This window comes from Polaribacter vadi, assembly GCF_018861005.1.
Lineage (GTDB): Bacteria > Bacteroidota > Bacteroidia > Flavobacteriales > Flavobacteriaceae > Polaribacter > Polaribacter vadi_A.
Genome location: NZ_JAHKQL010000034.1, coordinates 115,343 through 230,685, shown reverse-complemented (window position 1 = coordinate 230,685; position 115,343 = coordinate 115,343). Strand labels below are relative to the sequence as shown.

Annotated in this window: 88 protein-coding genes and 1 tRNA gene (2 of these 89 running past the window's edge); 50 read left to right on the top strand and 39 right to left on the bottom strand. The window is 29.6% G+C overall.

Annotated features, from left to right (window positions below):
- A protein-coding gene (locus KO506_RS15950) for a hypothetical protein (protein WP_215995919.1) crosses the window boundary here: on the top strand, positions 1-745 show its 3' portion. 212 nt of this gene lie to the left of the window's left edge; only the last 745 of its 957 coding nucleotides appear in the window; its start codon lies off the left edge, out of view; its stop codon occupies positions 743-745.
- A gap of 56 nt (positions 746-801) precedes the next feature.
- Here KO506_RS15950 and KO506_RS15945 read toward each other — a convergent pair whose 3' ends face one another.
- From KO506_RS15945 to KO506_RS15935, 3 genes are all read right to left on the bottom strand, one after another.
- Positions 802-1,059 (bottom strand): DUF6952 family protein, encoded by a 258-nt coding sequence (locus KO506_RS15945; protein ID WP_215995918.1) that lies wholly within the window; start codon positions 1,057-1,059, stop codon positions 802-804.
- Between the two features lie 2 nt (positions 1,060-1,061).
- Entirely contained in the window at positions 1,062-1,370 is a 309-nt protein-coding gene (locus tag KO506_RS15940; RefSeq protein ID WP_215995917.1) for a thioredoxin family protein, read from the bottom strand.
- Positions 1,371-1,451: 81 nt separating this feature from the next.
- Positions 1,452-2,093, bottom strand: a complete 642-nt coding sequence (locus tag KO506_RS15935; protein ID WP_215995916.1) for a peroxiredoxin — start codon at positions 2,091-2,093, stop codon at positions 1,452-1,454.
- A gap of 305 nt (positions 2,094-2,398) precedes the next feature.
- Between KO506_RS15935 and katG the strand changes: the two genes are divergently transcribed.
- The gene (katG, locus tag KO506_RS15930; RefSeq protein ID WP_215995915.1) at positions 2,399-4,576 is read left to right on the top strand and encodes a catalase/peroxidase HPI; all 2,178 of its coding nucleotides are present in this window, start codon (positions 2,399-2,401) and stop codon (positions 4,574-4,576) included.
- A 63-nt stretch (positions 4,577-4,639) separates the two neighbouring features.
- Complete coding sequence (locus KO506_RS15925) at positions 4,640-5,140, top strand: ankyrin repeat domain-containing protein (protein WP_215995914.1); 501 nt, start codon at positions 4,640-4,642, stop codon at positions 5,138-5,140.
- Here the strand turns inward: KO506_RS15925 and KO506_RS15920 are convergent.
- The 5 genes from KO506_RS15920 to KO506_RS15900 are packed head-to-tail and all read right to left on the bottom strand — an operon-like array spanning position 5,118 to position 10,288.
- Positions 5,118-6,281 carry a sigma-54-dependent transcriptional regulator gene (locus KO506_RS15920; RefSeq protein ID WP_215995913.1) on the bottom strand — a complete coding sequence of 388 codons (1,164 nt, stop codon included), beginning with the start codon at positions 6,279-6,281 and terminating at the stop codon, positions 5,118-5,120. The genes KO506_RS15925 and KO506_RS15920 overlap by 23 nt on opposite strands.
- A complete protein-coding gene (locus KO506_RS15915) occupies positions 6,282-7,154 on the bottom strand; it encodes a DUF6268 family outer membrane beta-barrel protein (protein ID WP_303437086.1) in 873 nt (290 codons plus the stop codon).
- Between the two features lie 7 nt (positions 7,155-7,161).
- Positions 7,162-8,028, bottom strand: a complete 867-nt coding sequence (locus tag KO506_RS15910) for a mechanosensitive ion channel family protein (RefSeq protein ID WP_215995911.1) — start codon at positions 8,026-8,028, stop codon at positions 7,162-7,164.
- Complete coding sequence (locus KO506_RS15905; protein ID WP_215995910.1) at positions 8,029-9,354, bottom strand: ABC transporter permease; 1,326 nt, start codon at positions 9,352-9,354, stop codon at positions 8,029-8,031.
- Between the two features lie 4 nt (positions 9,355-9,358).
- The gene (locus KO506_RS15900; protein ID WP_215995909.1) at positions 9,359-10,288 is read right to left on the bottom strand and encodes an ABC transporter ATP-binding protein; all 930 of its coding nucleotides are present in this window, start codon (positions 10,286-10,288) and stop codon (positions 9,359-9,361) included.
- Positions 10,289-10,463: 175 nt separating this feature from the next.
- Here KO506_RS15900 and KO506_RS15895 point away from each other — a divergent pair, with 175 nt between their 5' ends.
- From KO506_RS15895 to KO506_RS15860, 8 genes are all read left to right on the top strand, one after another.
- Entirely contained in the window at positions 10,464-10,919 is a 456-nt protein-coding gene (locus tag KO506_RS15895) for a MarR family winged helix-turn-helix transcriptional regulator (RefSeq protein WP_215995908.1), read from the top strand.
- A gap of 25 nt (positions 10,920-10,944) precedes the next feature.
- Positions 10,945-13,350: a 3-hydroxyacyl-CoA dehydrogenase/enoyl-CoA hydratase family protein gene (locus KO506_RS15890; protein WP_215995907.1), complete on the top strand. Its 2,406-nt coding sequence runs from the start codon at positions 10,945-10,947 to the stop codon at positions 13,348-13,350.
- A 99-nt stretch (positions 13,351-13,449) separates the two neighbouring features.
- A complete protein-coding gene (locus KO506_RS15885; protein WP_215995906.1) occupies positions 13,450-14,640 on the top strand; it encodes an acetyl-CoA C-acyltransferase in 1,191 nt (396 codons plus the stop codon).
- Between the two features lie 21 nt (positions 14,641-14,661).
- Positions 14,662-16,470: an acyl-CoA dehydrogenase family protein gene (locus KO506_RS15880; protein WP_215995905.1), complete on the top strand. Its 1,809-nt coding sequence runs from the start codon at positions 14,662-14,664 to the stop codon at positions 16,468-16,470.
- 124 nt (positions 16,471-16,594) lie between these two features.
- Positions 16,595-17,569: a M20/M25/M40 family metallo-hydrolase gene (locus KO506_RS15875; protein ID WP_215995904.1), complete on the top strand. Its 975-nt coding sequence runs from the start codon at positions 16,595-16,597 to the stop codon at positions 17,567-17,569.
- Between the two features lie 552 nt (positions 17,570-18,121).
- A complete protein-coding gene (locus KO506_RS15870) occupies positions 18,122-18,952 on the top strand; it encodes a septum formation inhibitor Maf (RefSeq protein ID WP_303437080.1) in 831 nt (276 codons plus the stop codon).
- Positions 18,953-18,964: 12 nt separating this feature from the next.
- A complete protein-coding gene (locus KO506_RS15865; RefSeq protein WP_215995902.1) occupies positions 18,965-19,366 on the top strand; it encodes a hypothetical protein in 402 nt (133 codons plus the stop codon).
- Between the two features lie 54 nt (positions 19,367-19,420).
- Positions 19,421-19,867 carry a KTSC domain-containing protein gene (locus tag KO506_RS15860; protein WP_215995901.1) on the top strand — a complete coding sequence of 149 codons (447 nt, stop codon included), beginning with the start codon at positions 19,421-19,423 and terminating at the stop codon, positions 19,865-19,867.
- A gap of 74 nt (positions 19,868-19,941) precedes the next feature.
- Here the strand turns inward: KO506_RS15860 and trxB are convergent, their stop codons facing one another.
- Together trxB and KO506_RS15850 are read right to left on the bottom strand one after the other, a co-directional pair.
- Positions 19,942-20,889: a thioredoxin-disulfide reductase gene (gene trxB, locus KO506_RS15855; protein ID WP_215995900.1), complete on the bottom strand. Its 948-nt coding sequence runs from the start codon at positions 20,887-20,889 to the stop codon at positions 19,942-19,944.
- 123 nt (positions 20,890-21,012) lie between these two features.
- Positions 21,013-22,089 (bottom strand): PQQ-dependent sugar dehydrogenase, encoded by a 1,077-nt coding sequence (locus KO506_RS15850; RefSeq protein WP_215995899.1) that lies wholly within the window; start codon positions 22,087-22,089, stop codon positions 21,013-21,015.
- Between the two features lie 83 nt (positions 22,090-22,172).
- On the opposite strand from KO506_RS15850, the gene KO506_RS15845 reads away from it, so the two are divergent.
- From KO506_RS15845 to KO506_RS15735, 24 genes are all read left to right on the top strand, one after another.
- Positions 22,173-22,247: transfer RNA gene (locus KO506_RS15845), tRNA-Pro, on the top strand.
- Positions 22,248-22,478: 231 nt separating this feature from the next.
- Positions 22,479-23,738: a site-specific integrase gene (locus tag KO506_RS15840; protein WP_215995898.1), complete on the top strand. Its 1,260-nt coding sequence runs from the start codon at positions 22,479-22,481 to the stop codon at positions 23,736-23,738.
- A gap of 70 nt (positions 23,739-23,808) precedes the next feature.
- Positions 23,809-24,231 (top strand): HYC_CC_PP family protein, encoded by a 423-nt coding sequence (locus tag KO506_RS15835; RefSeq protein ID WP_252726895.1) that lies wholly within the window; start codon positions 23,809-23,811, stop codon positions 24,229-24,231.
- Positions 24,232-24,341: 110 nt separating this feature from the next.
- Positions 24,342-28,070, top strand: a complete 3,729-nt coding sequence (locus KO506_RS15830; protein ID WP_215995897.1) for an efflux RND transporter permease subunit — start codon at positions 24,342-24,344, stop codon at positions 28,068-28,070.
- Positions 28,067-29,284 carry a TolC family protein gene (locus KO506_RS15825; protein ID WP_215995896.1) on the top strand — a complete coding sequence of 406 codons (1,218 nt, stop codon included), beginning with the start codon at positions 28,067-28,069 and terminating at the stop codon, positions 29,282-29,284. Before KO506_RS15830 ends, KO506_RS15825 begins: the two co-directional genes overlap by 4 nt.
- Positions 29,285-29,289: 5 nt before the next feature.
- Positions 29,290-29,514, top strand: coding sequence for a hypothetical protein (locus KO506_RS17135; protein WP_252726894.1), 225 nt, complete (start codon positions 29,290-29,292; stop codon positions 29,512-29,514).
- Positions 29,484-29,843, top strand: a complete 360-nt coding sequence (locus tag KO506_RS17225; RefSeq protein WP_354667563.1) for a helix-turn-helix domain-containing protein — start codon at positions 29,484-29,486, stop codon at positions 29,841-29,843. The genes KO506_RS17135 and KO506_RS17225 overlap by 31 nt, the downstream gene beginning before the upstream one ends.
- Before the next feature lie 74 nt (positions 29,844-29,917).
- Complete coding sequence (locus KO506_RS15815) at positions 29,918-30,643, top strand: heavy-metal-associated domain-containing protein (protein WP_215995895.1); 726 nt, start codon at positions 29,918-29,920, stop codon at positions 30,641-30,643.
- 11 nt (positions 30,644-30,654) lie between these two features.
- The gene (locus KO506_RS15810) at positions 30,655-31,146 is read left to right on the top strand and encodes a DUF305 domain-containing protein (RefSeq protein ID WP_215995894.1); all 492 of its coding nucleotides are present in this window, start codon (positions 30,655-30,657) and stop codon (positions 31,144-31,146) included.
- Entirely contained in the window at positions 31,136-32,905 is a 1,770-nt protein-coding gene (locus tag KO506_RS15805) for an efflux RND transporter periplasmic adaptor subunit (RefSeq protein ID WP_215995893.1), read from the top strand. The genes KO506_RS15810 and KO506_RS15805 overlap by 11 nt, the downstream gene beginning before the upstream one ends.
- Positions 32,906-32,933: 28 nt before the next feature.
- The gene (locus tag KO506_RS15800) at positions 32,934-33,338 is read left to right on the top strand and encodes a heavy-metal-associated domain-containing protein (RefSeq protein ID WP_215995892.1); all 405 of its coding nucleotides are present in this window, start codon (positions 32,934-32,936) and stop codon (positions 33,336-33,338) included.
- Positions 33,339-33,449: 111 nt separating this feature from the next.
- Positions 33,450-33,761 (top strand): DUF6660 family protein, encoded by a 312-nt coding sequence (locus KO506_RS15795; protein ID WP_077808650.1) that lies wholly within the window; start codon positions 33,450-33,452, stop codon positions 33,759-33,761.
- 121 nt (positions 33,762-33,882) lie between these two features.
- On the top strand, positions 33,883-38,217 hold the full coding sequence (locus tag KO506_RS15790) for a CusA/CzcA family heavy metal efflux RND transporter (protein WP_215995891.1): 4,335 nt from the start codon (positions 33,883-33,885) through the stop codon (positions 38,215-38,217).
- A gap of 4 nt (positions 38,218-38,221) precedes the next feature.
- Complete coding sequence (locus KO506_RS15785; protein WP_215995890.1) at positions 38,222-39,415, top strand: efflux RND transporter periplasmic adaptor subunit; 1,194 nt, start codon at positions 38,222-38,224, stop codon at positions 39,413-39,415.
- Between the two features lie 2 nt (positions 39,416-39,417).
- Positions 39,418-39,831 (top strand): Fur family transcriptional regulator, encoded by a 414-nt coding sequence (locus KO506_RS15780; RefSeq protein WP_215995889.1) that lies wholly within the window; start codon positions 39,418-39,420, stop codon positions 39,829-39,831.
- A 66-nt stretch (positions 39,832-39,897) separates the two neighbouring features.
- On the top strand, positions 39,898-40,482 hold the full coding sequence (locus KO506_RS15775; RefSeq protein WP_215995888.1) for a methyltransferase family protein: 585 nt from the start codon (positions 39,898-39,900) through the stop codon (positions 40,480-40,482).
- Between the two features lie 32 nt (positions 40,483-40,514).
- The gene (locus KO506_RS15770; RefSeq protein WP_215995887.1) at positions 40,515-42,476 is read left to right on the top strand and encodes a heavy metal translocating P-type ATPase; all 1,962 of its coding nucleotides are present in this window, start codon (positions 40,515-40,517) and stop codon (positions 42,474-42,476) included.
- Between the two features lie 113 nt (positions 42,477-42,589).
- Positions 42,590-43,435 carry an RteC domain-containing protein gene (locus tag KO506_RS15765; protein ID WP_215995886.1) on the top strand — a complete coding sequence of 282 codons (846 nt, stop codon included), beginning with the start codon at positions 42,590-42,592 and terminating at the stop codon, positions 43,433-43,435.
- Between the two features lie 313 nt (positions 43,436-43,748).
- Positions 43,749-44,027 carry a helix-turn-helix domain-containing protein gene (locus KO506_RS15760; RefSeq protein ID WP_077811306.1) on the top strand — a complete coding sequence of 93 codons (279 nt, stop codon included), beginning with the start codon at positions 43,749-43,751 and terminating at the stop codon, positions 44,025-44,027.
- A gap of 390 nt (positions 44,028-44,417) precedes the next feature.
- The gene (locus KO506_RS15755) at positions 44,418-45,104 is read left to right on the top strand and encodes a hypothetical protein (RefSeq protein ID WP_215995885.1); all 687 of its coding nucleotides are present in this window, start codon (positions 44,418-44,420) and stop codon (positions 45,102-45,104) included.
- Positions 45,101-45,763: an ATPase gene (locus KO506_RS15750; protein ID WP_215995884.1), complete on the top strand. Its 663-nt coding sequence runs from the start codon at positions 45,101-45,103 to the stop codon at positions 45,761-45,763. The genes KO506_RS15755 and KO506_RS15750 overlap by 4 nt, the downstream gene beginning before the upstream one ends.
- An 88-nt stretch (positions 45,764-45,851) precedes the next feature.
- Complete coding sequence (locus KO506_RS15745; RefSeq protein WP_215995883.1) at positions 45,852-47,231, top strand: RNA-binding domain-containing protein; 1,380 nt, start codon at positions 45,852-45,854, stop codon at positions 47,229-47,231.
- An 81-nt stretch (positions 47,232-47,312) separates the two neighbouring features.
- Entirely contained in the window at positions 47,313-48,914 is a 1,602-nt protein-coding gene (locus tag KO506_RS15740; RefSeq protein ID WP_215995882.1) for a hypothetical protein, read from the top strand.
- Positions 48,898-50,565, top strand: coding sequence for a hypothetical protein (locus KO506_RS15735; protein WP_215995881.1), 1,668 nt, complete (start codon positions 48,898-48,900; stop codon positions 50,563-50,565). The genes KO506_RS15740 and KO506_RS15735 overlap by 17 nt, the downstream gene beginning before the upstream one ends.
- Positions 50,566-51,585: 1,020 nt before the next feature.
- Here KO506_RS15735 and KO506_RS15730 read toward each other — a convergent pair.
- Genes KO506_RS15730 through KO506_RS15715 form a run of 4 tightly spaced genes read right to left on the bottom strand, consistent with a single transcriptional unit; the run spans position 51,586 to position 53,165 of the window.
- A complete protein-coding gene (locus KO506_RS15730; RefSeq protein ID WP_215995880.1) occupies positions 51,586-51,768 on the bottom strand; it encodes a hypothetical protein in 183 nt (60 codons plus the stop codon).
- The gene (locus KO506_RS15725) at positions 51,768-52,007 is read right to left on the bottom strand and encodes a hypothetical protein (protein WP_215995879.1); all 240 of its coding nucleotides are present in this window, start codon (positions 52,005-52,007) and stop codon (positions 51,768-51,770) included. Before KO506_RS15725 ends, KO506_RS15730 begins: the two co-directional genes overlap by 1 nt.
- The gene (locus tag KO506_RS15720) at positions 51,985-52,407 is read right to left on the bottom strand and encodes a DUF5675 family protein (RefSeq protein WP_215995878.1); all 423 of its coding nucleotides are present in this window, start codon (positions 52,405-52,407) and stop codon (positions 51,985-51,987) included. Before KO506_RS15720 ends, KO506_RS15725 begins: the two co-directional genes overlap by 23 nt.
- Before the next feature lie 2 nt (positions 52,408-52,409).
- The gene (locus KO506_RS15715; RefSeq protein WP_215995877.1) at positions 52,410-53,165 is read right to left on the bottom strand and encodes a hypothetical protein; all 756 of its coding nucleotides are present in this window, start codon (positions 53,163-53,165) and stop codon (positions 52,410-52,412) included.
- A 219-nt stretch (positions 53,166-53,384) separates the two neighbouring features.
- On the opposite strand from KO506_RS15715, the gene KO506_RS15710 reads away from it, so the two are divergent.
- The gene (locus KO506_RS15710; RefSeq protein ID WP_215995876.1) at positions 53,385-53,582 is read left to right on the top strand and encodes a hypothetical protein; all 198 of its coding nucleotides are present in this window, start codon (positions 53,385-53,387) and stop codon (positions 53,580-53,582) included.
- A gap of 259 nt (positions 53,583-53,841) precedes the next feature.
- Here the strand turns inward: KO506_RS15710 and KO506_RS15705 are convergent, their stop codons facing one another.
- The 15 genes from KO506_RS15705 to KO506_RS15635 all read right to left on the bottom strand — a co-directional run bounded on the left by KO506_RS15705 (position 53,842) and on the right by KO506_RS15635 (position 77,579).
- The gene (locus KO506_RS15705) at positions 53,842-54,846 is read right to left on the bottom strand and encodes a LamG-like jellyroll fold domain-containing protein (RefSeq protein WP_215995875.1); all 1,005 of its coding nucleotides are present in this window, start codon (positions 54,844-54,846) and stop codon (positions 53,842-53,844) included.
- Between the two features lie 25 nt (positions 54,847-54,871).
- Positions 54,872-57,301: a C10 family peptidase gene (locus KO506_RS15700; protein WP_215995874.1), complete on the bottom strand. Its 2,430-nt coding sequence runs from the start codon at positions 57,299-57,301 to the stop codon at positions 54,872-54,874.
- A 105-nt stretch (positions 57,302-57,406) separates the two neighbouring features.
- Complete coding sequence (locus KO506_RS15695; protein ID WP_215995873.1) at positions 57,407-59,404, bottom strand: C10 family peptidase; 1,998 nt, start codon at positions 59,402-59,404, stop codon at positions 57,407-57,409.
- A 4-nt stretch (positions 59,405-59,408) separates the two neighbouring features.
- Positions 59,409-60,299 carry a LamG domain-containing protein gene (locus tag KO506_RS15690; RefSeq protein WP_215995872.1) on the bottom strand — a complete coding sequence of 297 codons (891 nt, stop codon included), beginning with the start codon at positions 60,297-60,299 and terminating at the stop codon, positions 59,409-59,411.
- Between the two features lie 27 nt (positions 60,300-60,326).
- Positions 60,327-61,820, bottom strand: coding sequence for a RagB/SusD family nutrient uptake outer membrane protein (locus KO506_RS15685; RefSeq protein ID WP_215995871.1), 1,494 nt, complete (start codon positions 61,818-61,820; stop codon positions 60,327-60,329).
- Between the two features lie 16 nt (positions 61,821-61,836).
- Entirely contained in the window at positions 61,837-65,223 is a 3,387-nt protein-coding gene (locus KO506_RS15680; RefSeq protein WP_215995870.1) for a SusC/RagA family TonB-linked outer membrane protein, read from the bottom strand.
- 56 nt (positions 65,224-65,279) lie between these two features.
- Positions 65,280-66,500 carry a FecR family protein gene (locus KO506_RS15675; protein WP_215995869.1) on the bottom strand — a complete coding sequence of 407 codons (1,221 nt, stop codon included), beginning with the start codon at positions 66,498-66,500 and terminating at the stop codon, positions 65,280-65,282.
- Between the two features lie 173 nt (positions 66,501-66,673).
- Positions 66,674-69,238 (bottom strand): M14 family zinc carboxypeptidase, encoded by a 2,565-nt coding sequence (locus KO506_RS15670; protein ID WP_215995868.1) that lies wholly within the window; start codon positions 69,236-69,238, stop codon positions 66,674-66,676.
- A gap of 111 nt (positions 69,239-69,349) precedes the next feature.
- Entirely contained in the window at positions 69,350-69,916 is a 567-nt protein-coding gene (locus tag KO506_RS15665) for an RNA polymerase sigma factor (RefSeq protein ID WP_215995867.1), read from the bottom strand.
- A gap of 416 nt (positions 69,917-70,332) precedes the next feature.
- Positions 70,333-70,404, bottom strand: a complete 72-nt coding sequence (locus KO506_RS17125; protein WP_303437133.1) for a hypothetical protein — start codon at positions 70,402-70,404, stop codon at positions 70,333-70,335.
- Positions 70,405-71,271: 867 nt separating this feature from the next.
- A complete protein-coding gene (locus KO506_RS15655; RefSeq protein WP_215995866.1) occupies positions 71,272-72,423 on the bottom strand; it encodes an adenylyltransferase/cytidyltransferase family protein in 1,152 nt (383 codons plus the stop codon).
- 6 nt (positions 72,424-72,429) lie between these two features.
- Positions 72,430-73,578: an alpha-hydroxy acid oxidase gene (locus KO506_RS15650; protein WP_215995865.1), complete on the bottom strand. Its 1,149-nt coding sequence runs from the start codon at positions 73,576-73,578 to the stop codon at positions 72,430-72,432.
- Positions 73,579-73,608: 30 nt separating this feature from the next.
- Entirely contained in the window at positions 73,609-74,907 is a 1,299-nt protein-coding gene (fucP, locus tag KO506_RS15645; RefSeq protein ID WP_215995864.1) for an L-fucose:H+ symporter permease, read from the bottom strand.
- A 77-nt stretch (positions 74,908-74,984) separates the two neighbouring features.
- Positions 74,985-76,424: an aldehyde dehydrogenase gene (gene aldA, locus KO506_RS15640; RefSeq protein WP_215995863.1), complete on the bottom strand. Its 1,440-nt coding sequence runs from the start codon at positions 76,422-76,424 to the stop codon at positions 74,985-74,987.
- Positions 76,425-76,679: 255 nt separating this feature from the next.
- Positions 76,680-77,579 carry a helix-turn-helix domain-containing protein gene (locus tag KO506_RS15635; RefSeq protein ID WP_215995862.1) on the bottom strand — a complete coding sequence of 300 codons (900 nt, stop codon included), beginning with the start codon at positions 77,577-77,579 and terminating at the stop codon, positions 76,680-76,682.
- 97 nt (positions 77,580-77,676) lie between these two features.
- Between KO506_RS15635 and rhaD the strand changes: the two genes are divergently transcribed.
- The 4 genes from rhaD to fbp all read left to right on the top strand — a co-directional run bounded on the left by rhaD (position 77,677) and on the right by fbp (position 82,689).
- Positions 77,677-78,471 carry a rhamnulose-1-phosphate aldolase gene (gene rhaD, locus KO506_RS15630; RefSeq protein WP_215995861.1) on the top strand — a complete coding sequence of 265 codons (795 nt, stop codon included), beginning with the start codon at positions 77,677-77,679 and terminating at the stop codon, positions 78,469-78,471.
- A 19-nt stretch (positions 78,472-78,490) separates the two neighbouring features.
- The gene (locus KO506_RS15625) at positions 78,491-80,281 is read left to right on the top strand and encodes an L-fucose isomerase (RefSeq protein ID WP_215995860.1); all 1,791 of its coding nucleotides are present in this window, start codon (positions 78,491-78,493) and stop codon (positions 80,279-80,281) included.
- A 68-nt stretch (positions 80,282-80,349) separates the two neighbouring features.
- Positions 80,350-81,660 carry an FGGY family carbohydrate kinase gene (locus KO506_RS15620; RefSeq protein ID WP_215995859.1) on the top strand — a complete coding sequence of 437 codons (1,311 nt, stop codon included), beginning with the start codon at positions 80,350-80,352 and terminating at the stop codon, positions 81,658-81,660.
- A gap of 36 nt (positions 81,661-81,696) precedes the next feature.
- Positions 81,697-82,689: a class 1 fructose-bisphosphatase gene (fbp, locus tag KO506_RS15615; protein ID WP_215995858.1), complete on the top strand. Its 993-nt coding sequence runs from the start codon at positions 81,697-81,699 to the stop codon at positions 82,687-82,689.
- A gap of 224 nt (positions 82,690-82,913) precedes the next feature.
- On the opposite strand, the gene KO506_RS15610 is transcribed toward fbp, so the two are convergent.
- Positions 82,914-84,098 (bottom strand): DUF6786 family protein, encoded by a 1,185-nt coding sequence (locus KO506_RS15610; RefSeq protein WP_215995857.1) that lies wholly within the window; start codon positions 84,096-84,098, stop codon positions 82,914-82,916.
- 398 nt (positions 84,099-84,496) lie between these two features.
- On the opposite strand from KO506_RS15610, the gene KO506_RS15605 reads away from it, so the two are divergent.
- Positions 84,497-84,673 (top strand): RteC domain-containing protein, encoded by a 177-nt coding sequence (locus KO506_RS15605; protein ID WP_215995856.1) that lies wholly within the window; start codon positions 84,497-84,499, stop codon positions 84,671-84,673.
- A gap of 118 nt (positions 84,674-84,791) precedes the next feature.
- Here KO506_RS15605 and KO506_RS15600 read toward each other — a convergent pair whose 3' ends face one another.
- The 3 genes from KO506_RS15600 to KO506_RS15590 are packed head-to-tail and all read right to left on the bottom strand — an operon-like array spanning position 84,792 to position 88,146.
- A complete protein-coding gene (locus KO506_RS15600) occupies positions 84,792-85,628 on the bottom strand; it encodes an aspartate/glutamate racemase family protein (RefSeq protein WP_215995855.1) in 837 nt (278 codons plus the stop codon).
- 5 nt (positions 85,629-85,633) lie between these two features.
- Positions 85,634-87,202: a sulfatase gene (locus KO506_RS15595; RefSeq protein WP_215995854.1), complete on the bottom strand. Its 1,569-nt coding sequence runs from the start codon at positions 87,200-87,202 to the stop codon at positions 85,634-85,636.
- Between the two features lie 53 nt (positions 87,203-87,255).
- Entirely contained in the window at positions 87,256-88,146 is an 891-nt protein-coding gene (locus KO506_RS15590) for a BPSS1187 family protein (protein WP_215995853.1), read from the bottom strand.
- A 605-nt stretch (positions 88,147-88,751) separates the two neighbouring features.
- On the opposite strand from KO506_RS15590, the gene KO506_RS15585 reads away from it, so the two are divergent.
- The 5 genes from KO506_RS15585 to KO506_RS15565 all read left to right on the top strand — a co-directional run bounded on the left by KO506_RS15585 (position 88,752) and on the right by KO506_RS15565 (position 102,665).
- Positions 88,752-90,131 (top strand): sugar porter family MFS transporter, encoded by a 1,380-nt coding sequence (locus KO506_RS15585; protein ID WP_215995852.1) that lies wholly within the window; start codon positions 88,752-88,754, stop codon positions 90,129-90,131.
- Between the two features lie 41 nt (positions 90,132-90,172).
- On the top strand, positions 90,173-94,327 hold the full coding sequence (locus tag KO506_RS15580; RefSeq protein WP_215995851.1) for a hybrid sensor histidine kinase/response regulator transcription factor: 4,155 nt from the start codon (positions 90,173-90,175) through the stop codon (positions 94,325-94,327).
- A gap of 428 nt (positions 94,328-94,755) precedes the next feature.
- The gene (locus KO506_RS15575; RefSeq protein ID WP_252726893.1) at positions 94,756-97,740 is read left to right on the top strand and encodes a SusC/RagA family TonB-linked outer membrane protein; all 2,985 of its coding nucleotides are present in this window, start codon (positions 94,756-94,758) and stop codon (positions 97,738-97,740) included.
- 18 nt (positions 97,741-97,758) lie between these two features.
- Positions 97,759-99,300: a RagB/SusD family nutrient uptake outer membrane protein gene (locus KO506_RS15570; RefSeq protein WP_215995849.1), complete on the top strand. Its 1,542-nt coding sequence runs from the start codon at positions 97,759-97,761 to the stop codon at positions 99,298-99,300.
- 80 nt (positions 99,301-99,380) lie between these two features.
- Positions 99,381-102,665, top strand: a complete 3,285-nt coding sequence (locus tag KO506_RS15565) for a VCBS repeat-containing protein (RefSeq protein WP_215995848.1) — start codon at positions 99,381-99,383, stop codon at positions 102,663-102,665.
- Here KO506_RS15565 and KO506_RS17255 read toward each other — a convergent pair.
- The 6 genes from KO506_RS17255 to KO506_RS15540 form a co-directional block, all read right to left on the bottom strand.
- A complete protein-coding gene (locus tag KO506_RS17255; protein WP_436836419.1) occupies positions 102,662-103,321 on the bottom strand; it encodes a GntP family permease in 660 nt (219 codons plus the stop codon). The genes KO506_RS15565 and KO506_RS17255 overlap by 4 nt on opposite strands.
- Before the next feature lie 49 nt (positions 103,322-103,370).
- Positions 103,371-104,003: a GntP family permease gene (locus tag KO506_RS17250; RefSeq protein ID WP_436836418.1), complete on the bottom strand. Its 633-nt coding sequence runs from the start codon at positions 104,001-104,003 to the stop codon at positions 103,371-103,373.
- Positions 104,004-104,012: 9 nt separating this feature from the next.
- Complete coding sequence (locus KO506_RS15555) at positions 104,013-106,268, bottom strand: glycoside hydrolase family 3 N-terminal domain-containing protein (protein WP_252726892.1); 2,256 nt, start codon at positions 106,266-106,268, stop codon at positions 104,013-104,015.
- 8 nt (positions 106,269-106,276) lie between these two features.
- Entirely contained in the window at positions 106,277-107,263 is a 987-nt protein-coding gene (locus KO506_RS15550; protein ID WP_215995847.1) for an SMP-30/gluconolactonase/LRE family protein, read from the bottom strand.
- A gap of 8 nt (positions 107,264-107,271) precedes the next feature.
- Positions 107,272-108,018 (bottom strand): prolyl oligopeptidase family serine peptidase, encoded by a 747-nt coding sequence (locus KO506_RS15545; RefSeq protein WP_215995846.1) that lies wholly within the window; start codon positions 108,016-108,018, stop codon positions 107,272-107,274.
- 195 nt (positions 108,019-108,213) lie between these two features.
- On the bottom strand, positions 108,214-110,436 hold the full coding sequence (locus KO506_RS15540; RefSeq protein WP_215995845.1) for a beta-glucosidase: 2,223 nt from the start codon (positions 110,434-110,436) through the stop codon (positions 108,214-108,216).
- A 254-nt stretch (positions 110,437-110,690) separates the two neighbouring features.
- On the opposite strand from KO506_RS15540, the gene KO506_RS15535 reads away from it, so the two are divergent.
- The 4 genes from KO506_RS15535 to KO506_RS15520 form a co-directional block, all read left to right on the top strand.
- Positions 110,691-112,790: a thioredoxin domain-containing protein gene (locus KO506_RS15535; RefSeq protein WP_215995844.1), complete on the top strand. Its 2,100-nt coding sequence runs from the start codon at positions 110,691-110,693 to the stop codon at positions 112,788-112,790.
- 148 nt (positions 112,791-112,938) lie between these two features.
- Positions 112,939-113,595, top strand: coding sequence for a TetR family transcriptional regulator C-terminal domain-containing protein (locus tag KO506_RS15530; RefSeq protein ID WP_215995843.1), 657 nt, complete (start codon positions 112,939-112,941; stop codon positions 113,593-113,595).
- Between the two features lie 7 nt (positions 113,596-113,602).
- Positions 113,603-114,907 (top strand): ABC1 kinase family protein, encoded by a 1,305-nt coding sequence (locus KO506_RS15525; protein WP_215995842.1) that lies wholly within the window; start codon positions 113,603-113,605, stop codon positions 114,905-114,907.
- On the top strand, positions 114,907-115,343 hold the 5' portion of the coding sequence (locus KO506_RS15520) for a flavin reductase family protein (RefSeq protein ID WP_215995841.1). Its footprint extends 193 nt past the window's final position; 437 of the gene's 630 nt are visible here — the first part of the coding sequence; it begins with the start codon at positions 114,907-114,909; its stop codon lies off the right edge, out of view. The genes KO506_RS15525 and KO506_RS15520 overlap by 1 nt, the downstream gene beginning before the upstream one ends.

Sequence of the window (115,343 nt, the reverse complement as noted above, 5' to 3'; positions counted from 1 at the left end):
TACTGAAACTTCATATACAATTAGCTGGAAATACGAAAATGATTTAGGCAACAATTATAACATTCCTGAAGCACTTTTAGAAAAATTTGAAAAATATAAGTTTACAGAAGTAAAGTATAAAACCTCTGAAACTGGCGAGTTTTTAGAAATTTTAAACTGGCAAGAAGTCAGTACTTTGTTAAGTGCCATGATTGATGATGTTGTTATTGTTTTAGGTGCAGAAGATAAAGAGATGGAGAAAGTTCTAGAAAAATCTATGAAACCAATCAAAGCCATGTATGCTAACCAACAAGGTATTGAAAAGCTAGTTGTTAAGGAATTACAATATTTTCATTTTCCTATGGGCTATGAATTTAACACTAATGAAACATTAACTTATGTAGATCAATTACCAAATATGTTTGGTGGAAATCCTATAAAAGCAGATGCAAAAGTGTTTTTTGATTCTGTTGATGTAGATGATGATTTTTGTGTGTTTAAACAAGAATTAGACTTAGACCCTAAAGATTCTTTAGAATTACTAAAATTGGTATTTAAAAAATTAGGTATTACTGATGAAAAGTTTGAAGAAGCTTTAAAAACATCAAAATTCGAAATAAAAGACAGAAATACTTACGAATATTATTACTACCCAGGTTTACCTCATAGAATAGAAACCGAAAGAACATCGTTAATAGATATTAATAATGAAAAAGGTACAAGAGTAGATAAAACTATTATTGAACTACAATATCAAGAAGAATAAAACACAAAAAAACCTCAAGCTTCCACTTGAGGTTTTTTACTATTATTTTGCAATACTTATTTATCTATAGAGCCTAAAACTCTTTTCATAAAAGTATTTAAAGCTTCTTTTTTTGGTGTGCCAGTCTTTACCATTTTATCTACTTCTATAGCACCATACATATTAGAAATTAACTCACCAATAACATCTAATTCTTCGTCTTTTAAAGAAGGAACTTCTGTTAATGCTTCAAGTGTTTCTATAGTTTCTAAAACATAATCTTGATCGTTTTCTTCGATAAAATTAGTTAAGTGTTTTATTACAGGTAATTTCATAACTACACAACTTCGTTTACTAAATCTTTTAATACATCAAACTTATTGGTTTGGGTTTGATTTACAATTTTACCATCTACAAAAGTTGCAAAAGTTGGCAAATTACTTACGTCTGCTAACTTTCTGCTTTCTGGATAAGCTTCTGCATCTGCAATAACAAAAGCTACGCTTTCATTTTCTGAAGCCAATTTTTTAAATTTTGGTTTCATTATCCTACAATTTCCACACCAAGTTGCAGAATATTGTACTACTACTTTTTGATTATCAGCAACAATTTCTGATAAATTATCTTGACTTAATTCTTGTAACATAATTCTGTTTTTTTATATTTAAAAATGAGTTTGTGCTATTATCCCCCAACACTAACACAAACTCATTTAAAAAAAATCTATTTAATGAGAAGCTAAATATTCTGCAGTTCCTTTTGCATTAGGAGACATTGCGTCTTTACCTTCTTCCCAGTTTGCAGGACAAACCTCTCCTTTTTCTTGAACATGAGTTAAAGCATCTACTAAACGTAAATATTCACCAACATTTCTACCTAATGGCATGTTGTTAATACTTTCATGTTGTACAACACCTTCTTCATCAATAATATATGTAGCTCTGTAAGTTACGTTATCACCTTCTACTTGTACAGTTTGTGTAGCTTCATCAAAAGTTTCATTTGTAATATCTAAAATTCCTAAAATTGAAGATAAGTTTCTGTTAGAATCTGCTAATAATGGATAAGTAACACCTTCTATACCTCCATTATCCTTAGATTGACTCAACCAAGCAAAATGTACTTCAGGAGTATCACAAGAAGCACCAATTACTATTGTGTTTCTTTTTTCGAATTCACCTAAAGCAGCTTGAAAAGCATGTAATTCTGTAGGACATACAAATGTAAAATCTTTTGGGTACCAGAATAAAACAACTTTTTTGTTATTATTAACTGCTTCTTCTAATACATTTACCTTAAATGTATCACCCATTTCATTCATTGCGTCTACATTTAAATCTGGAAATTTTTTACCAACTGCTGTTGCCATTTTTTTTAAATTTTATTTTATTAATAATTTGTTCTTATTTCTTTTACAAAGATACTAATACAAGCAAACTATTTTAAAAATATTAATGGGATGTTCTTATATTTTAATAAGTTTTATTTATATTAAATTACACTTAAGATAAATTAACTTTATTTTAAATTTACTATTTTTAGAAATGCTACAATTTATTTTTAATAATTAAAATCTATATTAAAATAAAAACAATAGATTTTAATTATCTGTAAAATAGTCGTAGGTTTGCCTCATCAATAAAAATAAAACTAAAATTTAAAAATATATTTATAATGGAAAATTTAAAACACGGTTCTGGAGATATCACTAAATGTCCTTTTCACGGAGGCAATACTTCAGCTGAAAAAGATAATAAAGAATGGTGGCCAAATGCATTAAATCTAGACATTCTACATCAGCATGACACTAAAGTAAATCCTTTAGGTGAAGAATTTAATTATCATGAAGAATTAAAGAAACTTGATGTTGCTGCTTTAAAAGAAGATGTTACAAAACTTATGACAGATAGCCAAGATTGGTGGCCAGCAGATTGGGGTCATTATGGAGGTTTAATGATAAGATTAGCTTGGCACTCTGCAGGTTCTTATAGACTTTCTGATGGACGTGGAGGAGGTGGAACAGGAAATATTCGTTTTGCACCTTTAAATTCTTGGCCAGATAATGCAAGCTTAGACAAAGCAAGACGTTTACTTTGGCCTATCAAGAAAAAATATGGTAACAAATTAAGCTGGGCAGATTTAATTGTTTTATCTGGTACAATTGCTTACGAATCTATGGGTTTAAAAACTTTTGGTTTTTCTTTTGGTAGAAATGATGTTTGGCAACCAGAAAAAGACACGTATTGGGGTGCAGAAAAAGAATGGTTAGCACCAAGTGATGAACGTTATGAAGATGTAGAAGAAGCAAGCTCAATGGAAAACCCTTTAGCTGCTGTACAAATGGGACTAATTTACGTTAATCCAGAAGGTGTAAATGGCAAATCTGACCCTGCTAAAACAGCTTTTCATATTCGTGAAACTTTTGCAAGAATGGCTATGAATGATGAAGAAACAGCTGCTTTAACTGCTGGTGGACATACTGTAGGTAAAGCTCATGGAAATGGAGATGCAAGTAAATTAGGTCCTGAACCAGAAGCTGGGCCATTAGAAAACCAAGGTTTTGGTTGGGAAAATTCTAACGGAACTGGTATAGGGAGAGATACTTTTACAAGTGGAATTGAAGGTGCATGGACAACAGAACCTACAAAATGGGATAATGGTTATTTTGATCTTTTATTTGGTTATGAATGGGAACTTGTTAAAAGCCCAGCAGGTGCAACTCAATGGGCACCAATTAATATAAAAGAAGAAGATAAACCTGTAGACGTAGAAGATCCATCAATAAGATTAAACCCAATGATGACAGATGCAGATATGGCAATGAAAGTTGACCCAATTTATCGTGAAATCTGTGAGAGATTTAGTAAAGATCATGATTATTTTACAGAAACTTTTGCAAGAGCTTGGTTTAAATTAACTCACAGAGATATGGGACCAAAAGCAAGATATTTTGGACCAGACACACCTACAGAAGATTTAATTTGGCAAGACCCTATTCCTGCAGGTAATGCTAATTATGATGTAAATCTAATAAAAGAAAAAATTGCAAATACAGATTTAAGTATTTCTGAATTAGTAAGTACAGCTTGGGATAGCGCAAGAACTTACAGAGGCTCTGATATGCGTGGAGGAGCAAATGGAGCTCGTATTCGTTTAACACCACAAAAAGATTGGGCTGGTAACGAACCAGAAAGATTACAAAAAGTATTATCTGTTTTAGAACCAATTGCAAAAGAATTCAACATCAGTATTGCAGATACAATTGTTTTAGCTGGTAATGTTGGTGTAGAAAAAGCTGCAAATAATGCTGGCTTTGATATAACTGTTCCTTTTTCTTCAGGACGTGGAGATGCTACTGATGAAATGACTGAAGTAGATTCTTTTGATGTTCTTGAGCCTGTTGCAGATGGATTTAGAAACTGGTTAAAACAAGATTACATTGTTAGCCCAGAAGAAATGTTATTAGATAAAACTCAATTATTAGGCTTAACTGCTGTAGAAATGACAGTTTTAATTGGTGGTATGCGTGTAATTGGAACAAATTATGGAGATACTAAATATGGAGTTTTTACTGATAATGTTGGCTCTTTAACCAATGATTTCTTTGTAAACTTAACAGATATGGCAAATACGTGGCATCCTGTTGCTGGTACTTTATACGAAATTAGAGATCGTAAAACAGATACTTTTAAATGGTCTGCAACTAGCGTAGATTTAGTTTTCGGGTCTAACTCTATATTACGCTCTTATGCAGAAGTATATGCACAAGATGATAGCAAAGAAAAATTTGTAAACGATTTTGTAAAAACTTGGACAAAGGTGATGAACGCAGATCGTTTTGACATCAAATAAATAATAAACTACATAAAGGATAAACTCTTTAAATAGAGTTTATCCTTTTTAAAAAATAAAAATATGAATACTTTAAATGCTTTTTTTGGAGCAATCCAAAATGTAAATATTAACTTAATTGAAACACTTTTAAAAAGGTTTCCAAGCTTAGTAAACTCTAAAGATCAAAGAGGATTCAGTCCCTTAGTTTTTGCCACTTATTTTGATAAAAAAGAAATTGCAGAAACTTTAATAAAACACAATGCGAATGTAAATCATAGAGATGCAAAAGGTAACACTGCTTTATTAGGTGTCGCTTTTAAGGGTAATGTAGAAATTGCTGAACTTTTAATAAATAATGGCGCTAAAATAAATACTCAAAATAAATTAGGCTATTCTGCTTTAATTTTTGCAACCTTATACAATCAACCAAAAATGGTAGAATTTTTATTAAAGCAAAATGCAGATTCATCACTAAAAGATTTAGAAAACAAATCTGCATTAGATTATGCAAAAGAAAAAGATTTTAAAGAAATAATTACGCTCTTAGAAACTAAAGAAGTTACTTACTTGCAAACAATTTAATATCGTTTGCAGAAACTTCTTTTTCTCCTAGAATAATTAAACGCTCTACTACGTTACGTAATTCTCGTATATTACCTGTCCAATCATATTTTTGTAATAGCTGAATTGCATCCAAAGAAAAAGATTTTTTAGGTGTACCTTGTTCATTAGATATTTTTTCTGTAAAAAAGTCAACTAATAAAGGTATATCTTCTCTTCTATCATTTAACGCAGGTACTTGAATTAAAATAACTGCTAATCTATGGTATAAATCTTCTCTAAATCTACCTTCTGCAATTTCTACTTTTAAGTTTTTGTTGGTTGCTGCAACAACTCTTACATTTACTTTAATGTCTTTATCAGAACCTACTCTAGAGATTCTATTTTCTTGTAAAGCACGTAAAACTTTAGCTTGTGCAGATAGGCTCATATCACCAATTTCATCTAGAAAAATGGTTCCTCCATTTGCAGCTTCAAATTTACCTGCCCTATCTTTATTTGCTCCTGTAAAAGAACCTTTTACATGACCAAACAACTCACTCTCAATTAATTCTGATGGAATTGCAGCACAGTTCACCTCAATCATAGGGGCTTTAGAACGATTTGATTTTTCATGTAACCAATGTGCAACCAACTCTTTACCTGTTCCATTTGGCCCTGTAATTAAAACTCTGGCATCTGTTGCTGCTACTTTTTCTATGATTTCTTTAATGTGAGTAATTTCACTACTCTCACCAATCATTTCATAATTTTTACTTACTTTTTTCTTAAGCCTCTTGTTTTCTACAACTAGAACTTTTCTATCTAAAGCATTTCTAACCGTATTTAAAAGTCTGTTTAAATCTGGTGGTTTAGAAATATAATCAAAAGCGCCTAAACGCATTGTATTTACTGCTGTATCTAAATCTCCATGGCCAGAAATCATAACAATTGGTACTTCTGGTTTAATCTTTTTTGCTTTCTCTAAAACCTCAACACCATCCATTTTTGGCATTTTAATATCGCATAAAACCAAATCATAATCGTTATTTTTTATCATTTCTATACCCAACAAACCGTCTTCTGCTTGCTCTACATTGTAATCATCATTTTCTTCGGATATTATTTTTGATAAAACTCTTCTAATTGCTGCTTCGTCTTCTATGATTAATATTTTTGCCATTTATATCTTAAATTTTATTCCTGTTCTTAAATATTGAGCATTCACATTATCTAATGTAAATACATTTTCTCTATCCTTGTCTCTTAAAACGTTATTCATTCTTAACGTATAACCACAATAAGCATACAAAACTAAATGCTTACTAAGTAAATACTCATAACCCAAACCAGAAATTACAACAGATAAAGATATGTGATCTACTTCTTTATCTAAAATTGTTGCTGGCCTTTGTAAATGAGCAAAATAACCATCTATACCAACAAAAGCTTGCAAGTCATTTTTATCATTTAAGCTATATTTTATATTCGATTTTGGCACACCTGCATTAAAAGACCAAGACTCATTAATTTGTCTAAAATAACTAACAAAAGGTAAAGGAAAAGGTATACCAGTTGTTGTGTTATAGGTTAAACCTAAAATTAACCTATATGGCTTTTTTAATTTTGTGGCTTTTGTTCTATCTTTTACAAAAAACATACCACCATTTAAAAATAAGTCATCATCAGTAATTTTTTCTGTTAAAGTAGATGCTAATCTTGGTGTTAGTTTAAAGCCTGCCCTCCATTTATCATTAATTTTATATGTATAACCTAAATTAATATCTAATATGGTTAAGGTTTCTAAAAGTGATTTATCAAAAGGATAATTATCATTAAGGTTCAAAAAAATATTATTATACTCAGCACCTATAAAAATATATTTATCATTTTTTAACTCTATGGGATAGTTAAATAAAGCTCTAATTCTTGTATACTCGTCATCTGATTTTTTTTTAGGAATAAAAGAATATTCTAGCCTTGCTAAATCTGTTAATTGAGCATTCAAAAAACCGATAGAACTTAAGAAGATTAATAAGGTTATTCTTTTTATCACAATTATATTATTTTTCGGTAAACAAATGTACATCTCTTTGTGGAAAAGGGATTGTTATGTTATTTTGTTTAAAAGCTTTATCAATTTCGAAACGAATATTACTTTGAGTAAAACGTACTTCAAAACTATTATTTAACGTAAAAACTACCTTAAAATTGAGTGAACTGTCTGCAAAATCTGTAAATAATACTACAGGTGCAGGATTTTTTAATACAGTTGACTGATTTTTAGCAATTTCTAATAATATTTTTTTTACTTTTTCTACATCTGTACCGTAAGCAACTCCTACACTAACAGACTCTCTTGTTTCTGTTCCATTCTCTGTCCAATTAAATAAAATATTGGTTAAATATAAATGGTTAGGTATCACTAAAACTTTATTGTCTACAGTTACAGCTCTTGTGGTTCTTAATCTTATATCTAAAACTCGACCAATTTTCCCTTCTAATTCTATAATATCGCCAACGTGAACAGTTTTATCAACCAAAATAAAAATACCAGAAATTATATCTTGAAAAAGGGTTTGCAATGCCAAACCCACACCTATTAATAAAGCTGCAGAAGCCGCAAATACTGCTGTAACATCTACCCCAGAAGTATTCATTGCTATTAAAAAAATAACCAAAAACACAAACCACCTTACATAACCAAAAACTGTTGCAAATTTTTGTTTATCATTAGCAGGCATTTTTCTGGTGATAAACCTTCTTATCAGTTTTAACACATAAGAAGTTACCAATAATGCAACCACAACAAAGATTAACCCTCTTACTGTAATTCCTATTTCTTGACTAAAAACAAATTTATAATCTAAAATAGAAGTGGTTTCTTCTACAATGGTTTCTTTAACTTTATCAATAGTATCTTGCAACATTTATCCTTTATATTTTAACCACTTATATAAGTCTTTATAGGTAGGTTTTTTACCATACATTAAAATACCAACTCTATAAATTTTGGCAGCTAACCAAACCATAAATACAAATGTAATGATTAACAGACTCATAGAGATTACCAATTCTACCCAAGAAACTCCAAAAGGAACTCGCATTAACATTACAATTGGGCTAGTTAATGGAATGTAAGAAAAAGCAACCGAAATTGGTCCATGAGGATCGTTAATTACAGTTGCAAAACCAACATAAACACCTAAAATTAAAGGCAACATTATTGGCAACATAAATTGTTGTGTATCTGTTTCATTATCTACAGCAGCACCAACAGCAGCAAATAAAGAACTATATAACATATAACCACCTAAAAAATAAAAGATAAATAAAATAAACATTTTTAAAATTGGTAATCTTAAAATCTCTTGAATTACCAATTGCATTTTATCTCCACCAGCAGCTTTTTGTACAGCTTCTAATTGGTCTGCAGGAATTCTAGAAGTTTGCATTTCTGCCACATCAACCCCAAAAACAGAAGATGCTATAGTTATTATAATAAACAATAAAATTCCCCAGATAAAAAATTGTAACAAACCTGCAGAGGCATTACCAATAATTTTACCCAACATTAACTGAAAAGGTTTTACTGATGATACAATAACTTCTATAATTCTACTGGTTTTTTCTTCGATTACGCTACGCATTACAGAAGTTCCGTAAATCATTACAAACATCATTAAAAAATAACCAGCTATTACACCTACTCCAATTTTTAATCCGTTTATTAATTTTGATGATTCTTCACCAGAAAAATTATACATTTTAATATCAGACTGAATTCTAGATGCATTAATTTTTGCAATATCAATTCCGAAATTATTTAGTTTTTCGTTTCTGATTTTAGATTCAATTTTACTTTCTAAAGCACCCATTACAGACATTCCTGGTGAATCTTTTGAGTAAAATTCTATTGATTTTGCCAAAAGCTCTAAACTATCTTGTTTAGGTATTATTAAAGCTCCATAATGATTACCAGCTTCTACTTTCTTTTTGGTTTCCTCAACTCCTAAAGTCGTAAAATCCTGATAGTGCAACGTTTTGGTGTTTTTAAAATCTTCTTTAGAAAACAAACCTGATTGATCTACATAAACGATTTCTTTAACCTTTTCGTCATTTTTTTTCATCAAAAAATAAACTAAAGCACCCATACCTACCATAATTAGCGGACTTAAAAAAGTCATCACTATAAACGATTTATTACGTGCTTTTGCAATAAACTCTCTCTTTATAATTAGTGTTAATTTGCTCATTTTCTTAACTGTTTTTATTTATTGCCTGAATAAAAATATCGTTTGCACTTGGTATTAATTCTACAAAATGTTGTACTTCTCCTCTAGTTGTTAAAAATGATAACAAATCGTTTGCAGAATTTGTTTCTCCTAATTTCACATTCATTGTCATTTCTTCTCCAAGCAATTTAAAATCCGCAGGAAAAACTTCGAAACTCTCTTTTAATTGCGCTTTAACTTCATTCGGATTTGCTGTATTTAAGCCCACTTGAAAAGTATTTGTTCTAAACTCGCGTTTAATATCAGCCAACTTACCATCTAATATTTTGTTTGATTTATTAATTAATGCAATTTCATCACACATTTCTTCAACAGATTCCATTCTGTGGGTAGAAAAAATAATTGTTGCACCTTCATCTCTTAATTGTAAAATTTCTTTAGCAATTAATTGTGCATTTATTGGATCGAATCCAGAGAAAGGTTCATCAAAAATTAATAATTTAGGATTATGCATTACAGTAACTATAAATTGTACTTTTTGTGCCATTCCTTTTGATAATTCTTCAATTTTTTTACCCCACCAAGCAGAAATATCAAACTTATCGAACCAATATTTTAATCGTTTTTTAGCTTCAGTTTTAGACAAGCCTTTTAATTGAGCTAAATACAAAGCTTGTTCACCAACTTTCATCGATTTATATAAACCACGTTCTTCTGGTAAATAACCAATATCTGCAGTATGTTTTGGTGACAAAGGCTCACCATCTAATAAAATAGAGCCAGCATCTGCCATTGTAATTTGATTAATAATTCTTATTAATGAGGTTTTACCTGCTCCATTAGGACCAAGTAAACCATAAACACTACCTTTTGGTATATGGATAGAAACATCATTTAATGCTCTAAAATCTCCATAATTTTTTACAACATTATTTATTTCTAGTAAGTTATTCATAAATTAGAGTCGATTTTTTAAAGTTGATTAATCACAAATTTAGGTATTTTTTACAGCTATTAGTATCTAAACAAGAGATTTGTTACAGATAAATAAATTGTTAATTTTATTATGCACGCATAACTTTTTTAAAATTTACTATGCACGCATAATAAATTTTAATATATTTGTCAAAATGGACAAAAGTAAATCAATAGATCATCAATTAAGAGCAACTTGGCAAGCAGTCGCAAAACTATACAATGAGCAAGCAACAAAGTACGATAGCACAATGTCTTCTGCTTTTGTTTTGCTAACCATAGACAAAGTAAACGGAACACCATCAACTGCTTTAGGTCCATTAATGGGTATGGAACCCACTAGCCTTTCTAGAATATTAAAATCTATGGAAGAAAAAGGGGCTATTTACAGAGAAAAAAACCCAGATGATGGTAGAAGTGTTATTGTAAAACTAACAGATTATGGATTAGAAAGACGTAAATTTTCTAAAAATCACGTTTATCAATTTAACAATATTGTAAGAGAACATGTTAATGAAAATGATTTAGAATCTTTTTTTAAGGTGATGAAAACCATTAACATATTAATTGCCGAAAAGAAAATTTTTGAATCTACAAATCAAGATAAATAAGACATAGTTAACTAATTACAAAGAAATGACAAGAAGAATTAAAAAAGTAGCAATTATAGGATCTGGAATTATGGGTTCTGGTATTGCATGTCACTTTGCTAACATTGGTGTAGAAGTTCTTTTATTGGATATTGTTCCAAGAGAATTAAACGACAAAGAAAAAGCAAAAGGACTCACATTAGAAGATAAAGTAGTTCGTAATCGTTTGGTAAATGATGCTTTAACCACTTCTTTAAAATCGAAACCATCTCCTATTTATAGTCAAAAATTTGCAAGTAGAATTACTACTGGTAATTTAGACGATGATATTGCAAAAGTAGCAGATGTAGATTGGATTATGGAAGTTGTTGTAGAACGACTAGACATTAAAAAAATCGTTTTTGAAAAATTAGAGAAATATAGAACTCCTGGTACTATTATTTCTTCAAATACTTCTGGAATTCCGATTCAATTTATGAACGAAGGCAGAAGCGAAGATTTTCAGCAACATTTTGCAGTAACTCACTTTTTTAATCCTCCAAGATATTTAAAACTTTTCGAGGTTGTTCCAGGACCAAACTGTAAACAAGAAGTTACAGATTTCTTAATGATGTATGGTGACAAGTTTTTAGGTAAAACATCAGTTTTAGCAAAAGATACTCCTGCATTTATTGGGAATAGAATTGGAATTTTCGGAATTCAATCTTTATTTCATCAAGTAAAAGAATTAGGTTTAACTGTAGAGGAAGTTGATAAATTAACGGGCCCTGTAATTGGCCGTCCAAAATCGGCTACATTTAGAACTGTAGATGTTGTTGGGCTAGATACGTTGGTACACGTTGCCAATGGTATTTATGAAAATTGCCCAAATGATGAAGCACACGATTTATTTAAATTGCCAGGTTTCATCAACACAATGATGGAAAATAAATGGTTAGGAAGCAAAACTGGCCAAGGATTTTACAAAAAAGTAAAAAATGCTGATGGTAAAAGTGAAATTTTAACCTTAGACTTAGACACCTTAGAATATCGTTCTAAAAAACGTGCAAAATTTGCCACTTTAGAACTTACGAAAACGATTGATAAACCAATTGATAGATTTAAAGTTTTAGTAGGTGGTAAAGATAAAGCTGGTGAGTTTTACAGAAAGAACTTTGCTGCAATGTTTGCATACGTTCAAAATAGAATTCCAGAAATTTCTGACGAGCTTTATAAGATTGATGATGCCATGAAAGCTGGTTTTGGTTGGGAAAATGGTCCTTTCGAAATTTGGGATGCTGTTGGTGTAGAGAAAGGAATCGAATTAATGAAAGCAGAAGGAAATGAACCTGCTACTTGGGTAACAGAAATGTTAGCTACTGGTTCTACCTCTTTTTATTCTGTTAAAGAAGGTGCTACTTATTTTTATGATATTCCTTCAAAATCTCAAACTAAAAAACCAGGTCAGGATTCTTTTATCATTCTAGATAATATTAGAAAATCAAACGAAGTTTGGAAAAACTCTGGAGCTGTAATTGAAGATTTAGGAGACGGAATTTTAAACTTAGAGTTCCAATCTAAAATGAATACGATTGGTGGTGATGTTTTAGCTGCAATTAATAAAGCAATTGATTTAGCAGAGAAAAATCACCAAGGATTAATTATTGGTAATCAAGCTGCAAACTTTTCTGTAGGTGCCAATATAGGTATGATTTTTATGATGGCTGTAGAGCAAGAATATGATGAATTAAATTATGCCATTAAATATTTTCAAGACACCATGATGCGTATGCGTTATTCTGCAATACCAACTATTTCTGCTCCTCATGGAATGGCTTTAGGTGGTGGTTGTGAAATATCACTTCATGCAGATAAAGTTGTTGCAGCAGCAGAAACTTATATAGGTTTAGTAGAATTTGGAGTTGGTGTAATTCCTGGTGGTGGTGGCTCTAAAGAAATGGCTTTAAGAGCATCAGATTTATTTCATAAAGGTGATGTTCAATTGAATGTTTTACAAGAACATTTCCTAACAATTGGTATGGCAAAAGTTGCAACTTCTGCTTACGAAGCTTTCGATTTAGGTTTATTACAAAAAGGAAAAGATGTAGTGGTTGTAAATAAAGACAGACAAATTGCACAGGCTAAAAAGCATGCGTTATTAATGGCAGATGCAGGTTACACACAACCAACAAAACGCAATGATGTTTTAGTTTTAGGTAAACAAGCACTAGGGATGTTCTTAGTAGGTACAGATTCTATGGAAGCAAGTAACTATATTTCTGCTCACGATCAGAAAATTGCAAATAAATTGGCTTATGTAATGGCTGGTGGAGATTTATCTGAACCAACAAAAGTATCTGAACAATACTTATTAGATATTGAGCGCGAAGCTTTTTTAAGTTTATGTACAGAACGTAAAACTTTAGAAAGAATTCAGCACATGTTAAAAACGGGTAAACCTTTACGTAACTAAAGTTACTCTAGCTATTTGCACTTAGCTATTAGCTACTTGTAAATAAATATTAACCTATAGCTAAAAGCCAAAAGCGATTAGCCAAAAGCTAAAAATAAAATGAAAACAGCATATATAGTAAAAGCATATAGAACAGCAGTTGGTAAAGCACCAAAAGGACTGTTCAGATTTAAAAGAGCTGACGAATTAGCTGCAGAAACCATTCAATATATGATGAATGAACTGCCTAATTTTGATAAAAAAAGAATTGATGATGTAATTGTTGGTAATGCAATGCCAGAAGGTGCTCAAGGTTTAAATATGGCACGTTTAATCTCTTTAATGGGATTAGATATTGTTGATGTTCCTGGGGTAACTGTAAACCGTTTTTGTTCTTCAGGATTAGAAACAATTGGTATGGCTGTTGCTAAAATTCAATCTGGAATGGCAGATTGTATTATTGCAGGTGGAGCAGAAAGTATGAGCTCTGTACCAATGACAGGTTTTAAACCAGAATTAAATTATGATACAGTTGCTGCTGGTCATGAAGAATATTATTGGGGAATGGGTAATACAGCAGAAGCTGTTGCCAACGAATTTAAAGTGTCAAGAAAAGACCAAGATGAGTTTGCTTTAAACTCGCATTTAAAAGCATTAAGAGCTTTAGAAGAAAATAGATTTCAAGACCAAATTGTACCTATAGAAGTAGAACAAACTTTTATTGATGCAAAAGGTAAAAAAGCAACCAAAAAATATACAGTTAACAAAGATGAAGGTCCAAGAAAAGGATCGAATATTGAAGGTTTAGCTAGATTACGTCCTGTTTTTGCTGCTGGTGGAAGTGTAACTGCTGGTAATTCATCTCAAATGAGTGATGGTGCTGCTTTTGCTTTGGTAATGAGCGAAGAAATGGTGAAAGAATTGAATCTAGAACCTATAGCAAGAATGGTAAGTTATGCTGCTGCAGGTGTACCTCCAAGAATTATGGGAATTGGACCAGTTGCTGCAATTCCGAAAGCATTAAAACAAGCAGGTTTACAACAAAATGATGTTGAATTAATAGAGTTAAATGAAGCTTTTGCTTCTCAATCTTTAGCTGTAATTCGCGAGTTAGGCTTAAACCCTGATATCATCAACGTAAATGGTGGAGCTATTGCATTAGGTCATCCTTTAGGTTGTACAGGTGCAAAATTATCTGTGCAATTGTTTGATGAAATGCGCAAAAGAGAAATGAATAATAAATACGGAATGGTTACCATGTGTGTAGGAACAGGACAAGGTGCTGCAGGTATTTTTGAATTTTTAAACTAATCATCCGTAAAAAACATTAAAATGGAAACTACAAACAAAGACATATTAAGAGGAGGACAATTCCTAGTTAAAGAAACAAATTGTCAAGATGTATTTACTCCAGAAGATTTTTCTGAAGAGCAAGTAATGATGAAAGAAGCTGTAAGTGAATTTACAGACAGAGAAATTGTTGCAAATAGAGATCGTTTTGAAGCTAAAGATTATGCATTAACAGAAGAAGTAATGAAAAAAGCTGGAGAACTTGGCTTTTTAGGTGTGGCTGTTCCTGAAGAATATGGAGGAATGGGAATGGGCTTTGTTTCTACTATGATTACTTGCGAATATATTTCGAGTGGAAATGGCTCTTTAAGTACTGCTTTTGGTGCACATACAGGTATTGGTACAATGCCAATTACATTGTATGGAACTGAAGAACAAAAACAAAAATATGTACCAAAATTAGCTTCTGGTGAGTGGATGGGTGCATATTGTTTAACGGAACCAGGTGCAGGTTCTGATGCCAACTCTGGTAAAACTACAGCTGAATTAACAGAAGATGGAAAATCATACAAAATTAATGGGCAAAAAATGTGGATCTCAAATGCAGGTTTCTGTAATGTGATGATCGTTTTTGCACGTATAGAAGATGATAAAAACATTACTGGATTTATTGTTGAGTATGATGCTGAAAATCCGAATGGAATTACTTTAGGTGAAGAAGAACATAAGTTAGGTATTAGAGCTAGTTCTACAAGACAAGTATTTTATAACGATACAATTGTACCTGCAGAAAATATGCTATCTGTTAGAGGTGGTGGATTTAAAATTGCTGTAAACGCATTAAATGTTGGTCGTATTAAATTGGCTGCAGCTTGTATCGATTCTCAAAGAAGAGTGTTAACAACTGCTTTACAATATGCAACAGAAAGAAAACAATTTAAAACTCCTATTGCAGAGTTTGGTGCTATAAAAGCCAAATTAGCTGAAATGGCTACAAATTGTTATGCAGGTGAATCTGCTAGTTATAGAGCTTCTAAAAATATTGAAGATAGAATTAATATGAGAATGGCTTCTGGTAACACACATCAAGAAGCTGAATTAAAAGGTGTTGAAGAATATGCAATTGAATGCTCTATCTTAAAAGTAACTGTTTCTGAAGATGTACAAGCTTGTGCAGATGAAGGTATCCAAATTTTTGGAGGAATGGGCTTTTCTGAAGAAACTCCTATGGAGGCTGCTTGGAGAGACGCAAGAATTGCTCGTATTTACGAAGGTACAAACGAAATTAACAGAATGCTTTCAGTTGGTATGTTAATTAAAAAAGCAATGAAAGGTCACGTAGATTTATTAGGGCCTGCTACTGCTGTTGGAGATGAGTTAATGGGTATTCCTTCTTTTGATACACCAGATTATTCTGAACTTTTTGCAGAAGAAAAAGAAATGATTGCTAAACTAAAGAAAGTCTTTTTAATGGTTGCAGGTTCTGCAATTCAAAAATATGGACCAGATTTAGAGCAACATCAACAATTATTAATGGCAGCTGCAAATATTTTAAATGAGATTTATTTAGCAGAATCTACTTTATTACGTGCAGAAAAAAATGCAAAACGTTTTGGAGAAGATGCACAAGAAGGCCAAATAGCTATGGCTAAGTTATACTTATACAATGCTGTAGAAATTATTGCCAAAAATGGTAGAGAAGGTGTTGTGTCTTTTGCTGAAGGAGATGAGCAACGTATGTTATTAATGGGTTTAAAACGTTTTACTAAATATGCTAACTATCCTAATGTTGTTGCACTAAGAAACACTATAGCAGAAAAACTAAAAGCAGAAAACAAATATTGTTTTTAAAAATTATTTTAAAACTAAAAATGTTTTAAATTTAGTTGTTTGTTTAAAAAGACCATTGTAATTAATGGTCTTTTGTTATATTTGCCATTGAAATTCCCTGATTAACCATAACTTTAACCAATTTATGAAAACAAAACTATTTTCATTTATTTTATTTTTTGTGCTTTTAGGGAGCTGTAAAGAACCAAAGGTAATTGAAATCAACTCCGAAAAATTATTAGAATCTATTAAGTTTCTTTCTAGTGATGAAATGCAAGGAAGATCTTTTTCTGCTCCAGGTAATTTAAAAGCAAGACAATATATTGTAGATCAATTTACAGCATTAGGTTTACAAAAAGTAATGAATAACGATTACGTACAAGAATTCTCTCATACATTTAAAGGTAAAAGTAGACACGAGGTTTTTCCTATGACAAAACCAAAACCATTAGATGATTACTCTAATGTACCAGACACAACTGCAACTGGGGGTAATGTAATTGGTATGCTTAAGGGCCAAACAAATAAAACTTTTGTAATTAGTGCTCATTTTGATCATTTAGGTATAAGAAAAGGTAATATCTATAATGGTGCAGATGATAATGCTTCTGGTACAGCTGCTTTATTTACAATTGCAAAATATTTTAAAGACAAACCAACAAAGCATAATTTAATATTTGCTGCTGTAGATGCAGAAGAAATTGGTTCTTTAGGTGCTGATTATTTTTTAAAAAATTATAATGACAAATCTAATATTGATTTAAATATTAATATGGATATGATTGCACATAGTGATTACGATCCTGAGTTATTTGTAAGTGGTTTATACCATTATCCAGATTTAAGAGATCCTTTAGAAGATATAAAATCAGAAAAAATAATTTTATTATTTGGTCATGATGACCCTGAAAACAAAGAACAAAGTGATTGGACTTTCTCTTCTGACCATCGAGTTTTTCATAAAGCACAAATACCTTTTATTTATTTTGGGGTTCCAGATCATAAAGACTATCATAGAAGTACAGACACTTTTGGTTCTATAAACCAAGATTTTTATATAGAGGCTGTAAAGATTGTAATTCAAGCTATAGAAAATCTTGATGAAGATTTAAGTGAATAAATTTAAAAGAGGTTACAATTTGTAACCTCTTTTTTTTGATAAATTATTTAAATTAATAGTAATCTTAATTTTATCAGTTTCTACTTCTTGTAAATCAGTTCAAAAACCATTAGTATAGATATCGTTTTTTTTATTGATGATAAATTAACAAAAACCAAGTAACTGATATAGCTTTTGAAGCCCATATTTTATCCATAGAAAATCTAAAAACAAGAAAAAAGAGCAACAATTGAAGTTCAGTTTAACTCCTTTTCTAATAGAAAAATTCTAGAAAACAATCCTTTTGTTTTTTATAGAAATAGATGGAAAAAGATTTAGTTTATAACTTTAAATTAATTTAAAGTTATACTAACACACTGCATTAAGTTTCTTAAGAATTAAGAAAAGTTCTGTTATTATACTTATTTCAAATTCAAAAAAAAAATCATTCTAAATAGTTTTTGTAATTTATCGTAAATTAGTTATATTAAAGCATCAATTATGAAACGAATCACAAAAATATATTTACCATCTCTTCTAAGTCTACTCTTTTTTTATTGTTCAAAACCTGAAGTGAAAAAAGAGAAACCAAAATCAAATACAATTATAGTAAAAAAAAATCCTGACTTTGATAAATATTGGTATTCAGGAAAAGCAGAAATAACTTCGTATAAACTATTACAAGTTCGTTATGGAGAAATTTATGAAGGAACTGCTGTAAACATCTTTGTAACAGAAGGTTTTTTACCCGAAAAACAAGTAAAAGCTGATTATCAAAATAAAAAAAATATTCCTGTTATAAAATTAAATAGTACTAAGAAATTTACAACTGGTATTTATCCATATTCTATAATGACAAGTACCTTCTCTCCTATTAATATCAACAAAAAAGCTCTTAAAATTTCTTTTTCTAGTCAAGAATGGTGTGGAAATACTTTTGCTCAATTAAACAATAAAAGCGATTATCAAATTCAGTTTTATTCTTATTTTGAAACCAATTCTGATAAGAAAATTACATTAAAAAAAGAAATTTTAGAAAATGAACTTTGGAATCAACTGAGAATATCACCAGAAAAAATACCTATTGGTGAATTGCAAATTATTCCATCTTTTGAGTATTTGAGCTTGAATCATAAAAAAATTAAAGCTTACAAAGCTGAGGCTAGTTTGGTGAAAAACAGCAATTTTTTAGTCTATACAATCAATTACCCATCACTAAAAAGAAAACTTTCTATACAATTAACAAAAGAATTTCCATTTATTATAGAATCTTGGGAAGAAGAAATAGTTAGTCGTAATAAAACTTTAATAACTAAAGCAGAAAAAATAAAAACGTTACAAACTGCATATTGGAGTAAAAATGGAACTGCTGATGTTGATGAACGAAAAGCATTAGGCTTATAAATTCATATAATTATGAAAATATCAGAATCTAAAATTTTCATTCTATCTGGATTAGTAAATATAATTGCTATTTTAATTTTATCTCGCTTTTTTACTAACCAATATATTCCTAAATATGATGCTATAGTAATGTCTAACTTTGGGTTATTAATCATTGTTCTTTGGGGTTTTGCGTATATCTCAGTTGCTAAAAGTTATAAAAAAGTAAAATGGATTGTGGCTGTATTTGCAATCGAAAAACTAATTTATGCACTTATTTGGTTGAATTGGCGTCTACAAAACAATATTTCTCCAATTTTTGAAAAAGATATAATGACTGGTATTTTCTATTCAATTTACGGAATTAACGATACTATCTTTTTTATCTTCTTCTCTATGGTTTTTATAAAATTATTTAGAAATAAAGCTATTTAAAACAGCTAATCCCTTTTTTATCAATACTTTTGCACGCAATTTGAAAACAAAGCAATGAAACGTATAAAACAATATAAAAAACTCTTTAACGTAGAAGGAGCAATCGATCTTAAAGAATTAAAGAAAACTTATCGAGGTTTAGTAAAAGAATGGCATCCAGATAAATTTCAGGATGAAGAAAAAAAAGCAGAAGCAGATATAAAAAGTACAGAAATTATAGATGGATATCACTTTTTGGTAAGTATTGCTCCTGAAACTAAAGAAGCAAATTTAGAGGCTTATAAAAAAACGATTACAGAATTTCAAGTTGCAGATTGGCATCATAAAAGTATGTTGTTAGAAGTAACTTTTACTGATGGTAATACTTATGAATATTTTGGTGTAAATAAAATTCTTTTCGGAAAATTTGTAAATGCTAGATCTATGAATAATTTTGGTAAAAGAAATATTTTTAATTCTTTTACGTACAGAAAATCGATGAAAGCTTCTGTATCAGCTTAAAACACTGATTTAATTATATAAAAAAAAGAGATTACAAAAAATGTAATCTCTTTTTTTTATATCAAAATTTAAATCTATTCTAAAGCACCTAAATAGCGCTCTGCATCTAGAGCTGCCATACAACCAGTTCCTGCAGCAGTAACAGCTTGTCTGTATTCTTTATCTTGTATATCTCCTGCTGCGAAAACTCCAGGCATATTTGTTTTTGTAGATTTCCCTTCAGTAATTAAATAACCTGTTTCATCCATATCTAAAACACCTTTAAATAAATCTGAATTTGGTTTATGACCAATAGCAATAAACACTCCTGTTACAGAAATATCGTGCTTTTCTTTTGTTTGATTATTGATTGCTCTTACACCTTCTACAACATTACCACCTAAAACCTCATCAATTTCTGTATTATATAAAACTTCGATATTTTCAGTTTTATTAACTCTATGTTGCATTGCTTTAGATGCTCTCATATAATCTTTACGCACCAGTAAAGTTACTTTTTTACAAATATTCGCTAAATAAGTAGCTTCTTCAGCAGCAGTATCTCCTGCTCCAACAACTACAACATCTTGTCCTTTATAGAAAAAACCATCGCAAGTGGCACAGGCAGAAACTCCACCTCCAATTAAACGTTGTTCACTTTCTAAACCTAAATATTTTGCAGTTGCCCCAGTAGAAATAATAATTGTTTCTGCTTCAATTTCTTTAGACTCATCAACAATCACTTTGTGTTTACCTCCTACTTCTGGGTTTAATTCTACTTTAGTAACTAAACCAAAACGAACTTCTGTACCAAAACGTTCTGCTTGTTTTTGTAAATCAGTCATCATAGCTGTACCATCAGTTCCATTTGGGTATCCAGGAAAATTATCAACCTCTGTTGTAGTTGTTAATTGACCTCCCATTTGCATACCTGTGTACATTACTGGTTTCATGTCTGCTCTTGCAGCATAAATTGCGGCAGTATAACCTGCAGGTCCAGAACCAATAATTAAACATTTAATTTTTTCTATATTTTCAGACATAATATTGTGTATCAATTTTGAATAGTAAAAATAAAAATTTTTACATCTTAAAAAAGAGAAAGTTTATAAGTTTTTATGATGAAAAAATAAGAGAAAAGAATAGTAATAAAATAAGTTAAAAATCTATTGTGGTAGCAAACGAACTATACCCAAATTTTCAACTCCTATATAGATAAAACCGTCTAAACCTTGCTCAATAGAACGCACTCTACCAATATCTTTCAGTAATTTAACTTCTTTAAAAACTTTATTTCCTTTTAAAATACATCTGCTCACATATTGGAATTTTAATGAACCAACTAACAAATTACCTTTCCATTTTCCATATTTATCACTATTGATAAAAGCCATACCACTTGGTGCTATAGAAGGTGTCCAATAATGAATAGGACTTTTCATACCTGGAGCACTTGTTTTATCTGTAAATTTAGTACCACTATAATTAATTCCATAGCTTACTTTTGGCCATCCATAATTTTCTCCTTTTTGTATGATGTTTATTTCATCTCCACCTTTTGGTCCATGTTCATGAGCCCAAATTTCATTAGTAAAAGGATTCATTTCCATTCCTTGCGGATTTCGATGTCCATAACTATAAATTGCCTTTTTGGCATTTTTATGATGTACAAACGGATTATCTTTAGGGATTGAACCATCATCATTCAATCGATAAATTTTGCCACAATCTCTGGTAATATCTTGCGGATTTACATCTCTATTCCCTCTGTCTCCAATGCTAAAATAAATATGATTTTTTTCATCAAAAGTAATTCTAGAGCCAAAATGTTGACCTCTTGTAGTATTTGGATACGCCTTATATAAAATTTCTTTATTTATTAATTGATTGTCTTCTAATTTTGCCCTCATTAAAGTGGTGTTACCTCCACTACCTGAACCTTCTGAAGAAGCGAAAGTAAAATAGATCCACCCATTTTCTTTGTAATTCGGATGTAATTCAACATCCATTAAACCACCTTGACCACGAACATAAATTTTTGGAAGATTTGTAACCTGGGTTTTCTTACCATTTTTAAAATGAATTAACCTTCCATCTTTTTCTGAGATTAACATAGAATTATCTGGCAAAAAAGTAAAACCCCAAGGATTTTTTAAACCAGGAACAATCAATTCATATTCCTTATTTTGAGAAAATATTGATAAACTAAAGAAGAATATTGTTATAAAAATAAAATGTTTCATAATCTTTAAAATTAAAATCTAAAAACAAATACAATATATAAATATTATTCTATATTTGCAGTCCTAAATTTGATGACTATTTTCGGGGTGTAGCGTAGCCCGGTCATCGCGCCTCGTTTGGGACGAGGAGGTCGCAGGTTCGAATCCTGCCACCCCGACTAAAATGAATACCAATAGAAACTAAAACCTTGTAAATCGTATGATTTACAAGGTTTTGTAGTTTTTGGGTTATCATAAGAATTGAATTAATATAGTTTAGTTTGGTTCACAATTCGGTTCACAGTTTCAAAACACAAAAAGTGTGAACCAATTGAAGCCTCAATAAACTGTATTTGAAATAGTTGATTTGACTTTCGTCTAAAAGAATGTTTAATTAAAAGACGACAACTATGAAATCACAAATTAATTTTACCTTATCTTTTTGGGTAAACGCAACACGTATTAAAAACAACCAAGTATCTGTATATGGTAGAATAACTGTAAATGGCAAAAGAGCTAATATTAGCTTACAACGAAAAGTTATTCTATCTGAATGGGATTCTAGAAGAGGAAGAGCAAAAGGTAATAAACAAGAATCACGTTTACTCAATAGATATTTAGACCAGGTTAAAAATAGAGTTTATACAGCATATGATGAACTTATAAAAGAAAAAGCATTTATCTGCTCTCAATCTATTAAAGCTCGTTTTTTAGGTGAAGACAATGAAGAATATTCTTTACTTACTTTAATCGATTATCACAACACTCAAATGAGTGAATCTTTAACTTATGGGACTTTAAAAAACTACTTCACAACTCAAAAGTATATCAAACTATTTTTGACTAATAAAAGAAAAATTCAAGACATATATTTATCTCAATTAACATATCGTTTTGTTGTTGACTTTGAAAAATTCTTGCGTTCATATGTTCCTTCAGACCATCAAAAACAGATGGAAAACAACACAGTAATGAAACATATTCAAAGACTCCGTAAAATGGTAACTTTAGCTTATAAAATGGAATGGATTGACAAAGACCCTTTTATAAAGTTTAAGCCCACTTATATTAAAAATGAACGCGAATTTTTAAGAGAAGATGAGTTACAAAAAATCATTAAAAGAAAATTTGATATAGAAAGATTAATCCTGGTCAAAGACTTGTTTATTTTTAGTTGCTATACAGGATTATCTTACATAGATGTTATGCAGCTAAACGAAGATAACATAAGTTTAGGAATTGATGGAGGTAAATGGATTATCACAAATAGACAGAAAACACACAATAAAGTTAAAATACCTCTATTACCAATAGCTGAAATTTTAATTAAGAAATATAAAGGTCACATTAAAACAAAAAAAACTAAAACATTATTCCCTAACATTTCAAATCAAAAATTAAATTCATACTTAAAAGAAATTGCAGATTTAAGTGGCATAAAAAAGAATCTTACTTTCCATATCGCTAGACATACTTTTGCTACTACTATAACTTTAAGTAATGGTGTGCCTATAGAAACTGTTTCAAAATTATTAGGTCATACAAAAATTGCTACAACGCAGATTTATGCTAAAGTTATTGAAAGAAAAGTTAGTGATGATATGGCTTCATTAAGAAGTAAATTAGAGAAAACTACTTACAGAAGTAAAAATATAGAAATAGGCAGATAAATTTGAGGTTTTAATTTTTTAACATACTATTTAATCTTTTTTGTTACTATTTTGTACCTTTGTATTCAGAATGTCAAAGTTATCACATAAAATATTAGCTATTTTAATGTCGTTTGTAGTTTTATTTTCTACAACTTCATTTGCTATCACAAAACATTTTTGTGGTGTGACTCTTGTAGATACTGCAATTTTTTCTGAAGCTTCAACTTGTGGGATGGAAAGTCAAAAAGATACTTCTCCAACTATTTCTGGTTGTTCAATCATAAAAAAAGATTGTTGCAAAGATGAACAAGTATTAATTGATGGTCAAGACGAAGTACAATTGCAGGTTGATAAAATATCTTTTAACCAAGAATTATTTATTGCTTCGTTTATCTACACATACATTAATCTTTTTGAAAATTTAGAGAATAATGTATCTTCATTCGAAGAATACGAACCACCACTCGTCATAAAAGAAATCTTCAAGATTGACGAGACTTATTTAATTTGATTTTTAAACAATAGACTATAATATCCTATAACTGCAATGTTATAAGGATAATTTGTTGTATTCGATGTTTTTCTAACATCTATGTCTAACTGTTTAATAATCAAAATATAATGCTAAATAAAAGCATCAAATTCTTAATAGAAAATAAACTTGTCGCAGTTTTATTGCTCTTACTTTTTGTAGGTTGGGGTACTGTAAATGCTCCTTTTAATTGGGATATTCCATTTTTACCAAGGAATCCTGTAGCTGTTGATGCCATTCCAGATATTGGCGAAAATCAGCAAATAGTATTCACAAAGTGGGATGGTCGTTCACCTCAAGATATTGAAGATCAAATTACATATCCATTAACAACTTCGTTATTAGGTATTCCAGGAGTTAAAACAATTAGAAGTTCTTCTATGTTTGGTTTTTCCAGTATCTACATTATTTTCGAAGAGGATATCGAGTTTTATTGGAGCAGAAGTAGAATTTTAGAAAAACTAAATTCATTACCTAACAATTTATTACCAGAAGGTGTAAATCCTGCTTTAGGTCCAGATGCCACAGGTTTAGGACAAATATTTTGGTACACTTTAGAAGGTCGTGATGAAAAAGGAAACGTTACTGGTGGTTGGGATTTACAAGAATTGCGAAGTATTCAAGATTACTACGTAAAATACGGATTGTCATCTGCAAGTGGCGTTTCTGAAGTTGCCTCAATTGGTGGTTATGTTCAAGAATATCAAGTGGACGTGAATCCAGAATTAATGCGTCAATACAATATTGGTTTAAATCAAGTTGTAAAAGCCGTTAAAAGTAGTAATCAAGATATTGGAGCACAAACTTTAGAAATCAATCAAGCTGAATATTTAGTTCGTGGTTTGGGGTATATTAAATCTATCGAAGATATTGAAAACGCAGTAGTTATTTCCGAAGATTTTACAGCAATCAAAATAAAAGATATTGGTAAAGTTTCTTTAGGTCCTGCTACAAGAAGAGGTTTGTTAGATAAAGAAGGGGCAGAAGTTGTTGGAGGTGTTGTAGTTGCAAGATATGGCGCAAATCCTATGGAAGTAATTACGAATGTAAAAGCTCAAATTGAAGAATTAAAAGGAGGTTTACCAACAAAAGTTTTAGCAGATGGTAGAACATCACAAGTAACTATTGTTCCTTTTTACGATAGAACAGAATTAATTGAAGAAACTTTAGATACACTAAATGAAGCGTTAACATTAGAAATTTTGATTACCATTTTGGTAATTATTGTAATGGTTTTCAATCTTCGAGCTTCAATTTTAATATCTGGTTTATTACCTGTTGCAGTTTTAATGGTTTTTGTAACGATGAAACTATTTAATGTGGATGCAAATATTGTAGCACTTTCAGGTATTGCAATTGCGATAGGAACTATGGTTGATGTTGGCGTAATTCTCGCCGAAAATATGATTCGTCATTTAGATGATAAAAAGTTACAAACTCGTGAAGATGGAACAAAATATACTACAGACGAAGTAATTTATAATGCAACTGCAGAAGTTTCTGGTGCCATTTTAACAGCAGTTTTAACAACAATTATAAGTTTTGTACCTGTTTTTACGATGATTGGTGCAGAAGGTAAATTGTTTAGACCTTTGGCGTTTACAAAAACAATGGCACTATCAGCTTCTTTGGTTATTGCTTTGTTTTTAATTCCCCCTTTTGCAGCTTATCTATTCAGAAAAACAACGCTAAAAAAATCTTTTAATCATATTATAAATATCGCTTTAATAGTGGCTGGTATTGTAATTACAATTAGTGGTTATTGGTTAGGAGTAATTCTAATTGCTTTTGGAGTTAATGGTTTATTAGTTGTTATAGGAAAACTAAACAAGAAAAATAACAACCTTATAAATATCATTATTTCTTGTACAGCTATTATATTCTTACTCGCAGAATATTGGCGTCCATTAGGTTTTAATAGAAGTATCTTCATCAACTTACTTTTTGTAGCCATTATTTGCTTTGGTATTTTAGGAATATTTTCAGTTTTTAGAAAATATTATGGCCAAATTTTAAAATGGGCCTTGGCTAATAAAATATTGTTTTTAATAATTCCTGCAACTGTTCTTATTTTTGGAGGTTGGATTTTAAACAACACAGGTAAAGAATTTATGCCTTCTTTAAATGAAGGTTCATTTTTATTAATGCCAACTTCGTTGCCACATTCTGGAGTTGCAGAAAATAAACGCGTTTTACAACAATTGGATATGGCAGTAACCACAATTCCAGAAATTGAAACTGTGGTTGGTAAAGCTGGTAGAACAGAATCTGCTTTAGATCCTGCACCTTTATCAATGTATGAAAATATGATTCAGTATAAAACTGAATATATAAGAAATTCAGAGGGAAAAAGACAACGTTATAAAGTAAATGAAGATGGTGCTTTTGAATTGAAAAATGGTGGTTTTGTAACAAATCCGAATAATTCTAAAAATGTCTCCTTGAGCGTAGTCGAAAGGTCTCAACTTATCGAAGATGAAGATGGAGAATACTACAGAAATTGGCGACCAGAAATTAGTTCTCCAGATGATATTTGGAATGAAATTGTAAAAGTCACCAAATTACCAGGCGTTACTTCTGCTCCAAAATTACAACCCATAGAAACAAGGTTGGTAATGCTTCAAACAGGTATGCGTGCACCTTTGGGAATAAAAGTAAAAGGACAAGATTTAAAACAAATTGAAGCTTTTGGTTTGCAATTAGAAAGCTTTTTAAAACAAGCAGAAGGTGTTAAAGTAGAAGCTGTTTTTGCAGATAGAATTGTTGGAAAACCATACTTACTGATTGATATTGATAGAGAAAAAATAGCACGTTATGGAATTTCTATTGAAGATGTTCAGAATGTTTTAAAAGTTGCAGTTGGTGGTATGCAATTAACTCAAACTGTGGAAGGAAGAGAACGTTATGGTATTCGAGTTCGTTATCCAAGAGAATTGCGTAACAATCCTGAATCGATAAAAGACATTTATATTCCTGTTGAAAAAGGGAATCCTATTCCTTTAAGTGAGTTAGCAACGATTAGATATGAGCAAGGTCCACAAGTTATAAAAAGTGAAGATACTTTTTTAATTGGTTATGTATTGTTTGATAAATTAGATGGTTTTGCAGAAGTTGATGTAGTAGAAAATGCCCAAGAATTGTTTCAACAAAAAATAGATTCTGGTGTATTAACGGTTCCAAAAGGCATCAGTTATAAATTTACGGGAACTTATGAAAACCAATTACGTGCAGAAAAAACACTGTCTGTTATAGTTCCATTAGCATTAGCAATTATTTTCTTGATTTTATATTTTCAGTTTAAATCGATTGCTACATCATTTATGGTTTTTACAGCCATAACCATTGCTTTTGCAGGTGGTTTTATTATGATTTGGTTATATGGGCAAGATTGGTTTTTCAATTTTAGCTTTTTTGGTGCAAATATGCGAGACTTATTTAATATGAAAACCATCAATTTAAGTGTGGCAGTTTGGGTTGGTTTTATTGCATTGTTTGGTATTGCTACAGATGATGGTGTAGTTATGGCAACCTATTTAACACAAACTTTTAAACGTGAAAAACCTGCAGATAAAAAGAGTATACGAGCTTCAGCTTTACAAGCTGCAGAAAAAAGAATTCGTCCTTGTTTAATGACTACTGTTACAACAATTTTAGCATTATTACCAGTTTTAACCTCTACAGGAAAAGGAAGCGATATTATGATTCCAATGGCGATTCCAATTTTTGGAGGAATGGTTATAGATATCACATCTTATTTTCTTTTACCTGTTTTATATAGTTGGAGAGAAGAATTCAAATTAAAAAAAGAAAACAAATGAAAAATTTAATTTTTACACTCATAAGTTTTTTAGCTTTTGGTTTTTCAAATGCACAAGAATTAAATGTACTTATTGAGCAAGCTCTAAAAAATAACCCAGCAATTCAAAAATTTGAATTGCAATATAATATTGCTTCAGAAAAAGTGAATGAAGTAAATACATTGCCAAATACTGAATTTGGTGTTGGGTATTTTGTAAGTGAACCAGAAACAAGAACTGGAGCACAACGTTTTAGAATTTCTGTGAAGCAAATGTTGCCTTGGTTTGGTACAATTACTTCCAGAGAAAGCTATGTTTCTTCTATGGCAGAGGTTAAATATGAAGACATTGTTATAGCCAAACGAAAACTAATTACTTCAGTTTCCCAATCATATTATAATTTGTATGCAAATAAAGCAAAGCAAAATGTTTTAAAAGAAAATATAAAACTACTTCAAACTTATGAAACATTAGCATTAACATCCGTTGAAGTTAATAAGGCATCTATGGTAGATGTATTGCGTTTGCAAATGCGCCAAAATGAAATGGAGCAATTATTGGCAATTTTAAATCAACAGTATTTAGCAGAACAAACTACCTTCAATAAGTTATTGAATCGTGATAAATCAATTATTATAAATGTTGTGAGTGATTTGAATTTTCCTGCAGAAAATTTTGATACCAAAACTAATAATTTATCAGTTCATCCAGAACTATTAAAGTACGATAGATTGTATCAATCTATAGAAAAATCAGAATTATTAAATCAGAAAGAAAGCGCTCCAATGATTGGTTTTGGTTTAGATTATATAAATGTTACAGAACGTCCAAATATTAGTTTTAGTGATAATGGTAAAGATATTTTGATGCCAATGGTATCTCTTTCTATTCCTATTTTTAATAATAGTTATAAATCAAAAACCAAACAAAATAGCTTACAACAAGAAGAAGTTTTAGCACAGAAGCAAGAACGAAAAAATAAATTAGAAACGTTTTTAGATAAAGCAAAAAACGAACGCATTTCTGCAAGAATTAGTTATAAAACACAAACTAAAAATCTGAAACAAGCTAAAAGTGCAGAAGAAATTCTAATTAAAAACTACGAAACTGGTACTATAGATTTTAATGATGTTTTAGATATTCAAGAGTTACAATTAAAGTTTGAAATGAATCAAATTGAATCTATAAAATCCTACTTCGTACAAACCACAATTATTAATTATCTAACCAATTAAAAAAGATGCAAACACTAAATATAAAAAATATGGTTTGTAACAGATGTAAAACAGTTGTTCAACAGTTATTTAATAATGTAGGTTTTCAGGTCTTGTCTATAGAACTTGGTAAAGTTGTGATAAAAGAAAATGACAATAATAATTTTGAAAAACTTGAAAAGGCATTAAAAAAGGAAGGTTTCGAAATTATTAAAGAGACATCAAAAGCTTTGATAGAAAAATTAAAATAGCACTAATTAAACATATTGATAAAAGTGACACAGACTATATACTTTCTGAATTAGCAAACGAATTAGGTAAAACATATTCTTTTTTAAGCAAGTCTTTTAGTAAATCTGAAGGCATAACACTTGAGAAATATTTTATAAGTCTCAAAATTGAAAAAGTAAAAGAACACATCCAACTAAATCACTTAAACTTTACAGAAATAGCGTACAGTTTAAACTATAATAATAGCAGTCATTTAGCAAAACAATTTAAAAATAATACAGGTATTACAATGACAGATTATAAAAAATCGGAGATATGGAATAGAAAGTCTTTAGACAAAATTGTATAAATATGAACCATAATTAGAAAAGTAAATTAGAAAAGCTCAATGTAATTTTACAGATTAATTTAAAATATTTAATAATGAAACACACGTATAATATTACAGGAATGACTTGTGGTGGTTGCAAAGCTTCCGTAGAAAAATATTTAGGAGATATAAATAATGTTACCAATGTTTCTGTAAATCTCGAAAAAGGAGAAGCAGAAGTTACAATGGAAAAACATATAGAAACCAAAGTTCTAAAAGATGCTTTGCCAGAAAAATATACACTTTCAGAAAAAAATGAAGAAAAGAAAGAAATACCAGCAGTAGATTTTGGTGAAGAATTTGAAAAATCAAAATTCGAGCAATTAAAACCATTATTTCTAATCATCTTTTATATTACAACTGCAGGTATTTTATTGAATTACAAAAACTGGAATTGGAGTAGTTTTATGCTCGATTTTATGGGTTTATTCTACATTGTATTTAGCTTTTTTAAAATGTTAGATTTAAAAGGATTTCCAGATTCATTTAGAATGTATGATTCTTTGGCAAAAAGAGTCCCTATTTATGGGAATATTTATCCCTTTATAGAAACTGCATTAGGTCTAATGTTTTTAATGCGTTTCGAAATAAATATAGCTCTAATAATTACACTGGTTATTTTAGGTATTACTACAATTGGAGTTACAAAAACACTTTTAGACAAAAAAGCAATTAGATGCGCTTGTCTTGGTACTGCTTTAAAGTTACCAATGACAGAAGCTACTTTTATAGAAAACGCAATTATGATTATAATGGCAGTTTTAATGTTAACAATTTAAAATAGAAAATTATGAATTCAAATGAACACAAAAACAATAATAAAAATATGAGCAATTACACCAAATTCCTTTTAATGTTAGGTTTATCTTTTATAGCGATGTACATAACTATGTATTTAAACACATACGAATTTGACCACGTATATTTTAGTCTAACACGCTTTTATATGGTTTGTTTAGGTACTTCTACAATGGCAGTTATAATGTGGTTTTTTATGAGAAATATGTATAAGAACAAGAAAAAAAACATTGCAATTCTTATTGGAAGTTTTGTGCTTTTTGCAGGTTCATTAGGTTTGGTTCGTGAGCAGAAATCTACAGTTGGCGAAGTTCTTTGGATGAAAGCAATGATTCCACATCATTCAATTGCAATCCTTACAAGTGGAAGAGCTGATATTAAAGACCCAGAAGTTAAAAAATTGGCAGAGGATATTATTAAAGCGCAGAAAAGAGAAATTGAAGAAATGAAAGCGATGATAAAACGATTAGAAAATGAAAAATAAAAATATAGCAATCTATTTGGGAATACTTGCTTTCGGTTTGTTGTTAGGCTATTTTTTCTTCGGAAATTCTTCTGATAAGTCAACTCACAATCATAATGAAGTTTCTACAAAAAGTCAAATGTGGACGTGTTCTATGCATCCGCAAATTATGAAATCAGAACCTGGTGATTGCCCAATTTGTGGAATGGATTTAATTCCTGCAGAAAATAGTTCAGATGGTTTAATGGCAAACCAATTTAAACTGACAGAAAATGCAATGGCTTTAGCAAACATTCAAACGTCTATTGTTGGTAATGATAAAGTAGAAAATAATGGAATTCTATTATCAGGAAAAATTGTAGAAAATGAAGAAGAAAATGCTATACAAGTAAGTTATTTCTCTGGTAGAATAGAACGTTTAAACATCAATTCTACAGGTATAAAGGTTAATAAAGGGCAACTATTAGCAACTATTTATTCACCAGAATTATTTGCTGCACAACAAGAATTAATTACTGCTTCCTCTTTAAAAGAAACACAACCAACATTATACAAAGCTGTTCGTAACAAATTAAAATTATGGAAACTTTCAGAAACTCAAATTAATCAAATTGAGACATCAGGTAAAGTAAAAGAGAACTTTCCTGTGTATGCAACTGTTACTGGTACAGTTTCAGAAAAATTAGTAGAAGAAGGTTCTTCTGTAAAACAAGGGCAACCTTTATTTAAAATAGCAAACTTTAACACTCTTTGGGCAAATTTTGATGTGTATGAAAATCAGATTGGTTTGTTTAAAAAAGGTCAAGAAATTTCTATAACAACAAATACTAATAAAGTAATTAATGCAAAAGTAGATTTTATAGATCCTGTTTTAGATACAAAAACAAGAACCGTAAAATTAAGAGTTGTACTTAATAATAGAAACAACCTATTAAAACCAGGAATGTTTGTTGAAGGAAAAATTAAAGGAATCAATTCCGATAAAGGAGCAATTATTTCTATACCAGCATCAGCAGTTTTATGGACAGGAAAACGCTCTGTTGTTTATGTAAAAACGAATGAGAATGCTCCTGTTTTTGAAATGCGCGAAATTACATTAGGCAATAGAATTGGCAATAACTACGAAGTTTTAAAAGGTTTAAAAAATGAAGATGAAATAGTAACTAATGGAACTTTTACGGTTGATGCAGCAGCTCAATTACAAGGTAAAAAATCTATGATGAATAAAAAAGGTGGTAAAGTAATGACAGGTCACGAAAATCATCTTGGTATGGCAAAGAATACTTCATCAATAACAAACAGCTTCAATAAAAACGAGAGAATAGAAGTGTCAGAAGATTTTCAAAATCAATTAAAAACAGTTTTTAATGCGTATATAAAATTAAAAGATGCTCTGGTTAAAGAAGAAACTAATAAATCAATTTTAGCATCAAAAAAGCTATTAGAAAACATATCTAAAGTAGATATGAAATTACTAAAAGATAATAAAACTCATACAGATTGGATGTCTTTAGTAAAAGAAATAAAAAAAGCTACTACATCAATTTCTACAACATCAAATATTGAAGAACAAAGAAGTCATTTTAAAAATTTGTCTTTAAACTTAATAAAAGCAATTCAAATATTCGGAATCAACACAAAAGTGTTTGTAGAATTCTGTCCTATGGCAAATAGCAACAAAGGTGCTTATTGGTTAAGTAAAGAAGAAAAAGTAATTAATCCTTATTATGGTGATAAAATGTTAACCTGTGGTGAAGTAAAACAAGTAATAGAACAATAAAACAAATTAATAATTAAATTTTAAACAAATGAAAAAAGTAATTTTAAGTGCAGTAATTATTGCAGCAATAGTATTTGTAAGCTGTAAAAACGAAGGAAAAAAAGAAACAAATACCAACAAAACTGAAGTTTCTAAAGAAGTGGCAACAACAGAAATTTCTTTTGGTGTAAGAGGAAACTGTGGTATGTGTAAAAGTACCATAGAAAAAGCAGCAAACAATGTTGATGGTGTTGCAACTGCAGCTTGGGATGTAGATAAAAAGAAAATTGCTGTTTCTTTTGATGAAAGTAAAACGAATGTAATGGCTATTCATAAAGCAATTGCAGCTTCAGGTTATGATACAGAAAAAGCGAAAGGAGATATAGATGCTTATGATAATTTACCTGGTTGTTGTAAATATGACCATACTATGGAAATGAATCAATCTAATTAATAAAACTACAAAGAGAAGAAGTGCTTTTTAAAAGTACTTCTTTTTAGAATTACAAAGTGTGATTTCTTTTTTGCACAACCATTGCACTAATTAATTTATATCTTTGTTACAATGAAATATTTAGCCTTCATATTATCAATTTATATTTTAGCCCTTAATTTAGCACCTTGCGAAGATTATACTGTGCTTGATAATGAGGTTCAAACAGAAGTTTCACAGGTAACCGACAGTGATCATCAACATCAAGGTTCAGACTTATGTTCTCCTTTTTGTATTTGTCAGTGTTGCCATATTAGTGCGATAGATTTCAAATTTGTAGATGTAAGTATTAATACATCCTACATTTCTACACAAGATTTTTTCTACCAAAATGGTACAGAAAAAGACTTTACTACTTCAATTTTACAGCCACCAAGGGCATAATTCAGTTTTTTTAAAGGATAACTATATCCTATTTCGAGCCTAAAAGGTTCTTTTTATTTCGTCTAATTCTAATATTGTTTTGAATTAAGTCGAAAAGTATAACTGAATTAATACATTTTCTATGATTAATAAAATCATTGATTTTTCAATCAATAACAAATTTATAATTGGTTTGCTTACGCTTACCATTATTGGAGCAGGTATTTGGAGTATGACCCAAGTACCAATAGATGCAGTTCCAGATATTACAAACAACCAAGTACAAGTTATTACACAAGCACCAAATTTAGGAACAGAGGATATTGAGCAAATTATAACCTATCCAATAGAGATAGCAATGAGTAATCTACCCAATGTTCAGGAAATTCGTTCAATTTCTCGTTTTGGTTTATCTGTGGTTACTATAGTTTTTGATGATGATATGGGAACATATTTACCTCGTCAATTAGTTGCTGAAAAATTGAACGATATAAAAGCACAAATTCCTGCTGGTTTTGGTGAACCTTCAATGGGTCCTATTTCATCTGGTTTAGGAGAAATATATCAATACACATTAAAAGTAAAACCAGAATATAAAGATAAATATTCGATTACTGATTTACGTACGATGCAAGATTGGATTGTACAACGTCAAATGGCAATGGTTGCAGGTGTTGTAGAGGTAAATGCAATTGGTGGTAAAATAAAGCAATATGAAGTTGCTGTTGACCCTAACGAATTGCGAGCAATAGGAATAACTATTACAGATATATTTGAAGCACTGGAAAATAATAACCAAAATACTGGTGGTGCATATATTGAAAAAAATCATCAAGCTAATTTTATTCGTGGTGAAGGTTTGGTTCGAACTTTAGACGATATAAAAAAAATAACAATAAAAAACTCAAATGGTATTCCTATTACAATTGGCGACATTGCCAAAGTACAATTTGGTGCTGCCATTCGTTATGGTGCATTAACACAAGATGGCGAAGGAGAAGTTGTAGGTGGTTTGGTAATGATGCTTAAAGGAGCTAATTCAAATGATGTAATAGAAAATGTAAAAGTTAGAATGGCTCAAATTGTAAAATCTTTGCCAGAAGGTGTGATAATTGAACCTTTATTAGACCGAAGTAAGCTAATAGCTGAAACAACATCTACAATTGCAACAAACCTTATTGAAGGTGCATTGATAGTGATTTTTGTCCTTATTTTCTTATTAGGAAACTGGCGAGGTGGTTTAATAGTAGCTTCCACTATTCCATTATCATTATTATTTGCTTTTATATTAATGAATGCATTTAATGTTTGGGCAAATCTAATGAGTTTAGGTGCAATTGATTTCGGTATTATTGTAGATGGCGCAGTAATTATTGTAGAAAGCACCGTTTTTCTCATTGCATCAAAAGTATTAAAGAAAAGGAAATTAACATCCAAAGAACGTGATGGTGTTGCAAGTGATGCTTCAAAAAAAATGATGAATGCTGCCTTTTTTGGTCAGCTAATTATTCTAATCGTATTTCTGCCAATATTGGCATTAGAGGGTATTGAAGGGAAAATGTTTAAACCTATGGCATTGACTTTCATTTTTGCAATGATTGGTGCAATGGTGCTGTGTTTGACTTACGTACCAATGATGTCTGCATTAATTTTAAGAGCTCCAAAATCAGAAAAAAAATCTTATGGAGATAAATTTGTGCATTGGGTAGAACGTAAATACCAACCTTTATTAGAAAAAGCATTAAAAAAAGGAAAGCTAATAATTGGTGTTTCTGTTATTTTATTTGGTATTACAGTTTTTATGTTTACAAGAATGGGTGGCGAGTTCATACCTCAACTTGATGAAGGCGATATTGCTTTTCACGCTATTTTAAAACCTGGTAGTTCATTAACTGAAACTATTGAAACAACAACAAAGATTGAGAAAATTGTTAAAGCAAAGTTTCCTGAAGTTGAGAAAATTGTAAGTCGAATTGGTGTTGCAGAAATACCAACAGATCCTATGCCTATGGATATTGCAGATATTTTTGTGATTTTAAAACCCAAAAGTGAATGGACTTCAGTTAATTCTAAAAACGAACTCATTGAGCAAATGAAAGAAGCTGTTGAAATAATTCCTGGAGTTAATTACGAATTTACCCAACCAATTGAAATGCGTTTTAATGAATTATTGGAAGGTGTTAGAGAAGATATAGCTATAAAGATTTATGGTGAAGATATAAATGTATTATCTCAAAAAGCAGAAGAAATATCTAAAATTATTGCTGGTACAGAAGGTATTGGAGATATGAAAGCCGAAGCTACAACTGGTTTACCACAAATTACAATAACGTATAATAGAAATAAATTAGCTCAATATGGCCTTCAAATAAATAAAATGAATCAGTTAGTTCAGTCTGCTTTTGCTGGTGGTAAAGCAGGGATAATTTTTGAAGGAGAAAAACGATTTGATTTAGTTGTAAGATTAAATTCTCAAAACCGAAAGAATATTTCAGATGTTCAAAATTTATATATCAATTTACCTTCTGGTAATCAAATCCCACTTCGTGAAATTGCAGACGTAAGCTACAAAGCTGGTCCAATGCAAATAAGTAGAGATAATACGAATAGAAGAACTTATGTTGGTATCAACGTTAGAGGAAGGGATGTAAAATCCCTGGTAATGGAAATAAAATCAAAGTTAGATGCGGAATTAGAATTACCTACAGGTTATTTTATTCGCTATGGTGGCGCTTTTGAAAATTTAGAACGTGCCAGTAATCGTTTACTAACAGTTGTGCCAATTGCGTTATTACTAATTTTTGTACTCATCTATTTTGCTCTAAAATCGTTACCACAAACCTTAATGATTTACATAGCTATTCCAATGGCAACTATTGGTGGTGTATTTGCATTATGGTTAAGAGATATGCCTTTTAGTATTTCTGCAGGTGTTGGCTTTATCGTTTTATTTGGTGTTGCAGTTTTAAACGGATTAGTAATGATTAGCGGTTTAAATGAACTAAAAGAAGAAGGTGTAACTAATTTAAAAGATAGAATTATAGAAGGTACAAAACGAAGAATTAGACCTATTATGTTAACTGCTTTTACAGATGTTTTAGGCTTTTTACCTATGGCAATTTCAGCTTCAGCTGGTGCAGAAGTACAAAGACCTTTAGCAACGGTTGTAATTGGTGGTTTACTTACTTCTACATTATTAACATTATTCGTTTTACCAATATTATATCATTGGGTAGAAAACAAATCATTCAACTTGAGAGCAAATAAAAAAATAATTACAGTTACAGCTATGGTCGCTTTTGTGTTTTTCTTACCAATAACAGGTAATGCACAAGAAGTTTATGTTACGTTGCCCGTTATTTCAATGAATGAAGCAGTCAATTTATCAAAAGAAAATTATCCATTATTAAAACAAAAGCAATTAGAAATCAACAAACAAAAGCAGTTAAAAAGTACAGTTTTTGATTTTGGTACAACTCAAATTTTCACAGGTGGAGAAGAGATCAATAATGGTAATGGTATTTACACTACTTTAGGAATTGGTCAAAGTAACATTAATGTTTTTGGTATTTCTGCAAAAAAGCGATTGCAAGAGCAACATATTCAATTAGCTCAAAAAGCGTTTCAACTTTCAGAATTAGATTTAGAGTTAGAAGTAAAAAAGGCGTGGGCAAATGTTTTTCAGAGTAAAAGGAAATACAATTTATACAAAGAATTAGATTCCATTTATACCAACTTTGAAAAAGCTGTAGCTTTAAGTTATAAAGTAGAAGCAATTTCAAGGTTAGAATATTCAGCAGCTAAAAATCAAGCCTTACAAATTCAAAATAAATTTATGCAGTCAAAAAGTGAATATGATATTGCATTGCAACAATTAAATCTATGGCTGGTTTCTGATACATTCTATACAGTTACTAATGATTTTGAAATCACTAATAAAATTAATGTTGCATCTTTTAATCCAGAGAAACATCCATTATTTGAAATAGCAAAATTAAAGGTAACAGAAGCAGAAGCAAAATATAAGACTGCTAAAGCAGATAATTTACCGAAGTTAAATCTTCAGGGTGGTTTTCAAAACTTAAATGGTAATTCAGGTTTTTATACCTATCAAGCAGGTATTTCAATTCCTTTTTTATCCGGAACAAGTAGAGCAAAAGTTAAAACTGCAAAAATAGATAAGGAAATTGCAGACACCAATATTCAGTTTAAAAAACAAGAAGTACAATCAAGGTTTATACAATCTAAAGAGAATTATCAAAAATGGAAAACGTCTTGGTTTTTTTATAAAAATAAAGTTTTACCACTTGTAAAAGAACAAAAAGTAGGCGCTTTATTTGCTTACAAAGAAGGTGAAATAGATTATACAGCTTTTACACAATTAATAAAAGAGGCAATTCAATCTGAATTAGAAGCTCAAGAAGCATTAATAAATTATTTAGAAAGTACATTTCAACTACAATATTTTAATCAATAAGAAAATGAAAAAAAAATCATATAATATTCTAACAATTGTTTTACTGGGCATTATGTTAACAGCTTGTGTTAATAGTGATAAGAAAATAGCAAATAGCACAAATTCAAATAATAAAGAATTAGAGAGTAATCATAAAGAGTCCAAAGAAGTTATACTTACACAAAAACAGTTTGAAGCTTTACAGATGAAAATAGACACCATTGCATTACGTAATATGAGTGGTTATGTTGAAGCAAATGGCAGATTAGAAGTGCCACCTCAAAACGAAGCAACAATTACCCCTGTAATTGGTGCAAACGTAGTATCCATAAATGTAATTGAAGGCGATAAAGTTAAAAAAGGTCAAGTAGTAGCATATTTATCTCATCCAAATATTATAAAAATGCAAACTGATTATTTGAATGCTTTTAGCAACAGTAATTTTTTGAAGAAAAACTACGAACGTCAAAAAAAATTATATGATGCAGGCGTTGGTTCTGGTGCAAATTTTCAAAAAGCTGAAGCAGAATATGATGCTTCTAAAGCGATGGTAAACGGATTGGAAGCTCAATTGAAATTGTTAAATGTAAATACGTCATCAGTTCGTAATGGAACAATTACTCAAAACATATCGTTAAGAAGCCCAATAGAAGGTTTTGTGCAAAAAGTTGAAGTTAAAACTGGGCAGTATGTAGAGCCACAAACAGAGCTTTTTGAAATTGTAAATACACATCACGTTCACGCAGATTTAATGGTATTTGAAAAAGATGTTTACAAGGTTAAAAAAGGGCAAAAAGTGATATTCAACTTACAATCTAATTCAGACGAAGAACTATCAGCAGAAATTTATTCGGTAAGTAAAACGTTTGAAGATAATCCGAAAGCACTTCACGTTCACGCAGAAATTGAAAACAAAAAAGGAAATTTAATTCCAGGAATGTACATAAAAGGGAAAATTCAAGTCAACAATAAAGTAACAAAGGCATTACCAGAAAGTGCAATCATAAAAGATGGTGATAGATTCTTTGTTTTTTCTGTAAAAAAAGAAAACAATGATTGGAGTTTTTCACCTATTGAGGTCATTTTAGGTACAAAAGACAATAATTGGATTGAAGTTAAATTTATTAATCAAACAGAAAAAAATATTAAAATCGCCTATAATAATGCATATTATTTAATGGCTGAAATGAAAAAAGGAGAAACAGAACACGAACATTAATTATGAAAACAATTGAACAACTTTTAGAATCAAAAAATATTCGTGTTACTGCGATGCGTTTACTTATTTATAAGTTTCTTGCAAAAAAAGAAGTGGCTGTAACATTAAGCGATATAGAAAATGCTTTTGAAAAAGCAGATAGAACCACATTGTACAGGACAGTAAAAACATTTGAAGAAAAAGCAATAGTACATCAAATAGATGATGGTACAGGTATTACAAAATATGCATTATGTGAAAAAGGATGTAATTGCGAAATTGAAACAGATTTGCATTTACATTTTCACTGTAATAACTGTAATGAAACAATTTGCTTAACAGACCATAAAATACCACAAATAAAAGTACCTGATGGTTTTGTCTCCGAGAATGTAAACTTAGTTGTAAAAGGAATTTGCGATAAATGTAGCGTGTAATAAATGCACTTCCATTGCATTGGTTTTTATAGCAATTTTGTATCAATAAAATTAATCTAAAAATCAATGCTTTTATTCATTTTCTTTATAGTTTATTTTCTCTTTGTATTTGTCATAAGGTCATTCTTATTAAAAATAAAGACAGGTGTAAATCCATTAACATTTAATAAAACAGATGATGCACACGGTTATAATGGTAAAGTATTCACTGTAATTTCTTTTTTAGAACTCGTTATTGTTGGTATTTACGCCTTTAAAATTGAATGGTCTAAATATTTACTTCCCTTTTGGTATTTAGAAAATGAAATATTATTCAAAATTGGATGGGGATTTTTAATTATTTCTTTAATCGTAGTTTGGTTTGCTCAATCTCAAATGGCTAATTCTTGGAGAATTGGCATTGATAAAAAGAATAAAACAAAACTTGTAACTAAAGGATTATTTTCAATATCAAGAAATCCAATTTTTCTTGGAATTATGTTAGCAAATATTGGATTGTTTTTGATTATTCCAAATGCATTTACATTATTAATAATCTCACTATCTACAATAAGCATCAATACACAAATAAGATTAGAGGAAGATTTTTTAAAACTAGAGTTTGGTAATGATTATTTAAAATATTCAAAAAAAGTGAGAAGATGGATTTGATCATTTTGCTTTTAGAAAAATTACACTAAAAAATGAAAAAAAAGAAAGTTAATTTAAGTGATTTAAAACCAGGTTCAGAAAAGCAACACAATCACAAAGATCATCATAATCACGAACACTCAAATAGTAGTTCTTTAAAAACCTACATACCTGCAATAGCAAGTTTTATAATGCTTATCATTGGTATAGGTTTAGACTATTTTGATGTTGCTTTTTTTAAAGACTGGATTCGAATAATTTGGTACAGTGTAGCTTATTTACCTGTAGGACTTCCGGTTGTAAAAGAGGGTTGGAATAGTATTAAAAAAGGAGATGTATTCACAGAGTTTTTTTTAATGTCCATTGCTACAATTGGTGCATTTATAATTGGGGAATATCCTGAAGGTGTTGCTGTAATGTTATTCTATGCTATTGGTGAACTATTCCAAAGTGCTGCAGTAAGTAGAGCAAAAGGCAATATAAAAGCGCTACTTGATGTTCGTCCAAATGAAGCTTTGGTATATCGAAATAATGATTATAAATCGGTAAATCCTGAAACTGTAGAAATTGGAGAAAAAGTAAAAGTTCGTGTTGGTGAGAAAATTCCTTTAGATGGTATTTTATTATCCGAAAAAGGTTCTTTTAATACTGCTGCATTAACTGGGGAAAGCAAACCTGATACGATTACAAAAGGAGAAAAGGTATTTGCAGGTAGCATTAATTTGGATGGTGTTATCGAAATTAAAACTACCAAAGAATTTAAAGACAGTTCTATTGCCAGAATTCTTGATATGGTTCAAAATGCAACAGCTCGTAAGTCTAAAACCGAATTGTTTATTAGAAAATTTGCGAGAGTATATACACCAATTGTTGTGTTTTTAGCAATAACTGTTACGTTTCTACCTTATTTTTTTGTAGATGATTATGTGTTTAGAGATTGGCTATATCGTGCATTAATATTTTTAGTAATATCCTGTCCTTGTGCTTTGGTAATTTCTATTCCTTTAGGATATTTTGGTGGTTTAGGTGCAGCTTCAAAAAATGGTATTTTATTTAAAGGTGCTTCTTTTTTAGACGCAATGACCAAGATTAATATTTTGGTAATGGATAAAACTGGAACCGTAACAAAAGGAGTTTTTAAAATTAAAGATATTAAAGCCATTAACTGGGAGGAAAAGGAATTTATGAAATACTTAATGGCTATGGAGGAACAATCTACACATCCTATAGCAAAAGCTATTTTAGAGTATAAAGCAGATGGTAAAGATTTTCAAGCTTCAGAAGTATCCGAAATTGCAGGTAAAGGATTAAAAGGAAACGTAAATGGCAAACCTGTTTTAGTTGGTAATAAAACCTTAATGGCAGCAAATAATATCGAAGTTTCCAAAGAAATTGACACTATTGTAGAATCTATAGTTTTAGTGGCTATTGATAACGCTTTTGCAGGCTATGTTGTTATTGCAGATGAATTGAAAGAAGATGCAAAAGAAACAATTACAGCGTTACATAAAGTAGGTATTAAAAAAATAATGATGCTTTCTGGTGATAAAGATTCTATTACTCAAAAAGTAGCATCAGAATTAAATATTGAAGAAGCCAAAGGCGGTTTATTACCTGAAGATAAATTAAATGAAGTAGAAAAGTTAAAACAAAATTCAGAAAATAAGATTGCTTTTATTGGTGATGGTATTAATGATGCACCTGTTTTAGCAGCAAGTGATGTTGGTATTGCTATGGGTGGTTTAGGTAGCGATGTTGCCATTGAAACAGCTGATGTTATTATTCAAACAGATCAGCCATCAAAAGTAGTAAAAGCGATTCAAATTGGTCGCTCAACAAGAAAGATTGTATGGCAAAATATTGGATTAGCATTTGGTGTAAAAGTGATTGTGCTAATTTTAGGAGCAGGTGGTTTGGCTACAATGTGGGAAGCTGTTTTTGCTGATGTGGGTGTTGCTTTGTTGGCTATTCTAAATGCTGTTAGATTACAGAAAATGAAATGGAGAGTGAATTAAAAATAACTAAATAAGATAAATATTAATGAAATATAAATATGTGAAATAAATAAAGTTATAACTAAAGTCATATTAATTAAGATATTGGTATGATTTTTTACAGATGAACAAAATTGAAAAAGATTGAAAAAATTGTTAAAGAATTAGACTATAATTTAGATTTTTTAGAGAAAGAAACAGAAGGCGTATTAGAAAAAGCAGAAGAAAGTATTAGAGTAACAAAAAGAGCATTAAAACAAATAAAAATACTTTTTTTAAGGAAAAAATTAATTCCAAAAAATGAAGAAATACTTTTTTTCAAAAATATGAAGCCTTATGTTTTTAGTAAATTAATATATTATGTCAAATTATTCAGTATAGAAAGTAAAAGACCTAGAAGTAGTAATAAATCTCAAGTAAAATACTTCAATAATCACATAGATAGGCTTCAAAACTATTTTAATGATAACCTAGAATTTTATCATTATTTCAGAAGAGGTGCTATTTTTTTAGATGAAGAATATTTTATCAGAGGTAAAGCGGATATAAGGCTATTTCCAGATTCATTATCGTTTTTTACGGACGATAAATTTTCTACAAGTCACGATACAACAGTGGCTACTATTATGGCATACGATATGTTAATTATCTATCTAAAAAGAGAAATAGATAAACTTGAAAACAATAATAGTATGGAAACTAATATCAATGCGTTTAAAAAACAGTCAAAACTTTTTTGGACAGGCAATAAAACCGATTTAATAGAATTAATTTACGCGCTTCATAGTTCTGGTGCTGTAAATAGCGGAACAGCAGATATTAAAGAAATGGCATCAGCTTGCGAACAAATGTTTAACATTGACCTTGGTGATTATTACAGAACATTTTTAGAAATACGTTCACGTAAAATGAATCAGACTAAATTCATAGATAAACTAAAAAATTCTCTAGAAAATAAGATGTTAGATTCAGATGAATAAACACCCAAGTTGGGTGTTTCTAAGTGCAAATTATTTTTCATATAATTTGCACTTTTTTGTTGCTCTTATAAATAATCACAACAACAATTAAAAGGAATATAACCTATTAAAAATGAGTACATAAAATCACCCAAGTTGGGTTTTACTTGTGTATAAACTTCAATAAATCATATCATATTTGCCAAACGAAAGTCAAATCGTAGGTTCACGAACACATATGTATAGTAACAGAAAACTCGTGAACTAAATTAACCCAAAGAAGCTGTTTGAATGTGGGGGCATTCAACAGCTTCTTTACAAAAATTGTTAGAAAATGGCAGCAACTATTATTACTACAGAAGATTTACAAGAATTCAAACACGAATTATTAGAAAACATCAAAGCAATGATTAACCATCAATCAGGTTTTGCACCTAAAAAATGGTTAAAATCTCCAGAGGTCAGAGATTTATTAAGCATTTCTCCAGGAACATTACAAAACTTAAGAATTAATGGCACACTCCCCTACTCTAAAGTTGGAGGTGTAATCTATTACGATTATGAAGAAATTCAAAAAGTATTAGAAGAAAACCGAATCCATAACAAGTTTTAATTGTCACTTCGAGTGGTTTTAATGTCCTATTGCGCATAGCGGAATGCGTCAGTAAAATTGTATCGAGAAGTTTAAGCTATGCAAAAAGTAAATTACATAAAACAACTGAAAATATTTGAAATACAGTTAAAATACAATGTATTAAGATTTATGGAAATGCTTTTATGCTAGTAAACATCTCATTTGTCATAGCATCTGGCAGGCGAGTGTCAATCATTTGAAAAAAGTGTAAAAAGAAAAGCTGTTTGACACTGACTAAAAGGAAGTGGAGTTCTTTTCTTTTAGCTATTGAAAATTGATTTGACCGCCGAAGATGCAAGACTAGATTTTTTTGTTACTTTTTTGATCAATGCAAAAAAGTAAGAAGTAAAAAAACAGAAAATAGTAGAAATGCAAAACGTAAACTACATAAAACACTTAAAAGGTGTATTCATTCAATTCTCTAAAGACAATCGTTTAAATCCAACACATATAAGTTTATATATGGCATTATTCCAATTATGGAATATCAACCGTTTTGAGGAGGTCTTTTTTATCAATCGAGAAGAGGTAATGCGTTTTTCTAAAATAGGTTCAAAATCTACCTATCACAAGTGTATTAAAGAATTAAGTCATTGGAAATATATAATTTATTATCCATCACATAACCCTTATAAAGGAAGTAAAATTAAGATGTTCAAATTCGAGACAAGTACTGGACAAGCTCTGGTACACAACAATACCAATATCGAGACAAGCAGTGGACAAGCACTGGTATCTATTAATAAACATATACAAACTAATAGAAACAATAAAAACATTAATAAACTTGACCAGCCCAAAAATGAAAAAATAGTTATTGATTTTTTCAAAAAAGAAAAATGGCCAATAATTGAAGCACAAAAATTCTTCAACCATTACCAGGGCATTGGCTGGAAAGTTGGTGGTAAAACAAAAATTGTCAATTGGCAAGCAACAGCTAAAAACTGGATGATAAAAGCTGAAGAAATAAAAAATAAAGAAACGCAAAAATCAGTTAGCCAAAATCAAGACAACCTAAAGACCAGTAAAAATAAAAATTACAACGAACCTTTATGATTAAAATACAACCACATATCATTCAAGAAGGAAGTGTCCAATTCCAATTAGGAGAACTAAAAGGGAATCAAATAATCTACGATTTTCCAAAAATGCTAATCTATTTAGAAGCAAAAGGCAAACTACTATTTGGTAAAAACTTTAAAATTTATTCAGAAGATGAAGCAATTCTCTATAAACTATGTATTTATTTTATTCGTGATATTGAAACTTGCAAAAAATTACAAATAGATCCCAACAAAGGTATTTTATTATCAGGTCCAGTAGGATGTGGTAAAACTAGTTTAATGAAACTATTGCCTTTTATAATACCTCATCAAAACAAACATATAGTAGTTCCTGCAAGAAATATTACGTTTAGTTTTAATAAAAGTGGTTTCAAAATTATTGAAGAGTATGGAAATAATGGCTTTTATTGCTTTGATGATTTAGGAGTAGAAACTTCAGGTCGTCATTTTGGTAAAGATTGCAATGTAATGGGAGAAATCCTTTTATCTCGTTACGATTTATTCTTAAAACGTAAAATTAGAACACACACCACTACAAACTTAAACGCACAAGAATTAGAGAGTAGATATGGGATTCGTGTACGTTCCAGAATGCGTGAATTATTTAATTTGATTGCTTTTGATAAAGAAAGTTCAGATAAACGAAAATAAAGGCAACACCGACTCAACATCGATAAAAGTGTAATACAAAGACTAAAAACCAAACAATTTTAATAGATTTGTGAATAGCAATAATTTTATGTTAAGTATCAACGAAATAAAATCACTTATAAATTCAGGAGAAGGCTTTAACCTTGAATTTAAAGTAAGAATTCCAAATAAAATAAAAGAGGTTACAGAAGAAATTTGTGCTTTTGCAAATGCATCTGGTGGTACTCTTATTTTGGGTGTTGATGATGCTAATAATGTTCAAGGAGTTACGTTTAACAATGCAAAACGTTCCGCTTTGCAGAATTCAATAAATGAAATTACACCTACATTACATTGCAATATTTATACGACAACTATTGATGAAAAAGAAATTGTAATAATTGAAGTTCCTTCAGGTGTAAATAAACCTTATGTCCTTTCTGGAGCAATTTATGTTCGTCAAGGTCCTAATTCTCAAAAATTAACTACGGTAGAAGAAATGAGAGATTTCTTTCAGCAAGCTGATAAGATTTATTACGATGAAGCGCCTTGTAAAACCATTGATATTACTAAAGATATTCCTAATACTAATATCGATCAATTTAGAGAATTAGCAGGTTTAGGTACTACAGTTTCAAACGAACAAGTATTCAATAATTTAAAATTAATAACCAAAGAAGGCTTCCTTAAAAATGGTGCTACTTTATTCTTTGCAGAAAATCCAGAACAGTTTTTTGAAAAAGCAATAATTAGGTGTATTGTTTTTGATGGTATTGATAAAAGATATATTACTGATGATAAAATAATGTCAGGTACTTTATATCAGCAATTTCTTCAAACAATGACTTGGTTAAAAACAAAACTAAATGTGCGTTATGACATTGAAGGAAATGGTTCACAACCTCGAAAAGAAATTTGGGAAATTCCTGAAACAGTTTTTAAAGAAGCTATTATTAATGCTTTAGCACATAGAGATTATTATGATAAAGGAGCTCGTATTTCTGTGGAAGTTTTTAATGATAGAATTGAAGTTTCTAATCCTGGTGGTTTAGTAAGTGGCATTCCTAAAAATGAATTTGGAAAAAGAAGTTTAAGCAGAAATCCTTTAATATTTGGTCTTTTTGAAAGAATAAGAATGGTAGAACAAGTAGGTTCTGGTATTAGTAGAATGAGAGATTTAATGTTAGAAAATAATTTAACTCCACCTGAATTCAATACGGAAGGTATATTTACTGTAACATTTAGAAGACCTTTCGATTTTGATAAGTGGGTAGATAAGTGGGTAGATAATCTAACAGATAATAGAGTTAATATTATCAAAGCAATTCATATAAATAATAAAGTTTCTAAAAGAGAATTGGAAGAAATAGTGGGCATAAGTGCTACTGCTATTGATAATAATTTAGAGTTCCTAAAAGATATAGCACTTATAGTAAGAGTTGGTAGCGCAAAAGGTGGTCATTGGAAAATAAACTACATACTTCCGTAAGTGGGTAGAAAGGTGGGTTAATAATTTTAAGAAGTAATTGAAGATAATTTCTCTTTATATATTTTTAAATCTTTGAAAAAAATGAGTAGTAAAGCTAAAGAGTTTTTAACACAGCTAAATAAAAACTCTGAATATAATGGGTTTTGGCAAGATTTTCATAAGTATTGTAAGGAATTTGAAGTACCTAATAAAGAATATTTTGTAGAATCATTACCTATATTGTTTGAAAAAATTAAAAATGATGGTGCAAGCTATTCCATATATGAAGCATTAAGGAATTATGCATCAGAAAAACCAAAAGAAGCAATTGAAGTATTAGAATTAATAAGACAAAAAGGAACTTTAGAAACTTTAAATTTTATTGCTTCAATATTTGGTGGATTATCTAAAAGTGAAACTACATACCCTTTTAAAGATGAAATTCTATTTCTTATAAAAAGTTTAGATGAAAATGAAGTTAAAGCAGGCCTTAATGCTGCTTATCAAGTAGTCATAAAAGATAAGCAGGAAGATACAAAATTCTTAAATGACGTTAATAAAAATTTAGTAAGAATTATAGAAAAAGGATTCAACCAAGATTTAGGTATTATTACAAGGTTTTACAATAAGCATATAAATTCTATTGATGATGCAAAGAAAATAATAATACAATTATTAAAGAAAAAAAATATTGAAGTTCAAAGTGAAGTGGCAAGATCTCTAAATGCAGAGTTCAAGTTTGAGGAAGATCCAGAATATTTTAAAAAATGTCTGAATCTTTTAACTTATACTGAATTCGAATATAAAGGTATTTATAGAACAATTAAATATCGTTTAAAAGATACAATTACTAAAAATCCAGATATTATTATTGAGTTTATAAATGAATGGATTTTAAATAATAAAGGTAAAATAAAAAGGATATCTGTTTTAAAAGAAATAATAAATGAACTGTATTCTAATCACCCAAAAATGATAGAAATATTATTTTTAGAGTGGCTAAATTCAGACAATCAATCATACAAAAATGCTTTACATTTTGTTATTAGCAATTTTGAAGATAATATTAGTCCTATTGGGCTTCCTAAAGAATTATTACAAAATTTAGATGAAGAAGATTCTTTATATATTGTTTTTATGATTGTAGGAAATATATTAGATCGGGAATATGCATCTGAAATGCTCTATAATATTCTTGAAGTAAATTATAAAAATGAACGTATAAGAAATCACATTGCAACTCTTTTTGTAAAATATTTAATAATAAACTATTATTCTGTAACTGAAATACTAAAAGAGAAAAGAAAAACTGCTAACAAAATCATAACCTCAATCATAGATCAAATTATTGATGCTTCAGAGAATTATTACAAACAGGTTTCTGAATTAGAAATAATAAATGAGTTTGAACCTTCAGATAAGAGAATGAATTATTTTTTGAAACAACAAAATATTCAAATGCAAAAAATAATGGATGATTCGGAATCTAAAAATAATTCATTTCTAAATATGGTTACTAATATTAATCTCAAAGCTGGTAAATCTTTTTTTTCAAAGCATAGAGGTGAATATTCTCAAGAAGCAGAAATGCAAAACTTCAAAAGTAGTTTTGAAATGCCTCGTGTTCAATCCATAGATGAAATAGGTCAAGAAAAAACAAGATTAATGTGGCAAAATATGAAAAGAAATGAACTTCCTAACTAATGAATATATTTCTCTTTTAAAAGAAGATGGTGAACTTGATGCGCTACTTATTGACATTCTAATAAGCAAAAGTATTACTCCAATATCTAAACCTCAAAAAGGTAGACAGTATGGTGTAGATATAGCTGCAGTAGGAAAAGATAAAGATAATATCGAAAAGATATTTCTTATAACTGTAAAACAAGGAGACATTACAAGGTCAGTTTGGGATTCTGGCCAAAATGCAGTACGTCAATCATTAACAGAAATTTTAGAAACTTATATTTCAATTTCCTTAACTACAGAACAAAGAAAACTCCAAAAAAAAGTAATAGTAGCAACAAACGGTAACTTAAATCAAACAGTTCAAACAAGTTGGGCAAAATATACAGAAAAATATGAAAGTGATGATTTGAAATTTGATTTTTGGGGTATAGATGATATAACCAAGATGGTTTCAGAGAATCTACTTTCAGAAAGATTATTTAATCCAGAAATGCGTTCACTTTTAAAGAAAACATTGGCTTTTCTTGAACTTAAAGACTATGATTTAAACCACTATAATAGATTGGTGGACACAATATTGGACAAGCCAATTAAAACAAAAAAACCGCTACTTAAAAGATTAAAATTACTACGAATATGTTTGAGTATAGTTTTTAAATGGGCAGAAGATAATGGCTACATTAAATCTGCGATATTTGCTGCAGATAAAACTATTTTGAAAGTTTTTGATTGGTTGAGTAATCAAGATCTTTTTAGAGAAAAATATATCAGGTTAGAGTTTTATGAAATACATTTATTGAGACGAAAAATAGGAATATCTTACTTTAATAAGGTAAGCAAACACTATTTTGTGGAACATAGTTTACAACGTTATTCTCGTAATCAGATTGAATATAGTCTAACTGTTTGGGAAGAAATAGGAATTCTTGCTAATATAGGTCTTACAGAAATAAAACATTATCAATATCATTTCAACTCTAAAGATTCTTCTGCAGCTGCTATTTATGAAGAATCTGCTATGACAATTTCTAAAGCACTCTTGTCTTTAATTAACACAAATCCAACATCACATTATCCATTATATGATGACCACATTATAGATATTGAACCTGCTATGAGGTTTTTATACTTTACAGGCCATAAAGAAGAATGTGAGAAATGGTTAAGAATGCTTGTTGTAGGTATTCACGATGCGAAAATATTGAAAGATTTTTTCCCTTTATTTAAAACAAATTATGAAAATCTGGTAGATTATTATATGGGCACTAAAAAGCAGGATGAAAAATCTACTATGCTCCTAACATTATTAGCAGATTGGTCAGCTTTATTAAATAGTAAAGATGCTTATGATGATTTGCAAAACATTTTAAAATTATTTGATAATAAATTAAATCTACAAATTTGGTTTCCAAAATTAGAGACAGAAAAATTTTATTTAAATAATGGTTATAGTAGAGCTTCAGGGAAAGTAAAGCATTCAATTACTCTTTATAAATCTATTGAAGATTATAAAAAAGAAATAATAGAGGAAGTAGTACTTTTTTCAGAAGAAAAGAAGTTTAAAATTATGGATATTAGTTATGATTTAATTTTTTCAATAACAAGTAGATATCATAGAGAGTTACCTTTTCCTTTTATTTGGCGTAGACTTGTCAAAACAGAATAAGGTTATTTTTTAAGGATAATTAATTCCCCACAAACCAAAATCCAGTTTGTTGCAAAAGCACAAAATCTCTGTCTTTTGGTTTGTTCCGCGCGCCAATGCAAGTTTAGCGTTTTAATATTCTATAGGTAGTTGAATTTTAGAGCTTGTTTCATTCGCAAACTCATTACACAACTCTAAAAAGCAACACGTTTTTATTATTTCATAAAACACAAAACTCCCCAAAGCTATCTTTACATAATGCGCAGTTATACTGCTCTTCCACAAAAGTTCCAGGCACTATAACGCCATTATGTAAAATAGCCGCTCTTCCAACGCTCACATCCGTAATTAATAATGAAGTTTGGTTATTTTAACAACATTCAGTCTTTGTTGCATTGTTTTTATAAGTGCTTGTTGGTAGTGTGTAATTAACTTTGATAGAACTAATCAAATTTCAGTTTATAAAAGAAATTCTAAAGCACCTATAAAATCAAGAAAAAGCCAATAAGAGTATATTTTTTTATTTGTAAGAAAATGGGGTAATATTGTTTTCACAAAAGTAAATGCTAATCCAATATTAAAAACAATTTGTAAACGTAGAAACTTATTTACAATAAATACATTTTTAGAGGCATTCACTTTTTACAAAAACAATCAGAAAAATAATACAAAACAAATAAAAAAATACACACTTATTTTCGCTTCTGCCAGCGCACTACGTACTTCGTCTTTAATAATTTTCATTCAATCGCCATTGGGCTAACATTTTTAAAGATTGATAAACTCCACGCTCAACCCCACCTCTGTTTATCAATCTTTAAAAACGATAATATTCGTTGATATTTTTTCCTTATCTCATTCTCCTGCACAAAAATTCTGCTAAATTCATTTAGTTTCTTTATCAAAATTCTTTGTTTGTCTCATTTCGTTAAGTAAAAAATAATTTAAAACCGTTTATTAAAAAAACGCATAAAAAAAGTACACTATTTTTATAATGCACTTTATTTGTTGACCTAATTCCAACATAAAAATTATGTAACTCTACTTTTTCGTTTTAATTTTTAGATTCTGGAATATGTATTTTAAAATAATTGAAACAAAAAAACTTACAATAGCACCAATAACTGCTAAAATTATAGTTGTAGCTACATCTTCAACACCAATATTTACTACAGATGAAAAAAAAGTACCACCAACAATTGCAGATTTAGTATTATCGTCCATTATTTTGTTGAATTTACTTCAATTTCAGAACTATCTTCATCTTTTACAACTGCTTGGCTTACTGCAGTAGCCACAGTTCCAACAACAGTCATATAAGTTGCAATTGTTACAACCAAAGATGGTATTGCAATTGGAGCTGCAATAATTGCGCCTCCAGCTGTAGCCAGGGCAATACCGATATTTCTTAAAATTTTGAAAAACCTTGGTGTTGGCTTTTTATAACGTTCTACTATGTTCATAATTTTGTGATTTAATAGTTAATAAAATAATTTCCTTCCTATCTTTAGCTTGGTAAACCAGAGACAGTAACTTTTGCATAGCACCTTTTGAATAAATACCCTTCCCTATGCCACTTAAATAAGTTACTGGAGCAATACAACCTTCTAAATCTTTTAAAGCATCGTTTGCAGGATGAAATAAAATATAACTTCTGCTTTTTACTGCTTTTAAAATTAAATGATGTTGAAATCGTTTAGAAAAACGGGGCTCAATTTGATATTCTCCTTCTGGAATACAAGAAATATTTCTCTTATTATTTTTCCAGGGCAATTCAATTGTATGACAAAGAAATAAACCAGAGCGAAAGAGAGTACCATTAGTACCCTCTTTAAAATACGCTCTTTGAAGTACTAATTCCATACTTATGGAGTATCAATAGTGACAACTGCTAAAGCATTGTAAGCACCGTTTTTAAGCGCATACATTTGTCCATTTACCTCTTGGTAAAACTCAATCCCTAAAATTTGTACTACAGGCAATGTTGAATTAGCAGTAATAGTAGATGTTAAAGCAATTGGAGCAGTATCAGCTGCAGCATAAGGCAAAATTGCAGTTTCATCATTTTCAAATGTTGAGGTTTCATTTGCAAAATCTAATTCTGCTGCACCCATTACAACTTTAAAATGAGTTGTTCCTGCAGGAGCCGCAATTCTTAAAGTTGGAGAAAAAGCAGCAATATTTAAAGTTGCATCACCAGTAACTCTGTCGAAAGCATTTGTAAATACAGCAAATAAAGTTGCTCCTAATTTACCATTCAAATTGAATTCAAACCTTTCTAATAGGCTTAAATCCCCATCTTGGATGGTTCTTAATCCTCTTTCATTAGTGGTGTCTGTTTTAACAATAGCAACAAGGTCTTTTGTTAATCTACTTACAACACGCTTGTCTTTTGCATTCTGCAAAAGCACACGAATTGCATTTCGTAATACTTTTCCACCTTTTCCTGCTCTTCCAAATTCAGAACCATTTTCACGCGTTCTTTGAAACGCAGGATCATTCTGGATTCTATTTTTATCCACGCCTCCTTTTTCTCGTGCAAGATGTCCATCTCCTGTTTTGTAAAAAGAAATACCTCCGATAGTTCCTTTTAATTTGATAATACCTGTCTGTTTTGCCATAAGATTTTATTTTTAATTAATAAATTCAAATCACGTAACTTTATAGCATAAAGAAAAAAATCAAAATCCGTTTTTGGTCATTCATTCCGATACAACCAAAAAAGTCATTAAAATATTGATAACACTAACGTATTGTCAACATTTTAACAACGCATTATTACCATCATCATATAATTATAGAATATGGCTTAAGTATGGATAAAGCATAGATAGTGTATTATGAATCAAAAAAGAGCTTGCATATACCCAAAGGACATTCAGCGCATTACAGGGCGCAGTGAACGTTATGGGCGAAAGCTTTTAAATGATATAAAAAGCTTTTTGGATAAAGAACCTCATCAATTTATAACAGTACAAGATTTTGCTAATTATACTGGTATTGAGGAAGAAACTATTAATAAATATTTAATAGATTAATCATAATATTTGACGCTATTTGTTTGGTTTTAATGAAGTTAAAATCGTAAATTTGTTTTAGACGTTCAAATAAAACATACTATTTCAATTTAACTATTAGGTCTACAATTCGGTTCACACTGTTTTAGCACTTTTCCTAAAGTATTGATTTTACTGCATAGTGGCGGTTTAGTTATCATCCTGCCACCCCGACTAAAACAAAAAACCTTCAGAAAAGTTCTGAAGGTTTTTTTATTCAAGTACAAGAATATAATAATAACTATTTTATCATAATTTTTTCAATTCCTGCTCCTTTATCAGTTACTGTTTTCACAAAGTAAATTCCATTATTTAATTCTGTTGCATTTATTAAAATATTATTCTTTTTTTCTGTTATATTAATTTTCTTTACAGATTTCCCTAAAATAGAAAACATCTCTATACTTTTAAGTAATTCGTTATTACTTGTCTGAATTGTAAAACTTTTATCCAAAGAAGGGTTTGGGAATATCTTAAATATTGTAGAGTTTAATTTATTAACAGATAATGTACTAGAAAGTTCTACCCAAGTTGGTAATTGTGTACAATCTGTTGCTGTACAGGCTAATTCTGCACTAATACTACTAGACTCGTTAAGAGTTGCTGTGCCACTACCTTCATTAAAATTTAATAAAACAACTGTATTATCATCAGATGTATAATCTGCATCTGCAATATCGGTTTGTAAACTAGTTATAGTTTCTGTGGTCGTTTTTATTCTTACTTTATCTATGTTTGCATTTAAATAGGTACCAGAACCTCCATATGCAACATAAAAATTAGCAGCTTCTGGAGTTGAAGCTAAGGGTAATGCTACTTGATCAGATAATGTTACATCTACTCCGTTAGCGTATAGTTTTACAGAATTTGTAGCAGAACTACATACTACAACTAAATGGTTCCACTCATCAATATTAATTACATTGTCTATAGTATTTACAAAAGTATTTCCTGACGCACTATAATGTGTAAAATAGAATCTTTTATCAGCATCTTTATATAAAGTTAACGCAAATTGATTCCATCTTTTAAGAATAACTCTATTATGAATTTCTGTTGATAATGGTTTTACCCAAACCTCAATAGTATAATCTGAAACTCCATTTAATTTATCTAAAGTATCATCTGTGTCATACTTAATTCTTTGATCTACACCATTAAACTCAAGGGCATAATCTGTTTGTGCATATGTAAAAACATTTGCAAGTAAAATAAAAAATAAGGTAATTTGTAGTTTTGTTTTCATACTGTATTTATTTAAAGAATTAATATTAGTTTTTTATAAATTTTGATTTAATTAATTTCGTGTTTGTTTCAATTTGAATTATATAATATCCATTTTTAAAATTTGAGACATTTATAGCAATCCTATTATTTTGCTTTTCATAGATTATTGTATTTGGTTCTACTAATTTTCCTAAATAATTATATATTGAAATCTTTTTTACTTCTTCTAATAAAGTATTATCTAAATAACAGAATAGAGTATTTGTAGACGGAACTGGATATAATTTTAATTTATTTAATTTTACTTCTGTTGCAACATTTAAAGTTTTAAATTCTAGAGTATCATCTGAACTCATCCAATTTGGCTGATTTGGAGAGGAACGCAACTGAATCGTACTAAAATTACTTGCATCATCTGTTAAATTAATTCCTGTTCCTTCATCTAATGCTAAAAGTATTCTTGTATTACTATCTGCAAAGTATTCTTCTTTTAAATCGGGAATAAAATTAGATGTGTATATAGCATTATCTGTTATTCTAATCTTATCTATTTTGCCATCTAAATAACGACTATAGCTACCCCAATATCTTGCTCCAATGTTTAATGCATTTGATGATGCTGACAAAGAAAAATCACTATCTGTTGAACTATTAATTAAATTACCATTAATAAATAATTTAGTTATGTTTCCTGTTCTAGATACTGCAACATGTACCCAATCTCCGTAACTTAAATTTTCTGTTGAATTATCAGATTGTAATGATGCATTTATATTTCCGGAAGAATCTCGAGATACAAATTTAACAGCATAATCTGCATTTGAATCAGCAATTAAAAACATAGAAAACACTGTTCTTCTATCTAGAATAATTGGATAAGTATCACTTGTTCTTGAATCAATATTTATCCAAGTTTCGATAGTATATGTATTAGAAATATCAAAGTCATTATTTGAATTTTCGTACACAAAGAAAGAATCATTTCCATCAAAATCTAAATAGATGTATTCATATGGAACTACAACATCAATAGGTTCAGAATAGCTATTAGCATAATAATTCCCATCAACTTTAGATCGAACTCTATATTTATATGTACCAGCTGATGGAACTATTCTTGTATATGTGGTATCTGTAATATTATTACTTATAGTAGTGTATGAAGAACCCCCATCTGTACTTTCTTGTAATTCAAAAGCATCCCAATTTATTTTCTCACTTGTTTTCCAATTTAAAGTAAATGTTTTACTAGTTGCTGTTATACTACTTTCTACAAAAGCAGGCTCTGGTAAAAGATCAAAAACTGCAGCACTAACACTAGTATATCCACCAGCACTAAAAGATCCTTGTAATCTATACCAAGCATTACTTGTACCATACCAACCCATATTTAAGTGGTAATAAAATTCATTTTCAGGATTCCCTTCATTATAACGATACCCATCAACAACAGGTGCATGTCCTACTCCACTAGAGGCATCTATTGCAATTGGTACTGGATGTCCATTTTCTAAATTCTCATGCATTCTGGACCAAAAGTTTGACCAGCTAGAATATTGATGATGACCTGAAGACCTAAAATAAGAACCAACTGCAGACGGTATCCTATTAATATTACTTGTGGATCCAGATGATTCATAATCCATATCTAAGGCTGTGGCTGTATGAAAAGAAATATAACCCATCGCTTGCTGTTGAGCTAAAGTAGACGAAACTCCATAATATTCATTTAACATATTATTCCAATTGTAGTTGGCACTAGCAAAATTTGCTGTCCAACTTGTTTGAGAATTTCCAGTAGTATCATAATTTGTATGAGAACCAACACCTGTCTCTGGCCATTTGTAATAATGTAAAATCATACTAAGTGATGTTGCTACACAACCTGGTGAATAATTATTTGGAGTGTAATAATTACCTACATTTATTCCGTTTCCAGAATCATTATAACAATTTACCCCTCCCCAAATACTTGATAAATGAGCTCCATATTGTATTAAATTAGATTTCGCTGAAGTTTTTGCTGCAACTTTAGAACTTGCTTGTTTTAACTTTTCCCAAGATTTATTATTCAATAAAACTTGTTTTTTCTTTTTTAGATTTATTTTTTCTGATAAATTTTTCAACTCCTTTTTTGCGTTATTTTTTATCATTTCTAAAAGAATATTTTCTTTTGAAATTTTATAGTTAAAATTAGATTCAGTTGAATAAGAAATTACTGGTAATAAATTTTTAGAAGTAGAAAAAACTATAAAGCCTTTAGGTTTTAGGTTCACAACGTAAGAAATTACAGAGTTTTTTTCATCTTTTAACTCAAAAACACTTACAGGTTTAATATTATTCTCAAAATTTAAATTTTGTGAGTTTAGAAAACCTAAACCATACTCTAAAAAGTCACTTTTCTTTATCTGCGCTATTATACTAAGCTTTATAAATAAAAAAATAATTGTGGAAATAAGTAGTTTTGCTCTCATAGTTTAAATATTTAGAAATTAATAATGGTTATACTGTTTTAATTATAACTAGACTTTATTTTACAGACTTCACTTCGTTATTCTTAAAACATTCTTTAGCTAATTTTACTTTACTATAACTTTTCTAGTCATACTCAAATTATCTAATGTAATCTGTAATAAATACACTCCACTTTTTACCTTATCTACATCTAATTCCCAAGATCTCATAGACTGTAAACTGGTATTAATTGGCATTTCTCTACCAGCTAAATCATACATTTTAAATTGAATTTTTTCAAAGTTAAAATATTGATTTAATGATATTTGCAAATAGTTATTTATTACCGGATTTGGAAATAATGTAATGGATTTTTTAATTTTGTTTACATCTTCGATAGATAAAGTACCGCTATTTAATTCGTAATTCCATTCTGTATTATTAATATCATTTAGAACGATAACACTGATATTTGATGCTTCATCTTTAAAACGAACTTTATGTATATCTTGAAATGTAAAATAGGATATGGTATTATCATCTAATAAAAAATGATTTTCTTGACTTGGTATAAAATTATCTGAATATCTATCTACTTTAGAGATTCTTAACTGATCGAAATCTGCTTTAATTCTAGAAGAATAACTACCATGATATTTTTCTGCGATATTTAAAGCTTTATTAGAACTGGGTAAATTAAAATTTGAACCTTCATAAAAATCAATTAAAGAACCATTTATAAACAGTTTTGTTTTATTATCTGAGTGTGAAACTGCGACGTGTACCCATTCATTTAATAAAATTGTATTGTTAGAAACTAATGCTTCTCCACTTGAGTAAGATTTATATTTTATTGCAAAATTATTGGCATTTACATCAAAAATTTCTAATCCAAAAACTCCTTCAATGTCTAAAATTGTATTGCCATTTGCATTATTATCTTTTAACCTTAACCAAGTTTCTAATGTATAATCAGCAGTAAAATCTAAATCGTAATTTGGTGTTTGACGTGCATATGCATATTGGCTACCTCCAAAACTAACATAACCATTATAACCACCAGTTACATTATAAGTTTCTATTTCTGACCAAGAATTAGCATAATAATCTCCATCAACTTTAGCTTTTACCCTAAATTGATACATTTTACCAGTTGGATTATTTACATTAAATTCTTTTGAGGTAATTTCTGTTGATACTTCTTCCCAATCTCCATTGTCTACTTTTTGTTCTAACGTAAAAACTTCCCAATTTAATTTATCACTTACTTCCCACTTTACAAGAAAACCATTCCCTGAATCTGATTTAGAAATAGAAGTAATATGTGGATTGGGTAAAACATCAAACATAGCACCTGTAATGGTATTATATCCTCCAGAAGAGGCAGTCCATCCTTGTATGTTGTACCAACCATTAATTCCATTATCATTATACCACCCCCAATTAAGATGATAATAGGGTTTACCATTAATTTCTTTGTACCCATCAACTACAAAAACATGGCCATCTCCTGTTCTACTTGCATCTACAGCTACAGGAACTGGTCTACCTTTCTGCACATTATCATACAATCTGTCCCAAAAACCTGACCAAGTTACATCTTGATAATGCCCAGAAAAACGAAAAAAATTCTGATAAACAAAAGCTGTTTTATTAATATTAGATGTAGATCCTGAAGGCTCATAATCCATTTGTAAAGCAACACCTACATGATAAATTAATTCGCCAACCGCTTTTTGTTGTTGTTCAGTAGATGGCTTATTCATGTATTCATCTAAAATATCATCCCAATTATAATAAGTACTATCAAAAAAAGCTGAGTGCCTTTTTAATTGCCCATTATAATTTTCGGAATAAACGTTATTACCTACTCCTTTGATAGGCCATTTATAATAATTTAAAACTTGCGCCATAGAAATTGCTACGCATCCTGGTGAACTGTTGTTTGGTGTATAGTAATTTGTTGGATAAATTGTTTTTCCATTATCATCTACACAATTAACACCACCCCAAACATCTGTTAAAAAAGGATTTATTTCTTGTGAATACAAAGGTTTAGTTAACAAAAACAAGAGGAATACAAAACCCTTAATTGATAATTGATTTAGACTATTTTTCTTCATCTGTTTATTTTGTTGGTACTGTTGAATCTTCGCTAGTCCAATAAACAGTATTAATTACTTGTATATAATAACTATACACTCCTTTAATTTCTACTTTATCAAAATCTGTAGCAGGCTCAAATGGTGTTAAATTCTCATCTAAATCCATTTGTAATAATGTATTACTATCAACAGCAAATTTTTCATATTGATTAGGAATAAATGCTGTTGGATATCTATCTATATATGAAACTCTAATATTATCAAAAGATCCTTTAAAAAAGTTTATGTTACCACCTCTATACATATAATTAAAATCTAACCAAGTATCATTTACTGGTTGTATCCATAAATCATCTGTACTAGAATCTATTAAAACTCCATTGATATAAAATTTAGCTGTATTATCTGATGAAGAACGAGAAATGGCTATATGTGCCCATTCATCAAAATTTAAATTAATACTAGAATCACTAGAATTCATTGAGCCAAGAGCCAGATTATCATCATCTAATCGATTATATTTTATTGCAAAATCTGCATCTGAATCTTCAACTAAGTACAATTCAAAATTTCTACCTCTTTCCATAATATTTGCTCCGCCTGCTGTTTTACCAGAGATAGAATCTAAACTGCCAATTAATGCATCTGAGTCTACTTTAATCCAAGTTTCATAAGTAAAATCTTCTCCAGACATTGAACTTAAATCTGTACTTGCACCTCCACTAAAAGCGTAAAATCTATCATCTGAAGTATTTGAGCCTGTAAAAGTTGGGTAAGTACGATTAACTCCTTTTACAAAAACGGTATCTACTCTTACAATTATACCTGGATAAACCTCTACAGGATCATCTGAACAAGAAACAAAGATTAGTCCTAAAGAAAAGATGATGATAAGTAATTTAATTATTTTCATATTGTTGTAATTATTTTATGTTATTATTTAAGGTTTGTACCATCCGTTTACAGAAACATCTTCATTTGGTGTTCCAAATTGTGGTGCTATACCTCCAAATGTGTAAAATGATTCTTGGATTACTTCTAATTGTTGTGCTGGCATAGGAAAGTGTAGTAATGAACCATCTTGTAAATTTCCATTTCTTCTCATATCAAAATACTCTATTCCCATCCCTGTTAATGCTAATTCTATAGTTCTTTCGTATGTTATTGCTTTACTAATATCATTTTCATTAACTAACACTTCTGGTAAATTACCTCTGGTTACTCTTGTGCTTGAATTTATTATATCTGCTGCTTCAGACAATCTATTAAGTTTTAATAGTGCTTCTGCTTTAAGCATATCTATCTCTGCTTTTCTCATTAAAATTACGGGTGCAAAAAAGTTTGCATTTATATAATCGTCTAAACGAGAGTATCTATAAGTAGACCACCTGTACATACCTCTTTCTGGCCTGTTATTAGATGCATCATATTCAAAATCTGTTAGAATTCTTTTATCGTTAGAAATTATTTTCCCTTCATGGGGTAAATCATTTACACCACCATCTGGCCAGTTTGCAGGTATTGATTCATCTAATAGATTTACAACTCTCATATCTACTTTACCCCAGTTTGGTCTTGCTAAATAATATTTATACCAAGACATCCATTTTCTATCAGATCCATTTCCATCTCCCTCTACATTAAAATCTTCTGTAATTCCTTTATTAGTATGTTCTAAAACCGAAAGCCAATCTATAGCCTCTGTTTGTTCTTTATTTCTGGCTGAATACACCATTAATCTCGCTATAAAAGAATGCGCGAGTTTAGACATATCTCCACTAGTAAATGCGTTACCATTTATCCAATCTTCTGGTAATACAAAATCATTATTATCAAAAATTTCTATGGATTTTTCTAACTGCTCAATTGCTAAATTTATTGATGCTGCATAATCAGTAACTAGTAAAGTTTCGTAATCTGTATTTTCATCAGATGGAAAAGTTTTATCGTAAACTAAACCTATATAACCATTACCTAAACCTTGCATAAAATGAGAAAAGCCTTTAACCATTGCTGTTTCTGAACCATTTTCTCCTATCTCTAAACCATTTTGAATCGCTAAAACAACATCATTTGCAGTAGTTGTTACACTATACATATAGCGCCAATAATTATTAATTACAGAATGATAGGCATATGAAGGCGAATTATCTAGAAAAACTCTAGGTTCCATACTCATATCTAGAGTACCATAATTAGCCCAAGTAACAGTTCCCCAATCTGCCATTACCCACATTGCAGGACCTGGTGAACCAAAATTATGTTGTTCTTGTATAAACCAAGTATTAAATAAACCAGATGCTAATGCTCTTACACCATCTGCACCTCGTAAAACTTCTTCTCTATTTGGTTCGTTTATATTCTCTACATCTAATTCTGAAGAGCAAGCAATAAAAAACATACTTCCTAAAAAAAGTAAAAAAGTTTTTTTCATGTTATTAATCATATTTTTAAAATTTTAATTCAACAGAAAATGAATAACTACTAAAATTTGGGTATCCGAAATTATCGAATAAGAAACCATCATAACCTGCTTCTGGATCGTAGCCAGAATAATTGGTTATGGTTAACAAATTTCTACCTAAAACCCCAAGTTTTACAGACTCTATATATTTACCAAACTGACCTAAATCTTTCTTATCAAACAAATAAGAAATAGAAGCCTCATTTAATTTTAAGTATGAAGCATCTTCTACCCAAAATCCGTTTAAAGCTTGTGCATCATATAAAGCCTGGTAATAATCTACCGTTTTTTTATTTTCAGGTTTTGTATAAATTTGGTCTATCATTGCATGACGATTGTCACGAACTAAATACTGTGCAGTTGCATTATAAAGATCTCCTCCGTTTTTCCATTGCCAAAGCATATAGGCTGTAAATCCTTTGTATTTAAATGTAGAATTGATTCCTAATCTAAAATTAGGATTAATATCACCTATTTTAACATTTTTTTCGGCTCCATTTTCATCTAAAACAACAAATGGCTTCTCGTCTACTGTACCAACATCTGCTTTATTAACTACAACTCCATCTCTATTTACTATATAGTTGGTTATATCATCATCACTAGCTAATTGTTCAGACATTTGGTCTAAGGTTCTAACAAAATCTACCCCATACATACTTCCATAAACTTCACCTTCACGTATTTTAAATGCACTTCTTGGTCCTGTGCTATATTCAGGAATATTTAATTTTGTTATTTCTTGTCTTGTTCTATCGTATGTTAGAGTTAAATCCCAAGAAAATTGATCATTTGAGATAATTTTAGAGTTTAGCATTGCTTCGAAAGTATTGCTTTCTAATTCACCTCCATTTAACCATTGATATGGATAACCACCTGCGTGTACAGGTAAAGGAGCCAATAAATATTGATCTGTTACTTTTGTATTAGAGTAAGTTGCTACAAAATTAAATCTCTTAAAAAAAGAAGATTCTATACCAATTTCTAACTCACTAGAACGTGATGGTTTTAAATATTTATTACCTAAAGTGCTTTTTGTAAAAGAACCATCATTTACATTAAAAGTTTCGTATTGCGAAGAAAATGAAGGCCTTAACCCAGATGTACCATAAGCAGCTCTTAACTTTAACTCTTCTACATTTTTAATCTTAATATCTTCTGTTAAACGATAAGCTCCTGAAACACGAAAATAATTTTGCCACCTTTCTTCTTCTCCAAATAAAGAAGAACCATCTATTCTAAATAAACCATCTAAAATATATCTGTTTTTATAAACAAAAGATGCAATAGCAAAATAGTTAATTGCTTTTTGATCTGTTTGATAATCTGTAGCATCTATATTTTCTTGAGGTATGTATTTTAGAGATGGAATACCTGGTAAAGTAAACCCAGTACCAGAAGATGTTAAACTATTAAAATGATTGTTCTCGTATAAATAACTTAATTTACCGTTAAAAGCTAAATCATTCCATTTTTTATTAAAACTAAAAGTAGCTCGTAAACTATTGTTATCGATTTTAGAGCGATATTTATTTAAAGAACCTTCTGAGTATTGTGGACTTATAATAGAATTATTATTAGTTTCTTCTGATAATAAATCTATAATTGTACCTTTTGGTATATAATCTGTACTCTGATAATCTTGAGATTCTATTGCAAAAGATCCTTCGAATTTTAACCAATCTGCTATTTTCCATTCTAAACTGTAAGAACCTAAAAATCTTGTTTTTTCTGAGTCGCTTTCTTTAACCCATAAATCGTATAATGGATTTGCAAATTGAGTATTCCATTGATTTGGATAAAAATTATATTTTTGACCATCTACATTGTTCGAAAATAAATCTACATCAGGATCTGTCATTAAAACTTCGAAAAAGGCTTGTGTACCACCACCTAAAAAATCATTAGAAGTTTTAATAAAATTATTACTTGCAGAAATCTTAATATTATCAGAAATTCTATGATCAATATTCATTCTAACACTTTGTCTTTCGTAACCTTCTGTTTCAATAACAACACCTTTGTTTTGGTTATTTTCGAATGAAAGAAAAATACTCGTATTATTTACCCTGTGACCAACACCTGCATAGTTGGTTAAATATTGCCCATTAGTAAACATTTGTTTCTGTAAATCGTTATTTACTCTATAAGGCATATCTTGATAATGATCTTCTTTCTCTACTCTATTACCAATAATATTAGGATCCCAACCTGTTACATAATCAGAAGGATAATCTACAAAGTAATATTGTGTATATGTAGTTTGGTCTAACCAATCTGGAGAAAGTTGATAATGATGAGATGTTGATAAATCTAAGTATTTAGTAACTTGTTGTATACCAACTTCATTTCTGATGGTTACAGAGGTAGTGCCATCTTTTAAATTTCCGGCTCTTTTTGATGTAACTACAACAACACCATTTGCTGCTCTAGATCCATACAAAGAAGAAGCAGAAGCACCTTTTACAACCTCTATAGATTCTATATCATCTATATTAATATCTGCTAAAGAACCTTGAAGTATAACACCATCAACCAAAATCATAGGGCTATTATTACCTGTAAGATTCGTAGATCCTCTTAAAACAATATTAGAACTACCACCAGGAGAACCACTAAAAGAAGTTACTGTAACTCCAGGTACTTTACCTGCTAAAGAAGCTGATACTGATGTTTGCGGAACTTCATTAAATTTATCTTCATTTAATTTAGATACTGAAACCGACATTAATTTTCTTTTTGTTCCAGAAGCAACACCAGCTATTATGACTTCTTCTAACATATTGTTTTCTAGTTCTAAAACAACATCAAAATAAGATTTATCACCAACTAATAATTCTTTATTTTTAAATCCTAAAAAAGAAAATACTAAAACATCTTTAGCGTTAACTTTTAAGGTAAATTTTCCTTCTACATCTGTAATTGTTCCTTTACTTGTGTTCTTTATCAAAACATTTACATCTTGTAAAGGGTAACCTAAATCGTCTTTAACAATACCAGAAATTGTTTTATTTAACTGTTTTGTATTTTTTCTGATAAGAATATCGTTCCCTTTTATGGTATACTCTAAAGACAGATTTTTAAAAGCTATATTTAATATTTTAGAAACAGGGGCTTTAGTTACACTCAGTTCTATTTTATAATTTAGTTCTTCTAAATCGCTATTATAAAAGAAATCATACTCTGTTTTTTCTGTAATTAAATTAAATAATTCTTTAATTGTTAATTCTTGATTTACAGTTAATGTAGAGTCCTTAAATTTTTCATAACCAAAGGTGTTAAAGGAATTAGAAAATATTGAAATAGCAATTAAAAGTTGTACTGCAACTCGCATTACTTTTTTACTACTTATTATAAAAATATGTTTATTCATAAGTTATCTTTTTTTGTCTTTAATTGAAAAAACTTGTTTGCGTAAATAAGTGTATTTTATTTCTCTAAATCTTTGGTTAACTTTACTTTTTTACCTTCAATAGAATAACTTATACCTTTTGTATACTTAAGCATTTGTAAAAAATGATTCAGGTCGTTTTCTTTTTTCAAGGTTCCCGTAAATTTAAAATCTAATAATTCTTCGCCTTCAAACTCAAACTCCTTATTAAACCATCTGTTTAATCTTGGTATTAGTTTTTCTAATTTTTCATTTCTAAAAATAAAAACGCCAGATGTCCAAGCAACTACATTTTGCACATCTGTATTTTCTACAATTATCTTATTTTGATTATGATATAATTTGGCCTGATTGCCTGGCTCTATAATTTTACTTTCTCCTTGAGGATTAGAAACTTGTATAGAACCTTCTACCAATGTTGTACTAGTAAAATTATTTTCTTTGTAATTAGAAACATTAAATTCTGTACCTAAAACTTTAATTTCTAAATCTGAAGAATTTACCAAGAAAGGGCGTTCTTTATTATGAGCTACACTAAAAAAAGCTTCTCCATTTAAGTTAACTTTTCTTTCTTTAGATAAAGTAGAATTGTTAAAAGTAAATTCTGAATCTGAATTTAATTCCACTTCTGTACCATCTATCATAGAAACATGGTAATTTTTACTTTTCGGTACATAAATAGTATAATCTACCTCTATTGCTTTACTTACATTATCTGTAGATACAAAAGATATTTTATCAGAATTTACATTTACTAAAATTCCGTTTTCCATTAACCATTTACTATTGGTATTATCTTTTATTTTATAAAACTTATTGCTAGGTGTTTTAATTAATATTTCTGAAGAATTAAAGTCTGAAGTAGCTAGATATTTATCAAAAGATTTTTTTGACAACTTATTTACAACAACATTACCTAAAGTAAAAAGTAAAATAAAAATTGCTGCATATTTTAATACATTTCTAAAAACAACATATTTCGATTTTTTTGCAATTTTCTCTTTCTTAGATTTTTCTAGTAATCGAATATATTGTTCTTGTATAAACTCTGCAGACAAATTAGTATCATCTATATGTAACGCAAATACTTTTTTTAAGATAGAAATTGCTTTTTCAAAATTAGCTTTTCCTTCTGCGTTTAATTGCTTTTTATATTCTTGCCAATTGTCGTTGCCATTTTTTTCGTTCGATTTAATCCAAAGAATAAAATCATCATTATTTAACAATTCGTCAATCTTAAAATTTTGATTATTTAACATACTTTTCGTTATGATTTATAAGTACAAGTAAAACTTTACCATTTTGTACTATAAGAAAAGTGTTAAAATTTAAATTTTCTTATTTTTTATTCATCTTAAACATAAAAAAAAGAGAAATAATCTATTAAAACAGACATTTCTCTTCATTATCAAGAATTGAATAATTGTTGATTTTAAGGGATATTTATAATAGATCCAAAGAAAATAGCATTCATAAATAGTTTATTTGTTCCATACCAAGCTCCTCTAAAATTAGGGTTATCAGCAAACATTACAACTCTTCCTTTACCTATTTGATTCACAATTATTGATGCCGATTTTGTAAGATAATTATCTAAATTCTCTTTGGTAACATAACCATCTATATGTGGGTTTTTTGTGTACTTTGCTACAGTAGAAAATTTATTTTTACTTGGCGCCAACCAAACTCTATTATTTTTATAAATAGGTAATTCTCTGTTATGATATCCATAACCAATAGGATGTGTGGTATCTAAATCTACTTTAAAAATTGCACCACCTATGCTATTTCTTCCTAAATGTTCTCTAGATTCTCCATAATTTAATCGTACTAAAGAATCTTTAGTACTATTTTTATGAACCACCAATTTTTCTTTAACCAATTTATTTCTAATTGCCCAAGAACTTGCTGTACGTATAGTAATTAACGTATTACCATGGGCTACCCAGTCTTTAAGTTTTTGTCTACTTTTTTCATTTAACAAATTATAATAACCAGAAACCATGATAATAACATTATACTTTCTTAAATCTGTTCTATAAAAAATTCTTTCTGGAACTTTACTAATTGGCATTTGCATTCTTTGTTCTAATAAATGCCAAACTTCACCAGCCTCGTAAGCAGAAACACCTCCTTCTACTAACATCATTGCTTTTGGTTTTTCTAAAGTTATAAAATTAGAACTTCCTAAATCTATACCCTGTAAGCTAAACCCAGTTTTTACAGCGTTTACATTTATATTATATTTTTCTGATGCCTCTTTTAAAATAGTATATAAAGATTCTTCTGAGATATTCTGAATACCTACAGCAACTAACAAACTACCTCTTTCTAATTGTTGTGATGAATTCTTTACACTTACTTTAAAAGGTTTGGTGGCAGTTTTTACAATTACCCCTTTATTATGCAGATAATTTAATAAAGCAGGAGCATAATAATCATCCCAAGAAATTAAATATGCATAATTACTTCTAGTAAATTTTTCTAATGTTATTTTATTTGTTTTTAATGTAAGCTCACTCTTATATTGTGGTGTTTTTTTAAGTGGACTATATTTCATATTATAAAAATTAGCCAAAGACCAAGAAGATGCATCATAAAAAACACTATCTCTATATTTATTATAGGTTTCAAACATAGTTCTAACCATTAAATATTGAGCTTGTTTTGTAGGCACAAAATAAGATTTGTCTTTTCTGTATTTTTTATTTTCTACAGTAATATCATCCTCTAAATCATAAACTTTAATCTTATGTTTTAACAATAAGTCTATAAAAGATTTATTTCTGTTTTTATCATAATCATCACCAAAAACATAGCCTTTTATTTTACTTTCTGATGCTTTATCTATAGATGATCTAAAGAAATTATTTTGATATGAATACAACAATTCTTTATTAGAAATGGCAGCTTTTATGGTAGAAAAACTTGTAACAAACTGATTTCTAATTGTAAATTTAAAAGTAATGTTTCCTGTTGGCGTTTCTTGCACATGACCTCTAGAACTTGCTTGTTCAAATAATAATGATAAAGAACCTTGTAAATCGCCATAAGTAGAACCATAACCAGGATAAGTAGCATCATATTTTTCTTTAGTAAAATACAAGGATTTAATTTTATCTAAATCTGCAGTAAAAAATTTTGCAAAAGCATCATTTAAAACTGTGTAATTTTCTTTTGGTGTAACTGGCGTTAAAGATGCAGAAAGTTGTTTTGGCTCAAAGAAAAAAGTACTATTAGTACCCATTTCATGAAAATCTGTTACTACATTTGGATACCATTCATGATACCATTTTAACTTTGCATTACTTTCGGGCTGAACTGCTAACAGCAAATCTCTATTTAAATCGAACCAATAATGATTTGTTCTACCTCTTGGCCAAGCTTCATTATGTTCTATATCATATTTATCTGCAATTAACGGACTACCTCTAAAAGTATTTACCCAATTGGTATGTCTATCTCTACCATCAGGATTTATTAATGGATCTAAAAAAATAACAGCCTCTTTAAGATATTCTTTTACTTTAGGATGTTCTGATGCTAATAATACATAAGCTGTTAATAAAGCAGCTTCTGTACCTGAAGGCTCATTACCATGAACATTATAACCTAAGTTGATAAAAATAGGTAAATCAGAAAAATCTTGTATATCTACATCTTTATGAACAACTTGTAGATGCTTTTCTTTTAAATCTTCTAAATTCTTAAGGTTTTTTTCTGAGGATATTACTAAATTAATTAGTTTCCTATTTTCATTTGTTTTTCCATAAGGCTGTAAAATTGCATTATTAGATACTTCTGATAGTTTGGTTATATATGCAACTACTAAATCGTGCCTGGTATGATAATCTCCAATAGCATATTCTAAGAACTCTTCTGGACTTGGAATATTTTTATTAAAAGGAGCGTATTCTTTATAAAAATAACTTTGAGAAAAAGAAAAATAAGAAAAAAAGAATGTAAAAATTACTAATAGCGTACGAGTATTTGTCATATAGAAATTCATTAAGAAGTTTGTCTTTATATTTAAAAACCTTGGTTATTGTTTTTAAGAGCAAACTAAATTTAAATTGTACTATATGAAATATGTTAATTTTAAAGAAAATTATTTTGACAATAAAAAAAACAAAATTTCTATAAAATTACTTCCTAATTTTCTTAATTTTTTAATAGCTCCTGCCAAAACATTTCTAACAGTCTGATATTTAACATCTAATAATTCTGATATTTCAAAATTATTAAAGCCTTGAAAATATTTTAAATAAATTAATTCCTTTTCTCTCGGACTTAATTTTTCTATAAGTAATTTTAATTCGTTCAAAACCTTTTCTTTATCTGTATCATCTTCTTGATAAGCAACTGTGCCATCTATAAGATCAAATTCTATTTTTTTAGATTTCTTTACTTTATAAATTTGATTTCTTAAACTTTTAAATAAATAAGCTTTAACATTAGTAATTTCTGATATAGAATCTTTATAATGAATAATATTTAAAAAAGTATCATGAACACAATCTGTAACCTCATTAGAATCAATATATCTAAGACCAAAATTATACATCATTTGATAATGAAAATTATAAATTTTACGAAAAGCAATCATATCACCTTTCAAAAATAACTTCCATAAATCTTCTTGTGTATCTAAATTAGAGGTTTTTTTAAAACTCATTTTTAAAGTTTAATTTAAAGTTATCTTTAAATTTATTTAATGCTAACATACAAAAATGTCCTAGATACGTTGTCAGGTAATTATATAATTTTGAATATTACATTAATTTAACATTATTGTTAATTTAATAAAAATAATAAGCTATTTAATTGTAATTTTCGAAGTCGTGTTGCTATACCGTTTTTAAATTATATTACTATTTAAAAAGTAATAATTTGGGTAGATACTTACCTCCCAAAAAAACAAAAACTTAATTTTTACTTTCTTGTTGAATTTCTAAAAACTAAATCTGTATCTAAAACCACTTATTTATGAGCATATGTATTTTTTTGCTTTAATTTCTTTATAGAGTAATTTAAAAGCCTTTTTACCCATTTCAAATCCAGGTTGATTTATAGTGGTTAAAGATGGAGAAATTACAGAAGCCATAAACCAATTACATTTATTTGTTCTGGTACTTTTATGCCTTGATTATTAAATTCTGATATGGAGCCAATGGCTACTAAATCTGTATTAATAAATATTCCATCAACGCTGGTATGATTTTTAAAAGTTTATTAGCTTAAAATTTTCCTTCTTCAAAACTCATATTATTTAAGAGGTATACCAAATTGGGGTCATAAATTATATTATTATCATTTAAAGGCTGTTGTAACCTAAAAAACATTCAATTGAATTTTTAGGTAATAATGGCCCTCTAAAATGTGCAATTCTTTTACAACCAATTTCTATTAAATATTGTGTTGCTTTTTAAGCTGCCTTTCTATAGTCAATTATAACTTTAGCTATTTTATCAAACATTACTATAGGTGTTTCTTGATTTAATACTTCAGATATATGTTTATAATCAGCAGTACCATTTGCTAAAGAATGAATTTCCTGAAATAGGTTGACTAAAAATAAATTACAGTGACTTATGAAAACACAAAATGCATACTAGTGAAAAAACTTACCTAAAAGCAACTTTAGATCTCCAATAATTGGTTGTTATCAAATTTAAAACGGTCTTATCTTAACAAACTTTACAAGTAAAAAATATGAGAATAATACGCTACTGGATTTGAAGGTATTGAACCTTAGAGCAACAATAAAAGGGTATAATTAAACTAGATGAAATTAAAAAACTAAAAGAACATAATATTAGAAAGAACTTGAGTTTAAAAAAAGAGTTTTTGCAAATATTGAACTCATTACAGGTGTAGATATTTCCAAAAAATATTAACAAAACAGGTTTAACTAGAAAAGAAAAATAGTTAAACAACAAAAAACTCATCAGAATAGTAAAATAATTTCGAAAAAGATCAACTTATAACAATATAAAACATACTTTATTTAAAATAGATTGTAATATTCTGTTACAGCATTTCTTTTCTTCTTATTTTAATTCTCATAGCGCCTTCAATAGGTTTTTCTGAAACTAAAATTAGATATCCAGCACCTCCAGCACCTGCTAATTTCCAAGCAAGGGCTTTTTCTTTATATTTATCAATTTCATTTAAAATTCTATCATTAACCATTGATGGAAACATTTTAACTTGAGCATTAAAGGATTTTAAAAAGCTATCAGCAAACCCTTCTAAGTCCTTCTCTTTTATAGAATTCCAAACATTATCAGCTGCAGTTGTAAGAGATTTTACATTTTCCTCATTGATAAAAGTGTCAGATAGTAAATCTAATCCTTTTTCTCTAGGCCATAAAAGAACCATAGAAATATGTTCTTCTAACCATTTTAATGTGGTTTCATCTTGAATAGATTCAAATTTTGTAGGCCAAAATCCATCATTATAATAATGCCTTGTTAATCCAGGCATACAAATACCAATAGCATCTTGTGCTCCAGATATCATTGTAGAACCTGGTGTATTTTCAAATTTAAAAAGTATTTCAGCAAGTTTTTCTGGCTTTTCTAAAGGCAAATAATAAGGCCATATTTTTTTTGCAGCATTTCTGGTTGATGTAGACATTCCACATCGTTCATTATATTCTACTATTGGCTCTAAAGAAACAGTAATAGCCCAACCTGGATGGTATTTAGAAACATATGGTTGATCTATCCAAGTTCCTCCTAAATCAATTCTATATGGTAAAGTACAATTTCCACCAGTTCTTATAGCTGTTGTTGATCGTTCAGGAAGACCAGTATCTGGAATTCTCTTTAACTTTTTTAATTCAATATTTAATTCCTGACACAATTCTTCTTTCTTCGGAGAATAGCCATCTTCATTAACAACAAAAAAATCTGGTTTTAATTTTATAAGATCTTCTTTAAAATCTAAAATCCCAGAACCTGAATTTACGAATGCCTGTTTTACATGCTTTATGGCATTAATCATATAAATTCTCTCTTGCTCAGAATTTATAGTTTGTCTTCCTTTCAATTCTGAAATTGTGCTGTCAGAACCAATACCTACATACAAATCTCCATATTTAGATGCTTCTTTGAAAAATGCGATATGACCACTATGAAGCATATCAAAACAACCAGAAACAAATACTTTCTTTTTCATTTTTACTTATTTCAATAAATGTTTAGGTAAATCTTCAACTCTCTCACAACATAATTGCTCCATAACTTGCTGTAATTCTGTTTTTAAAAGAGATATGGTATGATCTCCACCTTTTTTACCAAGAGCAGCAGCTCCATACATAAAAGATCTTCCCATAAATGTAAATTTCGCTCCACTTGCTAATGCTCTAGCAACATCTGGTCCAGAACGAATTCCACTATCCATCATTACTTCTATTTGGTCACCATATTTTTCTGCAATAGAAGTTAATGGTTTAATTGATGATTCTCCTGCATCTAATTGTCTTCCTCCATGATTAGAAACAATTATTCCATCTAAACCTAAACGTATTGCTTTTTCTGCATCTTGATGACATGCAACACCTTTTAAAACAATTTTACCTTTCCACATTTCACGAATTGGTTTAATTTTTTCTTCATCTAACCTTCCAGAAAAAGTTTGATCCATAAATTTACCTAATTGTTTTAAATCTAAATTTTTAGGCATATATGGTAGTAAATTCGCAAAATTTGGGATTCCATGTTTTAAAGTTTGTAAACTCCAATGAGGTCTTCCAAAAGCTTGTAAAATATTAGTTAGGTTCATTTTTGGAGGCATTGCCAATCCATTTCTGATATCTCTTGGTCTAAATCCAAAACTTGGCACATCACATAAAATAACTAAAACAGGGCACTCTGCAGCTTCAGCTCTCTTTAAAATATCATCTCTTAAACTATCTTCAGCTGGATGATACAATTGAAACCAAGCTTTCCCTTCAGTTATTTCACTTGCACGTTCTATACTAGTAGTAGTAACTGTACTTAAAATAAAAGGAATATTTTGTTCAAAAGCAGCTTTTGCCAGAATTTCTGGAGAATTTGGCCACATTAAACCTTGTAATCCTACTGGAGCAATTCCAAAAGGCGCATCATACTCAATGCCAAATAATTTAGTTTTTTGGTTAGCTCCATTAAATTTTCTTAAGTATTGAGGTACCAATTGTACATCTCTTAATTCTGATGTATTTCTGTGCAGATTAACATCTTCATTACAACCACCATCTAAATATTCAAAAGCAAATTTTGGTATTTTTTTTTGTGCTTTTTTCCTTAGATCATCTATAGATGGGTATTTGGTATTAAAATTTAATGCCATTTTATATTTAAATTTAACGTTGGTTGATTTTTATTTATAAATTTTTAAAGTTCTATAGCCATAAACTGCAATTACACAGAAACAAATAAAAGGTAAGATAAAAGAAAAGTTTACGCCAGAAAAAGGACCTATTTTCTCCATATCTATCATTGTTCCTTGTAAAATTGGCATTAATGCTCCTCCAACAATTGCCATAACCAATCCAGCAGCACCTAAAGCTCTATCATCTTCTTGTAAACCATCTAAAGCTATTCCATAAATTGTTGGAAACATCAATGACATAAAAGCAGAAGTAGCAACAAGTAAATACAGCCCTATAATACCTTCAATTAGTATAACTCCAGAAACAGTAACCATTGCACAAAGTGCAAAAATCATAAGTAATTTTTTGGAATTTATATACTTCATTAAAAAGGTACTTATAAATCTGCTACATAAAAAGATAGTCATTGCTATAATATTATAGTTTTGAGCATCTGCTTTGGCTATTCCTAAATTACCAGCATATTGAATAATGAACGTCCAACACATAATTTGTGCAGCAACGTAAAACAATTGAGCCAATACTCCTTCTTTATACTTTCCGTTTTTAAATAGCCTAGAAAATGATGAAGATGCACTTGAATAAGTTGCTGACTTATTCCTTTTTGGCATTTTAGTTACTGCTATTAAAATAAGCATTGCAATAACAACAAAACCAAGAATTACATACGGATTTCTAATAATTGCTAAATCACTAGTTCTAATAATTGCTTTTTGAGCTTCATCAAGAGTACTGAAAATTAGTTCACCAGCTTCATTTCTTTTATCAGAATCTAAAGCTACTAAAATAAATTTTGATGCCACAAACATTCCAAAAAGAGAACCAATAGGATTAAATGCTTGTGCAAGATTTAAACGTCTTGTAGCTGTTCTTTCATCTCCCATTGATAAAATATATGGGTTTGCTGTGGTTTCTAAAAAAGCCAAACCGAAAGTTAAAATATATAAAGACCCTAAAAAGAATCCAAATACTTCAAATTTTGCTGCAGGAAAAAACAATAATGCTCCAACAGCATATAAGGTTAATCCTAATAAAATACCTTTTTTGTAGCTAAATTTCCTAACAAACAAAGCTGCAGGAATTGCCATTGTTGCATATCCTCCATAAAAAGCTAGTTGTACTAAAGCTGCTTTTGCTGTAGATATTTCCATAACTGTACCAAATGCTGCAACCATTGGATTTGTAATATCATTAGCAAAACCCCAAAGTGCAAATAAGGAAGTAATTATTATAAATGGAACTAGCATTTCTTTGGATACTACTGGTATTTTTTTCGGATCTGACATGGAAATAGTTATTTTTTTAAGTTTATAAGTTAAAATAAAAGTGTAATTATTAATTACACTTTTATTACTTTTTCTTTCTATCTGTATTGAGCGTAAACAACTTTAGTCTGTAAATACTCTTGCATACCATGTTTACCATCTGCTCCACCAAGTCCAGATTTTTTCCAACCTGCATGGAAACCTTGAATTGCTTCAAAATGTTCTCTATTGATATATGTTTCACCAAATTCTAATTGATCTGCAGCATGCATCACTTTATTAAAGTTTTCTGAAAAGATTGATGATGTTAAACCATATTCACAATCATTAGCCAAAGCAATAGCCTCATCTAATGAACCGAATTTCATCACTGGTAAAACAGGTCCAAAAATCTCGTCTTTCATTATTTTCATATCTTGAGTCACGTTGGTTAATAAAGTTGGTTGATAAAAATAACCTTTATCAAATTGATTAGATTTAGTACCACCTACTAAAACTTCTGCTCCTTCTTTTTTAGCAAATTCTACCATTTCTGCAACTTTATCCATTTGTGCTTTTGAAACCAAAGCACTTAAATCTGGATTATCTTTAGAAAATGCATCTTGCACATTTAGATTATTCATTTTTTCAGTAACCATCTCCATAAATTGATCATGGATTTTATCTTCTACATAAACTCTTTCTGCACAATTACAAACCTGTCCACTATATATAACTCTAGAGTTAACAACAGCATTAACAGCCAATTCTAAATTAGCATCTGCACAAACAATAGCAGGTGCTTTACCACCTAATTCTAAAGAAACTTTTGCTATATTTTCTGCAGCAGCTTCCATAACTTTTTGTCCGGCCATAACACTACCTGTTAAACTAATAATCCCTGTAATTGGGCTTTTACAAAGTGCGTTACCTACAACTGGTCCTGTTCCACAAACCATGTTTAAAACTCCTGCAGGTAATTTAATTTTATCAATTAATTTTACCCATTCTAAAATGGTAATTGGAGCAATACAACTAGGTTTAATTACACAAGTGTTTCCTGTAATTAATGAAGCTGCTACTTTTCTTGCCATTACAAAAAATGGAAAGTTCCAAGGTAAAATACCAACAGCAGTACCAATAGGAGATTTGTGTAAAAAGATATGTTCTTTTCTACGATCACTTTGTATAATTTCTCCTTCTATTCTTCTTGCCCAACCAGCGTAATAATCAAAATAATCTGCAGTAACATCAATTTCTACTTGCGCTAATCCAATTACTTTAGCTTGTTCAGCAGCTAAAGTCTCTGCTAAAAAAACTCTATTATCTCTAATTACTGATGCCATTTTATTTAAGTAACCAGCTCTTTCTATAGCAGTCATGGATCTCCATCCAAATTGCGCATTTTTCGCAGCATCTAATGCTTTATTAGCATCTTCTATAGAACCTTCTGGTATAACAGATAAAACTTCTTCTGTACAAGGGTTTACAACCTCTGTAACCTTTGTTGAAGTAGATTTTATCCATTGTCCATTAATAAACTGGTCGAATTCTTTCATAATGATATAATTTAATTTTTTGATATTGATTTTAATAAATCAGTTATTATAATTTAATTTTCTAGTGATTTGTGTACTTTTTAAAAATCAGTAAACTTCACTTAAGCCTAAACAACTACCAATAAACCTTTGATAGCCAAGCAAAACTAAATTAATATTAAAAGTAAAAGTTTATCCATAATAATCAAAATTATGTACAATTTAAACATCGGTACTTTGTTCCAATAAAACATCAACAAAAAAAAGCACTAAAATTTAAGTATATTTCCCTGATTTATATATAGCAGGTGTTAAACCTGTAACTAATTTAAAAACCCTCGAAAAGTGATATCGATCTGAAAAACCTAAATCAAATGCAACTTCTTCAATTGTTTTATTAGAATGATCAAAGAAATCACAAGATTTTGCAATTTTTCTATTTTGAATAAAATTATGAAGCGTAATATTCATCTCCTTTTTAAATAATCTTGCAAAAGAATTTGGAGCCATATTTACTTGATCTGCAAGGTTTGGGTTGCTAAATTTCTGAGTAATATTAGATTCTATATATCTAATAATTTTTAAAACTCTATCATCTATATTTATAGCTTTCCATAATTCTGGCCCCATGTTCGTTAAAACCTCTTTTATAAACGATTGCAGCTTTAAATTAAAAGTTAACTTAAAATTGGTGTTTTCTATTTTTAACCTTTCAGTAATATAATGTAATCTATCTTTTAAATAGTCTGTTAATTTTATTTCGATAATACCTGGATATACGTTATCGAAAGGAAGTCCTAAATTAAAATGTGTAAAAAAATGAACAAGAGATTTATCCAAATAGCTTTCTTCACTATAATTCGTAGTTAAATGCCTCCCAGAAACATGTATACCTTTTGAATAAATATTGTTTTTTACAAATCGAGATGAAAAAGAAGTGAATGGTGGAATTATATATAAACTGTCTGGATTCATAACATACACTTTTTCTCCATGTGTTAATTCTCCACCATCATTTTTATTCCAATAAATACGCCAATATGGAAAAACCATATCATGACAATCCCACAATTCTAATAGCCAATATCTACAACAAAGAATCTTTAACTTAATATCTATTAGGTTTTGATTGTTAGAAGATGGATCTCCTAGCTCTATGCTTTTTGGGTATTTCAAAAATGTAGAATGTTTAAATTAGATACAAAAATACAGATTTTAAATATTTATTACACTTGAAGTTAGGTTTATTTTTGTAGAATAAAATATTCTTATTATGAAAAAAGTTAATCTTCCTAAGGAAGTAGAAATAGAATTAAAAAAAGTATCTGAAGTTGCAGGTTATTTATGGCAACGTGAATGGGCAGAAAGAAATGCAGGTAATATCTCTATGAACCTTACTTCTTTCTTCAACATAGAAGATTTAAAAGGAATTGGTACAGAAGTACCTTTCGAATTTCCAAAAGGCGCTGCTAATTTTGTTATATACATTACTGGTACAGGTTGTTATTTAAGAGACTTAGTAGATCATTTAGAAAATGTTTCTTGTATCCTTTTAATTAATGAAGATGCAACTGGTTATTCTATAGTTTGGGGTGGAGAAAGAGAAAACTTTGGACCAACATGTGAGTTGATTTCTCATTCAAGTATTCACTTATTTAACAGCATTCATCATCCAGAAAATTTAGCAGTTGTGCATACACATCCTTTAGAATTAATCTGTATGAGTCATCATGAGTTGTTTGATAATGAAGAAGAATTAAACAGACAAATTTGGATGATGTGTCCTGAGGTTAAAGTATTTGTTCCTAAAGGAATTCACTGTACACCTTACGCTTTATCTAGTACAGCAGCTTTAGCTGAAGTAACAATAGAAGCTTTTAAAACAAGAAATGTTTCTCTTTGGGAAAAACACGGAGCAACAGCAACAGCACCAGATGTAATGAAAGCATGGGACTTTTTAGATGTAGCTAACAAAGGAGCTAAAATGTTAATGATGTGTTGGGCTGCAGGTTTTAAACCAGCAGGATTATCAAACGAGCAATTAACAGAGTTAGAACAATTTACATAGGACTTAAAAAATTAATATAATGAGTAGTAGACTTATAGGTAGATTACCAAAAGTAGGAATTCGTCCAGTGATTGATGGACGTGAATTAGGTGTTAGAGAGTCTTTAGAAGTTCAAACAATGGACATGGCTAAAGCTGCAGCTAAACTAATTGAAGAAACATTGCGTTTCCCTAGTGGAGAAAAAGTAGAATGTGTTATTGCAGATACTACTATTGGAGGTGTTGCAGATGCAGCAGCTTGCGCAGATAAATTTAAAAGAGAAGGTGTTGAAGTTTCATTAACAGTAACTCCATGTTGGTGTTATGGAACAGAGGTTATGGATACAGACCCTTCAACTCCAAAAGCAGTTTGGGGATTTAATGGAACAGAAAGACCAGGTGCAGTTTATTTAGCAGCAGCTTTGGCAGGATATTCTCAAAAAGGATTACCAGCTTTTGGTATTTATGGTAAAGAAGTTCAAGATGGTGGAGATCAAACAATTCCGCAAGACGTTTCTGAAAAGATTTTACGTTTTGTAAAAGGTGGTTTGGCTGTCGCTCAAATGAATGGGAAATCTTATTTATCTATAGGATATAGTTCTATGGGTATTGCTGGTTCTATGGTTGATGTGAATTTTTTACAAGATTATTTAGGTGTTAGATCTGAGTTTGTAGAGTCTGTAGAAATTTTAAGAAGAATAGATGAAGGAATTTTTGATCAAGAAGAATATGCAAAAGCATTAGCTTGGACAAAAGAAAACTGTATAGAAGGAAAAGACTATAACAGTCCTGAAGCTCAAAAATCGGCAGAAGTAAAAGAAGCTGAGTGGGAAAAAGTTGTGAAAATGACATTAATCTGTAAAGATTTAATGAACGGAAATCCAAAGTTAAAAGAAATGGGCTTTGGTGAAGAATCTAAAGGTAGAAATGCTATTATGGGAGGTTTTCAAGGTCAACGTCAGTGGACAGATTACCAACCAAACGCAGATTATACTGAGTCTATTTTAAATTCTTCTTTTGATTGGAATGGAATTAGACAAGCATATACTTTTGCTACAGAAAACGATTGTTTAAATGCAATTTCTATGTTATTTGGACATTTGTTAACTAATAAAGCTCAATTATTTTCTGATGTAAGAACTTATTGGAGTCCTGAGTCTGTAGAAAGAGTTACAGGTAAAAAGTTAACAGGAATTGCTAAAGATGGAATTATTCACTTAATCAATTCTGGTTCAACAACCTTAGATGCAACTGCACAACAAGAAGATGCAGATGGAAACCCTACAATGAAACCATTTTGGGATATTTCTGAAGAAGATGTTCAAAGATGTTTAGATAATACAAAGTGGCCTGCTGCAATTGCAGAATATTTTAGAGGTGGTGGTTTTTCATCACAATTTAAAACTAAAGGTGAGTTACCAATGACAATGTGTAGAATAAACTTGGTTAAAGGAATTGGACCAGTTTTACAAATTGTAGAAGGTTGGAGTGTTGAGTTACCAGAAGATGTTCATGAAGTTTTAGATGAAAGAACAAACCCAACTTGGCCAACAACTTGGTTTGTTCCAAGAACTACAGGTACAGGTTTCTTTAAAGATGTCTATACAGTAATGGCTAAATGGGGAGCAAACCATGGAGCAATTTCTCATGGTCATATTGGTGCAGATTTAATTTCTTTAGCTGCTATGTTACGTATTCCTGTGAATATGCACAATGTTAACGAAGATGATGTATTTAGACCAAGTGCATGGTCTGCTTTTGGAGAAGGATTAGAAGGTGCTGATTATAGAGCTTGTAAAAATTATGGTCCTTTATACGGATTTAAAGAATAACGAATTTAGAAAACAACTAAAAAGGTGTGAGGTTAAAACTAAACACCTTTTTTAAATTAGGGTTTGTAATGAAAAATGTAATAGCTGTAATAGATATTGGAAAAACCAATAAAAAAATATTTTTATTCGATGAAAAATTTGAAGTTTGTGCAGAAAATTCCACTCAATTTCAAGAGGTTCTAGATGAGGATGGTTTTCCTTGTGATGATTTAGAATCTATAGAAAGTTGGATTTTAAACGAAGTAGAAAAAGTTCAAGATAATCCTTATTACAACTTAAAAGCTATTAACTTTTCTACACATGGAGCTTCACTAATCTATTTAGATAAAGAAGGAAAACGCATTGCTCCATTATACAATTATTTAAAACCATTAGAAACAGAAGATTATAAAGATTTCTATCAAAATAATGGTGGTGTAGAAGAATTTTCTAGAAGAACAGCATCTCCTTCTTATGGAATGTTAAATACTGGTCTTCAAATTCTTAAACTAAAGAAAGAAAAACCTCAAGTTTGGGAAAAAGTACATTCTATTTTACATTACCCCCAATACTTAAGTTATCTTTTTACAAAGAAAATTACTTCAGATTTTACTTCTGTTGGTGCTCATACAGCTACTTGGGATTTTGACAATATGGAATATCATTCATGGTTAAAAAAAGAGAATATAAATTTACCAGAACCTACTAATGGAGAAATTGCTATTTCAACAACTATAAATGGAAAAAAAGTTGCTGTTGGCTCTGGTTTACATGATAGCTCTTCATCAATAATTCCTCTTTTAGAAGAAAATAACACTAAAGACTTTATGTTACTTTCTACAGGAACTTGGATTATTGCTATGAATCCATTTAGTCATGAAACGCTTACAAGTCATCAATTGACTAACAATTGTTTATGTTTTATGACCCCAAAAAAGCAACAAATAAAATCTTCAATGCAATTTTTAGGACGCATTCATGAGGTATATTTAAAACCCTTAAGTGAGCATTATAACGTTCATATAGATAGGCACCTAAGCCTTGGTTTAAATGAAAAACTTTGTCAAGAACTAATTGTCGAAAACGCTCAAATTTTTTTAACAGAAGGTATAGATACTGAATTTGAAGCAAATGAAAAATTATTCAAATATTTTGGCTCTTATGATACTGCCTATTATCAATTAATATTAGAAATCTGTAAAAAAGTTATTAATGGGATTAATTTAATATCAGATAAAAATTCGGAACTAAAATGTATTTATATATCTGGTGGTTTTAATAGAAATAGAATATTTATTAAATACTTATCATTATTAAAAAAGAATTGTAAAATTAAAATTTCTAACTGTAAAAACGAAAGTGCTTTAGGGGCTGCTATGTTAATGAAGAAATATCTATAATAAATTATTTCTATTAACATACAAAAACAAAAAACTATGAGCGACCATATTACTTTAGGAGAATTTATTATTGAAAACCAATCAGCATTCCAATATTCATCTGGCGAATTATCTAAATTGCTAAATGGTCTTAGACTTGCTGCTAAAATGGTAAACCATGAAGTAAATAAAGCAGGATTAGTTGATATTATTGGAGGTGTAGGCGAGGTAAATGTTCAAGGAGAAAATCAACAAAAACTTGATGTATTTGCCAATGACAAGTTTATCCACTCTATAATAAAACGTGATATTGCTTGTGGAATTGTTTCAGAAGAAGAGGATGAATTTATTTCTATAAACGGAAGTGATAAAGCCAATAAAGGTAAATATGTTGTTTTAATGGACCCTTTAGATGGTTCTTCTAATATTGATGTAAACGTATCAGTTGGTACTATTTTTTCGATTTTTAGAAGAGTTACACCAATTGGAACTCCAGTACAACTTGAAGACTTTTTACAGCCAGGAAGTTTACAGGTTGCTGCAGGATATGTTGTTTATGGCACATCAACTATGCTAGTATACACAACAGGTAATGGTGTAAACGGTTTTACATTAAACCCAGCAGTAGGATCATTCTATTTATCGCATGCTGATATACAAATACCAAAAACAGGAAATATTTATTCTGTAAATGAAGGAAACTATTCTCATTTTCCTCAAGGCGTAAAAGATTATATTAAATATTGTCAAAAAGAAGAAGAAGATCGTCCATATTCAGCTAGATATATTGGTTCTATGGTTTCAGATTTTCACAGAAATATGCTAAAAGGTGGTATTTATATGTACCCAAATTGTACTAAAAACGCAAACGGAAAATTAAGATTACTTTACGAAGCAAACCCAATTGCTTTACTAGCTGAACAAGCAGGTGGAAAAGCTACAAATGGTGTTCAACGTATATTAGACATTAAACCTACAGAAATACACCAAAGAGTACCTTTTTTCTGTGGTAGTACAGAAATGGTTGATAAACTAGAATCATTTTTATAACATTAAGTTTAAATTTATATTAAAAACATATTCCCCAGTGATATATTTCAATACATGAAAATATCCAAAGAAATGAGTATCTAGATGAAATTGATTTCTCTAATGCCCATTTTCTCTTAAAGAATTTCAATACTTTTTATTGTATGCATTGCATTTATGCAAAAGTTTTAAGGTTGTAATTACTGTACAAAAAATGATTATGTTGCTTTTTAACGAACTTAAAATTAGAACATTTTGATAATTTCATCTAAGCTAACACCTAATGTTGCTTCTGAGATTTCACTTAATTCTTGTTCTTCTCCTTGTAAATGAATCGTGGTTTGGATATGAACCATAGTTTCATTAGGTTTTAATGCTGCTGCTGGCGACGAAGTTTCTAACTCATAAAAAGGTCCCATTGGAGGAACTCCTGGTTCTGGAGAACCATCATTATATGCATTTAATACATCTCCTACATATGGTTCTTCTTGATATTCCCATGAAGAATTAACATAACCATTGGGTGCTTCTTGTATATTATAAGTTACCAAAGTCAATACTTTACCATTAGCATCATAACTACCTGCAATTCCTTGTGTTCTTTTAGCTCCCACACCTATTTTACCTCTTTTGGTTCCATCTCCTTTAAAAAACAAAACATCTTCCTTTGTTATTAAGTATTCCTCAGATATTTTACCAAAATATGCGTCATTTACCTTTTCTCCTAATTCAATTTCATTTCCTTCTTTAAAAGGAATAACTACAATTGTTTCTGGAGATGGATTGTACATTCCCAATATCCAAATAGATGGTAACCCAGTTTCTGGAATCCATGCGACTTCTCCTATATTTGTAATTTGATTATTTGTTTGATAACCTACAAATTCAATTTTTGTAGAAATATCTTTTTTAAGAATATCTTCTATAGACTTTTTTTCTAAAATAGTAACAGTACGTCCAATACCCATTTTAAAAATAGTTCCACTTTTATTAATTAGCTCACAACTGTGTTTAAACTTAACTGTACTTTCTGTTTTAGTTACTAAAGTAAAAGCATCTGTATCTATAACTGCAGGTGTTTTCCAATTAGAAAAATCAAAATTATCTCCTTTTTTAAAAAAAATAGAAAATTGACCACCTTCTGGCCCTAACCAAAAACGCTCTTCTCCTCCAAATACATAAATTTGATTTTCTATTCTTCCTTTACGTTCTTCTTCTGATAAAAAACCTGTCTCAATTACTTTTTTGTTAATCCATCCAAATCCAGTACCTTCAACTGAATTGGTAGTACTTGTCATAACTCGCCCTTGAAATAAAGGAGCAACAGCTACTGCACTATTATCATTTTTTAAAACAACAATATCTGTATGTTTTTGAAGAAATGATACATCTTTAGCAAAACTTCTATGTTCTTTTGTGTTTTTAGTCATAATACTAGGAATAATTGATGATTTTTAGGAATGCTAATTTGGCTCTTCTTTTTTATTATTCTTATATCTAATTCAATCAAAACTATATCTCTTTTAATTATTAAGAAAAGACTTTATTTCATTTTTAAGGTATTGTAAACAGCCTGAAGACTTTTTGAGAGGTTTTATAATTAGAACTTGCTAACCCACAATCATTATTATTTAGATGCTGAGTTTTTACAAGTAATTATTTGAAAGTACAGCAATCATTTCAAATAATTTAGTAAAAACTTTTGCAAAAAAAATAGAAGTATTAATGCTATGAATGATCAAACTTTTTTATGATAATTTTAAAAATCTAGTTGAAAAAAAAAATCAATCTGAAATGTAATCAGATCCGATTTAATTAAATTAATATCTTGAAATATTCAGAAGTCAAAAACATAGGAATTCTTAGAATAAAAGAAATTACGCGATTTTTAGAAGATATTTTTGTTGTTACCTTAGGGAGTTTTCAAAAAACTTATACTGAAATAAAAAACAGAACAAAAGAGAGAACTAAGTTTTTAAATAAATTATCAGAAAATTTAATGTAACCTCGAAAACTAAAAAAATATTCTAGTAAAATTTAATTTTGATAGATACAGAGAACCCAATGAGTTGAATGTCTGTATTAGAATATGAAATAATTTTTAAAAATTTTTCTTATTAAACTTATTCTTTTAAAATATAATTTACGGCTGCTTCTGAGTGTATTTTAGTAGTGTTAAAAATAGGAATCTCTAAATCATCACCAAAAATCATTAAAGGAAATTCTGTGCAACCTAACACAATACCTTCTGCTCCTCTATTTACCAATTCTTGAATAACATTTAAAACATAAGTTTTAGATGCTGGTTTTATAATACCATAAGTAAGTTCTTCTTCTATAATTCGTTGTAATTCAGTAAGAATTTCTTTTTCTTCTGGCACAAAAACCTCAACATCATTATCTGCAATTCTTTTGGTTATAAAATCACCTTCCATTGCATAAATAGTACCCAAAAAACCAACACGATTAACTCCTTTATTTTTTATTGCAGCTGCAGTTGCATCTCCAATATGAATTATGGGAAGATCTAATTGTTTTTGTAAAATATCAAACACTTTATGTGGTGTATTTGCACAAAACATTACTGATGTTGCTCCTCCTTTTTGTAACCCTAATGCAGCTTCTTTTAACATTTCTGCAATTGCATCCCATTTATTAATTTTTTGTAATCGATGAACTTCTGCTTGATTAATTGTGTAAACCAATAAAGGTGGATTTGTATTATTACCATAATAATCATTTATAGATTGATTTATTGCAGCATAATATTCTATAGTAGAATGCCAAGAAGTTCCACCAATCAACCCTAATTTATTCATTTCTTTGTGTGGTAATTTATTTTGTTCCATTTTTGTTTTGGTACTTTCTGATGTTTTGCTTTTGTCAGTTACTTTATCACAAGAAATAAAGAATACAAATAGTAGACAATATATTATATTTTTAAAAATTACTTTTTTCATAAATTTTATAATACACTTTTAGGCAATGCACCCTTCCATCCTTTTGATAATTGAATAGATAATTGTTTTACAATTTCAGCCTTATCTTCATCTGCTGCAACATTTACGGTTTCATTAACATCTACATAATGATCGTATAATTCTGTAGCTGCAAAATCTCCTTTTTCTTTTTTAACATTGTCCCAATGATACCATTCTATATAATGGTATTGTTTGGTTTGCATAGAATAGCCCATGTATTCTTGCCCGTCTTTAGATATTCTTGGTCTTCGCCTGAATTGTGTAAAAACTGCATCTTTCCATTCTAATTCTGGGTTCTTAAAAACAGGAGTTAAACTAGTTCCTTGAAAATAATCTGCTTTATTAACACCTGTTAAATCACATAAAGTAGGAAAAATATCTACCAATTCAGACAATGCTTCTATGCGTTTTCCCTCTTGCTGATGTGCTCCTTTTATAATTAAAGGAACATGAGTATCTATATAAAAATTGGTCATTTTTCCCCAACCATTATGGTCTCCTAACTTCCATCCATGATCTCCCCAAAGAACAATAACAGTATTTTCATACAATCCTCTTTCTTTTAATCCTGCTATTAATTTACCAACACAAGCATCAATAAAACTTACACTTGCATAATAACCTCTTTTTAAAGAATCTGCATATTTTTCTGGTAAAGGTGCATCTTCTGGTCTTCCAATTTTAGTTGGGTTTGTATAAGCTCTTAACTCGTAATTTGCATTGGCAGACATTATAGGTGCATTTTTTGGCAACTTCGGATTTGCTGCTGGAGAAACTGATCCTGCAGGATATAAATCCCAATATTTTTTTGGCGCTACAAATGGTAAATGTGGTCTGTACAAACCAAGCCCCATAAAAAATGGCTCTTTTTTATCTTTAATTCGATCAATAGTTGCTAAAGCTAATTTTGTTTGCATAGCATCGTAATACAAAGAATCTGGAGCATCTGCACTTTCTAATGCAGGTCCTCTATTCCATCCATCACCATAAACTACTTTTCCTTTTCTTCTTTCTAATAAAATTTCTCTTTTTATTTTTTGATCTGCTAACGCTTCTGGTGTGTAATAATATGTTTCTGCATCTCTTTTAGAATATTCTTTGGTATTATATGGATAAGGCTTTAAATCTGGCTCGTCCCAAGAAATAGAATCTGGCATATAATTATGAAAAATCTTACCAATATTTACAGTATGGTATCCCGCTTTTTTAAAATACTGAGGCATTGTTACAGCATTAGGATTGATTTCTCTAAACTTATCTCCCAAATGCCAAACTCTTGTAGAATCTGGTCTGTACCCCAACATTGTACTTGCTCTTGAAGGTGCACAAACTGCTGCTTGAGAATGGGTATTTAACATTACCATAGAACTTGCAGATAATGCATCTATATTTGGTGTTTTTATTTCTTTATTACCATAAGAACCTAAATCTGCTCTTAAATCATCAATAGATAAAAAGATAATATTTGGTTTTTGTTTTAATGCTTCTTTCTTTTGTTCTTTACAAGATGTAAATAAGAGAAATGATATTAGAACTAGAAGTGATAGCCTCATATATTTTGTTTTGAACGATTTTATTTAACTTAAATGATTAAAAAATATCCATTTTAATTTCCTTTTCCTAATAACTCAATCCATTGAGCTTTATATCCTATATTTCTAACTCCATTAGAATGTCCTTTTTTTCCTTCTGGAACAGCTAAATTAAAAGGATAAATATGGTTTTCTGGAATTCCTAAGGCATCATAAGTTTCTTTAATTGTTTTCGCTTTAGGTTCTGTAACATGAAACGTACCATACCACAAATTAGTAGGAGTTACACTCTTATTAAAATACCATTTTGCTATTTCATTTTTGGCTGCATAATCCCAACCTCCAGAAAAATCGATAACTCTTGCCACTAAATGTTCTTGTGCTATAAAAGCTGCCATCCCTCCTCCTTGAGATTGACCAGAAACAGCTATTTCGCTCCATTTTGGTTTACCATCTTCTAAGTAAGCATCCCAATTACCTTCTTTATCATTTTTAGATAAATAAATTAATAATTTAGTTAACCTACTAACTATTGCATCTTGAGGCTTATCATCAATTAAAGAAAAATCATTATCACCATAAATACGTTTTGTTCTAAATTCTGATGTACATTTAGTGTTATTTGCCAAATTTTCTCCTCTACAGATTTGAGCAACTGCTGGTCTATTTATGTAAGAAATATTAATAACATGATAACCTTGAGAAACAGCTGTTGCAAACAACTTTTTTGGGCCTCTTAGTGCTATTCCTCCTGTACCTGGCATAAAAAAAAACAATTTTCCTTGTTTAGATTTAGGATTATAAGCTACCAAATGTGGCGAATTTGCTTCTGTAATTTTTGCATCTGTATCTGAAGGTTTTACTTTTAAAACTTTGTATTCTTTTGGAAAATCAGAAAAAGATTGGGCAAAAGAAAAATTAGAAACGAAACAAATAAAAGCTAGTGAAATTAAAGCAAACTTCATTATTATAAAATTATAATTTGATTTAAAAAAGAATTAAATTGATTAAAAAAACGGCTAAAAAAATTAAATTTTTTGTAACAAATAAAAGCTTTTACTGTTTTTTAAACAATCATTCTAAACAAATATAAATAAATATTGCATTTTTATTAATGTTTTAAATACTTTAACATAAAAGAAGTCTTTTATTAAAAATTGTAGATCTATTTTAATTTGAAAATCTCTTTTTATTTTTAATATCTAAAAATTACATCATTATTAAATATTGTTTATCTTAAAACATCATCAAAAAAAGTATCTAAAATTTACACTTATATACTTACAATTATAAATCTTCTTTTTAAAAAAAACAACACTCATCTATAAACTTATCTCTTATTTTTATTAATTAAATAATATTTTTAGAAGTATATTTTATATTTCTTAACACTTAGCTTTTCTTATCTTTAAAATCATAATCTTTACGTTATTTTTACCTAAAAGCAACATTTCTGTTAGTAGATGTTTATTCTGTTGCACCCTTATTTAAGTTGTAAACCTATCTTTAAACATTCTTTAATTAAAGAAAAGGTCTTTTTTAAACATCATAAAATAATCAGTATTTCAAAATGAATAATGTAAAATTTTTACTATTAATAACCTCAATTAGTGCCTTAGGTGGCTTACTTTTTGGGTATGACACAGGCGTAATAAACGGAGCACAATTTTACTTAACCAAATACTTTCAACTAGATGCAGCCACAAAAGGTTGGGTAGTTGGTAGTGCCTTATTAGGGTGTTTATTTGGGGCAATTATTGCAGGCCCTTTAAGTATAAAATTAGGTAGAAAAACTTCTTTAATTATTTCTGCCATTTTATTTACCTTTTCTGCCTGGGGATCTGGATTACCTAGTTTTCTAGAAGAATCTGTAACCCTATTAGTAGTGTTTAGAATAATTGGTGGATTAGGTATTGGAATTGCTTCTATGAATGCACCTATGTATATTGCAGAAATTGCGCCTGCAGAAAAAAGAGGTAAATTGGTCACCTATTATCAATTAGCCATTGTAATTGGTTTCTTTGCCGTTTTTTTAGTCACCTATTTTATAGGAAATAATTTAACAGAAGCAGAAAACTTAGCCTTTGGTTGGCGAAGAATGTTTTGGTCTGAATTAATACCTAGTGGTTTATTTTTAAGTGCATTATTTTTGGTTCCTAAAAGTCCTAGGTGGCTTTTACTTAAAAACAAAGACGAAGAAGCTTTAGCTGTTTTAACTAAAATACATGGTAAAGACAATGCTAAAAAAGAGGTGGATGAAATAAAAAAATCTTTGGCAAAAGAAACTAAAAAAGGAAAGGTAAATTATTTATCTAAAAGTATTATTACAATCATAATTATAGGTTCTGTATTCTCTTTGCTTCAACAGTTTACAGGTATAAATGCAGTTTTGTATTATGGAGCAGATATTTTCGAAAAATCTTTGGGTTTTGGTAAAGAAGATATTTTAAAACAACAAGTTTTATTAGCTTTTGTTAATTTAATATTTACATTAATAGCTATGGTAACTGTAGATAAATTTGGTAGAAAACCTCTTGTTTACATTGGTTCTATAGGTATGTTAGCTGGTTTTTTAATTCTTGGTTTTACCATTCAGCAAAAGTCAATTGGTATTTTATCTCTGTTAGGTGTTTTAATTTTTATTGGTTCTTTTGCCTTATCAATGGGACCTGTGGTTTGGGTAGTGTTATCAGAAATGTTTCCTAATAAAATTAGAAGTGTTGCTATGTCTGTTGCAGTTGCAGTTCAATGGGCAGGTAACTATGTGGTGTCTCAATCTTTTCCTATGGTTACAGTTAGCGAGGTAAATAATAATAATTTTTGGAATGGTTCTTTACCTTATTTTATTTTTTCTTTCTTTATCATAATTATAATTATTTTCACATATAAATTTATCCCAGAAACAAAAGGTAAATCTCTAGAAGAAATTGAAGCTATTTGGAGTGAATAATTTCAATAAAACTGTATAATCAATACCATCAAATTTAAAGTATGAAAAAAACCTATGTTTTAATAATCTTGTTTTTGTGCATAAAACTGTATGCTCAGAAAACTAATAAAGAATATAGTTTTGTAAACATAAAAGAAGGTATTCCTAAAGTTGCTGTTTCTTCTATTATACAAGATCATTATGGTTTTATTTGGATTGGAACAATTGGAACAGGTTTATATAAATTTGATGGTATTGATTATACTGCTTATAAATTTAATTTCGAAAACTCAAACTCTTTAAGTAGTAACCTTGTACAATGTAGTTTTATTGATAGTAAAAATAGACTTTGGTGTGGTACAGAAAACGGATTAAATCTTTACATAAGAGATTTAGACCAATTTAAAAGGGTACAAATAAATAAAACAAGCACACTTAAAGAAAATGTAACTGCTATAGAGGAAGATTCTTCTGGAAATTTACTGATAGGCACAGATAACAAAGGGCTCTATAAACTAAACATCAACACCTTAGAAGCAGACCGAATTTTAAATAGCACCTCCCCAGATTTAAGCATAAACAGTATAAAACACACAAAACAAGGCAAAACTTTTGTGGGTACAAATCTTGGATTAAAAGAGGTAGATTTTATACATAATAAATTAATACACACCAGGGTTTTTACTGGTAATAATAAATCTATTGATGCTGCTATTGAAGATCTATACATAGATAATAAAGACAATTTATGGATTGGTTTTCAAAGAGATAAAGGTGTTTATAAATGTAAATTAACTGATGATAGAAACAATAATATCATCAACCTAAAAAAATTAAACTTTACTAGTAAAAAAATCTTAAAAATCATTCAATTATCAGACTATACTATGATGATTGGTACAGAAAACGACGGGCTTTTTCACCTAGATGAAAATGATAACATCATAGAAAATTACGTTTACAACAAATCCGCAGAAAACAGCATACTTCATAATTCTATTTGGGAACTTTTTATTGATAAAAATGATAGAATTTGGCTAGGTTATTTTAATAGTGGAGTTGCTGTTAGCGACCATCTTTTTAATAAATTTAATAATCTTAAAAGTTTACCTAATAAAATCAATTCCTTAAATACAGCTTCTGTAACAAGTATTGTTAAAGATAAATCAGACAATTTATGGATTTCTACAGATGGTGGTGGTATTGATGTTTACAATCAAAAAACATCAAAAATAACACATATAAATACTCAAAACAACAAAGTATATTCTGGTTTAAACTCAGATTATATTGTAAGTTTATTTTTAGATTCTAAGAATAATTTATGGGCAGGTAGTTGGGATAATGGTATTTTTTTACTTAAAAATGGCACTAAAAAATTTCTTAATTTTAATAAAAAAAACAAACCAGATATTTTTTCATCAAACACAATTAGAAGTTTTTCTGAAGACTCTAAAGGAATTATTTGGATTGCAACTTTTTTTGAAGGGCTACATTCTTACAACCCAGCAACAAATCAATTTAAAAAACACAAGTCTAAAGAATTTTTAGAACAAAAATCTTTAAGTAATAAATTAATGACCGTTTTTGTAGATTCTGAAGATATTATTTGGGTAGGTACAGCAGACGGTTTGTTTAAAATAAAAAAGATTAATGACAACAAATTTAAAGTAGTTTCTCTTGGAGAAAGAATGCAAAAAGAATTTGGTAATTCTTCTGATGCCAGTCATATATTATACATCTACGAATCTTCTGAAAATGATATTTGGATAGGTACAAGAGGTTCTGGTCTTTGTAGATACAACAAAACTAAAGACACTTATACTTGGTATAATAAATCTAAAGGTTTAATTGAAGAAAACATTGCAGCTATAATTGAAGATAATGATAAAAATATCTGGCTTAGTGGTAATTCTGGATTAACCAAAATGGATGTAAATAATTTAGAATTTACAAATTACACATCTAATGACGGGCTTTTATCTAATGATTTTAATTTTGGAGCTGTTTTAAAAGATGAAAAAGGCATTTTGTATTTCGGTAATTTTAAAGGTTTAGACTATTTTAATCCTAAAGAAATAAAAACAAATGCTAGTATACCTTCTTTGCACCTAACAGATTTTAAACTTTTTAATGAAAAAGTCATACCAAATACAAAAAACTCGCCACTGCAAAAAGTAATCTCAGAAACAAAAAGTATTAATTTATCTCATACTCAATCTGTATTTACCATAGAATATACAGGTTTAAATTACACAAGGCCAGAAAAAAATAATTACGCTTATTATTTAGAAGGATATGAAACTGCCTGGAATTATGTTGGCAGAAAAAGAAGTGCTACTTATACAAATTTAGATCAAGGAAATTATACTTTTAAACTAAAAGCATCTAATAATGATGGCATTTGGAATGAAACACCTTTAGAACTTAAAATTACCATTTTACCTCCTTGGTGGAAAACTAACTTAGCCATAATTGCGTACACACTTGCTTTTCTTTTTTGTGTGTATTTATTAAACAACTTAACTCAAAAACGTGTAAAAGAAAAAGAATTACTAAAAAATGAACGCTTACAACAAACACAAAATGATGAATTAAATAAAAACAAACTTCAGTTTTTTACTAATATTTCTCATGAGTTCAGAACACCTTTAACCCTAATTATCAACCCAATAAAAGATTTAATCAACAATAAAGAACTAAACTTACCACAAAGCGTTAAAAACAAACACACTATTATTTACAAAAACACAGACAGGCTTTATCGATTAATAAATGAATTGATGGATATTAGAAAACTAGAACATAACAAAATGAAAGTTAGGGCTAGTAAAATTAACTTAATTGCGTTTACAAAAGATTTATCTAGTTATTTTCAAGAAGAAGCTAACAAGAAAAACATTTTATTAAGTGTAGATGCAGATGTGCCAGATTTAACAGTTTGGGCAGATGAAAAAATGCTAGAAAAAATAATTTTTAACCTACTTTCTAACGCCATAAAAGCAACACCTAATGGAGGCACCATTAATATAGAACTTTTATCTAATGACAATTTATACAACTTACCTTTAATTAATGATAAAAAACCTGTAAAAGCAATAGAAATTATTATTTCTGATAGTGGTTCTGGATTAAATGAAGATGAAGTAGAAAAAATATTTGATCGTTTTTACCAAGTAGAGAATCAAAATAAAACATATATAGGTGGTACTGGTATTGGTTTAGAGGTCGTTAAAAATTTCGTTCACCTGCATAAAGGAGCTATTAAAGTAGAAAGCAAACTTAATTTAGGTACTACTTTTAAAATTTTACTTCCTATTGGTAATAAGCATTATAATGAAAACCAAATACTATCAGAAAAAAAAGAAGAAGAGTTTTTAAAAGAAGAGTTCTTGTTATTTAAACCAGAAGAAACACAAAATGAGTCCAATAAAAATACTGATTTCAATAAAACAAAAACAATTCTAATTGTAGAAGATAATGTAGAATTATTAGATTATTTAAAGCTAGAATTAGGTACAGAGTACAAAGTATTTGCCACTAGTAGTGGTACAGATGGTATAAAAATAGCTAAAGAAACATTGCCAGATGTAGTAATTACAGATGTAGTAATGCCAGAAATGGATGGCTTTCAGTTCTGTAATTTAATTAAAACGGATGCATCAACCAGCCACATACCTGTACTTATGTTAACAGCAAGAACAACAATTGAAAACAGAATAGAAGGTATAGAAAACGGTGCAGATGCATACATGGTAAAACCTTTTGATTTAAAACTATTAAAACTACGTTTATCACAATTAATAACTAGTAGGCAATTAATTTTTGATAAGTTTTTTGGTGCAATAAGTGGTGCTGAAGAAAAAATAAACTCAAATTCTATAGATAAAGAGTTTATACAAAAATTATTAGATTATATAAATGATAATATTTCTGACTCTAATTTAAGTGTAGAAGAATTAGCATCTCAATTAAAATTAAGCAGAAGTCAATTGTATAGAAAAATTAAAGCCTTAACAGGCCAAACTGTTAACGAGTTTATCAGAAAAATTAGATTAGAAAGAGCAAAACAAATTTTAGATGCAGGTAATGCAAATATTAGTGAAGCATGTTTTAGTGTAGGTTTCTCATCTCCATCTTATTTTTCTAAATGCTTTAAAGCACATTTTGGCATCTTACCTTCTGAAATAGAAACTAACAAAAATTCTAAAAATTAACACCTAATTACTATTAAATCAATTACATTTAATCACTTAATTTTTAAAAAATGCTATATATTAAATATCAACACAAAAAAGAACTATAAAACAATTGTTGCGTTAAATGAATTAAATGTAGCATAACTGTTAATTAAAGGTTAAATAGCAACAATAGTTTTAAATTCTGTTTTTTTCGTGGCAAAAAAGTTGAATTTGTTCATATACTTTTGAAGAGTACAGCAATGTCCATGAAACAAAAAAACTCAAAAAAAAAATTATTCTATGAAATCCTATTAGTATTAATAATGTCTTTATTACTAATATTAATTTTTAATAATATTTAAGTTACTTGTTTTTTCATTGTGAATCAAAAAATTTTTACTAACCAATTAATATGAATGATGATAAAATTTAAAGTCACGATTATTGCATGCCTAATGTTATGTATGCAGAATGTTTTTTCACAAAACAAAACAATTACAGGGCAAGTAAAAGATACTTCCGGAAACCTTTTACCTGGAGTATCTGTTATGATTAAAGGAACCGAAAAAGGAACAAATACAGATTTTGATGGTAATTACTCTTTATCTAATGTTTCTGCAAATGATGAATTAATTTTCTCTTTTATAGGGATGAATTCTTCTACAATTCTAGTAGGCAATCAAACTAAAATTGATGTTGTTTTACAAGATGATTTAGAGTCTTTAGACGAAATTGTAGTTGTAGGATATGGAAGCAAGAAAAAAAGCTTGGTTACAGGTGCCATTTCTAGTATAGATTCTAAACAAATTAAAAGTTCATCTAACCAAAGAGTAGAAGCTGTTTTACAAGGTAGAACCTCTGGGGTTACTGTATCTTCTTCTTCTGGTTCTCCTGGTTCTGGTGCAAAAATTAGAATTCGTGGTGCAGGTTCTAGTGGTAACTCTCAACCTTTATTTATTGTTGATGGAATGAAAGCTTCTTCTATTGCAGATATTGCTCCTGCAGATATTGCAAACATCGAAATTTTAAAAGATGCTGCTTCTGCTGCAATTTACGGTACAGAAGGTGCAAATGGTGTAGTTATAATTACTACAAAAAGAGGTAAAAAAGGTGGTCTAAAAGTTTCATACAACAGTCAATTTGGTGTTCAATCATTAAGATCAAACATGGAGTTAATGAATGCTTCTCAATTTGTACAGTACATGAACGAAGCTGGTATTACAAGTGTTGTTGATAATGGTTATGATACAAATTGGATAGACGAAACTTTTTCTACAGCTTTAATGCATAGAAATGATATTAATTTATCTGGTGCTACAGATAAATTTTCTTACTACACCTCTGCTTCTCATTTAGATCAAGATGGTATTATTAAAGGAGATAATACTTCTTTTAAAAGAACTACATTTAGAGTAAACTTAAAAAGTGATATTGCTAAATGGTTAGAAGTAGGGATCAATTCTACTTATTCTAATTCTGATAAAAGCGGAATTCCAGAGAATAGTGATACAAGAGGAGTTATACAAAACATGTTAATTATAGACCCTTTAACTCCAGTAACTTATGCAGATGGTCAAGTACCACAATCTGTTATAGACAATGCAAATGATAATGGAGTACCTTTATTAACAGATAAAAACGGTAATGTTTATGGTTACCCAAGTTATTCTACAGGAGAAGTAATAAATCCAGTAGCTTATGCAAATGTAATAAACAAAACAACTGTAGATGCTTATCAATTTCTAACTTCTGCTTATTTAAAATTTAAACCTTTTGATGGTTTTTCTTTTACAACCAGATTTGGTTATGATGAAAATCAGTGGGACACTAGAAACACAATCAACCCTTATTATGTAACATCAGAAGCAGCAAACACAGCATATACAGGTTCTCAAGATATTGTAGAATCTAAAAGATGGTTATGGGAAAACTTTGCATCTTATGAAAAAGAAGTTGGTAATCATTCCTTTAAATTATTAGCAGGATATTCTGCTGAAAATACAAGAGTAAAAACGGTAATCTCTAGAAGTGGATCAGCATCCATTGCTGATTTTACAGGTTTCGATTTTGATTTGCCTGACTTTAATACTCAAATTAACTTAATAGACCCATCACCAGACAATATGGTTTCTATGTTTGGTAGATTCTCTTATGATTATGCTGGTAAATATTTATTTGAAGCTTCTTTAAGAAGAGATAAATCAGATAAATTTCCATCAGCAAATAAAGTGGGTACTTTTCCTGCATTTTCTGCTGGATGGGTAGTTTCTAAAGAAAATTTCTGGAAAGAAGATTCTAAATTAGATTACTTAAAACTAAGAGCTAGTTGGGGGCAAAATGGAAGTAGAAGTAACTTAAGTGGTAACTCAGATAAAACCTATATTACTTCTATTATTAACGGACAAACTATTGATTATTTAGGTAGTACAGGTGCACAAATTACAGGATATTCTAACCTTAACTTAGTTTGGGAAACATCAGAACAATTAGATTTAGGTGTAGATTTAAAAGCATTAGATAATAGATTAAACTTTTCTATAGATTACTACAAAAAAACAACTAGAGATGCAATTGTAAACGATGGTAGTTTAATTACACCTGGTTCTGCAGGTTTTGTTTCTAACGAATTTAACTCAGGAACCATAGAAAATAAAGGTTTCGAATTTGAATTGGGTTATGGAGACACCACAGAAAACGGACTTAGTTATAACATAAACGCAAACTTATCTACCTTACAAAACGAGGTAACAGAAATTCTTTTTGTTCCAGAAGGTACATCCCTTACAGGAGCAGGTGCACCTCAAAATGCAGACGGAATTACAAGGTTTACAGAAGGGCAACCTTCTTGGTATTTTTACGGTTACCAAACCAATGGAATAGACCCAGCAACAGGAGAAGTAATTATTGTAGATACTGATGGTGTAAGTGGTATTACAAATGCCGATAAAACAAATATTGGTTCTCCACATCCAGATGTTTTATTTGGTGGTAATATTAGCTTAGGTTATAAAGCTTTCGACTTTAATTTACAGTTTCAAGGTACCATTGGTAATGATATTATTTCTACATACCACCAACCTTCTAGAGCAATTACAAACAAACCTGTACACTTTTTTAACGAAAGATGGCAAAACCCAGGTGATGTAGCTACATATCCAGGTGCAGGTAGTGTTATTGGCTCGTATCAAACAGATTTAATGGTTGAGGATGGCTCTTTTATGAGAATTAAACAAATACAATTTGGATATACTTTACCAGAGCAAATTGTAAAAAGAATTCATGCTAAAAACTTAAGAATATATGTTTCTTTTGATGATTATTTCACTTTTACAAAATACAAAGGTTTAGATCCTGAAGTTGGTAATTTTAGCTTTAACAGTATAGGAGTTGATAGAGGATTTTTCCCTACAGCAGCAAAAGCAATATTCGGATTATCTCTAGACTTTTAATAAAAAACACAACATATTATGAAAAAAATATTTTTAACAATTATTGTAGTTCTTTTCTTTGGGGTTTACTCTTGTAGCGAAGAATTTACAGAAAACCCAAGACTAAATGTACAAGATTTAGAAACATTTTTTCTTGAAGAAGAAAATGTAGAATCTGCCATTATTGGTATTTACGATTTAATGCAATTTAATTATGGTAGAGATTGGCATAGTGCTTTTTTAGTAAAACTTTTACCTGGAGATGATGCGAATGCTGCTGGTGGAAATTCAGAAGATCAAGGGCAATTACAAAACATAGATGATTATGCAAACGTGTCATCATCAAACGTATCAATTGCTAGTGTTTGGGATCTTTATTACAGAACCATATCACTTTCTAATTTAGTTATAGAAAACATTAAAGATTCTAGTTTAAGCAACAAAGACAAAGCATTAGCAGAAGCTAAATTTATGAGAGCTTGGTCTTATATGGAGTTAACAACCATGTTTGGCGATGTTCCTTTACGTTTAACGGTACCAACAAGTGCAGAAGAATTCGGAATAGCAAAATCTTCTAGAGCAGATATTTACGCTCAAATACAATTAGATTTAACAGACGCAATTGCTTCACTACCAGAAAAGGGTGCTTTAGCAAATAACTTTAGAGTTTCTAAAGGAGCTGCACAAGCTTTAATGGGTAAAGTATTGGTTTTTCAAGAAAAATATTCTGAAGCCATTCCTTATTTTCAAAGTGTAATTAGTAATACTGCACACGATTTAGAAACAAATCCAGCAGATGTTTGGAGTGTAAATAATGAATTTGGTATCGAATCTTTATTCGAAATTGGTTATGTATCTACAACTTCTAGAGATTGGGGTAACCTTGCTTGGGGAGGTAGAAACGAAAGTAATTTACATATACAATTAATGGGACCTAGAGGTGATGGAATTTTCGATCTTACTGGTACTGGTTTAATTAATGGATGGGGTTTTAACTTACCAACAAGCAAGTTAGTAAGCGCTTTTGAAACTGCTGGTGATGTAGATAGAAAAGCGGCAACATTAATGACAGAAGCAGAACTAATTGCTGCAGGCGGTGCTGTAGATGCTTCAGCAGCTTCTGGTGGTGTTATTTGGGATTATGAAGGTGCCATCAGAATTAAATACGCTACAAATCCAGATGATTCTAGCGAAGATGGTGTAAAAGAATTAAATTACAGTACCAACTTTAGATTATTTAGATATGCAGAGGTTTTATTATTAGCTGCAGAAGCTTATAATAAAGCTGGGCAAGATGCTGCTGCAATAACTGAATTAAACAAAGTAAGAAACAGAGCTGGCTTAGCAGATATAGATGCAGCAACTTCTGGAGATGCATTGTTTGAAGCTATCGTTAATGAAAAATTCTTAGAATTAGCACACGAAGGGCAACGTTTTTGGGATTTAGTTCGTTGGGGAAAAGCAAGTACAGAATTAGCTGGTACTGGTTACTCTTCTACTAACGATTTGTTTCCAATACCAATTACAGAAATTGATAAGAACAGCGAGTTAACAATCGCTGATCAAAACCCCGGCTATTAATATTTTATTTTGATTTGTTATCGTAAAGCAGTATGAAAAAAATCATACTGCTTTATTTACTTTTACTAAACTTTTCAATTATGTATAAATCAATCATAATATCTCTTATTTGCTTAGTTCTTTTTAGTTGTTCTGATAAAGCGCATCAACAAAAAACAAAAACGATTTTTACTCAACTTTTATCAGAAGAGTCAAAAATTAATTTTAGCAACAATTTAAAAGAAACAGATTCTTTAAACTATTTTAAATACACCTCAATTTATATGGGTGGTGGTGTTTCTGTGGGTGATATTAATAATGATGGTTTAGTAGATCTTTTTTTTACAGGCAATCAAGTAAGTAATAAATTATACTTAAATAAAGGAAATTTACAGTTCGAAGATATAACTAAAAAAGCAAATATTTCTGGTGATGATAGGTGGTACACAGGCGCAACAATGGCAGATGTAAATAACGATGGGTATTTAGATATTTATTGCGCTGTTGCTGGTAAAAATGGCGTTAAAAACAACCAACTTTTTATCAATAATAAAGACAATACTTTTACAGAAAAAGCAAAAGAATATCATATAGATAATGAGGCAAACTCTGTGCAATCTACTTTTTTTGATTATGATAATGATGGCGATTTAGATCTCTATATTGCCAATTATCCTATTGCACATCCATCAACATCTAATATGATTTACAAAAACAGAATGCAAAATGCTTCTGACAAAGAAACAGACAAATTGTTTAGAAATGATGGCACATATTTTACAGATGTTACAGATAGTGCAGGAGTTAAAAATTATAGTTTTTCTTTAGGGATTACTGCTGCTGATATTAATAATGATGGTTGGCAAGATTTATATGTTTCTAATGATTATAGCATTCCAGATTTTTTATACATCAACAATAAAAACGGAACCTTTAAAGAGGTTGTTAATGAAGCAACTTCGCAAACTTCTTTTTACGGAATGGGTATTGATATTTCTGACATAAATAATGATGGATTTTTAGACGTTTTTCAAGTAGATATGGAATCTAACAACAACCGTCGTCAAAAAGCAAATATGGCAAGCATGAATCCTAAATTGTTTTTTGAGACTGTTTTTTATGGTTTTCATTATCAATACATGAGCAATTGTTTGCAATTAAATTCAGGGTTAATTGATGATGGAATTCCTAAATTCTCTAACATTTCTAGACTTACAGGAATGTCTTCTACAGATTGGAGTTGGGGACCTTTATTTGCCGATTTTGATAACGATGGATTTAAAGATTTATACATAACAAATGGCACAAGAAGAGAAGTAAACAACAAAGATTATTTTAAAAAAATAGATAAAAAAGAATATGATAAATATTCATTATTAGAAAAAACTAAAATGATTCCTAGTGAAAAAATAGACAATTTTATGTATAAAAATCAAGGGAATTTAAATTTTGATAATGTTGGTAAAAAATGGGGTCTAGAGCACAAAGGTTTTTCTAACGGAGCTGCTTATGCTGATTTAGATAATGATGGAGATTTAGAAATTATTATCAATAATATTGATGAAAAAGCCACTATTTTTAATAACCATAGTTCAGAAAACAGCAGTTATTTAAAAATACGTTTCAAAGGTAATTCTACTAATAAATTTGGATTAGGAAACCGAGTTTACGCGTATGCAGGTCATCAAAAACAAATGCAAGAATTAACATTAACAAGAGGTTTTCAATCTTCAGTTGCGCCAGAACTCCACTTTGGATTCAACCAAGAAAAGAAAATTGATAGCTTGCAAATTGTTTGGCAAAATGGAAAAAAACAAACTTTAAAAAACGTTTTCACCAATCAATTATTAATGATAGATTACAAAGATTCCGAAATTCATCAAACAAAAAAAGAAACAAAAACCGCAAAAAATTTATTTACAGAAACAACAGATTTTCTAAAAGCAAAACATACAGAAAACGTTTTTAACGATTTTGATAAACAGGTTTTATTACCACATAAAATGTCTACGCTAGGCCCTTCTTTAGCAGTTGCTGATGTAAATAATGATGGTTTAGAAGATTATTTTATTGGCGGTTCTTTTGGTATTTCTGCACAATTATATGTGCAAAAAAATGGCAATTTTATAAAAACTAATATTCCGTTTATAGAAAAAGATAAGTTATCAGAAGATTTAGGGTCTTTATTTTTTGATGCTGATGCTGATGGAGATCTAGATTTATATGTTGTTAGTGGTGGTTATGAATATGCTCAAAATTCATCAATGTTACAAGACAGATTGTATGTTAATGATGGTGTTGGAAATTTTGAAAAATCGAAAAATGCATTACCAAAACTTACAGAAAGTGGTTCTAAAGTTTATCAATTAGATTATAATAAAGATGGTAAACAAGATGTTTTAGTTTTAGGCAGACAAGTTCCTGGTAAATATCCACTTGCAGCCAGCAGTTATTTACTAGAAAATAAAACTACCTCAACTGATTTAAAATTCATAAAAAATAAAACAAAATTATTTACTGATTTAGGGATGGCAACAAGTGCTATAATCACAGATTTTAACAACGACTCTTGGCAAGATATTATTATTGTAGGAGAATGGATGTCTATCAAAATTTATAAAAATAATAAAGGAACTTTTGAAGATGTTTCTACAAAAATGGGATTATCAAAAGATACTACTGGTTGGTGGTGGAGTATTAATCAGGGTGATTTTGATAATGATGGTGATCTAGATTACATATTGGGCAACAATGGTTTAAACTACAAATACAAAGCCACAGAAAACGAAACTTTTGATATTTATGTTAACGATTTTGATAAAAATAACAAAAGTGATATTGTATTAAGTTACTATAATGATGGCGAGCAATATCCACTTCGTGGAAGACAATGTTCCTCTCAACAAATACCCGGAATTAAGAATAAATTTAAAAATTATGATGAGTTTTCTACTGCAACTTTAATTGATGTTTATGGCAAACAAAACTTAGAAAAAGCGTTACATTATCAGGTAAAATCTTTTGCAAGTATTTATTTAGAAAATAAAGGCGATTCTTTTAAAATACATCAACTACCTATTGAAGCTCAATTTTCGAGCATTCAAAAAATATTGGTTAATGATTATGATAAAGACGGAAAATTAGATGCTCTAATTGCTGGAAATCTCCATAATTCTGAAGTAGAAACACCAAGAAACGATGCGAGTTATGGTTTATTTTTAAAAGGAAAAGGCAATGGAACTTTTAAAGCAACATCGGTTTTAGAAAGTGGTTTTTATGTTTCTGGTGATGTAAAAGAAATGACTGAAATACAAATCAACAATACAAAACACATCATTGTAGGTAAAAATAATGATGAAATACAGTATGTGAAAATTAACAATTAAACTATCAACGATAAAATCATAACACTTGTAAAACCTACAAGAGAGAGTAAAATTGTCATAACAGACCAACTTTTAAACGTTTGCTTTTCATCAATATTTAAATATTTACTTACTAGCCAAAAACCACTATCATTAACGTGAGACATTATTGATGCCCCAGCTGCAATAGCAATTACCAAAAGCGCTTTGTCTATTTCTGTAATAGTATCCGCCAAAAGTGGCGCTGTAATCCCTGCAGCAGTTATCATTGCAACTGTAGAAGATCCTTGTAAAACACGCACAACAACAGCCGCTAAAAAAGCAAAAAACAAAATACTTATTCCTTTATCTGCAAAATAATTTGCCAACATAACTCCAGTTCCTGTGTTTATTAATACTTGTTTAAAAACGCCTCCTGCACCTGTTAATAATATAATAATACCAGCAGCCTCCATAGATTTTGTGGTAATTTTTGATAATGTTTCTTTATGATAACCTCTCTTAATCCCCAATAAATACCAGGCAATTAAATTGGCTATAATTAATGCTGAAAATGGATGACCAATCATTTGCAACCAATTTTTTATGTTTACAGGAATTGTATCTTCTGCAAACAAAGGACTATTTAAAACGGTATTACTCACAATTAAAGCAATAGGAATTCCGATAATAGCCAATATTAAACCAACTGCAGGATAATTTTGAAGCGCTTGTTTCTGTTCTATTTTAGGAGCAGCAACAAATCATTTTATTTGAAATATGTTTTGCAAATAATGGTCCACTAACAATGGCAGTAGGTATACCTACAATAAACCCAAATAAAATTACCCAACCTAAATCGGCTTTTAAAATATCTGCCACTGCAACTGGACCTGGGGTTGGAGGAATAAAAGCATGAGTAATTGCCAAACCTGCCAATAAGGGAATTGCATACAACAATAAAGACTTTTTAGTTTTACGTTGTAAAGAATAAATTAAAGGCACTAAAATGATAAAAGCAACATCGAAAAAAACAGGAATTGCAATAAAAAAACCTGTAATTACCAATGCCCAAGTCGCATTTTTTTCTCCAAATTTATGTAATAGATAATTTGCCAAAGCTTCTGCACCTCCAGAATGTTCTAAAATGGCTCCAAAAATAGCACCTAAACCTACTACAGTTGCCACAAAACCCAAAGTACTACCCATACCTTCTTTTATGGTAGTAATAATATCTAAAGGATCCATTCCAGAAAATACACCAACAGCAATACTAGCAATTAACAAGGCTATAAAAGCCGGAATTTTTAATTTTAAAATAAGAAAAAGTAAAATTACAATTCCGATAAAAACAGCTGCAATCAGTGTAAAATCAATCATAAAAAAGGATTATTTTTTTAATGAAAAAGAGGTTTTTAAACCTTGTGCAGCATTTGGACCAACCCAAAGATTAAAACTCCCTTCTTCTGCACTCTCTATTAATTTATGATTGACAAACTCTAAATCTTTAGAAGAAATTTTAAAAACAATTTCTTTGGTTTCTCCTGTTTCTAAAAATACTTGTTGATACCTTTTTAACTCTTTTACAGGTCTAGTAATACTACCTACTACATCTTGAATGTATAACTGCACAATTTCTTTACCCGCTTTTTTTCCAGTATTTGTAATTGCTATTTTCACCTCTAAATCTTCATTAAAATGAATTGTTTCTTTAGATATAGAAATATCAGAATATTTAAAAGTTGTATAAGACAATCCATATCCAAAAGGAAAATGGGGAGTAAAACCAGCATCTAAATAATGAGAATCGTTACCCAAAGAACTTTGCCAAGCGCCAATAGGAATTTTATCAATAGGTACAAAATTGATACTATCTGCAGGTCTCCCTGTATTTTTATGATTGTAAAAATAAGGCAATTGGCCTGCAGTTTTTGGCCAAGAAACTGGCAATCTTCCTTCAGGTGAACTTATTCCGTTTATAATTTCGTACAAAGCTTCTCCACCCATTGTTCCTGGATGCCAAGCCATAACAACAGCGTCTATTTTATCAATAATATTTGTAATTGTAATGGGTCTACCAGCCATAATTACCAAAACAATAGGTTTCCCTGTTTTAGCCAGTTCATTGATTAATTCTTCTTGAGCACCAGGTAAATCTATATTTGCTCTACTATGTGCTTCTCCAGAAAGAATCGCTTCTTCTCCACCAAAAAATAAAATAACATCAGATTTTTTTGCTATGGATATGGCTTCTTTAAAACCTTTTTTAGAATGACCTCTACTATGCCCTAAACCTTTTGCGAAACTAAAATTTGAATGCACTTTTTGGTACGCATCTAATGGTGTATTGGTATGTTCTTTTTCTCCATCAAAAGCCCAAGTACCTAATTGTTCGTGAGGCGCATTTGCCAAAGGCCCAATAATTGCCACTTTTGTTTTTTCTGAAAGTGGTAAAATGGATTCTTTATTTTTTAACAATACCGTACTTTTAATTGCTGCTTTTTTAGCTTCTTTTAAATGATTTTCGGCATAAAAATTTCCTGAATGTTCTTTATTTCTATGTGGATTTTTAAAAAGCCCTAATCTAAATTTTACACGTAAAATATTACGAACAAAATCATTCAATTCTTCTATAGAAACTTTATTTTCTTTGATTAACTGTTTTAAATGGTTTTCATAAGCTGTACTAGTCATTTCCATATCTAATCCTGCTTTAGCAGCTAATTCTCCTGCATGTTTTTCATCACTTGCATAGCCATGAGCAACCATTTCTATAACAGAATCCCAATCACTAACTACAAAACCATCAAAATGTAATTCGCCTCTTAAAACCTCTTTTAATAAGAATTCATTTCCTGTTGCTGGTATTCCATTAATTTCATTAAAAGAACTCATTACAGTTGCAGAACCAGCATCTATTGCAGCTTTAAATGGTGGCAAATACACATTTCTTAACAATTGTTCGCTTATATCTACTGTGTTGTAATCTCTACCTCCAATTGCTGCTCCATAGGCAATATAATGTTTTGCTGAAGCTGCCATTCTGTAGGGGCTACTTAAATCATCGCCTTGAAAGCCTTTAACATAAGCTGCACCTAAAATTTTTGCTAAATACGGATCTTCTCCTGGAGATTCTGCAATTCGACCCCATCTACTATCTCTTGCAATATCCAACATGGGTGCAAACGTCCATCTTATACCATAAGCAGAAGCTTCGTAAGCCGCAATTTCTGAAGATTTTTCTACTATTTGTGCATCCCAAGTTGCTGCTAATCCCAATGGAATTGGAAACATTGTTTTAAAACCGTGAATTACATCTCTACCAAAAATTAACGGAATTCCATTTGGACTTTCTTCAACAGCAATTCTTTGCAATTCGTCTACATAATCTAGGTTCATAATATTTAAAAAAGCACCTACATTTCCTTTTCTTACAGACTCTTTTAAATCTGTTGGCAAAGAAGTTGCTCTGCTAGAAACACCTCTTAAATTGGTTTGCCCAATTTTTTCTTCTAAAGTCATTTTAGCAAGTAAAGCTTCTATCTTTGCTTCATGCGTTGTGTCTTTTACAAAAGATGATTTTTGATTTTCTTTACAACTTATAAGTGTTACTATTAATAGTAATAAAAGGACTATTTTTTTCATAATATAATTTATTTCGTTGATTTATTTTCTATATAAAAATTACTATTTACGCCTTTAACTCCAGGTTTTATTTTAAAAACAGAACCAGCTAAGGGATATTTTTTAACCTCTTCTGGTGTCATATCTACACTTGCAGAAGTAATGTATAAAATATCTAAATTTTCGCCACCAAAAGCACAAGAAGTTATATTATGAGCAGGAACTTCAATTTTAGAAATAACTTTACCATTTATAGGGTTAAAACGAATAACTGCATTACCATTCCACATACCTACCCAAAGCATATTTTCTTCGTCTATAGTCATTCCATCAGGAAAACCTAAAGATTCTGGAATCTTCACAACTACTTTTCCGTTTGTAATTTCTCCTGTTTTATTATCGTAATCAAAAGCTTTAATAGATGATGTTGGTGTATCTATATAATACATTATTTTTTTATCTGATGTCCAAACAATTCCGTTAGAAATTGTTACACTATCTACCTTTTTTACCAATGTGTTTTCTGAGGTAATTGTATACAAATTCGCTTTATTTTTAAGTTGATTAAAATGCATAGAACCTACCCAAAATCTTCCTGCAGGATCGCATTTACCATCATTTAATCTACTGCCTGGCAATTCGTTTTTCATATTTGTAAACAAAGCACTTTCTCCTGAATTTAAATTCATTTTATGCACACCATCTTCTAATGCAATTAAAACTTCTTCTTTAGTAAAAGGAACAACTGTACCAATTCTAGATTTGGTTTTTAAAACTTTGTTTTCTTTTGATTTTGGATTGAAAACATTTAACTGTTTGCCTTCAATATCTACCCAATACAATTCTTGTGTTTTATAATTCCAAATAGCTCCTTCCCCTAAAACTGCTTTTGTTTTATAAGCTAAAGTTGCCGTTTTTATGTTGCTAGACTTCACTTCTTTTTCGCTTTCTTTTTTTGATGAATTACAAGCAATGATCAGAATTAAAAAAGTAACAATTGATATTTTTTTAAGCATAAATTATTTTATTTTTTTGATTTAGAAAACAGCCAAGGTATGAATTCTGGCTCTTGAAATGCTTTTTTAAAAGTAGCTCCATGCCCTAAATTGTATTCTGTATATTTTACATCAGCATTAATTTCTGATAAAAGTTTGTACATATTTCTAGAACCTTCTACAGGATTCCATTTGTCTTTATTTCCGTGAAAAATCCAAATTGGGATTTCTTTTATTTTCTGTATTTGATTAGGATCTGAATACCCAGCCATTGGTATTGCTGCTGCAAATAAATTAGGTTTTCTTGCTATAAAATCCCAAGTACCAAAACCGCCCATAGATAAACCTGTTATGTATATTCTAGAACTATCAATTGATTTTTTTTTAATTAATTGCTCTATTAATTCTAGAGTTGCTTTACCAGAATCAGAAGGTATTGGATTTATTTGATAAGCACCATCTTTACCTAAACCTTTAAAAGGTGTTTCTGGAGAATTGCCAATCCATTTTGCCCATTCTTCATTTTCTGTTTTGTCAGAACATTGAGGAACCAAAACATAACAAGGATATTTTTCTTGAGATTTTGGTGTTATTAATGAATTTTTGTTCATAATAAAACCAGCATTTCTATAAATTTCACTTCCGTTTTTTGTTCCTCTTTCTCCTCTTCCGTGTAAAAAAATCACCAAAGGAAGCTTTTTATTCTTATTTAATGTAGGAGTAAACAAACGATATGGCAGTTTAAATTCGTTGGAAGAAAAATACGTTTTTTTCACCAATAAACGATCTACATTATTCGCTATTCATTGAGCATTAAATATTTCTTCTTTTAAATTTTGTTTTGAATTGCAAGCAAAAAAACATCCGATAATGAAGAGACTTGAGCATATTTTATTTTTCATAGGATAAAAAATTTAAAAAACAGTGTAAATAAATTCACACTGTTCTTCAACATTAATAAACAATAAAAATCAATAAATAATAAATTTAATTTTCTTTATGATGTTATTAGAAGCGTTACCTACATATAAATAATAAGTTCCTTTTTCTAATGACCAATCTGATATTTCTGTATTATAATACGCTAAACCTGAAGCGTTAATAGTAACAGAAGCTGTTTTTTTAATTCCTTTATCCAAAGAAATCTTGGCAAATCCTTTTAATTCTTTTAATGCTCTTTTAACTTTAGATTTAGGCTTACCTACATAAACTTGCACAACCTCTGCTCCTTCTCTATCACCTGTATTTGTTACGTTAAAGGTTACTTTAATTTTATCGTTCTTATTGAATTTTTCTTGGTTGATTTTTACATCAGAAATAGTAAAATTTGAATAAGACAAACCATAACCAAAAGCATATTGTGGTTCTATTTTTTTTGTATCAAACCATCTATAACCCACAAAAATATCTTCTTTATATTCTTGATCTACTCCATTTCCTGGATATGAAATTTCTCCAAAAGAATGCGCTGCATTATCGTTTAATTCTTTTGGAAAAGAAAATGGTAATTTACCTGAAGGATTTACATCACCACTAACAACATCTGCAATTGCATAACCAGCCATACCACCCAAATACCAAGTCTGTATAACTCCTTTTGTTTTTGGCAACCAATTCATTGCTACAGCATTACCTGTTAATAATAAAAAACCTAAGTTTTTATTGACTTCATAAATGCCGTTTATTAATTTTTCTTGGCCATAAGGCAATGCAAAATTTTCTCTATCATCACCTTCACTATCTTGATGATAACTTTTGTTTAATCCGCCAGCAAACAATACAATGTCTGCTTTTTTAGCCACTTCTATTGCTTTTACGTACAAAGAATCTTGATTTAAAGCTGCAGGAATGGTTGCATCGTATACAGATGGACCAGATTCATAACCCATAGTATGAATAATTTTTGCATGTTTATACCTTTCTTTTAATCCTTGTAAAGGAGAAATTTCGAAAAGTGGTTTTAATTGAGAAGAACCTCCACCTTGCGTCATATTTCTTGTGGCATTTTCTCCAATAACTGCAATAGTTATTCCTTCTTTATCTTGAATAGGAAAAAAATTATCTTGATTTTTTAATAAAACAATGCCTTCTGCTGCAACTTCTCTTGCTACTTTATGATGTTGTTTTGTATTTAGTTTTCCTAAACCTCTATCTGGATTTAAATTAGTTCTATAAATTAAACGTAAAATCCTACGTACTTTATCATTTACCAAATCTTCACTTAATTCTCCATTTTTAATCGCTTTTAAAAACGGAGTTGCTAAATAGTAATGTTCGTAATGATTAGAAGTTGTAGTACCTAAACCATCTGTACCTGTTCCCATTTCCATATCTACACCATACAAAGCAGCTTCTTTAGTAGAGTGCACTGAACTCCAATCACTGATTACAACACCATCAAAACCCCAATCAGTTTTTAGAATTTTATGTAAAATTTTGTTGTGAGTTGTATACTGCCCTCTAAATTTATTGTAAGCGCCCATTAAAGCCCAAACATTTCCTTTTTGCACAGCTGCTTTAAAAGCAGGTAAATAAATTTCGTGTAAAGCTCTGTCACTAACTTCTACATTAATTTTATCTCGCCAATGTTCTTGATTGTTTAAAGCAAAATGTTTTACGCAAGCTGCAATTCCGTTTTCTTGAACTCCTTTTATATAAGGAACAACCATTGTTGATGCCAAAAAAGGATCTTCGCCTAAATACTCAAAATTTCTACCATTAAAAGGCGTTCTATAAATATTAACACCTGGCCCTAATAGCACATCTTTTTCTCTATACCTTGCTTCCTCTCCTAGGTTATAACCGTATTTATTGGCCAATTCAGGATTAAAAGTAGCAGCTAAACAGGTTAAAGCAGGAAAAGCTGTAATTGAATCATTAGACCAACCTGCATTTTCCCAAGCATCCCAACTAATTTCTTCTCTAACTCCATGTGGTCCATCAGACATCCAAACTTCTGGTATTCCTAATCTTGCAACTCCTTTTGTACTAAACTTAGATTGCGCATGCGTCATTGCAACTTTTTCTTCTAAGGTTAAAATAGCAATTATACTATCTATTTTTGCCTCTATAAATGCTGTTGTTGCTTCACCTTTTTCTACTTGAATTTTAGGAATTTTATTTTGTGCCAGTATACAAGTTATATTAAGACATAAAATAAAAACGATGATATTCTTTTTAAACGGTACTCTCATGTTTCTAATTTAATATGGTATTGTTTTTTTTATAAAACTACTCTTTAAGGGCAAATACGAGTAAAACTTATTCTACTAAGATTAAAACATTTGTTGCATTTTTTTTGTAAAAACATTGGTTTTACTACAGAATAGCACATCTGTTATACTCCTTGCTTTAGATTTTATAGTAAAAGAATTTTCTAATTTACAGTTTTATAATACATTAGTACACATCACATTTTTATTGTAATCATTATTAAAAACAGCTAAAATTGAATTCTAAAACAAACTTCTTATTATTAATTTGTATACTTTTTTTATGGAGCTGTTCTAAAAAATCTAACAATGGAAATGAACTAAAATTCGAAACCAGTCCGTATTTATTACAACATGCCAATAATCCTGTGCATTGGAAACCTTGGAATTCAAAAACCTTAGAACTTGCTAAAAAAGAAAATAAATTAATTATTATTTCTATTGGGTATTCTGCTTGCCATTGGTGTCATGTTATGGAAAAAGAAAGTTTTACAAACGATTCTATTGCCAAAATAATGAATACTAATTTTATCAATATTAAAGTAGATAGAGAAGAAAGGCCAGATATTGATAATATTTATATGAATGCTGTACAGTTAATGACAGGCAGTGGAGGTTGGCCTCTTAATTGCATAGCTTTACCTGATGGAAGACCCATTTTTGGTGGTACCTATTTTACCAAAGAACAATGGAAAAGTGTTTTGCAAAACATTACTAAACTTTATAAAGAAAATCCCGAAAAAGCTATCAATTTTGCAAACAAGCTTACAGATGGAATTAAAAATTCTGAATTAATTACACTTAAAAAAGAGAACATCAATTTTAAAGAATCTAATATTTCTAAAGCTGTATTGAAGTGGCAACAAAATTTTGATACCATTTATGGTGGTTCTATAGATAGTCCTAAATTTCCAATGCCAAACTCTTTGGATTTTTTATTGAGATACGCGCATCAATTTAAAGATAAAAAGGTACAAAAACATATAGACAACACACTTACAAAATTAGCACATGGTGGTATTTACGATCAAATTAATGGTGGATTTTCTAGATATGCTACAGATAAAAAATGGCATATTCCACATTTCGAAAAAATGCTTTACGATAATGCTCAATTGGTAAGTCTTTATGCCAAAGCGTATCAACAAAATAAAAATCCACAGTATAAAGATGTAATTATAGAAACCTTAAACTTTGTAAAACTAGAACTTACAGATAAAAACGGAACATTTTTTTCTTCTTTAGATGCTGATAGTAAAAACAACAAAAATGATTTAGAAGAAGGTGCTTATTATTATTGGACCGCTCAAGAATTACAAGGTTTGATTAAAAATAAGTATCCTTTATTTAAAGAATATTACAACATTAACGACTTTGGTTTGTGGGAAAAAGAAAGATATGTTTTAATCAGAAAAATTTCGAATAAAGATTTTTCTAAAAAGCATAAAATAACTTCGGATGCACTTAACAAACTAGTTAAAGATTGGAAAAAAACTTTAAAAAATGCAAGAGAATTAAAAAACAAACCAAATTTAGATGATAAGGTTTTAACATCTTGGAATGCATTAATGATAAAAGGATATACAGATGCTTACAAAGCTTTAAAAAATGAAGATTATTTAAAATCAGCATTAAAAAACGCCAATTTTATTATAAAAAATCAATTAAAAAAAGACGGAACGCTTTATAGAAATTATAAAAACGGAAAGATTTCTATTCGCGCATTTTCTGAAGATTATGCCACATTAATTGATGCTTTTCTAAACCTTTACGAAGTTACCTTAGATGAAAAATGGCTAAGGCAATCTAAAAAACTCATGGATTATTGCTTAACACACTTTTTTAATAAAGAGAACACTATGTTTTATTTTATTTCTAACAAAGACTACAATTTAATCTCTAGAAAAATAAAAGTGATTGATAATGTTATTGCGTCACCAAATTCAATTTTAGCCAATAATCTATTTAAATTAGGTCTATATTTTGCTGATGAAAACTATAATAAAATTGCACATCAAATGCTAAATAACATACATACTGATGTTTTAGAAAGTGCTGCTGGTTATAGCAATTGGCTACATTTAATGGTAAACTACACCAAACCTTTTTATGAGGTTGCAACTGTAGGTAAAGAAGCAAAACTAAAAAATGATGCTCTTTTAAGCCTCTACAATCCAAATGTAATTTTGGCTGGAGATATCAAAAACAATAATACAATTCCTTTACTAAAAGATAAATTTGTTAAAGATGAAACCTACGTTTATGTCTGTAATTTTGGGACTTGTAAACTACCTCAACAAAAAGTAAGCGAAGCCATAAAATTTATAAAAAAATAAAAATCAAACTACTTTCAAACTCCCTTTTGAAACTCATATTCTTACTAATTTCTGATTGTAATTATCTGTTATATTACATTTTAAATTTTTGTTTAACTTATTTAAAAATTAATTAAACATTTTGTATCTTTGTACAAAATAAATAATTATGGCTACAGAGGATAAAATATCAAAAGATAACATTATTTCATTATATATGGAATTTGTTTTAGAAAACAATCATCAACCAAAATCTGTTTTTAGTTTTGCAAAAGACAATAATTTTGAAGAAAGTGATTTTTACAAATTTTATGCTTCTTTTGAAGCGATTGAAGAAGCCATATTTTCAGAATTCTTTCATCATACCATTAACGTTTTAGCAAAAAGTGAAGACTATGAAAACTTTGATGCAAGAAACAAATTATTAAGTTTTTACTTTACTTTTTTCGAAATGTTAACTGCCAATAGAAGTTATGTGGTTTATGCTCTAAAAGACAGCCAAAAAGATTTTAAAAAGTTAAAATCATTAAAAAAATTACGTGAAGATTTTATCGCTTACATCAAAAATTTGGGCATAGAAAAATTAGATTTAAAACAAGAAAAGCTAGAAAAAATTCAAGATAAAAGCATACAAGAATCTTCTTGGTTTCACTTATTAGTGACCATGAAATTTTGGTTGGATGATACTTCTGCTCCTTTTGAAAAAACAGATATTTTTATCGAAAAATCCATCAACGCTCGTTTTGATTTAATGGATATAAAACCGCTGAAAAGCATTATCGATTTTGGAAAATTCATCTTAAAAGAAAAAGTTAACTTTAATTAAAAAGCCTATGAAAACAATAGATTCTATACCAACTTCTAAAATTCAGAGGGCTTCTAAGTTAGTTACTACTGGAGCAAAAATTGGGGTAAATTACCTAAAATATTATGGTGATAAAATTACCAAAACCGAAGACGAAGCAAAATCGAAATTAAACGAAAATAACGCAGAAGATATTTACGATGGTTTAAAACAACTTAAAGGAAGTGCTTTAAAAGTAGCACAAATGTTAAGTATGGAAAAAAGCATTTTACCACAAGCTTATGTAGAAAAATTTTCGCTTTCTCAGTTTTCTGTACCTCCTTTATCTCCTGCTTTGGTAACCAAAACTTTTAAAAAATATTTTGGTAAAAATCCGAACGAAATTTATGATAAATTCGACTCAGTTTCTGTTAACGCAGCTAGTATTGGCCAAGTTCACAAAGCTGAAAAAGATGGTAAAAAATTAGCTGTTAAAATTCAATATCCTGGAGTTGCAGAAAGTATTGCATCAGATTTGGCTTTAGTAAAACCAATTGCAATTAAAATGTTTAACATCAAAGGTAAAGATTCTGATAAATATTTTAAAGAAGTAGAAAATAAGTTGGTAGAAGAAACAAATTATGTTTTAGAAGTTGAGCAAAGTAAAGCCATTGTTGAAGCTTGTGCACACATACCAAATTTAAAATTCCCAAATTATTATTCTGATTTATCTTCTGATAGAATTATAACTATGGATTGGATGAATGGCGTTCATTTATCTGAATTTTACACAAACAATCAAGAAGTTGCTAATAAATTAGGGCAGGCTTTATGGGATTTTTATATGTTTCAAATCCATAAATTAAAGAAAGTTCACGCAGATCCACATCCTGGAAATTTTTTAATATCACCAGAAAACGAATTAATTGTAATTGATTTTGGTTGTATGAAAACGATTCCAAATAGTTTTTATGTGCCTTATTTTGAATTGGCTAAACAAGAAAACATCTCTAATCCAGCATATTTTGAGGAAAAATTATTTGAATTAGAAATTTTACGTGAAGATGATTCTAAAGAAGAATTAGATTTTTTTAGAGCTATGTTTCACGAAATGTTAAGCTTATTTACCCAACCTTTTCAACAAGAAAAATTCGACTTTTCTGATGAAGTTTTCTTTGGTAAAATTTCAGATTTAGGTCAGAAATACGCAAAAAGCACTGAACTTAAAAACATGAATGGTAACAGAGGTTCTAAACATTTTATTTACATCAACAGAACATTTTTTGGCTTGTATAATTTAATGCACGACTTAAAAGCAAAAGATGTAGTGATTAATAATTTTAATATTTTATAATGGCATTTTTTAATTTTGATGACATTAATGCTTTAGAAAAAATTTATAAGATAAACCTTATAAACAGTTGTTCTGGCTTTAAATCTGCCAACTTAATTGGCTCTATTTCTAAAGATGGTAATACTAATGTTGCCGTTTTTAGTTCTGTTACACATTTAGGCTCAAATCCACCCACTTTGGGTTTTATTTTAAGACCTACAACTGTACCTAGAAACACGCATCAAAACTTAAAAGAGGTTGGTTATTTTACAATTAATCATATTTGGGAAGAAATTATTGAAGATGCACATCATACTTCTGCAAAATATCCAGCAAATATTTCTGAATTCGATATGACAAATTTAGAACCAGAATTTAAAGGAGAATTCAAAGCTCCTTTTGTAAAGAATGCGCCAGTGCAAATGAATATGAAATTTGTAGAAGAAATTTATGTTCC

What these genes read in the sequence shown, in the direction of transcription:
- KO506_RS15585 (WP_215995852.1), top strand. Translation starts at nt 88,752, where the DNA reads ATGAATAATGTAAAATTTTTACTATTAATAACCTCAATTAGTGCCTTA.
- KO506_RS15625 (WP_215995860.1), top strand. Translation starts at nt 78,491, where the DNA reads ATGAGTAGTAGACTTATAGGTAGATTACCAAAAGTAGGAATTCGTCCA.
- KO506_RS15770 (WP_215995887.1), top strand. Translation starts at nt 40,515, where the DNA reads ATGAAAAAAAAGAAAGTTAATTTAAGTGATTTAAAACCAGGTTCAGAA.
- KO506_RS15650 (WP_215995865.1), bottom strand. Translation starts at nt 73,578, where the DNA reads ATGGCATTAAATTTTAATACCAAATACCCATCTATAGATGATCTAAGG.
- katG (WP_215995915.1), top strand. Translation starts at nt 2,399, where the DNA reads ATGGAAAATTTAAAACACGGTTCTGGAGATATCACTAAATGTCCTTTT.
- KO506_RS15775 (WP_215995888.1), top strand. Translation starts at nt 39,898, where the DNA reads ATGCTTTTATTCATTTTCTTTATAGTTTATTTTCTCTTTGTATTTGTC.
- KO506_RS15655 (WP_215995866.1), bottom strand. Translation starts at nt 72,423, where the DNA reads ATGAAAAAGAAAGTATTTGTTTCTGGTTGTTTTGATATGCTTCATAGT.
- rhaD (WP_215995861.1), top strand. Translation starts at nt 77,677, where the DNA reads ATGAAAAAAGTTAATCTTCCTAAGGAAGTAGAAATAGAATTAAAAAAA.
- KO506_RS15835 (WP_252726895.1), top strand. Translation starts at nt 23,809, where the DNA reads ATGTCAAAGTTATCACATAAAATATTAGCTATTTTAATGTCGTTTGTA.
- KO506_RS15590 (WP_215995853.1), bottom strand. Translation starts at nt 88,146, where the DNA reads ATGAAGTTTGCTTTAATTTCACTAGCTTTTATTTGTTTCGTTTCTAAT.
- KO506_RS15935 (WP_215995916.1), bottom strand. Translation starts at nt 2,093, where the DNA reads ATGGCAACAGCAGTTGGTAAAAAATTTCCAGATTTAAATGTAGACGCA.
- fbp (WP_215995858.1), top strand. Translation starts at nt 81,697, where the DNA reads ATGAGCGACCATATTACTTTAGGAGAATTTATTATTGAAAACCAATCA.
- KO506_RS15670 (WP_215995868.1), bottom strand. Translation starts at nt 69,238, where the DNA reads ATGACAAATACTCGTACGCTATTAGTAATTTTTACATTCTTTTTTTCT.
- KO506_RS15575 (WP_252726893.1), top strand. Translation starts at nt 94,756, where the DNA reads ATGCAGAATGTTTTTTCACAAAACAAAACAATTACAGGGCAAGTAAAA.
- KO506_RS15570 (WP_215995849.1), top strand. Translation starts at nt 97,759, where the DNA reads ATGAAAAAAATATTTTTAACAATTATTGTAGTTCTTTTCTTTGGGGTT.
- KO506_RS15540 (WP_215995845.1), bottom strand. Translation starts at nt 110,436, where the DNA reads ATGAGAGTACCGTTTAAAAAGAATATCATCGTTTTTATTTTATGTCTT.
- KO506_RS15780 (WP_215995889.1), top strand. Translation starts at nt 39,418, where the DNA reads ATGAAAACAATTGAACAACTTTTAGAATCAAAAAATATTCGTGTTACT.
- KO506_RS15720 (WP_215995878.1), bottom strand. Translation starts at nt 52,407, where the DNA reads ATGGAATTAGTACTTCAAAGAGCGTATTTTAAAGAGGGTACTAATGGT.
- KO506_RS15680 (WP_215995870.1), bottom strand. Translation starts at nt 65,223, where the DNA reads ATGAATAAACATATTTTTATAATAAGTAGTAAAAAAGTAATGCGAGTT.
- KO506_RS15685 (WP_215995871.1), bottom strand. Translation starts at nt 61,820, where the DNA reads ATGAAAAAAACTTTTTTACTTTTTTTAGGAAGTATGTTTTTTATTGCT.
- KO506_RS15815 (WP_215995895.1), top strand. Translation starts at nt 29,918, where the DNA reads ATGAAACACACGTATAATATTACAGGAATGACTTGTGGTGGTTGCAAA.
- trxB (WP_215995900.1), bottom strand. Translation starts at nt 20,889, where the DNA reads ATGTCTGAAAATATAGAAAAAATTAAATGTTTAATTATTGGTTCTGGA.
- KO506_RS15905 (WP_215995910.1), bottom strand. Translation starts at nt 9,354, where the DNA reads ATGAGCAAATTAACACTAATTATAAAGAGAGAGTTTATTGCAAAAGCA.
- KO506_RS15810 (WP_215995894.1), top strand. Translation starts at nt 30,655, where the DNA reads ATGAATTCAAATGAACACAAAAACAATAATAAAAATATGAGCAATTAC.
- KO506_RS15710 (WP_215995876.1), top strand. Translation starts at nt 53,385, where the DNA reads ATGAATCAAAAAAGAGCTTGCATATACCCAAAGGACATTCAGCGCATT.
- KO506_RS15665 (WP_215995867.1), bottom strand. Translation starts at nt 69,916, where the DNA reads ATGAGTTTTAAAAAAACCTCTAATTTAGATACACAAGAAGATTTATGG.
- KO506_RS15750 (WP_215995884.1), top strand. Translation starts at nt 45,101, where the DNA reads ATGATTAAAATACAACCACATATCATTCAAGAAGGAAGTGTCCAATTC.
- KO506_RS15525 (WP_215995842.1), top strand. Translation starts at nt 113,603, where the DNA reads ATGAAAACAATAGATTCTATACCAACTTCTAAAATTCAGAGGGCTTCT.
- KO506_RS15550 (WP_215995847.1), bottom strand. Translation starts at nt 107,263, where the DNA reads ATGCTTAAAAAAATATCAATTGTTACTTTTTTAATTCTGATCATTGCT.
- KO506_RS15825 (WP_215995896.1), top strand. Translation starts at nt 28,067, where the DNA reads ATGAAAAATTTAATTTTTACACTCATAAGTTTTTTAGCTTTTGGTTTT.
- KO506_RS15555 (WP_252726892.1), bottom strand. Translation starts at nt 106,268, where the DNA reads ATGAAAAAAATAGTCCTTTTATTACTATTAATAGTAACACTTATAAGT.
- KO506_RS15805 (WP_215995893.1), top strand. Translation starts at nt 31,136, where the DNA reads ATGAAAAATAAAAATATAGCAATCTATTTGGGAATACTTGCTTTCGGT.
- KO506_RS15850 (WP_215995899.1), bottom strand. Translation starts at nt 22,089, where the DNA reads ATGAAACATTTTATTTTTATAACAATATTCTTCTTTAGTTTATCAATA.
- KO506_RS17250 (WP_436836418.1), bottom strand. Translation starts at nt 104,003, where the DNA reads ATGATTGATTTTACACTGATTGCAGCTGTTTTTATCGGAATTGTAATT.
- aldA (WP_215995863.1), bottom strand. Translation starts at nt 76,424, where the DNA reads ATGAAAGAATTCGACCAGTTTATTAATGGACAATGGATAAAATCTACT.
- KO506_RS15595 (WP_215995854.1), bottom strand. Translation starts at nt 87,202, where the DNA reads ATGAGGCTATCACTTCTAGTTCTAATATCATTTCTCTTATTTACATCT.
- KO506_RS15940 (WP_215995917.1), bottom strand. Translation starts at nt 1,370, where the DNA reads ATGTTACAAGAATTAAGTCAAGATAATTTATCAGAAATTGTTGCTGAT.
- KO506_RS15705 (WP_215995875.1), bottom strand. Translation starts at nt 54,846, where the DNA reads ATGAAAACAAAACTACAAATTACCTTATTTTTTATTTTACTTGCAAAT.
- fucP (WP_215995864.1), bottom strand. Translation starts at nt 74,907, where the DNA reads ATGTCAGATCCGAAAAAAATACCAGTAGTATCCAAAGAAATGCTAGTT.
- KO506_RS15795 (WP_077808650.1), top strand. Translation starts at nt 33,450, where the DNA reads ATGAAATATTTAGCCTTCATATTATCAATTTATATTTTAGCCCTTAAT.
- KO506_RS15890 (WP_215995907.1), top strand. Translation starts at nt 10,945, where the DNA reads ATGACAAGAAGAATTAAAAAAGTAGCAATTATAGGATCTGGAATTATG.
- KO506_RS15675 (WP_215995869.1), bottom strand. Translation starts at nt 66,500, where the DNA reads ATGTTAAATAATCAAAATTTTAAGATTGACGAATTGTTAAATAATGAT.
- KO506_RS15565 (WP_215995848.1), top strand. Translation starts at nt 99,381, where the DNA reads ATGTATAAATCAATCATAATATCTCTTATTTGCTTAGTTCTTTTTAGT.
- KO506_RS15690 (WP_215995872.1), bottom strand. Translation starts at nt 60,299, where the DNA reads ATGAAAATAATTAAATTACTTATCATCATCTTTTCTTTAGGACTAATC.
- KO506_RS15745 (WP_215995883.1), top strand. Translation starts at nt 45,852, where the DNA reads ATGTTAAGTATCAACGAAATAAAATCACTTATAAATTCAGGAGAAGGC.
- KO506_RS15880 (WP_215995905.1), top strand. Translation starts at nt 14,662, where the DNA reads ATGGAAACTACAAACAAAGACATATTAAGAGGAGGACAATTCCTAGTT.
- KO506_RS15740 (WP_215995882.1), top strand. Translation starts at nt 47,313, where the DNA reads ATGAGTAGTAAAGCTAAAGAGTTTTTAACACAGCTAAATAAAAACTCT.
- KO506_RS15785 (WP_215995890.1), top strand. Translation starts at nt 38,222, where the DNA reads ATGAAAAAAAAATCATATAATATTCTAACAATTGTTTTACTGGGCATT.
- KO506_RS15695 (WP_215995873.1), bottom strand. Translation starts at nt 59,404, where the DNA reads ATGAAGAAAAATAGTCTAAATCAATTATCAATTAAGGGTTTTGTATTC.
- KO506_RS17135 (WP_252726894.1), top strand. Translation starts at nt 29,290, where the DNA reads ATGCAAACACTAAATATAAAAAATATGGTTTGTAACAGATGTAAAACA.
- KO506_RS15580 (WP_215995851.1), top strand. Translation starts at nt 90,173, where the DNA reads ATGAAAAAAACCTATGTTTTAATAATCTTGTTTTTGTGCATAAAACTG.
- KO506_RS15600 (WP_215995855.1), bottom strand. Translation starts at nt 85,628, where the DNA reads ATGAAAAAAGTAATTTTTAAAAATATAATATATTGTCTACTATTTGTA.
- KO506_RS15885 (WP_215995906.1), top strand. Translation starts at nt 13,450, where the DNA reads ATGAAAACAGCATATATAGTAAAAGCATATAGAACAGCAGTTGGTAAA.
- KO506_RS15735 (WP_215995881.1), top strand. Translation starts at nt 48,898, where the DNA reads ATGAACTTCCTAACTAATGAATATATTTCTCTTTTAAAAGAAGATGGT.
- KO506_RS15610 (WP_215995857.1), bottom strand. Translation starts at nt 84,098, where the DNA reads ATGACTAAAAACACAAAAGAACATAGAAGTTTTGCTAAAGATGTATCA.
- KO506_RS15900 (WP_215995909.1), bottom strand. Translation starts at nt 10,288, where the DNA reads ATGAATAACTTACTAGAAATAAATAATGTTGTAAAAAATTATGGAGAT.
- KO506_RS15760 (WP_077811306.1), top strand. Translation starts at nt 43,749, where the DNA reads ATGGCAGCAACTATTATTACTACAGAAGATTTACAAGAATTCAAACAC.
- KO506_RS15945 (WP_215995918.1), bottom strand. Translation starts at nt 1,059, where the DNA reads ATGAAATTACCTGTAATAAAACACTTAACTAATTTTATCGAAGAAAAC.
- KO506_RS15860 (WP_215995901.1), top strand. Translation starts at nt 19,421, where the DNA reads ATGAAACGTATAAAACAATATAAAAAACTCTTTAACGTAGAAGGAGCA.
- KO506_RS15790 (WP_215995891.1), top strand. Translation starts at nt 33,883, where the DNA reads ATGATTAATAAAATCATTGATTTTTCAATCAATAACAAATTTATAATT.
- KO506_RS15715 (WP_215995877.1), bottom strand. Translation starts at nt 53,165, where the DNA reads ATGGCAAAACAGACAGGTATTATCAAATTAAAAGGAACTATCGGAGGT.
- KO506_RS15865 (WP_215995902.1), top strand. Translation starts at nt 18,965, where the DNA reads ATGAAAATATCAGAATCTAAAATTTTCATTCTATCTGGATTAGTAAAT.
- KO506_RS15700 (WP_215995874.1), bottom strand. Translation starts at nt 57,301, where the DNA reads ATGAGAGCAAAACTACTTATTTCCACAATTATTTTTTTATTTATAAAG.
- KO506_RS15875 (WP_215995904.1), top strand. Translation starts at nt 16,595, where the DNA reads ATGAAAACAAAACTATTTTCATTTATTTTATTTTTTGTGCTTTTAGGG.
- KO506_RS15830 (WP_215995897.1), top strand. Translation starts at nt 24,342, where the DNA reads ATGCTAAATAAAAGCATCAAATTCTTAATAGAAAATAAACTTGTCGCA.
- KO506_RS15925 (WP_215995914.1), top strand. Translation starts at nt 4,640, where the DNA reads ATGAATACTTTAAATGCTTTTTTTGGAGCAATCCAAAATGTAAATATT.
- KO506_RS15800 (WP_215995892.1), top strand. Translation starts at nt 32,934, where the DNA reads ATGAAAAAAGTAATTTTAAGTGCAGTAATTATTGCAGCAATAGTATTT.
- KO506_RS15920 (WP_215995913.1), bottom strand. Translation starts at nt 6,281, where the DNA reads ATGGCAAAAATATTAATCATAGAAGACGAAGCAGCAATTAGAAGAGTT.
- KO506_RS15840 (WP_215995898.1), top strand. Translation starts at nt 22,479, where the DNA reads ATGAAATCACAAATTAATTTTACCTTATCTTTTTGGGTAAACGCAACA.
- KO506_RS15910 (WP_215995911.1), bottom strand. Translation starts at nt 8,028, where the DNA reads ATGTTGCAAGATACTATTGATAAAGTTAAAGAAACCATTGTAGAAGAA.
- KO506_RS15755 (WP_215995885.1), top strand. Translation starts at nt 44,418, where the DNA reads ATGCAAAACGTAAACTACATAAAACACTTAAAAGGTGTATTCATTCAA.
- KO506_RS15725 (WP_215995879.1), bottom strand. Translation starts at nt 52,007, where the DNA reads ATGAACATAGTAGAACGTTATAAAAAGCCAACACCAAGGTTTTTCAAA.
- KO506_RS15730 (WP_215995880.1), bottom strand. Translation starts at nt 51,768, where the DNA reads ATGGACGATAATACTAAATCTGCAATTGTTGGTGGTACTTTTTTTTCA.
- KO506_RS15530 (WP_215995843.1), top strand. Translation starts at nt 112,939, where the DNA reads ATGGCTACAGAGGATAAAATATCAAAAGATAACATTATTTCATTATAT.
- KO506_RS15895 (WP_215995908.1), top strand. Translation starts at nt 10,464, where the DNA reads ATGGACAAAAGTAAATCAATAGATCATCAATTAAGAGCAACTTGGCAA.
- KO506_RS15620 (WP_215995859.1), top strand. Translation starts at nt 80,350, where the DNA reads ATGAAAAATGTAATAGCTGTAATAGATATTGGAAAAACCAATAAAAAA.